Below are 81,168 nucleotides of genomic sequence, written 5' to 3'. Positions count from 1 at the left end.
CTCTTCCCCGTTTCCCGAGGCCCTTCAACCCAGCCTTCCGAACCCAGGCTGCCCCGGTCGCTGGATTAATCCCGCAAGCTTTAGCAGCCGCCGTCGTGTCCTGCAGACGATCAAACACTACGAAAAATGCGTCCTTATGTTCCTGCCGGTACCAGCCAGAACCTGATGAATCACCGCTTAAACGAACCACGGTCGTTGCAACTCCCGAAGTCAGGGTGTTGCAACGACCGCTAGAACCCGCCCGGATTTCGGGGCCTCAGCTGTACGTTCGCGCTTCGCCGTTTAAGCCCGACGGCGGCGCTCTGCTAGGATGGAACGTCACCTTGGCGAGGGGACCGCTTTCCTGCGGTCCCGTTATCGACTGGGTCCTTGGCTCCCATGCCGGTCGTCCGACCGCGGGGCGGCCGGACGAGTCCCGCCGCCCACCTGGCCCGGCCACGCGCCGTCGGCCATTGAACATAGAGGAGCCTCTTATGTCTGAGCAGAAGCTCGCAGCAGAACTGCGCACCGAATTCGGCAAGGGCTACGCCCGCCGCGCCCGCGCAGCCGGCCAGATCCCCGCCGTCATCTACGGCCACGGCGCAGAGCCGCTGCACGTCAACCTCCCGGGCCGCGCCACCACCCTGGCCGTCCGCGTTGCCAACGCCCTGCTGGCCCTGGACATCAACGGCGAAGAGCACCTCGCCATCGTCAAGGACATCCAGCGCGACCCGATCAAGCAGATCATCGAGCACATCGACCTGCTGACCGTCCAGAAGGGCGAAAAGGTCACCGTTGACGTTCCCGTCCACGTGATCGGCGAAGCCGCTGCCGGCGTCGTTGCCAACCAGGAAGCCACCACGGTTTCCCTCGAGGCAGAAGCCACCCACCTGCCCACCGCCATCGAGGTCGACATCGAAGGCCGCGAAGCCGGTGCGCACGTTCACGCTTCCGACCTCGCACTGCCGAAGGGCGCTGCCCTGCTGAGCGACGCCGACACCCTGATCGTCAACCTCTCCGAAGCCACTGCACCGGCCGAGGAAGAGGAAGCCGGCGAAGAAGCTGCTGAGGAAGCCGCTCCCGCCGCCGAGTAATCCTTGCCGGCTCCGCCTGGTTCTTGGAACCGCGGAGCCGGGGCAGTGATGCCTTGGAAGTGGCCGGAACCCCTTGCGGGTCCCGGCCACTTCTTTTTCCCTTTCATTCCCTGATTCCTAGGATGGGTCCATGACAGATACCTGGTTGGTGGTCGGCCTCGGCAACCCCGGCGCGCAATACAGCAACAACAGGCACAATGTGGGCCAGATGGTCCTGGACGAACTTGCTGCCAGGATCGGCGGCAGCTTCAAGACCCACAAGGCCCGTGCGCAGGTGGCGGAAGGCCGGCTCGGAATCGGCGGCCCGAAGCTCGTCCTGGCCAAGCCCATGTGCTACATGAACGTGTCCGGTGGCCCGGTGTCCGCGCTCTCCAAGTTCTTCGGCATCGACGCCGGCCATGTGATCGCCGTGCACGACGAGATCGACATCCCCTTCAACACGGTCAAGCTCAAGATCGGCGGCGGCGAAGGCGGCCACAACGGGCTCCGTGACATCTCCAAGGCCCTCGCCACCAAGGATTACCTCCGGGTGCGCGTCGGCGTCGGCCGCCCGCCCGGCCGCATGGACACCGCAGACTTCGTGCTGCGGGATTTTGCGACGGCGGAGAAGAAGGACCTGCCGTTCCTCCTGGATGAGGCGGCAGACGCCGTCGAAATGCTGGTATCCAGCGGCTTGCTGGCCGCGCAGCAGAAATTCCACCCGGCCAAGGGCTGACGACTACCCGCGTACTCACACTGTCGGTATCCGGGTGGATGCTCTACTTACTTGGAAAAGGGAGTAGTACTCTACTCGTTAAGTGGCGCCCGGGCACCGTTCGGCCCTTAGCCGCCGGACTTGAGGACAGATAAATGTCGAGGGAGACGCAGAGCTGGGGCGATGCTTCGAAGGCGTTGGATCCTGGCAAGCCGGAAACGGTGGCGGGAAGCCACATGCAATGGTCGGTTGCCGCGCGCGGCCGCGAAATGGCCAGGGTCAAGGAGGCACTTGACCATCCCGAAGTACTCGGCGTGGTCATCACCGGCGCCCAGGGCGTGGGCAAAAGTTCCATGGGCCGCTTGGTGGTTGCCTCGCTCGACAACGATCCCTACGTGATCCACCTGCGGAGTTCCTCCACGGGGGACAGTACCCCGTATGGCTGCTTCAGTTTCATGCTCGCCAGGCTGCCCCAGAAGTACCTGGCCTCGCCCACCGGAATCCTCCAGGGAATTACGTCCTTGATCCGGGAGGATGCCGGCGGCCGGGATGTCATCCTGGTCCTGGACAACCCAGGTGGCACCGATGAAATGAGCACGGGGGTGCTCATGAACATCCTGCTGACGGGGGCCGCCCGCATCATCGCCATCGCCCAGCAGTCCAGCGATCTTCCCGTGGACTTCCACTGGTTCCTCCAGGAAGGCCGCCTGGCCGAGGTCCAGCTTGAAACCCTGGGCCATGAGCAGACCGCCGATGTCCTGGCCACCATGCTGGGCCACCGCATGACCGCCGCACTGGTCAGCCGGCTGCATACCGCGTCCGGGGGCAACCCGCTCCTGCTCGAATCCCTCGTGGCCGAGCAACGCGCGGCGGGAAACCTGGTGCTGGTCAATTCCGTCTGGACGCTGCGCGGCGAACTCGTCATTGAAAACGCCCATGGCCTCGAAGAAGTCGTCCGGGCCCGGTGGAGCAGGGAAAATCCGGAGACCCGCGAAATCGTGGAGATGCTGGCCTGTGCCCGGCGGGTTCCCTTGGGCCGGCTGGCCGCGGTTTTCGATGCCAAGACCCTCGCCGACATGGAGGATTCCGGCCTGATCGCGGTGGACGATTGCCCCATGCGCTGGACCTCGCTGCGCCAGCCGTACGTGGCGGATATCGTCCGGTCCTGGCTGACCGTGCCGCGCCGCAGGCAGTTGCGCGCCACGCTGCTGGACGGGCAGGAACCGGACATGGCGGACATGTCCGAGCAGGAGGTGCTGGGCTACGCGGCCCTCTCCCACGACGCGCAGGTCCCGCTGGCCCCGGCGCACGCCCTGGCCGCCGCGGGTGCCGCGGTCCGCCACTTCGATCCGGGCTTCGCCCTGAAGTGCGCTGAAGGAATCCAACGCTCCGACCCCGAGTGGGTGGCCGGGCAGTGTCGCAAGGCCGAAGCGTTGATCCTCATGGCGGACTACCGGCGTGCCTTGGCCGAGGTGGAGGATGTCACGGCCGGGCAGATCGATGCCTTGACAGCCAAGGAGCTGGCCGCGTACTTCGCCGCCAAGGCCAATGCCCTGCGCTGGCTGCCGGGCCGTGCGGAAGACTCGAGCGCCGCCCTCCGTGAAGCGCGCGGGCGGCTGGAGGCCTTCCGGGCGTCCGGTCCGCAGGCGCCGGCACTCCGGGACGAGCTTGCCGCGGCCGGACGGCGCCTTGACCTGGAGGAATTCGCCCACGCCGCGTACCTCGGAAACTATACCGAGGTCATCGAGGCCCTGGAGGCCGCGTCCGCCGACCAGGATCCCGCCCATATGGAGCACAGCCTGGCATGTTCCGTGATACTCATCGAGGCCTACTCCGTTACCGGCCGTGAGCTGGACGCCCTGCGCCTCGTCGAATTCGTAGGCCAGAGGATGGAAGGGCTGCCCGAGAGCCACGGCCTGCGCGACTACTTCCGACTGACCGCCTTCTGTGCCAACCTCCAGGCCGGGCAGTGGCGCAGTTGCCTGCGCCTGCTCGGCACCGGGCCGCTCGCTTCGCCGTCGGAATTGCAGTACCGGGGCGCGGCCCTGGAACTGGCAGTCGGGCTGGCCAACCTTTTCGCGGGCCGGGGCGCCAAGGCGTTGGATTCCCTGCTGCCCGCCGTGGCGCAGCTGGAACACCGTTCGGTGATGGACCTGCTGCAGCTTGGCTACGCCGCCACCGCGTTCGCCTACGCGCAGTTGGGCGACTCACCGAACGCCTACAGCTACCTTTCCATGGAGAGCGACGCCGGATCCGCCGGCGCATTCCTGTCGAACCGGGCGCGGGAATTCTGTTCGGACATGGCCCGCCGCTGGCTGGGTGAACCTGAAGCGCGCGAGCGCCTGATCGCCGCGGCGAAGGAGGACATCGCGCACGGCCGTTACACCACGGCCGGGCTGAACATCGTGGGAGCCACGGTCAATGGCCGCGATGAGGACTTCCGCCTGATGGAGGAGGTCGCCGCGCACCGCCAAGGCCCGCTCGCCCGCTTGTCGGCGTTGATGGCCAAGGGCTGCCTGGCCCACAGCGCGCGGATCATGATGGAAGCCGCGGACCTCGCTGCAAGCCTGGAACTGGACGCGATGGAAGCGCGCTGCGTTGCACTCGCCCTGGACTACTCCAGGTCCGTCTCCGACCACGCCACCCTCCGCCAGGCCCAGGCACGGCTGGACCGGCTTTCCCAGCTGCTGGTGGAGCTTCCGGTCATGCCCCGGGGCAACGCACCCCTGCTGACCGAACGCGAACGCCAGATCGCCCGGATGGCCGGGCACGGTGTCTCCAACCGGGACATTGCCAAGGACATCGGCGTCTCGGTCCGCACCGTTGAAGGCCATCTCTACCAAGTGTTTGCCAAGCTGAGTGTGTCCTCGCGACGTGATCTGCTTGGCCTCATCTAACAGGAACAGCGCAGGCCCCGGCGGCCTTGCCGACGTCAACCCGGTACGGTCCCGGCCCTTGGTGGGGCGGGACCACGAACTTGACGTGGCAACGCAGGCCCTGCGGGGCGGCGCCACCGCGGCAGTGCTCCTGGTTGCCGAAGCCGGGGCCGGGAAGTCCAGCCTGGCGGAGTCGATCGCCGCCGCGTTGTCTGGAGACTTCATCGTCATGCGGGTGCACGGCAGCCCGTCCCTCGCGAACGTTCCCTACGGCGTTCTTGCTCCCTACCTGGTGGATCTTCCGGAAGACCCCACCAGTTCCCATATCGCCATCCTGCGTGCGTTCTGGGCCCAGTTCGAACGCCTCCGCGAAGGCCGGAAACAGCCGCTGCTCCTCCTGGTGGACGACGCCCACGAACTGGACGAAGCCACGGCAAACGTGATCGTGGACCTCATCACGGCCAATTGGGCCAAGCTGGTGGCCTCGGCCCGTCCCCGGCCGGGGCTCCCTGCTCCGATGATGCAGCTCTGGTACGACAGCCTGGCGGAGCGGATCGACCTGCCCCACCTGGGCAAGGACGACGTCGGCAAGATCTGCGGGAATCTCCTCGACGGCCCCGTCCTGGCCAGCACGGTCCAATTCCTCTGGGCCGCCTCCGAAGGCAATCCCTTGCTGCTGAACTGCCTGGTGGAGGACGCGCGTGCGGCAGGCACCCTGGCCAAACGCAACGGGATCTGGATCCTCCACGGGCCGCTGGCGAGCGATGGCCCCGCCCTCACGGGGTTCGTGCGGAACCAGCTGCTGCGCAGGACGCCGCAGGAGCGGGACGCCCTGACCATGATCGCCCTGGCCGAACCGGTAAGCATCGACGCGCTGGAAGACGATTTCGGCGTCGAGCTGCTGCAGAACCTCGTGGAGAGCCAGCTCCTGGTGGCGTCCGGCGGAGGAGGAACCCTGCGGCTGCGGCATCCCGTCTACGCCGAGGCGATCCGCAGCATGGTCTCCGCATCGCGGAGCCTGCAGCTGCACCAGCAGCTAGCGTGGCGCCTGGAACAGCAGCAGGGTTCCGAGGGGGCGCTGTTGCGGAGGGTGGCCTGGTCCTTGGAATCCGGGGTGAAAGTGCCCGAGCGTCAACTGCTCCGCGCCTCCGTGCACGCGGCCCGGACCTTCCAGAACGACACCGCGATTTCCCTGGCGGCCCGCCTGCCCGACGGCCCGGCAAAGGCCCACGGACAACTCGCGGTCACGAGGGCACACTTCAATGCCGGCCGCTACGCCGATGCCGGGCGGGCCTTCGCCGAGGCAGCCCGCGCCCTGACCGAAACCGCAGCACCGGACAACGGCAATGGCAGGGCTGCGCGGCGCAAGTGGACCGGCGGGGCGGCCCTGCTGCGGCTCCTCCTGGAGCAGTCCATGGACGAGGTTCCTCCGGCAGGCCACGACAGCGGGGAGCTGATGGCCCGGCTGCTGTCCCTCGACCTCGCCGGGGACTTCGATGCGCTAGCCCGCCTCCTTGAAGAGCCGGGGACATCCGCTTCATTGGCCGACGACGGCGGATCCGCCAGGGCGTTCCTCCTCGCCCTCCGCGCGGACCTGCTGCGTTCCCAAGGGGACCCGCTTCAGGCCCAGGTGCTGGCCAAGCAGGCAGCCTCCGCCTTGGACATGGACCCGGAGGAACTGTTCTTCTACCCCGAGTTCGTGCTCTACCGAAAAGTCGCCGCGGCCCTCGACGCCGGTGACTGGGCCGGGGCGGAGGAGGATCTGTCCGGTTATGAGGCACAGTCCGGGGCCGGGCTCATCACCTTCGGCGGCACGGTCCAGTACTTCCGCGGGCTGTCCTGCCTCCGCCAGGGGCACTATGCCGAAGCCTTCAGCCTGCTGCGGCCCGCCGTCGAGATGCTCCGGTTGAACGACCCCCAGCAACTGCTGGCGCAGGCCACCGCCATGGCCGCGTACGCCGGGGTCAGGGCCGGCGAATCAGGCAGCGCACGCACCCTCCTGGACGGGCTCGGCGGGACGCGGGGAAGCGGGCCGGATGCCCTGCTCGCGGAGGTCTTCGCCGCCGCGGCGAAAGAAGCCCTGGACCGCGACGGCGGAGGCCTCCAAAGGCTCCAGGACCTGGTGGTGGGCGAGTGCGGAAGGCTCCCGGCCGGCGTCGAGCTCCAAGCGCTGTCCCTCTGGCTGGAACTCGGCAGCGCAGCGGCGGCCCAGCGCACCGTCGAGCGCGGAGGGGCCATGAGCGGCGCCTGGGCCTCGGCCTGGACCCGCTTCGCCACGGCCCGCGGCAGCAAGGACATCCGGACGGTCCTGTCCTCCGGCGACTACCTCCGCGCACTCGGCCAGATGCGCCTGGCGCGGGACTGCTACTCGATCGCCCTGTCCCTCTCGGAAGCGGCAGGGGAGCGGGCCGCGGCGCGGCAGGCAGCAGCCGGGAAGGACGCCTGCGAACTTGCCCTGGGGGAGAAGAAGGCCGCGCCCGCGGCGGAAGCACCGAAGGCCCGCGCCGTCCAGCTGACGCGCAGGGAGCGGGACATCATCGCCCTGGCCGCTTCCGGCCTGAGCGACCGCCAGATCGCCGACAAGCTGATGGTGTCCGTACGCACCGTGGAAGGCCACCTGTACCGCAGCTATGCGAAGCTCGGCATCCGCAGCCGCGACGAACTTTCCCCGCCGGCACCCTGACCTCGCTTCGCGTCGGCCAGGGAACCCGGCCGGCGTGGACCCACCCGCCGGCCCCCTGACCTCGCTTCGCGTCGGCCAGGGAACCCCGCCGGCGTGGGCCCACCCGCCGGCCCCCTGACCTCGCTTCGCGTCGGCCAGGGAACCCGGCCGGCGTGGACCCACGCGCCGGCCTCCTGAGCACTACTCACCCCCGGAAACCACCGAACTGAGTAGCCGCACTCCCGCCAAGTAGTTAATAAAATGATTTGATTAATCAGAGTGAGTACACCCAAGTAATCCTCCCGCCGTCCCTTCCCGAACTGAGTACCCGAGGCGGGACCAGGACGTCCCGGCCGCGGCCAAGTCGAGTAGTGGTTACGGATGTGCCGCGCTTCGGCAGACGGTTGACTGATTCCAGCCACTGGAAAACAGCCAAAGGGTCTCACAATGCGCCAACAACCAGCCCGTCTCGACGATCGTGCATCGTCGCGCGCAGCGGTCGAAGCGCAGGCGGCTCCAGTGGCAGCGCACCCCGGTTCGGTGTGCGCTGGCGATGGGGGGCAGCCGGCCGGTTTGTCCGGCCGGATGTCCGGCCCCGCGCCAAGCTCCGGTTTTTCCCGGTACCGCCGGCATGGATCCGGCAGTACCCCCAAGACGGAGCCGGCGGCGTTAGAGTCTTCTGAGACCAAGGCTCTACCCCCAGCCGCCGCCGGCTCCCTGAACCCGGCCGTTTCCCGGTTCCCTGCTGCCCGGTTCGATGCTGTCCGCTTCCGCGTCCTGGTCTCGGCATGAGCGCCATCGATGACTTCCACGCCCGCACCGTCAACCACTCGGCCTACTGGCGCCAAAGCGGCAGCCCGGCCCTGAAAGGGCACGTGCCGCACCGCGCGGCCTGGGACGCCGCGCTGCTCGCGCCGGCGTCGTCCGTTGATTCCGGGACGCCCTGGGCGAAAAGGTACCGGCGCTTCCTGCGCATTACGGACGCAGCAATCGTGCTTCTCACCGTGGCGGCGGCCTATACCCTCCGCTTCGAACCGGCCGACGCTTTGGCCGCGGGTTCGAGTACCTCCTACCTGATCGTCAGCGCGGCGATCCTGGTGCTCTGGGTGCTGGCCCTGGAGGTCTACCACACCCGGGATGACACAGTGCTGGGCATCGGTTCGGACGAGTACAAGCGCGTACTGGACGCCACCATGCGTGTGTTCGGCGCCATGGCGATCCTCATGATCGTGTTCGACGTCGACATCGTCCGCAGCTACTTCGCCCTCGCCATGCCGGCCGGTGCCTTCCTCCTGCTGCTCAGCCGTTGGCAGTGGCGGGCCTGGCTGAGCCGCCAGCGGCACTTCGGCCACTACCTCTCCAAAGTGCTGGTGGTCGGCGAGCGCGGCGACGTGGAATACGTGGTGCGGCAGTTCGGCAAGGTGTCCGGCGCGGCCTACGAGGTGGTGGGCGCGGCCCTCCCCGGAACGCCGGCGGGGGGCAGCCTGCAGCTTTCGGAGAAGAGCATCCCGGTGCTGTGCGGCCTCGATGCCGAAGAGGTGGCCGCCACCGCACAGCGGACCGGAGTGAACTCCGTGGTGGTGGCGGGCAGCCTGCCGGGCGGACCGCGGGCCATCCGCGAGCTGGCATGGACGCTGGAATGCACCGACGCCGGCCTGGCCCTGGCCTCGAGCCTGACCAACGTGGCCGGGCCGCGGATCCACTGGCGCCCGGTGGAGGGCCTGCCCCTGATGCATGTGGAACTTCCGCAGTTCGCCGGTGGCAAGCACGTGCTCAAACGGGCGGTGGACATCGTCGTCGCCGGTACCGCGCTCCTGCTGCTGCTCCCGCTCTTTTCGGTGCTCGCTTGGGTGGTGTGGCACGACAGCCGCGGCCCCGTGTTCTTCAAGCAGGAACGGGTGGGCCGCAACAGCGAACGCTTCATGATGTACAAGTTCCGCTCCATGGTGGCCACGGCAGAAGAGGAACTGGCCGGCCTGGCGGAGCTGAACGAGGGAGCGGGCCCGCTGTTCAAGATCAAGGACGATCCGCGCATCACGCGTGCCGGCCGCTGGCTGCGCAAGTACTCCCTGGACGAACTGCCCCAGCTGTGGAACGTGCTCCGTGGCGACATGAGCCTGGTGGGTCCGCGGCCTCCGCTGCCCTGCGAAGTGGACGGCTACGAAAGCCACGCCCGGCGCCGCCTGCTCATCAAGCCGGGCATCACGGGCCTCTGGCAGGTCAACGGACGGTCGAACCTCGACTGGGACGAATCCGTCCGCCTCGATCTCTACTACGTCGAAAACTGGTCTCTGACCGGCGACATCATGATCCTCTGGCGCACCGCCAAGGTGGTCATGAAGCCGGTCGGGGCCTACTAAGCGGACCGCACCGAAAGGGGTGTTTGCAACATGGGTCTCAGAATCGGATACGCACCGGGCGCCTTCGACCTGTTCCACGTGGGCCACCTGAACATCCTCAAGCACGCCAAGAGCCGCTGCGACTACCTGATCGCCGGCGTCGTTTCCGACGAGATGCTCGAACTGGTGCGGGGCCGGGCGGCCGTGGTGCCGCTGGCCGAACGGATCGAGATTGTCCGCAACATCGGCTACGTTGACATGGCCTTCGCCGAGACGGTGCCGGACAAGCTGCAGGTGTGGGAAGAGCTACGCTTCAACCTGTTCTTCAAGGGCGACGACTGGAAAGGCACGGCAGAGGGAAACCGGCTCGAAGAAGCGTTCGCGAAGGTCGGCGTCGAGGTGGTCTATTTCCCTTACACGGTGCACACCTCCAGCACAGCGTTGAGGGCCGCGCTGGAACTGATCGGTGAACCGTCCGTCCGCCGGACCGCGGGGAGCCGGCCATGACCGGGCTGCGGATCGCGATGCTGGGAACCCGCGGCGTGCCCGCCCGGTACGGGGGATTCGAAACCGCCATCGAGGAAATCGGCCAGCGCCTGGCCGCCCGCGGGCATGAGGTCACCGTGTACTGCCGCCACAGCAACGGCAACCCGGACGACGATCCGCGCGAGTACCTGGGCATGAAACTGGTGTTCCTGCCTGCCCTGCGCAAGCGGGCGCTGGAAACCCTGAGCCACACAGGTCTTTCGGTGACGCACCTGATCGGGCAGCAGCTGCGGCACCGCAGCGACGCCGCGATCGTCTTCAACGCCGCCAACGCCCCGTTCCTGCCGCTGATCCGTGCGGCCGGAATCCCGGTGGCCACGCACGTGGACGGCCTTGAATGGAAGCGCGCCAAATGGGGGCCCGCGGGACAGAAGTACTATCTGCGGATGGAAGCGCTCGCCGTGCGCTGCTCCGACCTGCTGATCGCGGACGCCATCGGCATCCAGGACTACTACCGGGAAAAGTTCGACGCCGACACCGTGTACCTGGCGTACGGCGCACCGATCCACGCCGGGGGAGAGTCCGGGAAGCTGGCGGAGCTGGGCCTGGCGCCGCAGGGCTACCACCTGGTGGTGGCGCGCTTCGAACCGGAGAACCATGTACACCTGATCGTCGAAGGCTACGTCCGCAGCGCGGCGAAGGAGCCCCTCGTGGTGGTGGGATCGGCGCCGTACTCGGATGAGTACACCCGCACCGTGCACGAGCTCGGCGATGAGCGGGTGCGCTTCGTAGGCGGCGTGTGGGACCAGGAACTGCTGGACCAGCTGTACGCCAACGCCCGGATCTACTGGCACGGGCATTCGGTGGGCGGCACCAATCCTTCGCTGCTGCGCGCCATCGGTTCGGGCACGGCCACGAATGCCTTCGACGTCGGCTTCAACCGCGAGGTGCTCTCCACCGCGGGCCGCTACTTCAGCAGCCCGGAGGACGTGGCGGCGCTTGCCGACGATGCCGGGAGCGGCGAGGAACTCGCCGAGCGGGGCGAACTGGCCCGCGCCTTCGCGCGCCGCTACGACTGGGACAAAGTGGCGGACGGCTACGAGCAGCTGTGCCTGGAGCTGGCGGCCAAGCGCCACCCGGCCGGGCAACGCCACCCCGCACGGAGGCACCGCGCGGAGAAACACGGCACCATCAAGCACGGCACCGCGGGAGTGGCACGGTGAGCGTCAAGGCAGCTTCCGGCGTCGGGAATTCCCCGGCACTGCGCACTGCGCTCGACCGCCTGGGCGGGGCGCAGAAGAAGGCCGCGCGCAGTGCCCCGGCGTATTCGCGCTACGTCAACCGCAGGCTCGGCCGGTACTTGGCGGCGCTCGCCTTCGCGGCGGGGCTCTCACCGAACGCGGTGACCGGCATCAGCGCCGTGTTCACTTTCGCCGGGATCGTGTTGCTCATGCTGTTCCCGCCGTCCTTGGGGCTTGGGGTTGCGGTGGCGCTGCTGTTGGCCACCGGCTATGCGCTGGACTCCGCGGACGGGCAGCTGGCCCGCCTTACCCGGTCCGGCTCGTCCGCAGGGGAGTGGCTGGACCATATGGTCGACGCCGCCAAGACGTCCCTGCTTCCGCTCGCCCTCGCGGTGGGCCTGTACCGGTTCGACGCCGCTCCGCCGCTCGTGCTGCTGGTGCCGTTGTCCGCGGCTGTTGTTTGTGCGGTCCTGTTCTTCGGCATGATCCTGACCGAACAACTGCGCCGGCAGCGCGGCGTCGAATCGCTGGCCGACGATTCCCGCCGGCCCTCCTGGGTGCGTTCCCTGCTGGTGGTGCCCATGGACTACGGATTGTTGTGCTGGGTCTTTGTGCTCTACGGAGCGGTGCCGGTGTTCATGTCTGTGTACACCGTGATTGTTGTGGCGACGGCGGCGTTCCTGGTCTTGGCCTCCGTCAAATGGTTCCGGGAGCTTTCGGTGCTCCCTGAACCGCCGCATGGAAAACACCTCCGGGAAGCCGTCCCGGACACCACATGAGTCTCTGGGGGACCATGATGAAAAGCTCCATATTCCCGAAGGCGAGGCTACGGACCGCGTTGTTGGTGGCCGCCCTTGCCGTGCCCGGCGCGGCACTGGTTGTCTGGGCGGCTGTCCAGGCCGGAGTGTCCGGCGCGCCGCGGATCAGCGAGTCGGCGCCGTCCGCCGTCAGCGTGCCCGTCAGTCCCGTCCCCGGCGGCGGAGGGACCACGACGCCGGACGGGCCACCGCCCGCTACCGCGTCGCCGTCGCCCGGGGCTCCACAAGCCGCCCCTTCCGCGACCGCGCCGGCGAAAGTCCCCGCGAAAGACCCGGCACCGGTGGATCCGCGGAACAAGAGCGAGAAGGAACTGGCGACGATCGCCCAGCCGGTTGCCCCCGCAGTGCCGCTGACGGAGAAGAAAACCGTCCGGAACGGCGTCACCGCCACCATCACCGGGCTGCAGGCCGTGGACGGGGAAGCCCGCGGCGTCGGCGAAATCGCCGGACCCGCGCTGCGCTTCACCGTCACGGTCAGCAACGGAACGGCCTCGGCGCTGAAGCTCGGCACGGCCCTGGTCAACGTCAGCTACGGCGCTGACGATTCCCCGGCCAGTCCCTTGAGCGGGCCGGGTGCCACGGAGTTCCCGCTGAGTGTGGCCGCCGGAGCGAGCGCCTCAAGCACGCTCGTCTTCGCGGTTCCCCTGGATCAGCGCGGCAAGGTGCGGATCTCCTTCAGCCTCGATGCGCTCACTCCGATCGCGGTCTTTGAAGGGCAGGCCCCACGATGACCGGCACCATCGCCCGCCCGGCCCGGCCCGGACGCGCGCGGCCCGTCCACACCCGGCTCGGGCACGGCCTGCCGCAACCCGCGCGCCGCGCGGCCCGGCGGGCCCGCAAGACCGCCCGCCGCCTGGCCGCCTACGCGGGGCTGCTCCACCTGCGGCTGCGGAACCTGCTGGTGCGCAGCAGCGCCACCGGCAGCGCCGACGTCGTGGTGTCCATGACCAGCTACGGCCCCAGGATCCGGACAGTCTCCGTGGCACTGGAGTCGATCGCGCGCGGCACCGTCAAACCGCGGCGGATGATCCTCTGGCTGGACGACCCGCGGCTGCTCGACGACGAACCGGCCGCCCTGCGCCGGCTCCGCCGCCGCGGCGTGGAGGTACGGCTCAGCGGCAACTACGGCCCGCACACCAAGTACTACCCCTACGTGTCGGCTCCGGAGCTGGAAGGCTACCCGCTGGTCACCGCGGATGACGACATCATCTACCCGCCCACCTGGCTTGAGGTCCTGCTGGATGCCAACGTAGCCCACCCGGACATGATCCACGGCCACTGGGTGAGCGCCATCGGGATCAACAACGGCAGCATCGTCCACTACGACGCCTGGGAACGCCGCAAGGATACCCGGCCGGCATTCAACAACTTCGCCCTCGGCGTCTCCGGGGTGATCTACCCGCCGGCCATGCTGCGCGAACTGCGGCGCAGGGGCGTGCTCTTCATGGATGTCTGCCCGGGGGCGGACGATATCTGGCTGCACTGGGTGGCCCTCCGCGCCGGCATCCCGGTGCGGCAGGTGGACAGGATGCCGCGGCATTTTCCGATGATCCCCGGCAGCCAGCACACCCCCTTGAACGAACTGAACGTGGAGCAGCACCGCAACGACCACTGGATCCGCGGGCTGTACTCGCACACCGACATCGAACTGCTTACCGCGGCGGGCCTGGCAGAAGGCCGTACGGAACACCGACGCTTCACCAAGAATCTCTGGGACGGGGAAGACAATGCGCATAAGTGACGATTCCCGGGCAGGCCACCGGCGCCCGGCACGCAGGGGCTTCCGCACGCCCCTCCTGGCAGCGCTGCTGGGATTCGCGACGGCGGTGTCGCTCGCCGTCGTCGGGACAGTACCGGCACGGGCTGACACCGCCCCCGCCAACCCCGCCGACCCGAAGACGCCCGTGACCGTGGCCGCCGACGGGCTGCCTACCGCACAGATCAACGGCGTGGCCTGGACCCAGGTGATCATCGGCAACACGGTGTACGTGGGCGGCAACTTCACCGAAGCCCGGCCGTTCGGCGCGGCACCCGGCACCGGCGTGGCCCGTGCCAACCTGCTGGCCTACAACCTCACCACCGGCGCCCTGAGCACCACCTTCGCGCCCACCACCAACGGCGAAGTCACCGCGCTCGCAGCGTCCCCGGACGGCTCACGCCTCTACGCCGGCGGCTCCTTCACCACCGTCAACGGCTCCACGGTGTGGCGCCTGGTGGCCTTGAACCCCGCCAACGGTGCAATCATCACCAGCTTCCTCCCCAAGGTGTCCGCCTCGGTCCGCGCAATCGTGGCGACGGCGGACACCGTTTATTTCGGCGGCCTGTTTGACGCCGTCGGTTCGGTCAGCCGTGGGCGGCTCGCCGCCGTGACCGCAGCCAACGCCACCCTGCTGCCATGGAACCCGGTGGCCGCCGGCGGACGGGTCAACGCGTTGGCCCTGGCACCCAACGGCGCCAGCATGGTGGTGGGCGGCGCGTTCACCAGCCTCAACGGCTCCACCAACCCAGGCTTCGGCCTGGGCCGCGTGGACACCAACACCGGCACCCTCATGCCGTTCCCCATCAACAACGTGGTCCGCAACGGCGGAACCAACGGCGCCATCACCACCCTGGCCACGGACGGTGCCAACGTGTACGGCGCCGGATACACCTTTGGCCGCACCAGCACGTTGGAGGGCATGTTCTCCGTGAACTGGTCGGACAACTCCACCAAATGGATCGAGGACTGCCACGGCGACACTTACTCGATCGCCCCGCAAGGGGACGTGGTGTACCTGGCGGGGCACGCCCACTACTGCGGCAACGTGGACGGCTTCCCGCAAACGCAGCCCTGGCAGTTCAACCGGGCGCTGGCCTTCAGCAAGGCGGCCACCGGGGTCCTCACCCAGGAAAGCCACGGCTACACCAACTTCGCCGGCACCCCGGCGCCTTCATTGCTGAACTGGTACCCGTTCTTGGATGCCGGTTCCTTCACCGGCCAGGACCAAGGCCCGTGGAGCGTGGCCAGCACCGCGGATTACGTGGCCATGGCCGGCGAATTCACCATCGTCAACAACCAGCCGCAGCAGGGACTGGTCCGCTATGCCAAGAGCAGCATCGCGCCCAACCAGCGCGGCCCGCGGGTGGACGGCACCAACCTCAATCCCACCCTGTCCACGCCCGGCCCTGGCCAGGTGCGCGTGCGCTGGCAAGCGAACTGGGACCAGGACAACCGCGAACTCACGTATCAGGTGCTGCGGGACAGCAACGTCATCCGCACCATCGAACAGCCCTCCACGTTCTGGGACCGGCCCGGGATGACCTTCCTGGACACCGGGCTTACCCCGGGCCAGGAATACCGGTACCGTGTCTTCGCCCGTGATCCGTTCGGCAACGAAGCCCGCAGCGATACCGTGACGATCACCGCGGGCGGCACCGCTCCGCCGTCGAGCGCTTACGCCGCCTCCGTACAGGCCGACGATCCGGTGAACTACTGGCGCCTCGGCGAACCTTCCGGCGTGACGGGCGTGGATTCTGCCGGCAAGGACGACCTCGAGCTCATGCCCGGCGTCACTTTCGGCGCGTCCGGCGCAGTGAACGGCGAGGCGAATACGGCCGCGTCCTTCAACGGCACCACCAGCAGCGTGGCCTTCAACCCGACCCTGGCCAAGCGGCCCAACGTGTTCAGCGTCGAGGCCTGGTTCCGCACCAACACCATCACGGGCGGCGAGATCATCGGTTACGGCAACACCCAGTCCGACGTCTCCGCGGACAAGGACCGCACGGTCTACATGTCCAATACGGGCCGGCTCTACTTCGGCGTCCGGCCCGACGGCGGCACCCGGCAGACCATCAACACCACCGGCAGTTACAACAACAACCAGTGGCACCACGTGGTGGCCACGCTCGGCCCGAACGGCATGCAATTGTTCGTCGACGGCGTGCTGCAGGCCAGCCGCGCCGATGTCACCACGGCCTGGCCGATCGATGCCTACTGGCGGATCGGCGGCGACACCCTGGGCAGCTGGGCGGACCGGCCCTTGAGCCGCTACCTGGCCGGCCAGATCGACGAGGTGGCCATCTATCCGGCCGTGCTGCCGCTGTCCCGGGTGCAGGCCCACTATGTGGCGTCCGGCCGAACGGTGAACGCCCCGCCGGCGCCGCCGGTGGCCAGGTTCACCACGAGCACCAACGGGCTCACTGTGAGCGTTGACGGCACCACGTCCTCGGACGCCAACGGCCCCATCACGGCGTACGCCTGGAACTTCGGCGACGGCGGAACCGGCAGCGGGGTGGCCGCGCAGCACACGTACGCGGCCGGCGGCACGTACACCGTCACGCTGACGGTCACGGACAACACCGGCAACACCGATTCCGAAACCCACCCCGTCACGGTGACGGCCCCGCCGCCCAACCAGCCGCCGTCGGCCGCTTTCACCGCCACCGCGGACGATCTCGCGGTTGCCTTCGACGGCAGCGGCTCGGCGGACCCGGACGGCACCATTGCCGCCTACGCCTGGACCTTCGGCGACGGCGGCACCGCCACCACCGCGGCGCCTTCGCACAGCTACGCGGTGGCTGGTACGTACGCAGTGAAACTCACCGTCACCGATGACGACGGCGCCACCGGCACCCTGACGAAGAACGTCACCGTCACCGCGCCGCCGCCGGATACCGTCCTGGCCGCCGACGCCTTCGGGCGGACGACGTCGGGCGGCTGGGGCAGCGCCGACACCGGCGGTCCCTGGACCATCGCCGGAGGGGCCACCAACTTCGCAGTCAACGGCGGCAGCGGCGCCATGACGATCGGCACAGCGGGCCAAAGCCGCAGCGCGCTGCTGAACTCCGTGTCCTCGGCCGATGTCGACGCACGGGTGGAGGTCTCCGCGGACAAGGTGGCCAACGGTGGGGGCTGGTTCGCCTCGCTGCTGGGCCGGCACGCGGGCAGCAACGACTACCGGGCCAAGGTGAAGGTGGCCAGCACCGGTGCGGTTTCCCTGTACCTCACCCGCGTGGTGGGCGGCGCCGAAGCAACCATCGCCGGGCCGCTGAACATCGCCGGGCTCACGGTGGCAGCAAACGAGCGGCTGGTCCTGCGGCTCAAGCTGCAGGGCGTCAACGCCACGGCGGTCAGCGGCAAGGTGTGGCGGGCCGGGACGGCGGAGCCGGCGGCCTGGCAGCTCACGGTGAACGACTCCACGGACGCCCTCGAAGTACCGGGCGGCGTGGGGCTGGTGAGCTACCTGTCCGGCTCCAGCACGAACGTTCCCGTCGTGCTGCGCTACGACGGACTGAACGCCACGGCCGGCGGCAACCCGACGCCGAACGTCGCGCCGGTGGCCGCCTTCACCTCCTCGGTCAGCAACCTCACCGCCTCGTTCAACGCCGGCGGTTCCACGGACAATGACGGAACCATCGCCGCCTATGCGTGGAACTTCGGCGACGCCTCGAACGGCAGCGGCCAGGCGCCGTCGCACACCTACGCCGCGGCAGGCACCTATCAGGTGACCCTGACTGTAACGGACGACGACGGCGCCACAGATGCGGTGACGCATGCGGTGACCGTCACGGATCCGCCGCCCGCGGCGCCTCTTGCTGCCGATGCCTTCGGCCGGGCGGTAGCGTCCGGCTGGGGCAGCGCTGACAGCGGCGGCGCCTGGACGATCGGCAGCGGCGCCGCGAACTACAACGTCTCCGGCGGCGTCGGCACCATGCTGCTTGGCACGGCCGGAGCATCCCGCTCCGCGGCATTGCCCGGGGCCGGCGGGCCGGACACGGACGTGCAGGTCAAGGTCTCGCTGGACAAGCTCGGCGACGGCGGCGGCACCTTCCTGAGCGTCACCGGGCGCCGGGTGGGCAGCGACGATTACCGCGCCAAGCTGAAGATCGCCGCCACGGGCGCCACCACTTTGTACCTGACGCGGACCTCGGGCAACGCGGAGACCACCCTGGTGTCCGCGAACGTCGCAGGGCTGACCGTGGCCGCGGGCGAGGCCGTGCAGATCCGCTTCCAGGTGATCGGGGCGAATCCGGCCACCATCCGGGCAAAGGCCTGGCGGGACGGAACCGCGGAGCCCGCGGCCTGGCTGCTGAGCCGGACGGACACCACCGCCTCGCTCCAGGCAGCCGGGACCACGGCATTGAACGCCTACCTGTCCGTGTCCGCCACGAACATGCCCGTGATTGCCCGCTTCGACGACTACCTCGTGCGGGTTCCGTGAGAGTAGCCTGAGGGGGACAGGTGCACACAATACACAGCAATCAACCCTTCGGCGGTGCCCGCCGGAGGGAACGGTGAGCGGCTCAGCGCCCACTCCACACCCGGCAATGGCGACGTGGATTTGGGGGAGGAACACGCTCATGACCGCTGCAGCGACGGCCGCACCACGAAGGACGTTCCGCAGGCGACTGGCGTGCCTGGGGCTCGCCGTCATTACGGCGCTGGCTGCCCCGTGGGGCGGCTTCACCGCACCGCCGGCCGTGGCGGATTCGGCGCCGGTGGACCCGAACGATCCCAAGACGCCCGTCACCGTGACCGCGGACAGCCTGCCCACGGCCCAGCACGACGGCGTGGCCTGGCAAGCCGTGACCGTGGGCGGCACCGTGTACGTGGCGGGCAGGTTCAACAACGCCCGTCCGTACGGGGCGGCGCCGGGAACACAACTCGTGGCACGCCGGAACATCCTCGCCTTCGACCTCGCCAGCGGGCTCCTGAAGAGCAACTTCGCCCCGGTCCTGAACGGCCAGGCGCTGTCCATCGCTGCCTCTCCGGACGGTTCGCGGATCTACGTAGGCGGGGACTTCACCACCGTGAACGGCATCCAGCGGAACCGGATCGCTGCCTTCGACCCGGATGACGGCAGCCTGGTGTCCTCCTTCGCGCCCAAGGTGTCCGCCAGCGTCAGGGCGATCGTGGCCAGCAACTCCACTGTGTGGTTCGGCGGCACGTTCAACGCGGTGGGCTCGGCCACCCGGAACCGTCTGGCCGCGGTCAGCGCCGCGGACGGTGCGCTGCTGTCCTGGGCGCCGAACGCGAACGCAAGGGTCAACGCCCTGGCATTGTCGCCGTCGGCGGACCGTGTGGTGGTGGGCGGCGCGTTCACCACCCTCAACGGCTCCGGCCGCCCGGGCTACGGCCTGGGCATGGTCACCTCCGGCAGCGGCGCCACCCTGGCCATCCAGGCCAACGACATCGTGCGGAACGCGGGCGACGACTCCGCCATCCTCTCCCTGTCCACCGACGGCACCCAGTTCTACGGCACCGGGTACATCTTCGGCACGGGCGGCAACCTGGAAGGGGCCTTCGCTGCCAACTGGTCCGATGCCAGGATCAAATGGGTGGAGGACTGCCACGGGGATTCCTACGGAGCCTTTGCGAACAGCACCGCCGTGTACGTGGCCGGGCACCCGCACTACTGCGGCAACTTCGGCGGCTTCCCGGAGACGACGCCACGCAGCTGGCACCGGGCCGTGGCCTTCGGCAGGGCCGCAACAGGAACCCTCACCCGGGACATCTACGGCTATCCCTCCTTCACCGGCCAACCGGCACCGTCCATGCTGAACTGGTTCCCGGACATGGACACCGGCACCGCCAGCGGGCAAAGCCAAGGCCCCTGGGCCGTCACGGGCACCAACAGCTACGTGGTGATGGTGGGCGAATTCCGCAACGTGAACCAGAGCCCGCAGCAAGGTCTTTCCCGCTTCGCCGTCAGCCAGATCGCGCCGAACGACCAAGGCCCGCGGGTGTCCGGAGCCGCTTTCGTGCCCACGCTCAGCAGTCCCGGCGCCGGGCAGGTGCGGGTGCAGTGGCAGGCGAACTGGGACCGGGACAACTCCAACCTGACATACACGGTGCTGCGCAACGGCAATCCCGTGTACAGCGTCTCCCAGCTGTCCACCTTCTGGCAGCGGCCCACCCTGGTCTTCAACGATTCCGGCCTGGCCGGAGGCCAGCAGAACTACCGCATCCGCGTCCAGGATCCCTTCGGGAACACCGTCACGGGCGACACCCGCAGCATCACCATCGTGGGCACCACGAATGAACCGCCCGTGGCAAGCTTCACCAGCAGCACCAGCCTCCTGACCGTGAGCGTGAACGCCTCCGCATCCTCCGACCCGGACGGCAGCATCAGCAGTTACACCTGGGGCTGGGGCGACGGCAGCACCGGGACAGGAGTCACCGCACAGCACACGTACGCCGCGGCCGGCAGCTACACCGTCAACCTCACGGTGCGCGACAACGAGGGCGCAAGCACCAGCACCTCACGCGTGGTCACCGTGAGCGACGGCGGCAACCAGCCGCCGTCGGCCGCCTTCACGGTCACCGCCAACCAGCTCAGCGTCACGGTCAACGCCGGGGGCAGCTCCGATCCGGACGGCACCATCAGCGGTTACAGCTGGACCTTCGGCGACGGCGGCACCGCCACGGGCGCCAGCGCCCAGCACAACTACGCGGCGTCCGGAACCTACACGATCACCCTGACCGTGACGGACAACGACGGCGCCGTGGACACCACCACGCGGTCCGTCACCGTCGCCGCGGATCCGGGAGGGGCGCTCGCCGCCGATGCCTTTGGCCGGGCTTTGGGCTCGGGGTGGGGGACAGCCGACAGCGGCGGGCCCTGGACCGTGGGTGGCTCAACGTCCTTCTACTCCGTGGCCGGCGGTGACGGCCGGATGAACCTGGCGGCAGGCCGCGGCACCTCCGCTTACCTGGGCAGCGTGTTCAGCAGCGACACCGACACCACCGTCACCCTGGCCCTGGACAAGATCGGCAACGGCGGCGGCACCTTCTTCGGCGTGATCGCCCGCAAGGTGGGGGGCGCCGAATACCGCGGCAAGGTGAAGGTCGATTCCGGTGGCCTGGTCACCGTGCAACTGACCCGGCTGTCCGGGACCAGCGAAACGACGCTGGGCCAGTTCGTCACCGGGCTGGACGTGGCGGCGGGCCAGGGACTGCAGCTGCGGGTCCAGGCCACCGGAACCTCGCCCACCACCCTGAGGGCCAAGGCATGGCGCAGCGGCACCGCCGAGCCGGTCGGATGGCAGCTGTCCACCACGGACAACACCGTGGCTGCCCTGCAGGCGCCCGGAAACGTGGGGCTGCTGGCCTACCTGTCCGGCTCGGCGACAAACGCGCCGGTCAATGCCTTGTTCGACGACTACGTGGTGCGGCCTTTATGACAGGCCGGATCCTTTAGCTGTCGTAGCGGATGCCGAGGTTGCGGCCTTCGGCGAGGTACACGTTGTTGTCTTCCCAACGGTTGGTGAACAGGCCCGAGACCTTGCTGCGCGAACGGCTGATGATGCGGATGGGGTACTTCGATCCGTTGCCGAAATCGAACTGGTTCCGGCCCAGGAAGTTCTTCTGGACGGTCACCACGATGTCCGCGTACTTGCTGCCAACGGCGATGTTGATGGACGTCTGGCCGTCATCCACCCAGTTGCGCTCCACGAGCACATTGGCCAGCTTGGCGACGTTCTGCTGCAGCATGATGGTGCAGCCGCCGTGGGTGCCGCGCGGGCTGGGGGCGCTGCCCGCGCCGGTCACGATGGAACCGATCACGGTGTTGCCGACGATCCGGATGTTCTGGCCGCCCTGGACCTGGATGCCGTCATTGTGGGTGCCGTCGCTGTGCGCGGGGTCGTTGCTCCAGTAGGTGAGCTCCTTGATGAGGTTGCCCTCGATCACCACGTTGGCGTACACGGAGCCGCCCGGGCGGTTGAAGACGCCGATCCCGTCGTTGCTGCGCATGATCGTGTTGCGGCGGGCAGTGAACTCATGGCCCACGATGCCGTCCCGGTAGTAGGAGGGGCGGTCCGGGATGATGGTGCAGTCCTGGACCAGCAGGTTGTAGCAGTACGCGCTGTTGGCGTCCACGACGCCGGTGTTCGACGACGGGATGTGCTTACCGCCGCGCAGGCGGCAGTTGCGGATGACGACGTTGCGGGCGCGGACCTTGATGTCGCCGTAGATGTCCAGGTTTTCCAGGACGGTGCCGTCCCGGGTGATGACGAGGTCCGCGTAGCTGGTGTTGTACGGCTTGAGGACCGTGCCGGTGATGACGCCGGTGGTCAGGCTGGTGGGCTTGTACGTTCCGGGGATCAGGTCCGCGCGGACGGCTGCTGTGGCAGGTGCAGCGGTGGCGTAGCCCGCGGCAACGGCACCTACGACGCCTGCGGCGCCGAGACCGAGGGCCTTGCGGCGGGACAGTTCAATGCTTTGCTTCAAAAGTTCGTTCCTTCTTTGAAGTGGTCGGGCATCCCGGAGGACCACGGCTCCCCAGCGGCCGTGGTACCCCGGAAAAGACCCGGGCTTGTGGAGCACTGGCCGTTGCAGGTTATGTGGCTGCGCGGTCCAGGCAATGCAACGCGAGCGTGTCGGTGCCGGCGGATTTTCCCGGAAGACCGCGGGAGGTGGCAGAGGCACCCCGGGTGACGGGAAGGGAACTACTGGAGCCGGGGTCGATGCTTCCGGGACCCGGCGTGCGGCACTGGCTCCGTGGAACCGGTCCGGCAGCGGGTGGGCGTCAGGCATCGCGGCGGGCTTTGGCCGGATGGTTGCGGAAACCAACCGTAGTGGAGCCGCCGTTTTTGTTGCAAATTGATAACGGCGCATAGCTACCCGCGCGTAATGGTTTCGACTTGGTAACGGAGTCTGGTCAGAAGGGCGACACGCCGGGATAATCCGCGTCATTCCGCGGTGGCGTCCAGCGAAGCAGCGCTGCGGGGAAATCGTTATAAAAGTCTTTCGGAGACAGCAAGCCCTCAGCTTGCTGAGCTGTGGCCTGCCTCACGGCGCGGGGCTTATGGTGGGGTTCACGGCGCGGGTGCAGGCAGGGAGGTCCGGGTGGCTTTCGCCAGGAGGGCAATAGCAAAGGTACGGCGCTGGCGGCGCCGGCTCCGGGGAGAAGTCTTCGCGGCCTGGGTGCGCCTGTGGGGTGGTTCGGCCGGCCACGGCATCCTGGCGGACAGCAGGCTGAGGCTACGCCACCTGCCGCATCGGGGGTGGTCCATCGGGGACGGCGTCTACCTGGGCGAGGGCGTCATCCTGGACATCCGTCCTGGAGCCGTCTTCAGCGTGGGGGACCGGAGCAAGCTCATGCACTACGTGATCATCGGTGCCGGCGAACGGATCGAGATCGGCGCCGACTGCCAGATCGCCGAGCTCAGCTCCATCCGGGATTCCGACCACGGCGTGGATGCTGCCGGACTCATCAGCACGGCGCCCCTGCGCAGCAAGCCGATCCGCATCGGCGACAACAGCTGGGTGGGCCGCGGCGCGGCCCTGATCTCCGGCACCGAACTGGGCTCCGGCGTCGTGATCGGGGCGAACAGCGTGGTCCGCAGCCGGATCCCGGACAACAGCATCGCGGTCGGGGCGCCCGCACGCGTGGTGCGGCAGCGGCAGCTTCCCGGCAGCCCCTGAACTGCTACTTCCGTTTGTACTCGCTGTACACGTAGCCGAAGGCGCCGGAGGCCATGCCGGTGCCGCGGGCGATGGTCCGCAGGCCGCGCGCCCGCAGGGACATGGACCCGGTGACCGCTCCTGCCAGCAGCCGGGCCCCGCCGCCGGCGATCCGCACCGTCCCGGAGGCCAGGTGCCGGGCGCGTACCAGGACCTTCTCAGCGGTGTTTTCCGCGAGCTCCAGGCTCACGCGGGCAGCGGAGTTGCCGCTGCGCAGGGCCCGCCGCAGCACCCAGCTGCGGGTGAGCCGGGACTCGGGGACGCGGTCGATCACGGCTGCTTCGTCGCACCACAGCATGAGGCCGCCGAGCCTGGCCAGCTTCCGGGTGAAGAGCGTGTCCGAACCGCCGCTGAGGCCGAAACGCTCGTCAAAGGCCAGCCCCAGGGCCCGGATCTGCGCGAGGTCCAGCAGCAGGTTGTTGGTGGCCGCAACGGTGAGCCGCGTACCCGTCCTGAGCCGGCGCCGGTCGAAGAACCGGCCTTCCTGGATCCAGCGTTCCGGCGTCCGGGCGTATTCGCTTACCACCGGGCCGACGACGGCGGCCGCGGCCGTTTCGCGGTGCAGGGTCAGGAGGGTACGGAGCCAGTCCGGCGTGGGAACCTCGTCGTCGTCGATGAACACCAGCACGGAGTCGCCCGCGGACTCGGCCAAGGCGCGGTTGCGGGCGGCGGCGATGCCGGGGCGGGGCTCATGGACATACCTGATGCGGGGGGATGCGAAGCCCTCGACCGTGGCCCGGGCGCTGCCGGCGGGATCGTTGTCCACCACCAGCACGGACGCCGGGCCCCCGACCGTATCGAGCTGTTCCTGCAGCCGGGGGATGGCGAGCGCGATGTCCTCGGGGCGCTTGTAGGTCAGGACGGCAATCACCGTGGATCCTGCGATCATGCTTCCTCCTTGGCGGGATCAGCGGCGTGGTTTTCCTGCCGGGAGAACAGGGTCCTGGCCTGGGAGATGAACAGCTTCAAGTGGCTGCGGTGGAACAGGAACAACGCCGCGGCATGCACGGCCGCAAAGAGCGGAAGCCCCAGGGCCAGTTGCACTACGGGCAGCAGCGGTGCCAGGCCCAGCGCAAGGTAGGCGGCCGAGGCCCACAGCGCCGCGTGCACCGCCGGCAGGATCACGCCGAGTTGCTTCCGTACACCAAGGCCGGCCAGCCTGGACTGCAGGAGCAGCAGTACCGGCGTCAGCACGAACCCGGCCGCCACCAGCCCGAACGCCACCCAGAACAGCCCGAACTGCAGGCCGATGACGATCCCGCCCACCTGGACCAGCGCGGCCGTGATCTCGTAACGGACGATCAGCTTTCCTTTGCCCAGGCCCTTCATGAGCGAAGGCGTGATGTAGAAGATGGTTTCCCGGGCACCGCCTACCGCCAGGACGCTGACCAAGGGCGCCGCCGGCAGCCAGGCATCGCCGAGGACCACCTGGACCAGCCCCGGTGCCGCGCACGCCACCAACGCCATCAGGGGAACCACGGACATGGCCAGGATGTGCATGGCGCGGGACAGATGCGCCGCCACCAGCGCAGCGTCCCCCGCGGCCCGGGAGAACGCCGGAAACATCACCCGGTTGACGGTCTGGCCCACCAATTGCACCGGGACCACCATGATCCTGTAGGCCATGCTGTACAGCGAAAGGGGCACCACGCCCAGGAAGCGGCCCACCAGGATGTTGTCCACATTGCGCGAAAAGTAGGCAAGGAAATCGGTGAAGAACACGCTCAGGCTGAAGGACAGCAGCGGGCCCACCTCGCGCAGGTGCAGATTAGGCCAAGGGCCGCGGGACGCCGCCAGCAGCAGGGCCGCCGTGAGCGCGTCCGTGGTGAGCACCTGGTAGGCGAGCGCGAAGTATCCCGCGCCCAGCAGCGCCGCGGTGATTCCCGCCGTCGCGCCCGCGGCAGCGGCGAGGATGTCCGCCCGCGCCACCGGCCGGAGCATCAGATCGCGGGACAGCATGGCGCGCGGGGTGATGGCAAGGCCTTTGAGCGGGATGGCCGCAGCCAACGGCAGGAGCAGGGCCGTGACGCCGGGAGCGTGGAAGAAGTCCCCGGCCCAGGGGGCAAGCAGCACGGTGGCGCCGCCCACCAGGACCGCGAACAGCAGGTTTACCGTTGCGGTGGCGCCGGCGGCACGGCGGCCGAGTTCCGGGCGCTGGATCAGCGCCGAAGACAGTCCCTGGTCCAGGAACAGGGCCGCGAAGGTGGTGTAGACCATCGCCGCCGAAATGATGCCGTAGCTCTCCGGCCCCAGGATCCGGGCCAGGACAATGGCGCACAGCATCTGGAAGCCCTGCCGCGCCAGCACCGCCGACAAGCTCCACCGGACCCCGCTGACGGCGGTCCTGCCGGCGAATGCTGCTTGCTTGTGCGCTGCTTGCTTCCCCACGGCGCTCAGCTGTTCCCGTCCCGCTTCCCGCTCCCGCGGGCGGCGACGTCGGATACCTGGCGGGCCATATTGTCCCCGTAGGCTGCGGGGCTGTGGCGCTCGCGGGCCCGGATCGCATCGGCCTCGGCCAGCTCCCGGTACCGGGGCCAGGACTCCCGGATGCCGGTCAGTGCTTCCGCGAGGGCGGTGGCGTTGCCGGGCTCGACGAAGCAGGACGCGCCATAGCCGCCGGCCGCCTCCCGCAGCCCGGAGGTGTTGCTGGCGACCACCGGGCGGGCCGCGAGGAGTGCTTCGACGGCGGTGTTGCCGAACGGTTCATCCAGGCGGGACGGGACCACCGCCACATCGGCCGCCGCGAGGTAGGGCCAGACGTCCTGCTGGAAGCCGTGGAAGGTGACGAAGTCCGCGGCCCCGGCCTGCGCCACCTGGGTCCGGAGCTGTTCTTCGTAGGCCTCGTTGCCGGGAAAGACCGCCCCCACCAGGGCCAGGCTGGCGGAAATACCGCGGGCGCGGAGCTGCACGACCGCGTCGACGGCCACGTCCACGCCCTTGCGGTGGGACAACCGGCCGAGATAGGCGATGTTGAGTCCGCCGTCGAGGGACTTCCGTGCGGGCACGACGGCGGCAGGCCCGGGAACGCCGTTCCACACCACTGTGGCGCGGCCACGCAGCCGCGGCAGGGAGGCGCCGAGGGTCTCGGCGCTGAAAGTGCTGTTGGTGACGATGTCCGTGGACAGCAGCAGGGGAAGGGCAAGGGCTGCGCGAAGGGCGGGGGAGGCGCTGGATTCGGCCTCGTGCACATGGGTCAGGACGGGAATCCGGAACAACCTGGCCAGGACGGTCCAGAGCGGCACGGTGATGGTATTCGCCAGGAGGACGTCCGGACGGCTGCCACGCAGCAGCCCGGCTCCGGCGAACCCGCCACGGACGCCGGCCACGGCAAGCCGCAGCAATCCCATCGGGGAGAGGAAGCTCTTCCGGAGCACCGGCGTCGGGCAGTACACCACGTTCACTCCGCGCTGCTGCAAGGCGGGCACCAAGGGGCCCGGGCCCGGAACGGTGACCAGCACGCGGGCGCCGTGGCGCAGCAGGCCGTCGACCGTCTCCAGGAGGACACGGTCCGAACCGTAGAGATCGGCGCTCGGATGGGCCACCACAACGGAGGTCCGGGGTTGGGGATTGCGCACTTTTCTCCTGTCCGCAAGATCCGCCCGTGGTAGCAGAAGCTTAGGTCCGCAGCAGGGCTTTTGCCAGCGCTTCGGAGCGCCGGACGGCGGGCACGGAGAACCCCGGACGCCGGGCACGGAACGGTGCTGCCCGGAAGCCTTCCGCAGCGGCGCCGGGCGTTCAATAATGGTGCGAACAGACAATGCGGCCCGGGCACGACCGAACAACGGAAATGTCCTGGAGGCTACCTGGGGGCGGCGTTTTGGAACTGTCAGAGTATCTCCGCGCGATCGCACGCGGCTGGTGGATTGTTCTGCTGTGTGCTGTGGCCGGTTTGGGTGCTGCCTGGGTGGTCACGGACAACATGCCGCCGCAGTACCAAAGCACCGTGCGGTTCCTGGTGGTATCGCCGCCGGTCACCGGCCAATCCGCCCTGCAGTCCGATGAGCTGTCCCGCGGACGCATCGCCACCTATGCAGCCCTGGTGAAGAACGACCTTTTCGTGGACCGCCTGCTGAAGGACAGCGGAATCGGACTGGACGGTACCCAGGCGCAGGAGAGCATCAGCGCGTCCAGCGACCGGGACACCTTGCTGCTCACCGTCGTCGTGACCATGCCGGACGCCAGCCAGGCCGTGGCTACAGCATCGGCCATTGCGAAGAACTTCGGCCCCGCCGTGAACGAGCTCGAAGAGGGCCGCCGGCCCGAAGGTTCATCCCAGACCGTCCTCAAGGTGGTTTCCGGGCCTACGCCGGAGGACGCCCCCGTGGCGCCGCGGGTGGGCCTGAACCTGGGCCTGGGCCTGCTCCTGGGCGTGGCGGTGGGCATCGGCATCGCCGTCGGCCGCCGCCTGATGGACCACTCCCTGCGCACTCCCGAACAGGTGGAAACCGCCACCGGACTGCCCCTGCTGGCCCGCATCCCGTACTCCTCCACGGCGCGCAGCCTTGGCCGTTTGCTGCGCCGCAGGCCGGACTCCCTGGTGGATGAGGCCGGCCGCCGGCTCCGCACCAACGTGGACCACCTGTCCGGGGCTGAAATGTTCCAGGCCCAGCGGCTGCAGGCCGTCACCGTCACATCCGCAACGGCCGGGGAGGGGAAGTCGACGGCGGCCCTGCTGCTGGCGAAGGCTTGGGCCGAGTCGGGGCACACCGTGCTGCTGCTCGAGACCGACCTCCGGCACCCGCAGCTGGCCCTCGAAATCGGCCTGGCGAAGACCACGGGCCTGTCCAATGTGCTCTCCGGCCAGCTTCCCCTCGACAAGGTCATCCAGCACACGTCCTTCGAGGGCTTGCACTGCATCGGTGCGGGCACGGTGCCGATGCAGCCCACTGAACTGCTGGGCAGCAAATTGACGCCCCGGGTCCTGGAGGCGCTCAAGGAGAGGTACAGCCGGATCGTCATTGATGCCACCGCCCTGCAGCCGCTGAGCGACGGCGCCGTGATGGGTTCCCTGGCCGACGGCGTGGTGCTGGTGGTGCGGCACGAGAAGGTCACCCGGCAGGTGCTTGCCGCGGCGATCGGCAACTTGAGGGCCGTGGACAGCCGCATCCTCGGCGTCGCGCTGAACGCCCTGCCGGACCGCTTCGCCGAAGCCCACCGGCGCGCCGCGCCCCGCACCCGCCGGGCCCACCGCGCGGACACCGTGGACCCGGGCCGCCTGCGCAGCTGGCCGGAGCAGGGCAAGGGTCCCGGTAAAGGCAAGGATTCCGGAAAGAGCGACGGCGGCGCCTCCGCCGCCGACGATGCGGACGGTGTCGATTCAAACGGTGCCGCTTCAAGCAGCGCCGATTCAAACGGCGTCGATTCAAACACTGTGCTGCCGCCTCCGCGGCGCGGCTAGCGGCGCGCCATGGTCAGGCTGGCGCTGTGGATCGTCTGCTGCTTCGGTTTCGCGTGGCTATTCCGCTGGCGGATCCGTTGGGTCTTCGCCGCAGTGCTCGGCCTGTGGATGCTCGTCCCTACAGTCGGCAGCCCGCTGATCACCGGCGTAGACAGCGGCGCCCTGTCCCTGCACGCCGCCAGCTGGCTGATTTTCGCGGCCTTCATTGTGCGGCTGCTGCACGATCCCGTGTCCCTGCGCCGGGTGCTGGGCCGCGAGTTCTTCCTGTTCATGGCGCTCGCCCTGGTGGTGCTCGCGGCGTTCCTGGCCTCCCGCAGCTCGCCGGAGGGCGGGGGCGTGGTGCTGTTGGTGGACCAGATCGTGGCGCCGGTGCTGTTCTTCCTGGTGCTGCTTTCCGCTGCGCTGTCGGACCCGGACCTCGTGACGGCGCTGCGCACCATGCTGCTCACCTTGGTGGCCGTGACGTGCGTGATCGCCTTGGTCCAGTGGCTGAGCCATAGCGTCCTCTTCTACGAGGAAGGCTTCCTCACCCAATACTGGTTCAACCCGGACACGGACCGCTGGATGGGCACCCTGGACCAGCCGTTGGCGTTGTCCCTGGCCATCTGCGTGGCGGCGCCGCTGGTTGCAGGGCTGAAGTACAACTCGCTCCAGGCGGTCCTGTTGCTGTTGATGATCGCCGGCGTCCTGGTGACCCAGTCACGGGTGGGGTTGTTCGTGGTGGGTTTCTCCGTGGTGGCCGTGGTGCTTTTCGCCAAGCGCCGGGTCTGGGTGAAGATCGTGTTCCTGGCCGTGCTGGCTGTGGCCACCTGGTTCATCGTGCAGTCGCCGCTGGTGGCCGGGGTGGCCCAGCGGCTGGAGGACGATACCGGCTCGGCCGAAGCCCGGGCCCGGGCCTTGGAATACTTCGTGGCCCACTGGTCCGACTATTTCATCGCGGGCCAAGGGATCGGTGCCAGCTACCGGGTGGCGGTGCAGGGCGGGCTGCAGACAAGCTTCGAGAACCCGCTGGTGATGTACAGCATCGACTTCGGGATCGTTTTCGCCGTGCTGTACTTCGCCGTCATGGGCTACCTGGTGCTCAAGCACGCCCCCCGGCACCATTTCCGCGGCCTGACCCTCGCCGGGCTCCTGGCCATCGCCGTGCCGCAGACGTACAGCTCCCTGGCCACCCGATCCGCCGCGGCCATCCTGATCTGGACCGTGTTTGCCATGCTGGTCATGGCCGGCGACGAAGTGGTCCGGCAACAGCAGCTCCTGAAGGCCGCCCCGCAGCAAGAAGAACTGAGCAGCACAGGGAGCCTCCGGTGAGCGACCCCGGCGCGCCCTTCGGACGCCGCGGCTTCCTGGCCCTGGCGGCGCTCGCGGGCGGGGCGCTCGCCTCCGGAAGCGCGCTCACAGGCTGCGCAGGATGCCCGACGCCGGCCGGCGCTTCTGCGGGAACGCTCCCCGCCCTCGAGCCGGTTCCGGACGTCCCGCTGACGCCGGGCGGGCCGTATGCCCTGCCGGACCTCCTGGACACGCAGACCTTCTACATTGCCCACCGCGGCTCCGGGGACAACTGGCCGGAACACACCATGCGCGCCTACAAGGAATCAGTGGCGCTCGGCCTGAAGGCGATCGAGGTCTCCGTGTGGGCCAGCTCCGACGGCATCCTCCTGTGCCACCATGACGCGAACACCCTGCGCACCACGGGGCAGGACCTCAGCATCCCGGATACCCCGTACAGCACGCTGGCAGGCCTGCGCGTGGATGCGCGGGCCTGGCTGGGCCCGGCCACTCCCTTGGAGCCCTTGCCGACCCTTCGCGAAGTGCTGGACGCCTTCGCCGCGAGCCACGTGATTTTCCTGGAGGACAAGGCCGGCACCAACGCGGACGCGATCATCGCCATGCTCCAGGACTACCCGGACAGCCGTGCCCATATCGTCTGGAAGCAGCCCGCCATGTCCCCGGGCCACCTGTACGCCCGGCAGCGCGGCTACACCACGTGGGGCTACTTCGCGAGCCGTGAACTGGGCCGGCTCGCCGACTTCCAGGACCGGACGGATCTGCTGGGCGTGCCCGCGCTGGCTCCCGAAGCGGCCCTTCGGCAGTTCGTGGACACCGGCAAGCCGGTCATCGCCTGGGAAGTCCACCGGCGCTGGGAGCGCGAGCGGCTCCGCCGGCTGGGCGTGCGCGGCATGATGTGCTCCAACGCGCCCTATGTGCTGCAACGGCTGGCTCCTGCAAGCACGGACAGCCTTGACCAAGGCCGCCGCCCCGCCGGGGACCTGCCGTGGAAGACGGGCAGCGACTGGAAGGAACAGCCGGCCTTCGCCGATGGCGCGCTGCGCTTCGACACAGCGGGCTCATACTCGCCGGGTTCCATGGCTCCGCTCGCGGTGCCCGCGTGGCGGCTTGAGGCCGAGGTGCGCTGGCCTGACGGCGCGCCCCAAGGCTCCAGGGCGGGGATGGCCTTCGCGCTCGGCGACGATTCCCCGGCGCCGCCGCCCGCCGTCGGGCCCGCAAGCGCCGCTGCGACGCAAGGCGGATACCGCCTGGACCTCGCACCGGACGGCGCGCTGGAACTCGGCCGGCTCGACAAGGGCCAGGCACAGCCCGTGCGGCTGGCCTCCGTTGGCGGCCAAACGGGACCGGGGCAGTGGGTGCGGATCCGGGTCGAGATGGCGCCCGTGGGCCTGCGCGTAACGGCGTCGTCCGACGGCGGCCGGAGCTGGAGTGCGCAAAGCACGGACACCACGTACCGGGGCGGCTACTTTGCGCTGCTTGCGATGCCGGCCCCCGACGGCGGCGCTCCCGTCGAGTTCCGGAAACTCGCCGTGGCGGGACTCAGCGCAGCCGAGGTGTGCATCGCCTAACTATCCCGGGCGCCATGGGATAATTACGATTAGTCAATGTGACGTAATTGCGTTGCGCCACATTGTCCTAACGGTTCCACCAGGAGAAGCCATGGTTGCCATTCCCACACATCTGCTCCACTCGGCAGCCGCGATCGACAACGCCGAGGTGCTGCGGATCCGCAACGACTTCCCCATCCTGCATCAGCAGGTCAACGGCAGGGACCTGGTCTACCTGGACTCCGGCGCCACCTCGCAGAACCCGCTGAGCGTCATCGAAGCCGAGCAGGAGTTCTACGAACAGCGCAATTCCGCCGTGCACCGCGGCGCCCATTACCTGGCCGTGGAAGCCACCGAATCCTTCGAGGAAGCCCGCGAAACCGTGGCCTCCTTCATCGCCGCCCGCAGCGACGAACTCGTGTGGACCTCCAACGCCACCGAGGGCCTGAACCTGCTCAGCTACTCCTTCCTCAACGCCTCCCTGCCGGGCGCGCCCGCGGAGGCCGGCCGTTTCGCGCTGGCGGCCGGCGACGAGATTGTGGTCACCGAAATGGAGCACCACGCCAACCTCATCCCGTGGCAGCAGCTGGCCATGCGCACCGGCGCCACGCTGCGCTACATTCCGGTGGACGATTCCGGAGCCCTGGACCTGGACGAGGCCGCCCGGATCATCGGCCCGCGCACCCGCGTCCTCGCCTTCACCCACGCCTCGAACGTCCTGGGCACCATCAACCCGGTGGATCTCCTGGTAGGCCTGGCCCGGCAACACGGCGCGCTGGTGGTGCTGGATGCCTGCCAGTCCGCCCCGCATATGCCCTTGGATGTCAAGGCACTGGACGTGGACTTCGCCGTGCTCTCCGGCCACAAGATGCTCGCCCCCACCGGCATCGGCGCCGTGTACGGCAAGGCGGAGCACCTCAACGCCATGCCGCCCTTCCTCACCGGCGGCTCGATGATCACCACGGTCACCATGGAGAAGGCCGCGTTCCTGCCGGCGCCGCAGCGCTTCGAAGCCGGCACCCAGCGCATCTCCCAGGCCATTGCCCTGGCTTCGGCCACGAACTACCTCAAGGAAACCGGCATCGCCCGGATCCACGAATGGGAAACCGTGCTCGGCCAGCGCCTTGTTGCCGGACTGAGCACCCTGCCGGGCATCCGGGTCCTGGGACCCGCCGCCGGCGAGGAGCGGATCGGCCTGGCCGCGTTCGACGTGGAGGGCGTGCACGCGCACGACGTCGGGCAGTACCTGGACGACCGCGGCATCGCCGTGCGCGTGGGACACCACTGCGCCCAGCCGCTGCACCGCCGGCTCGGGCTGACCGCCACCACGCGCGCCAGCACCTACCTCTACAACACCACCGACGACGTCGACGCCTTCCTTGAGGCTGTGGCCGGCGTACGCTCCTACTTCCGAGCCTGAACTTTAGGGAACCCATGAGCCTTGACGCGCTGTACCAGCAGATCATCCTGGACCACTCGAAGCTCCGCCACGGAGACGCCCTCTCCGAGGCCGCGCCGGAAGGCGCCAGCTGCGGCGAATCGCACCAACTCAACCCCACCTGCGGGGACGAGATCACGGTGCGGGTCGCCGTCGCGGACGGAAAGGTCAGCCAGCTGCGCTGGGACGGTGACGGCTGTTCGATCTCCATGGCTTCGGCGTCGGTCCTCACCGAACTCGCCGAAGGCACGGACACCGAGGAACTGCGCACGCTGATCGACACCTTCCGCGACATGCTGCGTTCCCGCGGCAAGATCGCGGCCGACCCGGAGGTCCTGGGCGACGCCGCTGCCTTCGAAGGCGTGGCCCGCTACGTGGCCCGGGTCAAGTGCGCCATGCTGTCCTGGGTGGCAGCGGAAGACGCCCTGGGCCAGGCAACGGCTTAACGACCGGCCGGTTACGGCCGCCCCAGCCCCTTGTAGGTCCAGCCCGCGGCGCGCCATTTGGCGGGGTCCAGCACGTTCCGGCCGTCGAGGATCCGGCGGTTGGCCACCAGCGCGGCGGTCTCATGCGGATCGAGCTCGCGGTACTGCTTCCATTCGGTGAGCAGCAGCACGGCGTCGGCCCGGTCCAGCGTCAGTTCAAGGTCCGGTTCCAGGGGCAGTTCGGGGAAGCGCTTCGCTGCATTGTCCAGGGCCTGCGGATCCGTCACGGTGACCACGGCGCCCTGGAGCTGCAACTGCGCCGCGGCGCTCAGCGCGGGGGAGTCCCGCACGTCGTCGCTTTCCGGCTTGAACGCCGCCCCGAGCACCGCGATCCGCTGCCCCATGAGCGAACCGCCGCACAGCTGCCGGGTCAGCTCCACCACGCGGGTGCGGCGGCGCATGTTGATCGCGTCCACCTCGCGCAGGAAGGTCAACGCCTGGTCGGCACCGAGTTCGCCGGCGCGGGCCATGAACGCCCGGATGTCCTTGGGCAGGCAGCCGCCGCCGAAACCGATGCCCGCGCTGAGGAACTTCGAGCCGATCCGCTCGTCCACGCCGATCGCCTCGGCCAGGCGCACCACATCCGCGCCGGTGGCCTCGCAGACTTCGGCCATGGCGTTGATGAAGGAAATCTTGGTGGCCAGGAAGGAGTTGGCGGCGGTCTTCACCAGCTCGGCCGTGGCGTAATCCATCACCATGCGCGGCACCCCGGCGGCGATCGGCTCCGCGTACACCTCGTCCAGCAGGGCGACCGCGGGATCATCCTCAGAGCCTGAGTCCACGCCGTACACCAGGCGGTTCGGCTTCAAGGTGTCACTGACGGCGTGGCCTTCGCGCAGGAACTCGGGGTTCCAGGCCAGCATTGCCTCCGGCTGGCTTTCGTGCACGATCTCCGCCAACCGGGCCGCCGTCCCCACCGGAACCGTGGACTTGCCGGCCACCAGTTCGCCGGGTCCCACCCGTTCGGCCAGGGACACGACGGCGGCATCCACGTACCGCAGCTCCGCCGCGTTTTCGCCGCGCTTCTGCGGGGTGCCGACGCAGATGAAATGCACCTGGCAGCCGCGGGCCTCGTCCATGTCCGTGGTGAAGCGCAGGCGTCCGGAATCCTCCAGCCGTTTCAGCAGCTCGTCCAGCACCGGCTCGTAGAACGGGGCGTGGCCGTCGGACAGCCCGGCCACTTTGGCGGCGTCCGTTTCGATCCCCACCACGTCATGCCCCAGCTTCGCCATGCATGCCGCATGGACCGCCCCCAGGTAGCCGCAACCGATGACTGAAATGCGCATATGATCCCCATGCCCGGACGCATCGATGAACACGACGCATCGATGAACACACAGTACGACTAACCGCGGCCGAGCGCACCGTGTACGGGGCAATAACTTGCGCGGGCTGCCTCAGCGCCGTTCTTCGGGCGCGGCGAAGACGTCCGGAACGCCGTCGCCGTCGTCGTCCCGCTGTTCTTCCAGCTCCACCAGGCGGTAGTGCCGGTTGCGGGCCCGGAGCACGACGGCGGCGAGCAGCGCCGCGGTGAGGGAACCGGCCAGGATGGCCACCTTGGCGTGGTCATTGTGGGCGGAGGCGCCGAAGCTGAGCTCGGCGATGAGCAGGGAAACCGTGAAGCCGACGCCCGCGAGGAGGGCCAGCCCGGCGACGTCGATCCACGAGAGGCTGCTGTCCAGGCTGGCGCGGGTGGACTTGGTGAGGACGAACGTGGTGCCGAAGATGCCCACGGTCTTGCCGACCACGAGGGCAGCCACGATGCCCACGGCCACCGGGTCGCTGAAGGCCGAGGCCAGGCCCTCGGCACCGCCGAGCGCCACGCCTGCGGAGAAGAACGCAAAGACAGGAACGGCGACGCCGGCCGAGAAGGGGCGAAGGCGGTGCTCGAAGCTTTCGGCCAGTCCGTTCTCCGGCTCGCCCTTCTTGCCGGCGGACAGCACCGGGACGGCGAAGCCGAGCAGCACGCCGGCCACGGTGGCGTGGATGCCGGAGGCGTGCACGAACGCCCAGGTGGCGGCAGCGAGGGGGAGGAGCAGGTACCAGCTGCGGATGCGCTTCTGGACCAGGAAGGTGAAGAGGGCCAGTGGCACCAGGGCAGCGAGCAGCATGAGCGGTTCCAGCCCGGTGGAGTAGAAGAAGGCGATGATGCCGATGGCGATCAGGTCGTCGACGACGGCCAGCGTCAGCAGGAATGTCCGCAGTGCTGCTGGCAGGTGGGTGTTGATGACGGCCAGGACGGCCAGTGCGAAGGCGATGTCCGTGGCCGTGGGAATGGCCCAGCCCTTCAGGGTTTCGGCACCGCTGCCCAGGTTGAAGAGCACGTAGATGATGGCCGGGAGGGCCACACCGCCCACGGCCGCGGCCACGGGGACCACCGCCTTGGCCGGGTTGCGGAGCTCGCCCGAGACGAATTCGCGCTTCAGTTCCAGGCCGGCGATGAAGAAGAACACCGCCAGGAGGCCGTCGGAGGCCCAATGGCCCACGCTCAGTTCGAGGTGCCAGGGCTCGTAGCCGAGCTTGATGTCCCGAAGCGCGAAGTACCCGCTGGCCCACGGGGAGTTCGCCCAGACAAGGGCGGCCACGGTGGCGAAGAGCAGGAGCGCGCCGCCCACGGTTTCGGTGCGGAGGATCGCCAGGACACGCTGGTATTCGGGGAAGCTGGCGCGGGAGAAAACGCTGCGGCGGGGAGAAGGCTGGTGCGGGCTCATGCGGCTCCTTGGGAGGGGTCGGCAAATGACATTGCCGACCAGACTTCCCGGCGCACCTTCGTCCATCTTACCGGGAAGGTGCGCCGGGAGCCGCGCCGCACTTAGCGGAGTAACGCAGTAACGCCTTAGCCGAGCAGGCCGGCGACGCCGATGGCGGCCGTCGCGAGCCCCAGCACCATGGAGACGGTCACCAGGACCACGTGCACGGTGAGGAACTTCGTGGCCTTGCCGGAGGCGTCCCGGGCGCGGGGATCCTTCATGACGCGTTTGAGGAACTGCGGCCACACGGCCAGGGACCACACGCCGGCGACGATCAGCACCCAGCCAAGGATCGCGGGGATCTGCATGCTAGTGGCTTTCGAGCCAGGCCTGGGCCTGCGTGGACTGGATGTTCAGGGCCTTGCCCACCATGGGTTCGGCGGCTTCGGCGATCTTGCCGCCCAGGAACGGAACGGAGGAGCTCACGGTGCCTTCGAGCTCGATCCGGGTGTTGCCGCCGTCGGCCACCAGGCGCTGCGTGGCGGTGACGTCCAGGGGAGCGCCGGCCACCTTCAGGGCGATGGTGCTGCTGCGCGAGCCGTCGGCGGCCGGGGCAGCCCATTGTTCGGTCTGCGTGACGGTGAGCTTCTCGCCGACGAACTTGCGGGCGATTTCCGGCAGGCGGGTGGTGGGGAGGGTACGGACCGTGACAGTGCTGAACGCGCCCGCGGTGTCGCCTTCCACGGTGAAGGATTCGAGGGTTCCGCCCACCAGTTCGCTGGTGTGCTTCAGGAATTCCTCGTCGACGAAAACCGCGGCAACGCGGTCAACGCTGTGCGGCAGGGTGGTGGATGCGGCCAGGGCCATGGGGGTCCTCCGTGGTGTATCGGTTGAGAGCTCTCGAGGCTCCCAAACATCCTACGGCGTGGGCGGGGTAGGCTAGGAAAGTCCCCGGGATTCGCCAGAATTTCGGGTTTTCGTGTTGCTTTCCAAGCTTCCCTTCGTTTCCAGGAGCGCCATTCATGAGCCCCAAAGGCCAGCCGTCCGCAGGCACTTCAGCGCACGCCGGCACCGGTGCCGCCCTCGACGGCCTGCGTCGCGTCCTCGCTGAGGATGCCGGTTTCGCCCGCGTCCGGCCCGAGGCCGCGCGGGGATTTGCCGGCCGAAGCGAGGACTACCAGATCAGTGCGCCCGCTGGCCTGCGTGCCGCGCTGCTGGCGGAGATGGCGGACGGCCTCGCTTCTGCTGGAGCGCCCGACGGCGGAGCCCCCGTGGTCTTGGCCGTCACCGCCACCGGCCGCGAGGCCGAGGACCTGGCGGCGGCGCTTGCCGCGTACCTTCCGGCGGACTCCGTTGCGGCGTTCCCGAGCTGGGAAACCTTGCCGCATGAGCGGCTCTCGCCGCGCTCGGACACGGTGGGCCGGCGCCTGGCCGTGCTGCGCCGGCTGGCCCATCCGGAAACAGCCGCTCCGCTGCGCGTGGTGGTGGCCCCGGTGCGTGCCGTGGTCCAGCCCGTGGTGGCGGGCCTGGGCGACCTCGTTCCCGTGACCGTCAAGGTGGGCCAGGAGATTCCGTTCACGGACCTCGTCCGCAGCCTGTCGGACGCTGCCTACTCGCGCGTGGACATGGTGACGCACCGCGGCGAATTCGCCGTCCGCGGCGGCATCCTGGACGTCTTCCCGCCCACCGAAGACCACCCGGTGCGCATCGAATTCTTCGGCGACGAGGTGGAGCAGATGCGCTGGTTCGCCGTCGCCGACCAGCGCTCCCTTACGTCACTGTCCGGAACCATCCAGCACCCCACCGAGCTGTACGCCCCGCCCTGCCGGGAAATCCTCATCACGCCATCCGTGATGTCCCGCGCCGCCACCCTGAAACCGCAGATGCCGGCCGCCGCGGACATGCTGGAAAAGATCGCCGGCGGGATCGCTGTCGAGGGCATGGAATCCCTGGCCCCCGTGCTGGTGGACGCCATGGTGCCCTTCGTGGAGCAGTTGCCGGCGGGTTCCATCTCCGTGGTGATTGAACCGGAGAAGGTCCGCACCCGCGCCCACGACCTCGCGGCCACCAACGAGGAATTCCTCGAGGCGGCCTGGTCCACGGCGTCCGACGGCGGCGCGGCGCCGCTTGACCTTGCCGGCCAGGCCGCCACAGACCTGCATGCCGCAAGCTTCCGTTCACTGACGGAGACCCGCAGCTCCGCGCTGGCGCACGAGGTCTCCTGGTGGTCCATTACCTCCCTCGCCACTGACGAGGACTTGGTCCTGGACATCGACGTCCTCAACCTGCACGCCCGCGAACCCCGCGGGTACCAGGGCGATGTGGCCGAAATGCTCGACTTCATCGGCTCCCACGTCCGGGACCAGTGGCGGATCGTGGTGGCCACGGACGGCCCCGGCCCGGCGCAGCGCCTGGCTGAGCTTTTCCACGACGCCAACATCCCGTGCGCCCGGGTGGACTCCCTGGCCGAGGAGCCGCAGCCGGGCATCATCGAGGTGACCACGGCCGCCGTCGGACGCGGCTTCGTGCTGGACGGACTCAAGCTGGGGCTGCTGACCGAAGCGGACCTGCTGGGGCGGGCCTCGGCGGCCTCCACCAAGGACATGCGGCGGATGCCCTCCAAGCGGCGCAACGCCGTCGACCCCCTGCAATTGCACGCCGGAGACTTCGTGGTCCACGAACAGCACGGCATCGGCAAGTTCGTCGAACTTATCCAGCGCAAGGTGGCCGGATCCTCGGCCGGCGATTCCGGGCTGCGCGAATACCTCGTCCTCGAATACGCCTCCTCCAAGCGTGGCGCCCCGGGCGACCGGCTCTTCGTGCCCACGGACCAGCTGGACCAGGTGACCCGCTACGTGGGCGGCGACACTCCTGTCCTCAGCAAGATGGGCGGCGCGGACTGGGCCAGCACCAAGTCCAAGGCCCGCAAGGCCGTCAAGGAAATCGCCGGTGAGCTGATCCGCCTGTACTCGGCGCGCATGGCCTCCCGCGGCCACGCCTTCAGCCCGGACACCCCGTGGCAGCGCGAGCTCGAAGAGGCCTTCCCGTACGTGGAGACCCCGGACCAGCTGACCACCATCAACGAGGTCAAGGCGGACATGGAACGCGAGATTCCCATGGACCGCCTGGTGTCCGGCGACGTCGGCTACGGCAAGACGGAAATCGCGGTGCGTGCCGCGTTCAAGGCCGTGCAGGACGGCAAGCAGGTGGCCGTGCTGGTGCCCACCACGTTGCTGGCCCAGCAGCACTACGAAACGTTCACCGAACGCTTCTCCGGCTTCCCGCTGCGCGTCCGTCCGCTGTCCCGCTTCCAGACCGCCAAGGAAGCCAAGGAAACCGCGGAGGGCGTGAAGAACGGCTCCGTGGACGTGGTGATCGGCACCCACCGCCTGCTCTCCAAGGACTTCGAGTTCAAGGACCTCGGCCTGGTGATCGTGGACGAGGAACAGCGCTTCGGCGTGGAGCACAAGGAAGCGCTCAAGAAGATGCGCACCAACGTGGACGTGCTGGCCATGTCCGCCACCCCGATTCCGCGCACCCTGGAAATGTCGCTCACGGGCATCCGTGAGACCTCCACCCTGGCCACCCCGCCGGAGGAGCGCCATCCGGTGCTGACTTACGTGGGTCCATACACGGACAAGCAGACCTCGGCCGCGATCCGCCGCGAACTGATGCGCGAAGGCCAGGTGTTCTTCGTGCACAACCGGGTGTCCTCGATCGAGCGGGTGGCGGCGCAGATCCGCGAGCTCGTGCCCGAGGCCCGGGTGGAGGTGGCGCACGGGCAGATGTCCGAAAGCCGCCTCGAAAAGATCATCGTGGACTTCTGGGAAAAGCGCTTCGACGTGCTGGTCTGCACCACCATCATCGAAACCGGCCTGGATATCTCCAACGCCAACACCCTGATCGTGGACGGCGCGGACAAGTACGGCCTGTCCCAGCTGCACCAGTTGCGCGGCCGCGTGGGCCGTGGCCGGGAACGCGCCTACGCCTACTTCCTGTACCCCTCGGAGAAGCCGCTGGGCGAGGTGGCGCTGGAACGGCTCAAGGCCGTGGCAGCCCACAACGAGCTCGGTGCCGGCATGCAGCTGGCCATGAAGGACCTGGAAATCCGCGGCGCCGGCAACCTGCTGGGCGGCGAACAGTCCGGCCACATCCAAGGCGTCGGCTTCGACCTCTACATCCGCCTGGTGGGCGAGGCCGTGGCCGAATACCGCGGCGAGGCCGAGGAAAAGGCCGCCGAGATGAAGATCGAGCTGCCCGTCAACGCCCACCTGCCGCACGACTACGTGCCTGGGGAGCGGCTCCGCCTGGAGGCCTACCGCAAGCTGGCCGCCGCCGTCACGAACGAGGCCATCGACGAGGTCCTCGCCGAGCTGGTGGACCGCTACGGCGAGCCGCCGCTGCCGGTGCAGAACCTCATTGCCGTCGCGCGCTTCCGGGTCACGGCCCGCGAAGCCGGCCTGTCCGACGTCGCGCTCCAGGGCAACTTCATCCGCTTCTCGCCGGCGAACCTGCCGGAGTCCAAGGTGATGCGGTTGAACCGCATGTACCCGGGCTCGCAGGTGAAGCCTGCCCTGGATTCGGTGCTGATTCCCAAGCCGAAGACCGCCAAGATCGGCGGCAGGGACCTGCAGGACGCCGAGATCCTCACCTGGGCCAACACGGTCATCACCGCGCTCTTCACGGACGCCCCGGCGTCCGGTTCCACCTCGGCAAGCGCGGGCTAGCCGCATGATGGGAGGACACCACGCCGCGTCGGGAGCCGCGGCGTGGATTGCTATTGCGTCCACGGGGCCGTACGCGCTGGGCTGGTACCCGCTGGATTCCACCGGAATCCTGATCGGAGCGATCACGACGGCGGGAACCGCCCTGGTATGCGACTGGGACCACCGCTCAAGCACCATCGCCCACTCGCTGCCGCCGCTGTCCCGGCTGATCGCCGTCGGGATCGAAAAGGCCAGCGGCGGGCACCGGCAGGGCACGCATTCCATCCTGGGGGCGGCTGCCTTCGTGGTGCTCGCGGCCATGGCGGCACAGTTCCAGCTGGACACCCCGGTGGGCCGCTTGTCCGTGGGCGCCGGGCTGTTGTGCATGTTCATGATCAACCTGGCCGCCAAGGCGCTGAAGCTGTTCCCCGAGCACGGCTGGCTGGCCAACTGGGTGTTCGCGCTGGCAACCGCGGGACTGGTGACGTGGTTCGCCCCGCACCAGTGGGCGTGGCTGCCGATTTCCATGCTGACCGGCGTCGTGGTCCACATTGTCGGCGACATGGTGACCACCGGGGGAGTGCCGCTGCTGTGGCCGATCGTCATCAAGCCGCCGAAATTCTGGCGGAAGCTGCCGCTGGTGAGCGGGATCTGGAAGGCCAACGGAGCACTGTCCATCCCGCTGCTTGGCAAAGCGGGTTCGCGCCGGGAGTGGCTGGTGCTGATTCCGGTGAGCGCCTACGCGATGGTGGGGATCTGCGGCGCGGCCTGGGCGCTGGCGAAGACACACTGGCCGGCGGTAGTGACGGCGTTCGCGGGCCTGCTGCCTTAAACACCAACGCGGGGTCACTTACGGCCCATAAAGTCCCTCGGGACGGGCCGTAAGTGACCCCGCGTTGCGGGTTAAGTCTTTAGTTCTCGCCGGCCGAATCGGAGCGGCCCAGGATGGTCTGCGGAATCCAGAACGCCAGGGCGAACAGGCCGAGGCAGACGGCCATCGGCCACGGGTTGTCCAGGGTCAGGAAGGACAGCGAGTAGATGGCGCCGAGGAACATCACGATGATGACCAGGAAGATCGCCAGGCTCACACCCAGGTTGTTCTCTTTGACGATGGGCTTGTTGCCGGCGTGCTGGGACATTCTTTCCTCCTCGGCCCCGCGGGGCTCAAATTCCATGGCCGCTGCCGGGCCCGTCAGTAGGCGGATGAACCCTGTTCACCCTTGACGATGGCAATTCCGGAGCTGGCGCCAATACGTGTTGCACCAGCAGCAATCATAGCCTGCGCGTCGGCAAGGGAACGCACTCCGCCCGACGCTTTGACACCGATGTCCGGGCCGACCGTCTTGCGCATGAGGGCCACGTCCTCAACGGTGGCGCCGCCGCCGTTGAATCCGGTGGACGTCTTGACGAAGTCGGCGCCGGCTTCCACGGCCGCTTCGCAGGCGATGACCTTCTGCTCGTCGTTCAACAGGGACGTTTCGATGATGACCTTAAGGATCGCTTCGCCCGCGTGGACGGCCTCGGCGACGGCGGTGATGTCGTCAACCAGCGCACCCTTGTCGTTGGCGCGGGCCGCCGCGATGTCGATCACCATGTCGATTTCATCCGCGCCGTCCAGCACCGCGCCGCGGGCTTCGAAGGCCTTCACGTCGCTCGGCGTGGCGCCCAGGGGGAAGCCCACCACAGCACACGTCAGGACCTCTGAGCCCTTCAGGGCCTTGGACACCGTCTTGACCCAGATGGGGTTCACGCAGACCGACTTGAAGCCGTATTCGATGGCTTCGGCGCAGACCTTCTCGACGTCCGCCGCGCTGGCTTCCGGCTTGAGGAGGGTGTGGTCGATGTAGGAGGCAATGTTTGCTGCGCTGGCGTTTGCTGCGGTAGCGGCGTCGTTGCTCATGGCAGTCCTTCCGTGGCGGGCCGGGTGGCCGCTTGGTGGCTCGTCAAAGGACCATCTTGCCATAGGCCCCGGGCCCGCCGGCGGACTGTCAGGCGGCCGCGGATTCCAGTGACGGACGACGGCGGAGCGCGTCTTCGGCGAGCCGGGCGGCGCAGCGGGCCGCGGCTTCCTTCGCGGACAGCACCAGGCCCAACCGCAGGCCGTCGCGTGCCGCGGCGTCCCCGAGGGCGAAGATGCCCGGCACCGAACTTTCGAATCCGCTCCCCACCAGGATGCCGCCGTCGGGCGTTGTCTCCAGGCCGGCACTTTCGGCGAGGCTGCTGCGCGGGGCACGCTCTTCGGCGAGGACCACCAGGTCGCCGTTCATGATGCTGCCGTCGTCGAAGATGATGCCGGCGCCGTTCCTGCCGGAGGTGGGGGAGGAGACGACGGCGGCCGGGCGCAGCGTGGTGCGGACCGGACGGACGCCGCGGGCGCGGAGGACTGCCTCGGCCTGGCCGGCGGACGGGCCGGTTCCCACGAGGATGCCGAGGGGCCGGCGGCCGATCGTTTCGGTGAGCGTCTTGATGTGGGTGCCGAGTTGCTCGGCGTCGTCGATGGTGGAATAGGCCATGGCGTGTTCGGCGCCGTGCACGGGCGGGAGCGCAGGGGCGGAGCCGGTGGCGATGACGAGCTGGTCGTAGGCAAATTCCAGGCCCTCGGTGGTGGTGACCTTGCGGTTCGCCGCGTCGATGAAGCTGGCCGCCTGGCCGAAGCGCACCGACACCTTGGGGTGCGCGGCGGATTCCAGCAGCGCCTCGGGGCATTCGTCGCGGTTGCTCAGAACGGTGATCCGGCCTTCGAAAGGTGCCGTGGAGGAACCCTGCTGGATGATGCTCTCCATGCCCGTGAGGTGGCGGAGGAGGGCCTGCGCTGCCGGGCCGGCGCCTGCGATGACGAGGTGGGTGGAGGTGTCCGGCATGGCGGGTCCTTTCGCTTTGTGGGCGGTGTTGCCTGGAGCGGGGCTCAGGCGGTGTTTCGCGGTTGCCTCCAGCGTAGGAGTCCGTGTTTTCCGGGGTGTTTCCCGGTGGTTGCGGTTTTTCGCGGACCCGTTCGCTGGCTGTTACCGGCCGGTAATGAGGTGGGTCACACGGTGGGTGGCTGTAGCCTTGCCCGCATGGGGTGGTTCAGGTCCGGGTTCAGTCCTGCGCGGAGGAAGGAAGCGAGCAGGAAGGCCGAACACTGGCTCGAGGCCATCGCAAGCTGTGCGCTGCATCCGATGTATCTCGACGATGCTGCTGTTCGCCTTGCCGGGGTGGATTCGGAATATCTTGAGTTCGCTGATGCGCTGCATGCCTTTCACCTCGCCGCCGAGATGGAATTCGCGGCGAAGGACATTCTCGGGTTGAGCCCTGACTTCATCGAGGAGCAGTGGGCTTTGCATTTGCCGGAAAGTGAACCGGCCAACGCGATGTTGCGGGCTGCGCGGGTGTGTGCGGATCGGCTGATCGAGGTCGCCGCGGAATGGCACGGGATCTGAGGACACGCTGCTGCAGATGTTCGTGACGGCGGCCGGGAATCAGGAGACCGTCCGCTTCGAGATTGCCGTTTCTGCGGGCGGAAGTCGCTCGCAGCAGAGCGACGTCGTGGGTCGAACTGGATTTGGTTCTTCGCCGCTTCGGAAAGTCCGAACTCGACCGGGAGTCCGACTATTGGGGCCCCGGACCCCTGGGGAACGTAACCAGGCTGGCGAGGGCCCAATATTGTCAGTGCCTGCTGTTTGGATTGGTTCATGGAGAACAGCACGGTGTTGGAGCAGGCGGCGGGGAAGCGGACTCTTCCTTTCGACGCGCTCGCTGACGTCGTGTCCTCGCTGGAATCTCTGGAGCGGGTGCAGGCGCGTTTGCATGCGCTGCGTGAGGGCTTGTTGGTGATGGCGTCGCAGTTGGCCGAAGCAATGGCGGACGACGGCGCCGGCCCGGGTTCGGGGTGGCGGGCACCTGAGCGGGAATTGGCGGAGCGGGCGGTGGCGGCCGAGATTGCCGCGGCGACGCGGATGAGCGACCGGACCGTGCAGCGGCAGTTGGGCCAGGCCGTGGAACTGGCGGAGCGGTTCCCCTTGGCGTACCGGGCGCTGTCGGAGGGGCGGATCAGCCTGGCCCATGTGCGGGCGATCCAGGAGGCCGGGGCCGGCTTGTTCGATGACGACGCCCGTTCCCGGTATGAGGCTGTGGTGGTGGACTGTGCTGAGCGGCAGGCCCCGAACCGCTTGCGGCGCCTCGCGGCCCGGGAAGCGGAGAAAGCCCAGGCAGAGCCGTTGGCTGTCCGGCATGAGCGGGCGGCGGCCGGGCGGTGCGTGCGGGTGCATCCCCTGCCTGATGGCATGGCCGAGCTGGCCGCGACCCTGCCTGCGGCTGTGGCCTACGGGATCCATGACCGGCTGACCCAGATGGCCAAGAAGCACACGGAACTGGGCGCCGCTGGAGGAGGCCAGGCCGCCGGTGTGGATGCAACCGCCGCCGGCACAAGCACCGGCGAACCCCGATCCATGGACCAGCTGCGTGCCGACTTGTTCGCAGACATGTTGCTGCGCGGTGCACCAGCCGGCCACGACACCCCGGACGGACTCCTCGCCGCCATCACGGCCCGGGTGGATATCACCGTCCCGGTGCTGACCTTGGTCGGCGACGATGGGCCGGATACTGAGACGGGCCTTGGCGAATCCGACGTCAACGGGCCCGGACCCGCCGGTCCGACGGCACAGACCCCAGCCCCCGGCTCCAAACCTGGGCGCCTGTCCCGGGCTGCGGCCGAACTGAACGGCCGGCACCCGATCGACCCGGACACCGCCCGCGCCCTGGCCGGCAGTGCCACTGGCTGGAACCGGGTCCTCACCGATCCCGTCAGCGGCGCCGTGCTTGCCGTGGACAGATACCGGCCGGGTGAAGACCTCAAACGCCTCCTCAGAGCCCGCGATTCACGCTGCCGTTTCCCCGGCTGCGGAATCCCCGCACGCGAACTCGACCTCGACCACACCCACGACGCCGCGCTCGGCGGCGCCACCGAAACCGGAAACCTCGCAGGCCTCTGCCGACGCCACCACGTACTCAAGCACCAGAGCCGCTGGACCACCCGACAAAGCGGAAACGGAACCCTTGAATGGACCAGCCCCACCGGCCGGATCTACAAGGACAGTCCGCCAACACCGGCAAGCAGCACGATGGACAGCGAAATGGAGCCCAGATCCGGTCCGCCGGGAACGTCGGGAACGTCGGGAACGTCGGGAACGCCGGGAACAACACCGCCGGCGGCATCATCAGCGAGCCAGGCACATCCGCCGCCCTTTTGATCCGGATTGGCTGGATTGCCGGAGGAGCTGGGCTGACCGGGCTTGCGCTGGTTCGCCCGGGTTCGCCCGTGATGCTGCCGCCTGGGGTGCACTCAATACCTCGCCAGCAACTCCCGCAGGCCGTTGCCGATGAATCCCGCGGCCGCTGAGGCCCGGTCCAGGAAACCGTGCGACCCCATCGGTTCCACGGAGGCGATCAAGGCGGCCGCATCGCCCAGGGCCATGCGCAGTTCAACCGCGGGAAAGCCCTCCACCTCCAGGACCGCAGACCGCGAATCCGCCCACGCATCCGGACCCGGATCATCGTGGAAGGTGCGGGTCACCAACACACCGTGCCAGCCGTCGTCGAGCATTATTTGTGCGCGGTACCGGAGCGTCTCACCGGACGATTCGACGCGGCCACCGGCCAGGAAGCGCCGGGCACCGAAGGCCGGGCAATCCAGGAACCCGGAAAGCCGGGCGCCGGCTCCGGAAGAGGGCATCTCCACCACGGCCGTAAACCCGAGGTCCGCGCCCTCCAAAGACCCGTGCAGCCGGTCCGTGTACCGCACACCGGGAGGAGCCTCGCTCATCGCCGTGCACCGCTCGTCCTTGGGCAGCCCGCCCGGGGACCGGGATGAAAGATAAGCCCGGGCATCCCGGTAGCCCATGGCCACGAGGGCATCAGCGCTGATCCGGCCCAGGTAGAACTCCGGATCCAACGGCAGCGGATGCTCGGGCCGCACCACATGCAGCACGAACTCCCGCCCTGCCGCGGACGCCGCCTCGAAATCGGCCAGGAGCGCTCCCATGGCGCTCATCTCGATCATGTGCACGTACTGCTCCAGCGGCCCGTCGCCCCAATACGGTGAATTCCCGATACACCAGATCAGCCATACCTCCTCCGCCCCGCGCCGCAGCGCCTCCTGCACGTTGGCGTCGCGCACCCAGACGGCGTCTGTCCATACCTTCCCGTCGCGTCGCAGCGGCGTCAGGAAGATCGGCAGGGACATGCCCGCGGCCATCAGTTCGGCGTCGATCAGGGTGGCGTCGATCGCGTGGCAGCGTTTGCCGGTGAACTCCACCACGTTGAAGGAACCCCCGACGGCGCCCGGTTCCGCCGCGCGGGCCCGGATGGTTGCGTCGTCAATTCCCAAGGCCGGGAACACTTTGTTGAGGAGGCCGTCGGCATCGCCGAGTGCGGGCAGGGACCACGGCCCCTTGAGGTAATCGCCGAACGGCAGCGCAGAGCCGAAATCCTTCACATCCACGCCGGACCAGCGGGCACACATTTCCTCCGGGCCGAGCCCCGAAAGCAGCATGCCAGCCGTCAGGATCCCGCCGGAGGTGCCGTCCACGTGCTCGAACTCCAGGCCTTCTTCGGCGAGGGCACGCACCACGCCGGCCTGCCACGCAACCCGCATGCCGCCGCCGGCCAGCACCAAGGAGCGTTTCATGGGCGCAGCACTCCCTTCCAGTACACGCCGCGCCAGTAGACAAAGCAGAGCACCGCCGTCGCGAGGTCGAAAATGGCCACCGCAAGCGCGGGCCCGGCGAACACGCCGTTCATGACCCCGATCGCAACCGCCGCGAACGCACCGGACTTCTGGATCCCGGCCCAGAAAATGACTTCCGGTGCGGGATGTTCCTTGAGCAGGGTGTGCAGCAGGAGCCCGCCCACCACGATCATGAACATGCCCACCGTGCCGAACAGCTGCAGGGCCGCGGGCGTGGCCTCGGCGCCAAGCAGCGGCAGGATGAACCAGCCGAACGGAATCTCCGCGACGCCGGTCAGCACAGTGATCACGGCGATGATGGCGAGGACGGCCCGCAACGGGTCCGCAGCCGCCCAGGCAGCAGGCGACGCTTTCACAGGTACGACTCCACCAACTGCCCGCGGTCCACCAAGAGCCAGACCATGGCCAACCATACGAGCGTGGAGACGTAGAAACGGATGTCGTTGAGGAACATCCAGCGGCGCAGCAGGCCGCGCAATTCGGCGTCGTCCTTGAAGTCCCCGCCACGGATCCGCTTATTGATGGGAATGATGATTCCCTGCCCCACCAGGGTGAGCGTGATGATCCCGAGCAGGCAGATGGCGGCGGGGATGACCCGGACGCTGCCCCATTCGCTCCAGACCAGGATGCCGCCGGAAATGAACATGGGCGGCACCACCACGGTGAAGAACTTGGTGGCCTGCGTGGTGGGTATGCCGAAGTGCATGTCCACGTTGCCGCGTTCCAGCGATTCCCACGTGGGGTAGAGGAACCACTTCAACACCCACATGGTGCCCACATACATGGTGGCTCCGAACAGGAAGTACAACGCGTTCAGCAACAGGAGCCAGTTCATGACGCAGCCTTTCCCGTTGCGCCACCCGTAGACCAGGCCCCGATCCGGCTGCGGTCCGGGGGCTCCAGCCATTCCTGGCCCTGGCCGAGCCCGGCGACGCTGTCCATCATCTCGCCGCCGCGCAGCGCCGCGGCTTCGGCGGCGCTCTGTGCGGTGAGGAACCAGGCTTCATAGTGGTCGTCCAGCACGCCGTGCGCTTCGGGTAGCCAGGCCGTGAAGACCGGCTTATCGGCGATCTGCAGGGTTTTCAGGAGCGCGACGCCGGGTGCGTCGCCCAGAATGAGCCGGGCCTTGGCCGCCTTGCCGAGCGCGATGTCACCTGTGGCTTCGAAATAGATATCCGATTTCCAGAGCATGCCCCGGAATGCGCAGTAATTGGAGGCCGCCAGCTTCAGCGGCAGGCCGCAGGGTGCGGGGCGCTCGATCTCCACGAAGCAGCCCAGCACGCCGTCCTTGTCGTACTGCGCGGACACCGTGGCATCGGTGACCACGAAGTCCAGGTTTGCCTGGTGCTTGGGCATGCCCCAGATGCCCTTGCCGCCCTTCACCGAGATCTCCGTGCTCACGGGCAGGTCCACCACGAACTGCCCCAGGCCGAACGTCTTCTGGAAGAGCAACGGGAGCAGCGGCGGCACCGGCCGCCTGCTGTGGGTGATAGCGATCGCCAGGGAGTATTCGATGTACCTGCCGATGTCCGTGGATTTGTAGTTCACCACGGTCACCACCAGCAGGCCCTTGCCGAACAGGGTGAAGGGCCGCATTTCCTCGCCGGGCAGCAGGGCCGCAGCGGCGCGCTTGTTGATGGGGAACGCGGCCATGAACACGGGGGAGTCGTCCGAATTGACGGGCATGGAGTAGGGGATGCCGTCCGCCTGCGCAAAGCGCCCACGCAGTTCCTGTTGCCGGCGTGGCAGCGGGGAGGGCATCAGCCGGAGGAGCCCGGCCAGCAGTCCGTTGAGCTTGTTCACTGGTTCAGCTCCTTGACGATGATCGGAAAAGTGTCCCGCCAGGCACGGGCGCCGAAGAAGACGTCCAGGTGGCCGTAGCCGGGGATGAGGTGGAGCGCGTCCTTGCCGGGCCGGTGCTGCTGGAAGAACCGGAAGGTGCGCTCCTGGCTCTCGGGCAGGAAACAACGGTTGTCCTGCCCGGCGAGGAACACGAAGCGGGCGTTTGTCTGGGGCGCCTGGGCTTCGTAATTGGCCGGAAGTTCGGGGTGGGCTCCGGCAGCCACCATGTGCCCGGCGCGGATGCTGTGCCCCATTTCCTCGAAGAAGCTCACCGGCACTTCGGCGAACTCGCCCTTGATCCATTCGTGCGTGGCGTCGTCGAGGTTTTCATGGGACCACAGCGCGGGCCGGCCGCTGCCGTAGGTGAAGCTCACCAGCTTGCAGACGGTGTTGTCGCATTCGTGGTGCGTGGCCTTGACCAGGAAACGCAGGAAACGGGTGAAGTAGCCCTTGGAGCGGTTTCCCCACGCCGGCGAAAGATACGGGGTGAAGGCCTTCACGATCGGCGTGAAATGGTCGATTTTGAAGCGCGAGAACGCCGGAACCACCGGGTGCAGGGACACCGCGTTGGAGATCACGGTGTCCACCCGGGGCAACAGCCCCGCCGCGGCGGACATGGTGAAGGAGGTGGAGCCCTGGCAGTGCACCACCGCCTTGAGCGTGTCCGCACCGGTGGCGTTGAGGACGTGCTCGACGGCGGCGGGATGGTCGTACACCGCGGCGTCGCCGAGCGTCCAGGACAGCGGGTCCAGGTCGATGGAGGCGCGCCAGTTCAGCATCCAGACGTCCCAGCCGTCCTCCAGCAGCACGTCCACGATGGTCGTGGGAACAGGCGGCCGGAACAGCTCCGCCCGCACCCCGGAACCGTGCACCAGCAGCACCGGCCCTTTCGCCGGTTCCACCGGTGAGGTGACGTGCACGAGGTTCAGCGGCGTGCCGTCGCCGGCCGGGAAGGGAATGACCTCGCTGAGGTGCTCGCTACGGGTAACGGTCATGGTCGGGTTCCTTCCCGCGGTGCGGTGGCAGTTGGGGTGGCAGGGGCGGTTGGCCGGACGGTGACGGGCTGCTCCAGCAGCCGCACGGCAGGCAGGCCGGCTGCTGGAACCGGCCGGGCGCCGTCGTGCGTGTCTTCAAGGTCCCAGTCCCGGCAGACCGTTTCCACCAGCAGGGGGTGCACGGTGAGGCTGCCGTCCGGGTCCAGGCGCATGCGCAGGAAACCCTTGTGGTCCTCCACGGCCTGGCCGGACATCTTCCACGAGGCCACCTCGCCGCCCGGCGTGCGCAGGATGTAGAGCGCGAACGCCTCGCTGCCCAGCACCCAGCCGGAAAGGAAGACGACGCCGAGCACCAGCAGGGCGGCCGGTCCGCTTGGCAGGGGGAGCCAGGACACCATGACTGCCAGGCTGAGCCCGGCGCCGAGCGCGGTGAGCTGGTAGAGGAGGCCGCGGAGGAAAGTCAACGTTCCGCCGCGGTCCCGGAACCAGTCGCGGAACCATCGGACCCTGCCGAGGAGGTTCCAGCCCAGCACCAGCAGCGCGAGCGCGAGCAACGGACCGAGCACGCCGAAGAGCAGCGCCCGCGCCAGGCCCACGCCTTCGAGTGCTTCCATGAGGGGCCGGTTCCGGACGCTGCCGTAGATGACCCAGCCCGTCAGGAACACCACGGCATGCAGCAGGCCGAGCAGGGGGCCGAACGCGGGATTCCGGGCGGGCAGCCAGTAGGGCGAGAACGGATTGGCCAGGCGGAGGGCCAACTGCCGGCTGATGTCGGTGGCGGGGTGGCTGCCGGGGGCCCGGACGAAACGGCGGCCCGGGGCGGAACTGCGGGACGGGCCCGGCGAGCGGGACGGGGCCGATGCCTGCGCGGGGGCAGGCAGTTCGATGTCCGGCGGCAGCCAGTGCGTCTCGGAGAGGTACGCTCCGCCCAGGCCGCAGGTGATCAGCTGGGCCGGCCCGCCGTCGTCGGGCGCTGCAGTTCCGGAGGGCGCTGCTTCTTCATACCGCGAGTAGTGGTGCAGGTCCCCGCTCAACCACAGGCGGACCTCCGCACCGGTGTCCTCGAACAGGCCGGTCCGCGGATTGAAGCGCCGGCGCAGGTAGTCCTGCTCGAAGAAGTCCGCCTGCTGGAAGGCGGGGTCGCCGGCGATTTCCGAATACACCCACGACGGCGAGGCGAGGCAGAGGATGATCGAGTCGCCCCTGACGAGCTGGCTGGTGACGTTGCGGTAGAAGTACTCCAGCTGCGGTTCGTCGATGTACTGGCCCAGCTGGCTGTCCAAGCCCAGCAGCCACCAGCCCGGGGTGCCGGCCCCGCCGGAGAGCCGCACCGCGAAGTAGCTGCGGTTCTGGATGGTGCGCCAGGAGCCGATGCTGCGATGCCGGGTGAAGATGCGGATGAAGGAGGTGAGGCCGTCGTACCAATCGTGGTTGCCGGGCAGCGCGAGCATGACGGTGGCCGGAGGGCACTCCACCACGGGCGGGCCCGGCGCGGCGGGAGCAGGGAAGGCCTTGCGGTACGGCCCGAGCATGCGGTCCTCGTACTGCCCCGGCGAGGCCACCGGATACACCTCGTCGCCGCCGAGCACCAGGATGTTGCCGCGCTTGAGCTCCATCCCGTCCACCGCCAGGCGTTCCTGGGCGAGGAGGTAGGCCACGGTGTACGTGGCGTCGAAACCGTCGCCCAGGTCCGCCGCGAAGTCCAGCCACAGGCCGCCGTCGGGAACCTTCAAGGGGACGGGGACCCGCAGCTCCTTCTCCGCCACCAGTGGCTGCCCGGCCTGGCCCGGCAGCGGCAGGCGGCCCAGATCGAGGGGCGTGCCGGGAAGGCCCGCTTCCAGTTCGCGCTTGTCCCCGAAGTCGGCGAAGACCGTGGCCGTCATGACCTTCAACGCCGTACGGGCGAGGGCGATCGGGGCGAGCCAGCGCACGGCCTCCCGGGGTGTGAAGCCCAGTTCCTTGCTGTGCAGTGCGAGCTCGTGGCGTTTCATGGCAGGCGTTTCATGGCCGTGGCTTCGCGGTGGTTTTGCCGTAGACCCGCCACAGTTCGCCCAGAAAGAAGTTCCCGAACGCGGCCAGCGCCGGCAGGGGATCCGGGCCTTTGGCACGGAAGGTGGTGAGTTGCTTCGCGAAGTCGAGCGGGCGGATGCGCAGGATTCCGGAGCCCGCCACGGATGCCGGCTCCGGCGGCGCCCACTCGGCCGACGGCGGCAGGGCGGCTTCCGGGGAGAGTTCAGGCGGCGGCACGTGCCCGCGCACGATCGTGGCATACAGGGTGGTGGTGTCCGCCCAGGAGTCCAGGCCGGCGTCGTTATGGATGACCTTGAACCCGGTGAAGGTGAGCGGGGTGCCGCCCGGATCCCGCAGCCACAGCCGGTAGAGCATGCGCCGGGCCGGGCGCGCGTCCGGGGAAGCGTCCGCCACGAACTGCTTGAACCAGCCCTTCTCCACGGGCATGCGCCCGCCGAACTGGTCCGCCAGCACATACCCCTCGGCGGTGGCCCGATGCAGGGGGTCCGCCACGAAGGCGTCGATGTCCGGGGCGGTGATGGTCAGTTCGAACATGATGCGGCGGTCCCTGTCGCGGCCCAGGCTGTGGCCCTTGGCAGGCTCGGCCGTGCCGGGGCTGAACCAGCCGTGCATCTGTTCCGTGAAGCTGACTGAGGTTGCGTCGGCGTTCGCCGTTTCCGGGGCACCCAGGCCGCGTGCCGCCGTCGCCGGCTTGGCCGGGCGTTCGGGCTTGGCGGCGTTGCCTTTGGTGGCGTCCGGAGCCAGCTCGCGCAGGGACTCCGCAGGGGAGTCGACGACGGCGGACGGCGCCAGTGCTGTCGGCATGAGCGAGCGGGTGCCCGGCCGGGTTCCCTCCAGCAGGCGGCGGCAGGCACGTTCGGCGAAGGCGGCGATGGTCAGGGACGGATTGGCGCCCACAGGTCCGGGCATCGCGGCGCCGTCCACCACGAACATACCGGGGTAGCCGAACACCTCGCCGTAGGAATCGCACACGCCTTCGGAAGGACTCCGGCCCGCCGGGGCGCCGCCGATCGGGTGCACCGTGATGACCCGTTTGGCCCACCACAGCGGATTGTCCACGAAGTCCCCGCCGAGCTCTCCGGCGATCTCTTCCATGGTCTTGCGCATCCGGCCGAAGTAGTTCTTCGAGGTGGCAAGCGTCCAGTCCACCGCGAGCCGGCCGTCCTGCAGGCTCAGCACGCCGTCCGGGATGTCGCGGCCCATGCCCAGCAGCGGCAGCGAACTGGCGGACAGGCTTCCGTCGCCGAGTGCGGCAGCGAGATCCGCGGAGATGTTGGAACGCCGGGCTTCGAACAGCCGGTCCTTGAGCAACTGGACGGCCACCCGGGCGGTGCGGCGGGCCACCTTGCCCAGCTGGCCGGTCTCGATCAGCCAGTTCATGAAGGCCGGGTAGCCGGCGTCTTCCACGTAGTAGCCGCGGCCGCTGCCGCCGTCCGCAGTGTCCGGCACCCGAATGGCCGTGGTGATGACGGGCCCGCGGCTGCCGGTGAGGGTACGGACGGCCGGGACGGGGGAGCCGTTGCGGATCTTGGCGTTCATCACCAGGGTCAGGAGGTCGCCGTTGCCGCTGAACCGGGAGCCCAGGGCATCGCTCAGCCCAGGCAGCGATGCCCGGTTGCGCAGCAGCAGGAAGTTGCTGCCGAACGTCCCGGCACCCAGTACCAGGTGGCGGCAGCGGATGATCCGTTCGCGCAGCAGCCCGCCCGGATTCTGCGGATCATGCACCACATACCGGACCTCGTAGCCGGCATCCGAAGAGCCTGGTGAGCCGAGCGGCCTGATGCCGCGGACGTCGTGGAGCGTGCGGATGTCCGCCCCGGCTTTCTTCGCCGCGGAGAGGTAGTTGTGGTCCAGGGTGTTCTTGGCGCCGGAATTGCAGCCCAGGTCGCATTCGCCGCAGAGGGTGCAGGTGGTGCGTACGGCCCGGGAACCGTGGATGCTGCCGTAGGGCGCGGGCTGGAGCGGCTGGTTGCTGCCGGGATCGGCGCCGGGGCCGGTGGTGAAGGTAACGGCGATCGGCGGGCGCGTGATGGACAGGCCCAGTGCCTCCGCCGCGGCTTCCATGGCCGCGGTCTTGGCCGTGTCCTGGTACGGGTAGGGGACCGGCCGCAGCATGTCCTCGGCGTCCTTGTAGAACGGCTCGAGGTCGTCGTAATCGAAAGGCCAGTTTTCGTAGCCGCCACCCGGCACCGGGGATTCCTTGACGAACCACTTGGGATCCTTGCGCAGGAGCACGTTGGCGTAGATCAGGGAGCCGCCGCCCAGCCCGCTGGAGACCAGGCCTTCCATGCCGCGGAAGGTCCACGCATCGAACAAACCATAGAGCCCGCGGTCCGGGTCCCAGAAGTTCCTGCCCATCTCAGCGGGGGTCCGCGCGAAACTGCCCGGCGGGTACGGTTTTCCGCGCTCCATGAGCACCACGGATTTACCGGCCTCGGCCAGCCGCAAGGCTGCCACGGAACCACCGAATCCGGAGCCCACCACCACGGCGTCCACGATTTCCTGTTGAATCTTGCCCGGCTGGGTCATGGCCGTTCCTTAGGAGCAGCTGCGGAATATAGCGACATGTTCCCACCGGCCACGGTATCTGTCCATGGCTTGGAATAATTGCTTCCGCATGCTGCGCCGGGCAGCTAGACCCGCAGGCGATAGCCCCGTTTCACTACGGTTTCCACCAGGCTTCCGTCCGGCAGTGCGGAGCGCAGGCGGCTGACGGTCATGTCCAGCGCATGCACCGATCCGCGCAGGTCCAGCAGCTCCGAGAGCGACTCGCGTGAGAGCACCGCGCCGCCAGCGCCGAGCAGGGCCCGGAGCAGCAGCAGGGGAGCCGGGGCAAGGTCCACCACTTCGCCGTCGACCTTCAGGCAGCGGCCGCGCAGCTCCACCTTGCCGGCCTTGGTGTCCAGGCGCCGCACGTGGTTCAGGGAAAGGTGCTCGGTGACCAGGCGGATCAGCGCCCCCATGCGGTAGCGGTCCGGGATGAGCGGGGACAGCCCGGCGTCGTGCAGCGGCTGTGCCGTGACAGGCCCGACGGCGGCGACCGTCACCTGGGTCTTGAGCGCCTCGATCAGCTGCTGGTACATGCCCATCTCGTGGGCGGTGCTCCACAGCGCGTCCACCGCGGGCGCGCTGGTGAAGGTGAGGACGTCGAGCTTGCCGGCGCACGCTGCTTCGATGAGGCGGGGCAGCTTGTCGCTGCCTTCGGGCTTCACCCAGCGGTACGGGGTGACGGTCAGGACCGTGGCGCCGGACATGCGCAGCCGTTCCAGCTGCCGCACGTCCGTGTAGCCGTGCAGCTGTACCGCCACGGTCTTGCCGCGCACGCCTTCCTGCAGGAGCATGTCCACCAGCGTGGCGGTGGTTTCGTCGCTGCTGATCCCGACGTCGGCCAGGCCGGCCGCGCGCACGGCACCGCGGGCCTTGGGGCCGCGGACGAACATCCGGGTGGCGGACAGTACTTCAAGCAGTTGCTCGCCGATGCCGAAGGAGTCCGCGGCCTCGCACCAGCGGCGCATGCCGTAGGCCGTGGTGGCGATGCAGATATCAGGACGCGCGGCGATGATGGCGCGCGTGTCCTCGATGAGTGCCGTGTCCTCCTGCACGGGGGCGATCTTGAGCGCCGGGGCATGGAGCACCTCGGCTCCGCGGCGTTCCAGGGCCTCGATCAGGTCCCGGGAGCGCCGGTGCGAGGTCACACCGATCAGGAAACCGTCCAGAGGGGTCTCCTCGGACAGTACGGGCTCGGGTGCGGTGGTGGTCATGAAAGTCCCTTCAGGCTTCAAGGAGCGAAGCCGCGAGGCGGTCTAGGTCAGCGGAGGCGGCGGCATGATTACGGCTGGCCATCGCCACCCCGACCACCTCGCCAATGACCAGGACGGCCGGGTTGCTGCAGCCTGAGGCCGCGGATTCGATCGTAGCGAGTTCGGCGATGGTGGTGCGCTGGCCGGGGCGGTAACCGCGTTCGACGACGGCCACGGGCATGTCCGCACGCATCCCGGCGCGGCGCAGGCCCGCGGCCAGCTGCGGCAGCGTCCCGATGCCCATCAGCACCACGATCGTGCCGCCCAGCCCCGCCAGGTGAGTGTGTTCCTCTTCGGTCAGCGGGGCATGGCCCGAGACCACGGTGAACATGTGGCTCACATTGCGGTGCGTAACGGGAATGCCCGCGGCGGCCGGCACCGAGATGGCACTCGTGACGCCGGAAATGACGTTCACCGGAACACCGGCGGCCACGCAGGCGGCAACTTCCTCGCCGCCGCGGCCGAAGACGAACGGGTCGCCGCCCTTGAGCCGCACCACGTTCTCGCCGGCCAAAGCGGCGTCCACCATGAGCTTTTCGATGTCTGCCTGCGGGATCTTGTGGTGGCCCGGCTGCTTTCCGACATCCACCAGCCGGCCGCTGCTGAGGCGCTCCAGTTCCTGGTACGGGGCCAGGCGGTCGTAGAACACGACGTCGGCGTCCCGCAGGGCGGTGACCGCACCCACGGTGAGCAGGTCCAGGGTGCCGGGGCCGCCGCCCACCAGGGTGACGTGTCCCGTCGGGCCTGCGGCCGGTTCGGCCGCCACCGGAATTCCGGCAGCCCGCGCCCGCTCAAGCAGGGGCTCCCAGCCCGGCTGCCCGTCGTCGACGGCGGCAATCAGGAACGGGCGCTCCGGCAGGGGGCCGTCTCCCGCGGCTCCCTCGGGGACGCTGAGCCGGAAGACGTTCGCCCCGGCGGCCGCGTAACGCCGGACCGCCTGACGGGCGGCAAGGTCCGAGCCGGTGACGAGGACGTCGCGGCCGCTGAGGTCGATGCTGAGTTCCATGGTCAGTTCTCCTGTCCGCTGGTAACGCCGGCCCGCACCGGGATGCTGGTGGCGATGAGCACGCTGCCCTTTTCCTCGTTGGTGGCGGGGCGGATCTGGCCGCGCTCGTCCGGAACGAAGGTGATGGATTCGTCCTTCTGGTCCGGGGCGTTGACGAAGGAACGGAAACGGCGGAGGCGCTCGGGATCCTTCAGGGTGTCGGCCCATTCGTCCACGTAGTTGTCCACGTGCTTGGCCATGGCGGCTTCGAGTTCCTCGGCGATGCCGAGGGAGTCTTCGACTACCACCTGGCGGACGTGTTCCAGGCCGCCCTCGAGCTCTTCCTGCCAGCGGGCGGTGCGCTGCAGGCGGTCGGCGGTGCGGATGTAGTACATGAAGTAGCGGTCGATGTACTTGATGAGGGTTTCGTCGTCCAGGTCCTTGGCCAGCAGCTGCGCGTGCGCCGGGGTGGCACCGCCGTTGCCGCCCACGTACAGGTTCCAGCCGTCCGCGGTGGCGATCACGCCCACGTCCTTGCCGCGGGCCTCGGCGCATTCGCGGGCACAGCCGGAGACGCCCATCTTGAGCTTGTGCGGGCTGCGCAGGCCGCGGTACCGCAGTTCCAGGTTGACGGCCATGGCCACGGAATCCTGCACGCCGTAGCGGCACCAGGTGGAGCCCACGCAGGACTTCACCGTGCGAAGGCTCTTGCCGTAGGCCTGGCCCGACTCGAAGCCGGCGTCCACCAGCTCCTTCCAGATTTCCGGCAGCTGCTCCAGGCGGGCGCCGAACATGTCGATGCGCTGGCCGCCGGTGATCTTCGTGTACAGGCCGTACTTTTCCGCGACGGCGGCGATCACGCCGAGCTTCTGCGGCGTGATCTCGCCGCCGGCGATGCGCGGCACCACCGAGTATGTGCCGTCCTTCTGCATGTTCGCCAAGGCGCGGTCGTTGGTGTCCTGCAGGGTGCCGCGGCCGGCGTCCAGCACATAGGCGCTGTTCTGGCTGGCCAGGATGTTGGCGATGGTCGGCTTGCAGATATCGCAGCCGGCACCGGTGCCGTAACGGGCCATGATCTCTTCGAAGGAGGTCAGTTCCAGGATGCGGATGGTTTCGAACAGCTCTTGGCGGGACAGGCTGATGTGCTCGCACAGGGCCTTGGAAACCTCGACGCCGGACTTCTTCAGTTCGCCTTCGAGCAGCTTCTTCAGCATCGGCACGCAGGAACCGCACTGGGTGCCGGCGCGGGAGCACGTCTTCAGCTCGCCCAGGTCCTGCACGGGGGCGTTGCCTTCGCAGCTGCCGCAGCCGTTGATGGCGTCGCGGATGGAGCCGGCCGCCACGTTGTTGCAGGAGCACAGGATCGCGTCGTCCGGCAGCTCGGTTTCCGGAGCCTCGCCGCCGCCGGCCGCGCTGAGGAACGCGCCCGGTTCGGCCGGAAGCTCACGGCCCAGCAGCGGGCGCAGGCTCATGTACGGGGTGGCGTCGCCCACGAAGATGCCGCCCAGCAGGGTCTTCGCATCATCGGTGGTGACGATCTTCTGGTACACGCCGCGGGCGGGGTCCGCGTAGACGATCTCCAGGGAGTGCTCGGTTTCCGCGAAGGCGTCACCGAAGCTGGCCACGTCCACGCCGGAGAGCTTGAGCTTGGTGGCGGTATCGAAGCCCGGGAAGGTGGCCTCGCCGCCGTGCAGGCGGTCGGCCACGATTTCGGCCATCGTGTTCGCAGGGGCCACCAGGCCCATGCACATGCCGTCGAAGTTCGCCACCTCACCGATCGCCCAGACGTTCCCGACGGCGGTACGGCAGTGGTCGTTGATGACCACGCCGCCCTTGGGGCCGAGCTCGAAAAGGGGAGACTCGCCGTCGGGAGCGGTACCGTCCGCGTCGCGGAACAGTTCGTCGCGGGGACGGATGCCGATCGAGGCGATCACCATGTCCGCCGGGATCACCGTGCCGTTCTTCAGCAGTACTCCGGTGACCTGGCCGGCGTCGTCGGAGAGGATTTCGGCGGGGTAGCTGCCGGTGTGGACCTCCAGGCCCTTGGCGGCAACCAGCCGGCCGAGTGCCTGGCCCGCGCCTTCGTCCAGCTGGGCGTTCATGAGCCAGCGGGAGCCGTTGACGATCGCTGCCTCGGCGCCGAGTTCCATGGTGCCGGCGGCTGCCTCCAGGCCGAGCAGCCCGCCGCCGATGGTCACGGTGCGGACCTTCCGGCCAAGCTTCTCGCCGAGTTCGGCAACTGTCTTGTTGATGGTCCAGACGTCGTCCAGCGTGCGGTAAACGTGGGCCAGCTCGCCGCCGGGGAAGGGGAGCTTCGCGGCGTCGGAACCGGTGGCCACCACGAGGTGGTCGTACGGGTAGCTGGCGCCCGTCGACGTGGTGACGGTCTGAGCGGCGGTGTCCACGGAGGTGACGCGTTCGCCGGTGCGCAGGGTGATGGCGTCGTGCTCCCACATGGCGGTGTCACCCATGGTGAGGTCGTAGCCCGTATCGGTGAGCGCCTTGCTCAGGGCCACGCGGTCGTAGGGGAGATGCACCTCTTCGGCCAGGACCGTTACATGCCAGCCCTCGAGTCCGCGGGTATGCATGGCATCCGTGAAGCGGTGCGCGGCGGGGCCGCCGCCGGCGACGACGATCCGTCGGAGCTCTGGGGTGGGGGATGATCCGGTCATTGCTGGCCTTTCGCAGAAGATGCGGAATGTGTTGCTCCGCAGCTGGTCCAACCAGCGTACGGAGGGCCAGTTTCGCCTCAGTTTCCCGATTGTTTCGTGGGTTTAACTTCTGGGTCACGCCTGCGTTTCGGGCGACGTGAGCTCTCTTTTACGTGCCGGACACACAGCGGGCCTTCCGGTGAAACCTGCCGCACCTACCGTTTTTGCTATCCCGTTGCTGCCCCGGCAACGAGGTTCCGGCAAGTTCCGGCACGGTGAAAGGAACAAGGACATGACGGTTGTACTGGAACGCGAAACCCGCACCGCCCCCGCGGCAGGCTGGCACCGTGTCTGCATGCTGGAGGACCTTGAGCCCAACTGGGGCGAGGCCGCCATCATCGATGGGCTGCAGCTGGCACTGTTCCGCCTGCCGTCCGGCGAGGTCTACGCCGTCGCCCAGCAGGACCCGGCCACGCTCTCCAACGTGATGGCCCGCGGCATCCTCGGCTCGCGCGGCGACAGCCCCACCATTGCTTCGCCCCTGCACAAGGAGGTCTACGACCTCCGCACGGGCGAGTGCTTCACCAAGCCCGAGCTCCGGCTCCAGGCCTTTGCCACCCGCCTGGTGGACGGCGCCGTCGAAGTGGAGCTGTAGGGGCTACCGGCCCTCGCGTTCCAGGCGGTACCGGCCGGAGCCCACGGCGCCGGCCACGGCATCGAGCGTCTCTGCCGGGGTCTGGCTGCTGGTATCCAGGACGAAGCGTTCCATCCCACCCAGCCCGGAGAACTGCTCCCACAAAGCAAGGAGCGGTTCCTCGTCCGTGAGGGCCTCCGGCGTCGGGCGGGCCTGCGCCCGGGCCAGGGTCTCGGCGCGGTCCGGCCGCAGCACGACGTAATCGAGCGCGATGGAGCGGCCCCGCACCGCAGCCCGGTAGTGGTCCAGCATCCACGGTCCCACAATTCCATCTACGATCACCGTGAAGCCGCCGAGCGCATAGGAGCACGCTGCCGCGGCGGTCGCTTCAACAACCGTGTGGTTCTGCGCGTCGGAGGCGGGCAGGTAAGGCGGGATGAAACCGATCGCGATGAAATGCCAGAAATCATCGGTATGCAGGTGGACGGCGCGGGGATATCTTTGCGCCAAAGCCCGTGCGGTGGTTGATTTCCCGGCGCCGGGCGGGCCAGTGAGGATGATGATCTGTTCCATGGCATCGCCCGGGCTGTCAGCCTTACAGCCCCAGGGCCTCCCGCACGTCTGCCAGGATCCTGTCCAGTGCAGCCCTCGCCGCAGCGCGCGCCTCCGCCAGGCCGGCCGCCGATTCCACGGGAACGATCACTTCCAGGTAGCACTTGAGCTTCGGCTCGGTGCCGCTGGGCCGGATGATCACCCGGCTCTGGTCCCGGGTCAGGTACAGCAGTCCGTCGGTGGGCGGCAGCTGCTCGCTGCCTTGGGACAGGTCAATGGACTGTTCGACGGCGGAGCCTCCGAACGCTTCCGGCGGATCCGAACGCAGCCGGTTCATCATGGCGTCCAGCAGTCCGAGGTCCGCCACACGGATGCTGAGCTGGTCGCTCGCGTGCAGTCCGTGCAGCAGGTAGAGCTCGTCCAAGGTGTCGAAAATGGTCTGGCCGGCAGCCTTCGCCGCGGCGGCAAGTTCGGCGATCAGCAACGATGCGGAGATGCCGTCCTTGTCCCGCACCAGGCCGGGCGCGACGCAGTAGCCCAGCGCTTCCTCGTAGCCATACACCAGCCCGGGCACGCGGGAGATCCACTTGAAGCCGGTGAGGGTCTCCTCGTGCGCGGCGCAGGCGGCTGCGGCAATCCGGGCGAGCAGCCGCGAGGAGACAATTGAATTGGCGAACACGCCCGGCGACGGCGGCAGCTCGCCGTCGGCGGTTTCGGCAGCAGGAGCGTCGGCGAGGGAGCGGGCCACCACATGCGCCCCCAGCAGGGCTCCCACTTCGTCTCCGCGCAGCATCCGCCAGGCCCCGCTCTCGGGGTCCCGGGCCGCAACCGCCGCGCGGTCGGCGTCGGGATCGTTGGCCAGCACGATGTCCGCCTCCAGGCGTTCGGCTGCTGCCAGCGCGAGGTCCAGTGCCCCCGGCTCTTCAGGGTTGGGGAAGCTCACGGTGGGGAAGTCGGGGTCCGGCAGGGCCTGCTCTTCCACCAGCGTCACGTCACGGAATCCGGCGTCCTGGAGCACTGCGACGGCGGTGTCGCCGCCCACGCCGTGCATCGGCGTCAGCACGATCTTCAGGTCCCGCGCGGGGAACTGTTCCGGCCGGGCGAGGCCCACGACGGCGGCCCGGTAGTCGTCCACGATCGAATCCTGCAGCACCGTCCAGCCCTCGTCTGCCAAGGTGATGCTTTCCAGCCCGCCCACGGCCTCGATGCATTCGGCGATCCGGGCGTCATACGGGGTGACGATCTGGGCGCCGCGGCCGCTTTCCTCCACGGCACGCCCGCCCAGGTACACCTTGTAGCCGTTGTCCTGCGGCGGGTTGTGGCTGGCCGTGACCATCACGCCGCCGTCGCAGTCCAGCGCACGCACAGCGTAGGCCAGCAGGGGAGTGGGCAGCGCGGACGGCATGAGGAAGGTCTCGATGCCCGCCGCCGCGAAGATCGCGGCGGATTCGCGGGCGAAGACATCGGAGTTGTGCCGGGCATCGTAGCCGACGACGGCGCGCGGCCGGCTTCCCGGGGCAGCGGCGGCTACGGCGTTGTCCAGGAAGGCCGCCAGGCCTGCCGCTGCCCGCCGCACCACCACGCGGTTCATTCGGTTGGGGCCGGGGCCGAGGGCGGCACGCAGCCCGGCCGTGCCGAACTGCAGGGTGCCGTTGAAGCTGTCTTCCAGCTGCTGGCGGGCCGCCGGGATCCCTTCGCTGGCCTGGTCGGCGAGTTCGTCCAGCGCGGCTGCGGTGACGGGGTCCGGATCCTGCCGGGCCCATACCCGGGCAGCGGAGATCAGCTGATCGAAATCTGACGGCTTGGTTTCGGCATCGCTCGATGTCATAGGACCAAACTATCCGCAATGCCCCTCTTAAATAGCAACGCGGGGTCAGTTACGGCCCATGAAAGTGCTCAACATGGGCCGTAACTGACCCCGCGTTGGATCAAAGGGCGGTGGAGGTGACCCGGAAGTCCGCCGTGCCGCCTTCGCTGAAGGCCAGGGTTCCGGTGTCCTCCCAGTCCGGGAAGAAAGTATCCGTGATGGCCACTGTGCCGTCCGGGGTGAAGACCTCCACGGAGGAGGAATCGAGCAGGATCCGCAGCCGCAACGTGCCATCCCGCAACGGCACCCGGGCCTGGTGGTACGGGCTGAACAGGGGCGAGAAGTTCGCCGTGCCAGCGTTCGACCGGTCCACGGTCAGGGTGCCGGCAGCCCGGTCATAGCTGATCCGGAGTGCGCGCTTGCCGTCCGCGGAGGCACGCAGCAGCAGGCCCGCCTTGGCCGCCCCGCCCGGCTCGAGTTCGACGTCGATCAGCTGGCTGCGCGCGGCAAAGTCGCCGCCCAGCGGCTCGGCGGAAGGTCCGGGGTCAACGCTGAGTTCCTTCCGCGCCTCGCCGCGGGCCGCCTTTCCGAGGCCTTCGGTTGCGGCAGCCGCGATACCTGAACGCAGGGCGTACCGGCCGCCGTCGCGCACCAAATCCAGCTCACGGGGGATGCCCATGGCACCGCGCCATGGAGTGGTGGGCGTGTGCTGGGCGTAGTCCCAATTGCCCATCCAGCCAAGGAGTACGGGCTTGCCGCCCGGGGCACCCGTGATGGAGTTGGCGGCGTAGTAGTCGGCGCCGTGGTCCAGCCATTGGGAGTCCTCCAGCGGGGCGTCCGCGGGGGCAGCGTTTTCGGCGGTGAACGTCGTCCCGTCGAAATCGCCCACGAAGTACTGCATGCCGGAGCCGCCCGCGATCCCTCCCGGATTGATGCTCAGCAGCATGACCCACTTCCTGGCGGTGGATCCTTCCACGTCCATCTCCAGTAGTTCGGGGACTTCCCAGAGTCCGCCCTGGGCGCCTACGCCGGAGAAATCGCTGAGGAAGTCCCAGTGCAGCAGGTCCTTCGACTTGAAGAGTTTCACCACCTTGGCATCGGCCACCACAGTGGTCATCACCCAGTACTTGCCGGGTTCGTACCAGGTGAGCTTGGGATCGCGGAAGTTGTTGGAGCTCGGCTGCAGGTCCAGGACGGGGTTTCCCTGGTACTTCTGCCAGGTCTTTCCGTGGTCCAGGCTGTAGGCGAGCGACTGGGCCTGCACGCCGGCCGGCCGGGCGCCACCCTTGCCGTAGGCGCTCGTATACAGGGCCACCATGGGCGGGTTGTCCGCCGTGCCGAGCCCGGACGCGTTCTCCTTGTCCAGCACGATCGAGCCGGAGAAGATCTCCTCGGCCTCACTCGCCTCCATGGCCACGGGCTGCTGCGTCCAGTGCACCAGGTCCGTGCTGGTGGAGTGGCCCCACGACATGTTTCCCCAGAAGTTGCCGTGCGGATTGTGCTGGTAGAAGGCGTGGTACGTGCCGTTCTCGTACACCAGGCCGTTGGGGTCGTTGATCCAGTTCCGCTCCGAGCTCAGGTGGACGGCCGGACGCCAAGGATCACCTGCGGACGGGGCGGGACCGGCGGGCGGGGTGTCCGGCGCGGTGCACCCGGCGGTGAAGGCGAGCACGACGACGGCTGCCGCGCACAGTGCCGCGCGGATGGTTTTGGGGGCGTTCTGCAAAAGCATGGGATCAAATCCTGGGGTGGAAGCGGAACGGGGACCCCCGAAATGGTGCCGGAGGTCCCCGCAGGTGCGGGGCAGGCGGATTGCGCCTGCCCCGCGGGTGTTGCTGAGGCCTACTTGTAGAGGCCTTCGCCGCCGACGCGGACGTTGGTGGGCAGGTAGCCGAACGGGCCAAGGCCGTTCTGGCCGAAGCTGCGGTCAACCTGGGTGACGCCGTCCTTGAAGTTGATCTTCACGGTCGGGGCCAGGGAGCCGCCGCGCACGCCGTTGACGTTGTCAATGAAGGACTGGACCAGGCCGCCCGGCTGCACGTAGTGCGAGTAGGCCTGGAACTGGCGGCCGTTCTGCTGCTGGGAGGGGCTCTCCGGAGCGTTGGCCGGCAGGTTCAGGTCGGTGGGGGAGCCGAGTGCCAGGCCGCTGTTGTTCACCGGCTGGAAGTCGGAACGGATGCCGTCGCCCACAAAGCCGTACACGCCGTCGGGGCCGCGCATGCCGTCAGAGTAGGTGAACTGGTGGCTGATGGTGAACAGGTAGTACTTGTTCTTGCCGTTTTCGTTCTGGATGTAGATCTGCGGGCGCTCAGTCTGGTCGTTGACGCAGTTGGCGGACAGGATCGGCGGCAGGAACTTCCACTTGGTGAGGTCCTTGTTTTCCGCCACGGCCAGGCCCACGTTGGCGGTCTGGAACCAGGCACCCGTGGTGGTGTTCAGGGTGTTGAGGTCTTCGGCGTGCGGATCGCCTGCGCGGTAGCCCAGGTCTTCCTTGGTGCAGCGGTATTCGCCGCGCTTGGCGCCGGTGTTGCCTTCGAAGACCATGAAGGTCTTGCCGGGGTGTGCCGGGTCGACGAAGGTGTACGGGTCGCGGAAGGCGAAGCCCGGGTTCTGGGCCTTGGTCTGGTACATCTTGCCGTCCGGCTCAAGCAGCTTGGTGTGCTTGAAGCCGTCGAAGCTCACGCCGTTCTTGTCCGCGTGGATGTTGCCCAGGGCCTTGGCGATCACGGCGTCGGGGGCGATGCCGCCGCCACCGGCGTTGCGTTCAGCGATGTCGTAGAAGGTGGTGGCGGTGTAGAACACGTTCACCTGGTTGCCCTGCATGAGGCGGGTGGAGCCGGACCATTCGGTGTTGCCGATGGAGCTGTTCGGCAGGAACAGGTGTCCGCCGTAGTTCCACTTGTCCTTGGCCGGGTCGGCTTTGGTCTTGCGGAAGAAGTAGCCGATCCGGGCGTTCCAGTGGCGCTGGTCGAAGCCGTAGCCGGCGTGGCGGTCGGCCACCAGGGAGAAGATGACGTCCCAGCCCTTGTAGCTGATCTGGTTTGCGTGCTCGTCAGTCAGGGACCAGGTGTCCCAGACCCACACGTCGTCGTTCATGGCCGGGAAGTCCTGCGGGATTTCCGGCATGGTGACGTCCGGGCTCATGGAGTTTTCACCAGGAGCCACGTTGGGGTTGCTCTGGGCCATGATCTGCTTGGCGTCAGCGCGGGTCCACTTGGCGGTGAAGTCCGCGGCCGGGTCGTAGGCCTTCTGGCTGTGGACCGTGGGCAGCGGGAAACCGGCGGTGGGTGCCGGCATGTCGTTCGACGGCGGGTCGGCCGGAATGTTGGCCTGCGCGGCGGCGGAGGCCAACAGGACGGAAGCGGCGACGCCGGCCGCGGCCGCGACGGACACGGCCGTGCGCAGGCGGCGACGGGGCCGTGCGGGAGTTGGGTGAGTGCTCATGATGTGCTCTTCTCGCGGAGTTGTATTTCGGGGGAAGACGGGCCGGGGCCCGGACTGTGCCGGAGGTATTCCGGCACAGGGTCTGTGGGGGCGGCGGGCCTAGTAGTGGCCGTTGCCGCCGGTGCGGATGTTGCTGGGAATGAAGCCGTAGGGGCCCAGGCCGTTGTTGCCGAAGCCACGGTCCACCCGGCTGGTGGAGCCCGCGAAGTCGATCTTCACGGTGGGGGCAAGGGTGCCGCCCCGGCGTCCGTCGACGTTGTCGATGAAGGACTCCACCAGGCCGCCGGGCATGACGTAGTGGGAGTAGGACTGGAACTGGCGCGGATTGGCCGCCGGGTCCCACGAGGGCACGGAGAGGTTGGTGGGGTTTGCCAGGACCAGGCCGCTGTTGTTCATCGGCTGGTAGTCGGAGCGGATGCCGTCGCCCACGAAGCCGTAGACGCCGTCAGGACCGCGCAGTCCCGCCGCATAGGTGAACTGGTGGCTGATGGTGAACAGGTAGTACTTGTTCTTGCCGCCTTCGTTCCGGATGACGATCTGGGGGCGTTCGGTCTGGTCGTTGACGCAGTTGGCCGAGAGCACCGGGGGCAGCAGCTTCCAGGAATCCAGCTTGCTGTTGTCGGCCACGGCCAGGCCGATGTTGGCTGCCTGGAAGCGTGCGCCGGAGTCGGTGACGGCCTGCGCGTCCTCGCCGGAGCCGCCGAGGTCCGCTTCGGTGCACTTCAGCTCGCCGGCCTTTCCGCCGGTGTTGCCTTCGAACACCATGAAGGTCTTGCCGGGGTGTGCCGGGTCCTCGAAGGTGTAGGGGTCGCGGAAAGCGTAGTAGCGGTTCTGGGCGCCCGTCTGGTACATCTTTCCGTCCGGCTCCAGCAGTTGGGTGTGCTTGGTGAAGCCTTCGATGCTGATGCCCTTGGCATCGGCCTTCAGCTTGCCCTCGCTCTTGGCGATCACGGACTTCATGGGTGCCCCGGTGGCCGGGTAGTCGGTGACAGCGGTGTAGAGGGTGGCCAGCTTGCCGCCGTCGAAGATGCGGGTGGAGCCGGACCACTCGGCCTTGCCCAGGGTGGTGCCGCCAGGGAAGAGGTGGCCGCCGTACACCCATTCGCTCTCCGGCTGTCCCGCCGGCCGGAACCAGTAACCGATCCGGGCGTTGAAGTGGCGTTCGTCGAAGGTGTAGCCGGCTTGGGGATCGGCGACGAGGGAGAAGATGACGTCCCAGCCCTTGTAGGACACCTGGTTGCCGGACTCGTCCGTCAACGGCCAGGTGTCCCAGACCCACACATGGTCTCCGCTGCTGTCCTTCATCACCGGGAAGTCGCGCGGGATCTCCGGCATGGTCACGTCAGGGTGCAGGGAATTGCCGCCGAAGGGCGTTTCGGGTGCGGCCTGGGCCATGATCTGCTTGGCGTCTGCGCGGGTCCATTTGGCGGTGAACCCGGACTCCGGCGCATACGCCTTCTGCGTGTGCTCAGTGGGAGGCGGGAATCCCGGGACGGGTTCCTGTGCGGCGCTCGCCGGTGCGGCAAGCAGGAGGGATGCGGCGACGCCGGCGCCGGCCAGGGATGCGGCCGCGCGGAGCCGGCGGGCCGGAACAGGCCGGGCCGGGGTGGAGTGGGTGTTCATGCTTCGCTCTTCTCGCGGAGTGTGGACATCGGGGAACGGGCGAACCTGCCCGGGCCTCTACTCCGGCGCCCCGGTGACGATGGCAGCGCCTTCGGGGGACGCCATCGTTCGGGTGGCGTTGGCCGTCCTGGTGGAGGGCCAACGGTGGTTCCGGCGGGGGATCGCTGCCGGAACGTTTTCAACGCTTGCACGTTCCCTTCGTGCGGATCAAACCCTGTTTCAACGGGCCTTCGGGTGATTCCGCGAGATGTCTGACAAATGTGTGCAAGCGCTTACATTTTTACATCGCGCGCGTGCCACAGCAATCCTTCCGGACGCAAATGTTGCGGGCTCGCGGCGAATATTTCGCAGAGTTCATTCGCCGTTAAGGAAGCAGCCTTTTGACTTGACGGAAGGCCCGGATTCTGCGGGTATGCGAGGCCCGGGCACCCGCCGGCCGGGCCCTTCTGAAGTCCAATCGGTGGACGTAAAATGTGGTAGCGGATTCCGCCTGCTGCCCAAGCCGGCGCCGCTGCCACATCGTGAGCTGGTGCAGCATGTGTGAATTGCCGAAGCGGCGCTTTCTTCCATCCGTGAATCCCTTACGCGTGGTCCTCGCTGTCCTGGCTGTCGCCGTCGTCGCGGTGGGGTGGCTGTTTCCGGGCCTGTTGTCCGCCATTCCTATCGGCGCCGGACTCCTGACCCTCGTGGCGGCAGTCCTCCTGCCCGCCGTCAAGGAAATCGAGTTCGGGCTCTCCCCGGGGTTCAAGCTCTCCCCGGCCCTCAAAGACCGCGAGGCCCAGTTGCGCAGCGTCTTCGAACTCCAGAGGGGCGATCTGGAGTACTGCGCCCACCTGCTGTCCAACAATCCGGACTCCGCCCGGCGGCTGCTTGAAGCGGCGTGGTCGCAGGCTGCCGCGGCGTGGCGGGGGCCCGTGACGCCGCAACTTCGCGTGTACGTCCTCTGCTTGTTGGTGCGCCTGATCCGCAAGGACGAACTGTGGGCGGTCCACCATGCGGGGCCCGGGCAAGCTCCAGACGCCGGACTGCTCGCGGGCCTGCCGATCGAACAGCGCATCGTGGTGGTGCTGCACGAGTTTGCCAACCTCACCATCGTCGAGGTCGCCGGCCTGACAGGACGGACGACGGCGGAAGTCACCGACGAGCTGGTGAGCGCCAGGGCGCTTACCGCAGGTCCCTCATGAGCAAGGGACTGCGGTGAACAGGGAGCTGCGGTGAACAGGGAGCTGCGGTGAACAGGGAGCTGCGCCAGCAACTGCTGGACGAGGCCGCCGTACGGGCTTTGGAGCATCCCGCGGACCTGTCGATGGCCCTCGGCAAGGGAATGACCATGGTGCGCCGGAAATTCCTCGCAGGCAGTGCCGTGGCGTTGGCCCTGGCCCTTGCCTTGACGGCGGCGTTCGTGGCGTGGCGCCTGGCCATGGTCCCGCCTCCGCCGCCGGCCCTCGAATCGATCACCGTCACCGCGGCGGCCCAGGAACTGCGCCCTACGGCGACCATCCCGCTGACCGCCACCGGCCACTACGGCGATGGAACCAGCAAGCGCCTCCTCGCCGGGGTCGAATGGGCGTCCGGCAACACCGGCGTCGCCACGGTGAGCAGCGCCGGCGTCGTGACGGCGGTTGCCAAAGGAAGCGCGGAGCTGAGCGCCACGCTGGACGGGGTCTCCGGGAGGCTGACGCTGGTGGTCGTGGGCGGAGACGCTGCGACCCTGGCCTCCCTGCGGCTGGACCCGGAGTCCGCACGGCTCTTCCCGGGCGGTGTCCTGCAACTCACCGCCGAGGGCACCTTCAGCGACGGCTCGCACGGGAACTTGAACGCTTCGGCGCAGTGGTCATCCGGCGCTCCGGGCACCGCGACGGTCGACGGCGCCGGCCGGGTCACCGCCGTCGCTCCGGGGCAAACGGTCATTTCCGCCGCGCAGGAAGGCAAACGGGGCAGGGCCACCATCACGGTGCTCGCGGCACCCAAACCGGAGATCACATCGCTCGAGGTGGCTCCCGCCCAATCCACCCTCAAGGAGGGCCGGACTGTCCGCCTCGACGCGGTGGCGAGGTACTCGGACGGCAGCAGCGCCGCCGTCGGGAACGCCACGTGGGAGACGCTGCCGGCAGGGTCCGGTATCGCCGAAGTGGACGCCGCCGGGTTGGTCGCCGCACGCCGGACCGGAAGCGTCACGGTGGTGGCCACGGTCCCCGGCGCCGGCGGGCAACTTATCCAAGGCCAGGCGGCAATCACCGTGGTGCCGTCGGTGAAGAGCATCAAGGTTTCACCGGCGGGCCCGTTGCAGTCCGAACCGGGCGGAAGCGTCCAGTTGAGCGCCGTCGTGCTGTACAGCGACGGAAGCACCGGATCCGACGTCCAGTGGGCCTCAAGCAGGCCGCTCATCGCTTCGGTCGATGTTTCCGGCCTGGTGACCGGCGTGAAGGAAGGTGACGCCGAGATCACCGCGACGGCGGATGGCGTCACGGGAAATCCGGTGACCGTATTAGTCAGGACGAGCCCGGACTGACATTCAAAGTTTCGCGATGATTTCCGCAAGGAGCTTGGAGATCCGTGCCCCTGCGGCCTGCCCGGCCTCGATGACCTCTTGGTGGCTCAGTGGCACCGGGCTGATGCCGGCGGCCAGGTTGGTGACCAGCGAGATCCCGAAGACCTCCATGCCGGCGTGGCGCGCGGCGATCGCCTCAAGTGCGGTGGACATGCCCACCAGGTCGGCGCCGATCCGCTTGGCGTACTGCACCTCGGCCGGGGTTTCGTAATGCGGGCCGGTGAACTGGGCGTACACGCCTTCGTCGAGAGTGGGGTCCACTTCGCGGGCCAGGCCGCGGATGCGGGAGGAATACAAGTCCGTCAGGTCCACGAAGGTGGCGCCTTCCAGGGGCGAAGTAGCGGTGAGGTTGATGTGGTCGCTGATGAGCACGGGGGTGCCGGGAGCCCAGTTTTCGTTCAGGCCGCCGCATCCGTTGGTGACCACCAGGGTCTTGCAGCCGGCAGCGGCCGCGGTGCGCACTCCGTGGACCACGGCCCGCACGCCTTTGCCTTCGTAGTAGTGGGTGCGCGCGCCGAGCACCAGTGCCCGCTTGCCTTCGCGGGTCAGCACCGAACGGATGGTTCCCACATGGCCTTCGACGGCGGGGGCGGAGAAACCGGGGACCTCGGCGGCTGTCAGGGTTGCGGTGGTTTCGCCGATCAGGTCCGCGGCGGCGCCCCAGCCGGAGCCGAGCACCAGCGCGACATCATGGCGTTCGACGCCGGTCTCCGCGGCGATGTAATCGGCGGCGTCCCGGGCGGCTTCGAAGGGGTCGGTGTTCAGCAGCTCACTGTTACTCACGGGTACAAGCTACAGGGCGCGCCGCGATCTTGAACAGTGAGGCGTGGGCCACTCAGGCGGGGCTTAGTGGCAGGGCCTGCCGCAATGAGTCAGAATTGTCCTTTGTGACCATGCATCCTGACTTCAGTTCCCCCCGTATCGCAATCCTCGGTGGAGGCCCCGGTGGCTATGAAGCCGCCATGGTCGCAGCGTCCCTCGGGGCGCAGGTCACCATCATCGAACGGGCCGGCCTCGGCGGCTCCGCCGTACTGACCGACGTCGTGCCTTCCAAGACCCTGATCGCGACGGCGGACCTCATGACCCGCGTCGGCGAGGCAGGGGAGCTGGGCGTCAAGTTCGCCGTCGACGGCGGCGACGTCGCCCCGCACATGCGCGCCGACCTCGGCCACATCAACGACCGCCTCCTCAGCCTGGCCCGTGAACAGTCCGAAGACATCCACGAGGCCCTCGAGCAGCTGGGCGTGGAGATCATGATCGGCTCCGGCAAGCTCGTGGACAACAACACCATCGAGGTCCTCACGGTGGACGGCACCAAGACCGTCTCGGCCGACGCTATCCTGCTGGCCGTCGGCGCCCACCCGCGTGAACTGCCCACCGCCAAGCCGGACGGCGAACGCATCCTCAACTGGGCCCAGCTCTACAACCTCGAGGAACTGCCCGAGGAACTGATCGTGGTCGGTTCCGGTGTCACCGGTGCCGAATTCGCCTCCGCCTACAACGGCCTCGGCTCCAAGGTCACCCTGATTTCCAGCCGCGACCAGGTCCTGCCCGGCGAGGACACGGACGCCGCAGCCGTGCTGGAGGACGTCTTCAAGCGCCGCGGGGTGCGCGTCCTCTCGCGTTCCCGCGCGAACGCCGTCGTCCGCACCGAAACCGGTGTGGAGGTCACCCTGGGTGACGGCACCACGGTGACCGGCAGCCACTGCCTGGTCTGCGTGGGCTCCATTCCGAACACCGACGGGATCGGCCTCGAAGAGGTCGGCGTCGCCGTCTCTGAGTCCGGCCACATCAAGGTGGACGGCGTCTCCCGCACCACGGCCCCGAACATCTACGCCGCCGGCGACTGCACCGGCGTCTTCGCGCTCGCCTCCGTGGCCGCCATGCAGGGCCGCATCGCCATCGCGCACTTCCTGGGCGACGGGGTGAAGCCGCTCAAGCTGAACCAGGTGGCCTCCAACATCTTCACCTCCCCGGAAATCGCCTCCGTGGGCGTCTCCGAGGCGGACCTGGAGTCCGGCAAGTACCAGGGCGATGTGGTGATGCTTTCGCTGCTGGCCAATGCCCGGGCCAAGATGCGCAATACCAAGGACGGCTTCGTCAAGATCATCGCCCGCAAGGGTTCCGGCACCGTGATCGGCGGCGTGGTGGTTGGTCCGAACGCCTCCGAGCTGATCTTCCCGATTTCCGTGGCGGTCACCCAGAAGCTGCACGTCGATGACGTTGCCAGCACCTTTACGGTGTACCCGTCCCTGACCGGTTCGATCTCCGAAGCCGCGCGCCGCCTGCACGTGCACATGTAGTTCTGCGGCCGGGCTGGCGTGACGGGTGCCTTGACGGTGCATTGACGGGTGCCTGCCATTGAATGGAAGGCTCGTTGTGGTGTGGGTCACGCCTCGCGCAGACTGTGGGGCATGACCACACTCATTCTTGTCCACGGTGCCTGGCACGGCAGTGACTGCTGGAACGCCGTGCGTTCGCAGCTCTCCGACTTCGAGGTGCGCACTGTCGAGCTGCCGAGCGTCGGCACCGTTGCCGCCGGCCTTCATGCGGACGCTGCCGTCCTGCGCGAGGCTGTCCAGGGCATTGACGGCCCGGTTGTCGTCGTCGCGCATTCCTACGGCGGCGCCGTTGCCTCCGAGGCGCTGGCCGGCCTGCAGAACGTCAAACATATCGGTTACCTGTGCGCGTTCGCGCTGGACGCCGGCGAGTCTTTGCTTGGAGCCGTAGGCGGGGTGGCCCCGCACTGGTGGAACATCAAAGGCGACGGCTGGATCACCGTGACCGATCCGGCGTCGGTCTTCTACAACGGCGTCCCCGCGGAGGCCACGGCGGAAGCGCTGGAGAACCTCCGCCCGCAAAGCGAAGCCGCGTTCACCGAAGAACTGGGCGCCGCTGCGTGGCGGGAGATTCCTTCCACCTACATCGTGTGCAGCCAGGACCAGGCGATCCCGCCGTTCGCCCAACGCCAGATGGCGGCGAGGGTTGGCGGCGCCGTACGGGAGATCGACACCTCCCATTCACCGTTCCTGTCCCACCCGGAGCTTGTTGCAGGGCTCATCCGGGAGATGGCGGGGCAGGCGTAAGAACCGGGCCTGCGGGCCCGGCCACCATTCGCCATTTTGGGCCGGAATATTGCGCCCTGAAGCGGCCCAAAGTGGCAAACCAGCGGCGGGCCAGGGAAAGCAAGGGGCCTACGCCGCTACGGCCCCTTGGAAATGTTTTTCGATGATCGCCTTGATGTCCTCGTGGCAGCCGCCGCAGCCGGTGCCGGCCCGGGTGGCCTTTGAAACCTCCGGCACCGAGGAACAGCCGGACACTACGGATTCCTCGATCACCGCGCCGCTCACTCCGGCACAACGGCAGACTGTCCGGGCTGGGTCGTTGTTCGCGGCGCCGGAAGGCTGGTCCGTGCCGTCCAGGCGCAGCAGCAGCGAACGGTCGGCAGGAAGCTCGGCTCCCCGTTCAAACAACACCACCAACTCGGCCGCGGTGCGGGGCATACCCACGGACACCAGCCCCTCCAGGACGCCGCCGCGGGTGGTCATCTTGACGTAGCGGCCATGCCCGGGATCGGCCCACTGCGCTACCTCACGGTGTGGCAGTCCGTCCGGCGCGGGGCACAGCAGCTCGTCCCACGGCTCGGCGGAGGTGTCGCCCGCGACGGCCAAGTTGATGCCGCGCGCCTTCAGGACCACGACGCCGGCCTGTTCCTTCGCCAGCGGAGCCAGTCCGTTCGCGGCCTCCTGGCCGTCCTCGGCGAGCGTTTCGAGGTAGCCTGCCAGCCATTCGGCCTGCCGCCACCCGGGACCCACCAGGCCCGACGGCGCCGTGGCACCTTTGCAGTCCGGGCATCCGGCAGTGGCGCAGCGGACTTCGGCGCAGTCACCGATCGCGAACATGTGCGGTTCGTGGTGGGTCCGCAGCCGGTGGTCCACGAGGATGCCGGAAGCGACCGGAAGGCCGCAGCCCTCCGCGAGTTCAATGCGCGGACGCACGCCGCAGGAAAGCAGCAGGAGATCGCCTTCCACGCGCGCGCCGTCGTCGAGCACCAAAGCGGAGAAGGCGCCGTCGGGACCGTTGTGCTCCACCGCCGTGGACACCGCGTTGCTGACCACGGTGACGCCCGCGGCGCGCAGGGCCGCGGCCAGGACGGCGCCGCCGCCGCGGTCGATGTTCCGGCCCATGGGATGCGGTCCGCTGTGCACCACGGTCACGGTGGCGCCCTCCTCGGCCGCGGCCAAGGCGGTTTCCAGGCCGAGCACGCCGCCGCCCAGCACTACCACGCGCTGCCGGGCGGTCACGGAGCGGCGCAGGGTTTCGGCGTCGCCCAGGGTGCGCAGGGCGGTGACGCCGGCCGGCAGCACCGGGCGGGCCGGGTCCGGGTTGATGCCCGTCAGGTTCGGAATCACGGGACGGGCGCCGGTCGCGAACACCAGGCGCTCGTAGGCTTCGGTGCTGCCGTCCGAAAGCACCACGCGCTGCCGGGCCCGGTCCACGCGCTTGACGGTGACGCCCAGGCGCACATCCACGCCCTCGGCGATGAGCTCAGCGGCGTCGGCCATGGCGAGGGCCTCCGCGGTGCTGCGTCCCACGCCCAGCTCGGCCACCATCACGCGGTTGTACGCGGCCTCGGCTTCCTGTCCCAAGACCATGAGGCTCACGCTTCCGCGGCGTACCGCCGGGAGGAGGCCCTCCACCAGGCGGGCTGCTACGGGCCCGAAACCGACGACGACAATGCGCTCGCTCATGATTCCTCCTTGCGGTGCGCGGACAGGGGCGTGACCCATACCCGGCTGGTCTTGAATTCCGGCATGCCGGAGATGGGGTCGGTGGCGGCTTCCGTGAGGCGGTTGGCGCTGCCGGCCCCGGGGAAATGGAAGGGCAGGAAGACGGTGTCCGGCCGGATGGCGGTGCTGACTTCGGCGCGGACCCTAAGGTCGCCGCGTTCGTTGCTGACGGAGACGAGTTCGCCGTCCGCAATGCCCCGGCGGGCTGCGGTCTCGGGGTGCAACTGCAGCCGTGCCTCGGGCTGTGATGACGCGAGTTCGGACACCCGACGGGTCTGCGCCCCGGACTGGTAGTGCTCCAGCAGCCGGCCAGTGGCGAGGGCGAGCGACTCCGGTTCGGCGGCGCTGGCGAAGGTGCGCTGTGCCCGCCGTGAGGGAACGACGGCGACCATCGCCGCCCGGCCGTCGGCGTGCGCAAAGCTGTCCGTGAAGAGCCGGGGAGTGCCCTTGCTGCCGGCCGGATACGGCCAATAGGCGGCCTCGCCGGCGTCGAGCATGTCGTAGTCGATGCCCGAGTAGTCCGCCAGCCCGCCTTCGGAAGCGCGCCGCAGTTCCTCGAAGACGGTCCGGGGATCGTCGCTGAAGGTGGAGGGAGCGTCGAGCAGTTCGGCGAGCCGGGCCATCAGCCAGAGTTCGCTGCGCACGCCCGGGGGAGGGGTGAGTGCGCGGCGGCGCCGGATGACCCGGCCTTCGAGGTTGGTCATGGTGCCTTCCTCCTCGGCCCACTGGGCCACGGGCAGCACCAGGTCCGCTTCGGCGGCGGTCTCGGACATGAAGAAGTCGCACACCACCAGGAAGTCCAGGCTGCGTAGGCCTTCGATCACCGCGCCGGCGTCGGGGGCGGAGACCGCCACATTGGCTCCGTGCACGAAAAGGCAGCGGACGCCGTCGGGCTTTCCCAGTGACTTCAGGAGCTCGACGGCGGGCAGTCCGGCTCCGGGGATGAGCGACTCGTCCACGCTCCAGACCTTTGCCATGTGTTTGCGGGCGGCGGGATCGGTGATCTTGCGGTAGCCGGGAAGCTGGTCGGACTTCTGGCCGTGTTCGCGGCCACCCTGGCCGTTGCCCTGGCCGGTGAGGGTGCCGTAGCCGCTGCGTTCCGAGCCAGGCAGGCCCAGGAGCAGGGCCAAGTTGATGGCCGCGGTGGCGGTATCGGTACCGTCCACGTGTTGTTCCACGCCGCGGCCGCCGAGGATGTAGCAACCACCCCGGCCTTCGTCCTTGGCCAGGCGGGCGGCTTTGGCGAGGCGGCGGGCGGCCTCGCGGATCAGGGTGGCGGGAACGCCGGTGATGGACTGGACGCGTTCGGGCCAGAAGGCGGCAAGGCTGCGCATCACGGACTTATGGCCGTTGGTGCGGTTCTCGAGGTACGCGGCGTCTGCGAGGCCCTCGTGGACCACCACGTGGGAGATGCCCAGGATGAGGGCGAGGTCGGTTCCCGGCAGGGGCTGCAGGTGGAGGCCGCCGCCGTTGCCGGTGAAGGCCGCGGTGGCCGAGCGCCGGGGGTCCACGACGATCAGTCCGCCGGCATCGCGGGCACCCTGGAGGTGCTGGACGAACGGCGGCATGGTCTCCCCCACGTTCGAGCCGAGCAGCAGGATCACGGAGGCGGTGTCCAGGTCTTCCACCGGGAAGGGCAGGCCGCGGTCGACGCCGAAGGCCCGGTTTCCGGCGGCCGCTGCGGAGGACATGCAGAAACGGCCGTTGTAGTCGATTCGGGAAGTGCGCAAGGCCAGGCGGGCGAACTTGCCCAGCTGGTACGCCTTCTCGTTGGTGAGGCCGCCACTGCCGAACACGCCCACCGAGTCGTGCCCGTGCCGGTCCCAGCTGTCCTTCACCGCGGCCGCCACGAGCATGAGGGCCTGGTCCCAGCTGACGGGCTGGTGCACGCCGTCGGAGCCCTTGAGCAGCGGCTCCGTAATCCGGCCCGCATGGCCCAGCAACGACGCCGAGGTCCACCCCTTGCGGCACAGCCCGCCCCGGTTGGTGGGGAACTCGCGGCCCGCCACCTCAAGGGGTGCGGCAGCCGCGGAGGCGGTGCCCGGCGTCGTGGGTTCCGCAGCGGGGGACCCCGCCCCCGGCGCTGCGGCAACGGGGCCGGCCGGGGACAGGGTCATGGCGCACTGGAGCGCGCAGTACGGGCAGTGGGTGGCGGTGCCGGCTGACATCTCAGATGTGTCCCATCGGGGTGGTGCGTGCCTTGCGGAGGTAGCAGGCCCAGCAGACCGTCAGCATGACCACGTAGGCTGCGACGAATCCGTAGAACGCCGGGGTGTAGGAACCGGAAGCGGTGTTGGAGGCGTTCAGGACCTGCGGGATCACGAAGCCGCCGTAGGCGCCGATCGCGGAGATCAGGCCCAAGGAGGACGAGGCGAGCCGCTGGGTGGCGGCCGGCGCGGCGCCGTTGCGGGCTGCGCGGCTGGAGGTGGCGAAGATGACCGGGATCATGCGGTAGGTGGCGCCGTTTCCGAAGCCGCTGGCAACGAAGAGCAGCAGGAACAGGACCAGGAAGAGCCAGAAGTTCTTCAGCGGCAGGGTCCAGATCATCGTCAGGGTGATAACCGCCATCGCAGCGAAGGACGAAACGGTCATCCGGGCGCCCCCGCGGCGGTCGGCCATGCGTCCGCCGTAGGGGCGGGCCAGGGAACCGACCAGCGGGCCGAGGAAGGCCAGGGACAGGGCCACGGCACCGATGTGGATGGCCGAGAACTCCGGGAAGTAGTCCTTGATGAGCTTCGGGAAGACACCTGCGAAGCCGATGAAGGAGCCGAAGGTTCCGATGTACAGGAATGCCATGATCCACAGGTGCGGTTCCTTCAGCGCGGCGACGGAACCGGCAACGTCACCCTTGGCGCTGGTGAGGTTGTTCATGTACTTCCAGGCGCCGAAAGCTGCAAGGAGGATGAACGGAACCCAAATCAGGCCGGCCACGGGCAGGTTGACGGTGCCGGCCGCCAGCAGCGTCACAGCGATCGGAACCACCAGCTGCGCGACGGCGGCACCGAGGTTTCCGCCCGCGGCATTCAGGCCGAGCGCCCAGCCCTTTTCGCGGGCAGGGTAGAAGAAGGTGATGTTCGCCATCGAGCTGGCAAAGTTGCCGCCGCCGAAGCCCGCGAGGGCCGCCACCAGCAGCAGGACGCCGAACGGCGTCTGCGGGTTGGAGACGCAGATTGCCAGGCCGATGGACGGGATGAGCAGGAGCAGCGCCGAGATGATGGTCCAGTTCCGGCCGCCGAACTTGGGAACCATGAAGGTGTATGGGATGCGCAGCGTGGCGCCGACCAGGCTGGGCATGGAGATGAGCCAGAAGATTTCGGAGGTGCTGAGCTTGAAGCCGGCGCCCGGAAGCTGGACCACCACGATGGACCAGAGCTGCCAGACGACGAAGCCAAGGAACTCGGCGAAGATGGACCAGTACAGGTTGCGCTTGGCGATGCCGCGGCCTTCGGCTTCCCACTGGCCCTTGTTCTCGGCATCCCAGTTGGCGATCCAGCGGCCAGGGCGATGCTCAAGGACAGGTACTGCGGTGGTGGCCTCGTTGCCTTGGGTCTGTACGCGTTGTTCGACAGTCACGGATGCCTCCTTGGTGGGGACTGGGGGTACTTCCAAGGTAGGAACGGCTCGTTTCGGAGACCGGCGCCGTGTGTAAACGTGCTGTGACATTTGCCTATCCGAGGGTGTCGGCGCCGCGTGAGAAGCAGTGAGGGCTAGTGTGGCCTTGACCACATCGTGGGACGTTCCAGATTGTCCACATAATGGACTCAGTGTCCACTGTGTGGATACCGGGAACTATTATTGAATTCTCAATAAATCCTCTTTTTGCCGGGCAGGCCGCAGGCGCCGGACCGGTGCGAACGAAAGCAGCGGTGAATGTCATCCATAGCTGAACCCAAGGAAAGTGAGTCGGCCCCGGCCAACACCAGAGGCCGTGTGATCTTCTCAAGCCTTATCGGAACCACCATCGAATTCTTCGATTTCTACGCCTACGCCACCGCGTCGGTGCTGGTGTTCCCCAAGCTGTTCTTCCCCAACGCCACGGACATCAACGCGATCCTGAGCTCCTTCGCCATTTTCGGCGTCGCGTTCATTGCCCGCCCGGTGGGATCAATCCTGTTCGGCCACTACGGCGACAAGCTTGGCCGTAAGGGCACCCTGGTGGCGTCGTTGCTCACCATGGGTCTTGCAACCTTCTTCATCGGCCTGCTGCCGCCGGCGACGACGGCCGGCTGGGTGGTGCTCGCACCGCTCCTTCTGGTGGTGCTGCGTTTCTGCCAGGGCCTTGCCCTCGGCGGCGAATGGTCCGGTGCCGCCCTTTTGGCAACCGAGAACGCACCTGCCGGCAAGCGCGCCATCTACGGCACCTTCCCGCAGCTGGGCGCTCCCATCGGCTTCATCCTCGCCAACGTGCTGTTCGTCGGCCTCGCTGCCGCCCTCAGCGAAGAGCAGTTCATGGAATTCGGCTGGCGCATTCCGTTCCTCGCCAGCATCGTGATGGTGGCCGTGGGTCTCTACGTCCGCCTCAAGCTTGTCGAAAGCGCGTCCTTCCAGAAGGTCGTCGAATCGGAAAAGGTTGCCAAGGTTCCGGTTGCCGCCACCTTCAAGCACCACTGGCGGGCAGTCATCGCCGGCACCTTCATCATGCTGGCCACCTACGTGCTGTTCTACCTGACCACCAGCTTCACGCTCACCTACGGCACGGCACCGGCCAGCGCCGAGGTGGCCCGCGCCGCGGCGGAGAAGGCAGGCAAGGCCTTCAACGAGGCCGCGTTCGTCCCCGGACTGGGAATCCAGCGCAGCGAGTTCCTCTGGATGCTGATTCTCGGCGTCGTCTTCTTCGGCATCTTCACCGTGGTCTCCGGGCCGCTGGCCGAGAAGTGGGGCCGGCGCAAGTTCCTCATCGGCGTGACGCTCGGCATCCTGGTCTTCGGCCTCACCTGGGGCCTGATGTTCGGCCCGGGCAAGGGTGCAGCGCTGGTGGGCCTCATCGTCGGCTTCACCCTCATGGGCCTGACCTTCGGACCGATGGCCGCCATCCTGCCCGAGCTCTTCCCGGCAAACGTCCGTTACACGGGCTCGGCCGTGGCCTACAACCTGTCCTCCGTGATCGGCGCCGCGCCGGCATCGTTTGTGGCCATTGCACTGTGGCAGGCCGGCAAGGGCAGCACGGTCCTGGTTGGTGTCTACCTGGCTGTGGCCGCGGTTTGCACCCTGGTCGCACTCCTGATGACCAAGGAAACCAAGGACCGCGAGTTCGAAGACAACATCGCCTGAGCATCCTGCTTAACAACGCAGGCCCCGCACCGTTTGAACTGGTCCCCGATAGTTGGACTGGCTAAGTAGGATCCTAGGCCGCGAGGGCCTGGGCGCGGTATTGCACCGGGCTCAGGCCCTCGAGCTTTGTGGAGATCCGGTCGTTGTTGTACCAGTGGATGTACTCGTGCAGAGCCGGTGCCAGTGCGTCGGTGTTGAGGAACCGGACGTGGTGGAAGAGTTCTTCCTTGAGGTGTCCGAAGAAGTTCTCCATCACTGCGTTGTCGTAGCAGTTGCCCT

General features: G+C 68.3%; 59 protein-coding genes. 28 read left to right on the top strand and 31 right to left on the bottom strand.

The genetic code is table 11. From position 1 onward, the window contains the following. Positions 1-473 precede the first annotated feature (473 nt). The 12 genes from BIU82_RS06260 to BIU82_RS06205 all read left to right on the top strand — a co-directional run bounded on the left by BIU82_RS06260 (position 474) and on the right by BIU82_RS06205 (position 21,351). Entirely contained in the window at positions 474-1,073 is a 600-nt protein-coding gene (locus tag BIU82_RS06260; RefSeq protein WP_070348614.1) for a 50S ribosomal protein L25/general stress protein Ctc, read from the top strand. 130 nt (positions 1,074-1,203) lie between these two features. Next, on the top strand, positions 1,204-1,788 hold the full coding sequence (gene pth, locus BIU82_RS06255; protein ID WP_070348613.1) for an aminoacyl-tRNA hydrolase: 585 nt from the start codon (positions 1,204-1,206) through the stop codon (positions 1,786-1,788). 134 nt (positions 1,789-1,922) lie between these two features. Beyond that, positions 1,923-4,664, top strand: a complete 2,742-nt coding sequence (locus BIU82_RS06250) for a LuxR C-terminal-related transcriptional regulator (RefSeq protein WP_070348612.1) — start codon at positions 1,923-1,925, stop codon at positions 4,662-4,664. Then, complete coding sequence (locus BIU82_RS06245; RefSeq protein WP_083292220.1) at positions 4,627-7,326, top strand: helix-turn-helix transcriptional regulator; 2,700 nt, start codon at positions 4,627-4,629, stop codon at positions 7,324-7,326. The genes BIU82_RS06250 and BIU82_RS06245 overlap by 38 nt, the downstream gene beginning before the upstream one ends. Positions 7,327-8,093: 767 nt before the next feature. Then, a complete protein-coding gene (locus BIU82_RS06240; RefSeq protein ID WP_070348610.1) occupies positions 8,094-9,665 on the top strand; it encodes a sugar transferase in 1,572 nt (523 codons plus the stop codon). A 30-nt stretch (positions 9,666-9,695) separates the two neighbouring features. Then, positions 9,696-10,151, top strand: coding sequence for an adenylyltransferase/cytidyltransferase family protein (locus tag BIU82_RS06235; RefSeq protein WP_070348609.1), 456 nt, complete (start codon positions 9,696-9,698; stop codon positions 10,149-10,151). Then, positions 10,148-11,353 carry a DUF1972 domain-containing protein gene (locus BIU82_RS06230; protein WP_070348608.1) on the top strand — a complete coding sequence of 402 codons (1,206 nt, stop codon included), beginning with the start codon at positions 10,148-10,150 and terminating at the stop codon, positions 11,351-11,353. Before BIU82_RS06235 ends, BIU82_RS06230 begins: the two co-directional genes overlap by 4 nt. After that, on the top strand, positions 11,350-12,150 hold the full coding sequence (locus BIU82_RS06225; protein WP_083292219.1) for a CDP-alcohol phosphatidyltransferase family protein: 801 nt from the start codon (positions 11,350-11,352) through the stop codon (positions 12,148-12,150). Before BIU82_RS06230 ends, BIU82_RS06225 begins: the two co-directional genes overlap by 4 nt. After that, complete coding sequence (locus BIU82_RS19605; RefSeq protein WP_139146525.1) at positions 12,147-12,920, top strand: hypothetical protein; 774 nt, start codon at positions 12,147-12,149, stop codon at positions 12,918-12,920. Before BIU82_RS06225 ends, BIU82_RS19605 begins: the two co-directional genes overlap by 4 nt. Continuing rightward, a complete protein-coding gene (locus BIU82_RS06215) occupies positions 12,917-13,930 on the top strand; it encodes a hypothetical protein (RefSeq protein ID WP_070348606.1) in 1,014 nt (337 codons plus the stop codon). Before BIU82_RS19605 ends, BIU82_RS06215 begins: the two co-directional genes overlap by 4 nt. Continuing rightward, positions 13,917-18,389: a PKD domain-containing protein gene (locus tag BIU82_RS06210; protein WP_070348605.1), complete on the top strand. Its 4,473-nt coding sequence runs from the start codon at positions 13,917-13,919 to the stop codon at positions 18,387-18,389. The genes BIU82_RS06215 and BIU82_RS06210 overlap by 14 nt, the downstream gene beginning before the upstream one ends. Positions 18,390-18,528: 139 nt before the next feature. Then, entirely contained in the window at positions 18,529-21,351 is a 2,823-nt protein-coding gene (locus tag BIU82_RS06205) for a PKD domain-containing protein (protein ID WP_070348604.1), read from the top strand. Between the two features lie 13 nt (positions 21,352-21,364). Here the strand turns inward: BIU82_RS06205 and BIU82_RS06200 are convergent, their stop codons facing one another. Then, the gene (locus BIU82_RS06200) at positions 21,365-22,399 is read right to left on the bottom strand and encodes a hypothetical protein (RefSeq protein WP_070348603.1); all 1,035 of its coding nucleotides are present in this window, start codon (positions 22,397-22,399) and stop codon (positions 21,365-21,367) included. Between the two features lie 618 nt (positions 22,400-23,017). Between BIU82_RS06200 and BIU82_RS20020 the strand changes: the two genes are divergently transcribed. Next, positions 23,018-23,596: an acyltransferase gene (locus tag BIU82_RS20020; RefSeq protein WP_216099000.1), complete on the top strand. Its 579-nt coding sequence runs from the start codon at positions 23,018-23,020 to the stop codon at positions 23,594-23,596. 4 nt (positions 23,597-23,600) lie between these two features. Here the strand turns inward: BIU82_RS20020 and BIU82_RS06190 are convergent, their stop codons facing one another. Genes BIU82_RS06190 through BIU82_RS06180 form a run of 3 tightly spaced genes read right to left on the bottom strand, consistent with a single transcriptional unit; the run spans position 23,601 to position 27,210 of the window. Continuing rightward, positions 23,601-24,524, bottom strand: a complete 924-nt coding sequence (locus BIU82_RS06190) for a glycosyltransferase (RefSeq protein WP_070348601.1) — start codon at positions 24,522-24,524, stop codon at positions 23,601-23,603. Then, positions 24,521-26,023, bottom strand: coding sequence for a lipopolysaccharide biosynthesis protein (locus BIU82_RS06185; RefSeq protein WP_074466412.1), 1,503 nt, complete (start codon positions 26,021-26,023; stop codon positions 24,521-24,523). The genes BIU82_RS06190 and BIU82_RS06185 overlap by 4 nt, the downstream gene beginning before the upstream one ends. A 5-nt stretch (positions 26,024-26,028) precedes the next feature. After that, positions 26,029-27,210 carry a glycosyltransferase family 4 protein gene (locus tag BIU82_RS06180; protein ID WP_070348599.1) on the bottom strand — a complete coding sequence of 394 codons (1,182 nt, stop codon included), beginning with the start codon at positions 27,208-27,210 and terminating at the stop codon, positions 26,029-26,031. Positions 27,211-27,452: 242 nt separating this feature from the next. On the opposite strand from BIU82_RS06180, the gene BIU82_RS06175 reads away from it, so the two are divergent. The 5 genes from BIU82_RS06175 to sufU all read left to right on the top strand — a co-directional run bounded on the left by BIU82_RS06175 (position 27,453) and on the right by sufU (position 33,754). Then, the gene (locus tag BIU82_RS06175) at positions 27,453-29,033 is read left to right on the top strand and encodes a polysaccharide biosynthesis tyrosine autokinase (RefSeq protein ID WP_070348598.1); all 1,581 of its coding nucleotides are present in this window, start codon (positions 27,453-27,455) and stop codon (positions 29,031-29,033) included. A 9-nt stretch (positions 29,034-29,042) separates the two neighbouring features. Continuing rightward, entirely contained in the window at positions 29,043-30,344 is a 1,302-nt protein-coding gene (locus BIU82_RS06170; protein ID WP_070348597.1) for an O-antigen ligase family protein, read from the top strand. Further along, positions 30,341-31,891, top strand: coding sequence for a glycerophosphodiester phosphodiesterase family protein (locus tag BIU82_RS06165; RefSeq protein WP_070348596.1), 1,551 nt, complete (start codon positions 30,341-30,343; stop codon positions 31,889-31,891). The genes BIU82_RS06170 and BIU82_RS06165 overlap by 4 nt, the downstream gene beginning before the upstream one ends. 91 nt (positions 31,892-31,982) lie before the next feature. Next, a complete protein-coding gene (locus tag BIU82_RS06160) occupies positions 31,983-33,290 on the top strand; it encodes a cysteine desulfurase (protein WP_070348595.1) in 1,308 nt (435 codons plus the stop codon). A gap of 14 nt (positions 33,291-33,304) precedes the next feature. Next, on the top strand, positions 33,305-33,754 hold the full coding sequence (gene sufU / locus BIU82_RS06155) for a Fe-S cluster assembly sulfur transfer protein SufU (protein ID WP_070348594.1): 450 nt from the start codon (positions 33,305-33,307) through the stop codon (positions 33,752-33,754). An 11-nt stretch (positions 33,755-33,765) separates the two neighbouring features. Here sufU and BIU82_RS06150 read toward each other — a convergent pair whose 3' ends face one another. The 4 genes from BIU82_RS06150 to BIU82_RS06135 all read right to left on the bottom strand — a co-directional run bounded on the left by BIU82_RS06150 (position 33,766) and on the right by BIU82_RS06135 (position 37,350). Then, the gene (locus tag BIU82_RS06150; RefSeq protein WP_070348593.1) at positions 33,766-35,079 is read right to left on the bottom strand and encodes a UDP-glucose/GDP-mannose dehydrogenase family protein; all 1,314 of its coding nucleotides are present in this window, start codon (positions 35,077-35,079) and stop codon (positions 33,766-33,768) included. Between the two features lie 111 nt (positions 35,080-35,190). Continuing rightward, positions 35,191-36,504: a Na+/H+ antiporter NhaA gene (gene nhaA / locus BIU82_RS06145; RefSeq protein ID WP_070348592.1), complete on the bottom strand. Its 1,314-nt coding sequence runs from the start codon at positions 36,502-36,504 to the stop codon at positions 35,191-35,193. A gap of 125 nt (positions 36,505-36,629) precedes the next feature. Then, positions 36,630-36,851, bottom strand: coding sequence for an SCO4848 family membrane protein (locus tag BIU82_RS06140; protein ID WP_070348591.1), 222 nt, complete (start codon positions 36,849-36,851; stop codon positions 36,630-36,632). 1 nt (position 36,852) lies between these two features. Continuing rightward, a complete protein-coding gene (locus BIU82_RS06135) occupies positions 36,853-37,350 on the bottom strand; it encodes a DUF2505 domain-containing protein (RefSeq protein WP_070348590.1) in 498 nt (165 codons plus the stop codon). Between the two features lie 155 nt (positions 37,351-37,505). Here BIU82_RS06135 and mfd point away from each other — a divergent pair, with 155 nt between their 5' ends. Together mfd and BIU82_RS06125 are read left to right on the top strand one after the other, a co-directional pair. Then, complete coding sequence (gene mfd, locus BIU82_RS06130; protein ID WP_070348589.1) at positions 37,506-41,210, top strand: transcription-repair coupling factor; 3,705 nt, start codon at positions 37,506-37,508, stop codon at positions 41,208-41,210. A gap of 4 nt (positions 41,211-41,214) precedes the next feature. Then, positions 41,215-42,021, top strand: a complete 807-nt coding sequence (locus BIU82_RS06125) for a metal-dependent hydrolase (RefSeq protein ID WP_171906509.1) — start codon at positions 41,215-41,217, stop codon at positions 42,019-42,021. Positions 42,022-42,100: 79 nt separating this feature from the next. Here the strand turns inward: BIU82_RS06125 and BIU82_RS06120 are convergent, their stop codons facing one another. From BIU82_RS06120 to BIU82_RS06110, 3 genes are all read right to left on the bottom strand, one after another. After that, entirely contained in the window at positions 42,101-42,328 is a 228-nt protein-coding gene (locus tag BIU82_RS06120) for a hypothetical protein (RefSeq protein WP_070348588.1), read from the bottom strand. Between the two features lie 53 nt (positions 42,329-42,381). Then, a complete protein-coding gene (gene deoC, locus BIU82_RS06115; RefSeq protein WP_070348587.1) occupies positions 42,382-43,089 on the bottom strand; it encodes a deoxyribose-phosphate aldolase in 708 nt (235 codons plus the stop codon). An 88-nt stretch (positions 43,090-43,177) separates the two neighbouring features. Then, positions 43,178-44,050 (bottom strand): FAD-dependent oxidoreductase, encoded by an 873-nt coding sequence (locus tag BIU82_RS06110; RefSeq protein ID WP_070348586.1) that lies wholly within the window; start codon positions 44,048-44,050, stop codon positions 43,178-43,180. Between the two features lie 195 nt (positions 44,051-44,245). Here BIU82_RS06110 and BIU82_RS06105 point away from each other — a divergent pair, with 195 nt between their 5' ends. After that, positions 44,246-44,608 carry a hypothetical protein gene (locus BIU82_RS06105; protein WP_139146523.1) on the top strand — a complete coding sequence of 121 codons (363 nt, stop codon included), beginning with the start codon at positions 44,246-44,248 and terminating at the stop codon, positions 44,606-44,608. A 252-nt stretch (positions 44,609-44,860) separates the two neighbouring features. Beyond that, complete coding sequence (locus tag BIU82_RS06100; RefSeq protein ID WP_070348584.1) at positions 44,861-46,417, top strand: HNH endonuclease signature motif containing protein; 1,557 nt, start codon at positions 44,861-44,863, stop codon at positions 46,415-46,417. Between the two features lie 92 nt (positions 46,418-46,509). Here the strand turns inward: BIU82_RS06100 and BIU82_RS06095 are convergent, their stop codons facing one another. The 10 genes from BIU82_RS06095 to nirB all read right to left on the bottom strand — a co-directional run bounded on the left by BIU82_RS06095 (position 46,510) and on the right by nirB (position 60,238). Further along, positions 46,510-47,853, bottom strand: coding sequence for a patatin-like phospholipase family protein (locus BIU82_RS06095; protein WP_070348583.1), 1,344 nt, complete (start codon positions 47,851-47,853; stop codon positions 46,510-46,512). After that, positions 47,850-48,269, bottom strand: coding sequence for a hypothetical protein (locus BIU82_RS06090; protein ID WP_070348582.1), 420 nt, complete (start codon positions 48,267-48,269; stop codon positions 47,850-47,852). Before BIU82_RS06090 ends, BIU82_RS06095 begins: the two co-directional genes overlap by 4 nt. Next, entirely contained in the window at positions 48,266-48,748 is a 483-nt protein-coding gene (locus BIU82_RS06085; RefSeq protein ID WP_070348581.1) for a DUF1772 domain-containing protein, read from the bottom strand. The genes BIU82_RS06090 and BIU82_RS06085 overlap by 4 nt, the downstream gene beginning before the upstream one ends. Then, a complete protein-coding gene (locus tag BIU82_RS06080) occupies positions 48,745-49,716 on the bottom strand; it encodes an acetoacetate decarboxylase family protein (RefSeq protein ID WP_253182702.1) in 972 nt (323 codons plus the stop codon). Before BIU82_RS06080 ends, BIU82_RS06085 begins: the two co-directional genes overlap by 4 nt. Further along, positions 49,713-50,750 (bottom strand): alpha/beta fold hydrolase, encoded by a 1,038-nt coding sequence (locus BIU82_RS06075; RefSeq protein ID WP_070348580.1) that lies wholly within the window; start codon positions 50,748-50,750, stop codon positions 49,713-49,715. The genes BIU82_RS06080 and BIU82_RS06075 overlap by 4 nt, the downstream gene beginning before the upstream one ends. Beyond that, a complete protein-coding gene (locus BIU82_RS06070; RefSeq protein WP_070348579.1) occupies positions 50,747-52,741 on the bottom strand; it encodes a hypothetical protein in 1,995 nt (664 codons plus the stop codon). The genes BIU82_RS06075 and BIU82_RS06070 overlap by 4 nt, the downstream gene beginning before the upstream one ends. Before the next feature lie 10 nt (positions 52,742-52,751). Continuing rightward, positions 52,752-55,310, bottom strand: coding sequence for a GMC oxidoreductase (locus BIU82_RS06065; RefSeq protein ID WP_070348578.1), 2,559 nt, complete (start codon positions 55,308-55,310; stop codon positions 52,752-52,754). A 104-nt stretch (positions 55,311-55,414) separates the two neighbouring features. After that, positions 55,415-56,542, bottom strand: coding sequence for a uroporphyrinogen-III synthase (locus tag BIU82_RS06060; RefSeq protein ID WP_070348577.1), 1,128 nt, complete (start codon positions 56,540-56,542; stop codon positions 55,415-55,417). A 10-nt stretch (positions 56,543-56,552) separates the two neighbouring features. Beyond that, positions 56,553-57,587 (bottom strand): uroporphyrinogen-III C-methyltransferase, encoded by a 1,035-nt coding sequence (cobA, locus tag BIU82_RS06055; protein ID WP_070348576.1) that lies wholly within the window; start codon positions 57,585-57,587, stop codon positions 56,553-56,555. Positions 57,588-57,589: 2 nt separating this feature from the next. Continuing rightward, on the bottom strand, positions 57,590-60,238 hold the full coding sequence (nirB, locus tag BIU82_RS06050) for a nitrite reductase large subunit NirB (protein WP_070348575.1): 2,649 nt from the start codon (positions 60,236-60,238) through the stop codon (positions 57,590-57,592). Positions 60,239-60,509: 271 nt separating this feature from the next. Between nirB and nirD the strand changes: the two genes are divergently transcribed. Next, entirely contained in the window at positions 60,510-60,872 is a 363-nt protein-coding gene (nirD, locus tag BIU82_RS06045; protein ID WP_070348574.1) for a nitrite reductase small subunit NirD, read from the top strand. A 3-nt stretch (positions 60,873-60,875) separates the two neighbouring features. Here the strand turns inward: nirD and BIU82_RS06040 are convergent, their stop codons facing one another. The 5 genes from BIU82_RS06040 to BIU82_RS06020 form a co-directional block, all read right to left on the bottom strand. Continuing rightward, positions 60,876-61,424: an AAA family ATPase gene (locus BIU82_RS06040; RefSeq protein ID WP_070348573.1), complete on the bottom strand. Its 549-nt coding sequence runs from the start codon at positions 61,422-61,424 to the stop codon at positions 60,876-60,878. Positions 61,425-61,446: 22 nt separating this feature from the next. Continuing rightward, positions 61,447-63,231: a phospho-sugar mutase gene (locus BIU82_RS06035; RefSeq protein ID WP_070348572.1), complete on the bottom strand. Its 1,785-nt coding sequence runs from the start codon at positions 63,229-63,231 to the stop codon at positions 61,447-61,449. Positions 63,232-63,331: 100 nt separating this feature from the next. Then, entirely contained in the window at positions 63,332-64,942 is a 1,611-nt protein-coding gene (locus BIU82_RS06030) for a glycoside hydrolase family 32 protein (RefSeq protein WP_070348571.1), read from the bottom strand. A gap of 110 nt (positions 64,943-65,052) precedes the next feature. Further along, positions 65,053-66,654, bottom strand: a complete 1,602-nt coding sequence (locus tag BIU82_RS06025) for a glycoside hydrolase family 68 protein (protein ID WP_070348570.1) — start codon at positions 66,652-66,654, stop codon at positions 65,053-65,055. 99 nt (positions 66,655-66,753) lie between these two features. Beyond that, positions 66,754-68,277 (bottom strand): glycoside hydrolase family 68 protein, encoded by a 1,524-nt coding sequence (locus tag BIU82_RS06020; RefSeq protein WP_070348569.1) that lies wholly within the window; start codon positions 68,275-68,277, stop codon positions 66,754-66,756. A 572-nt stretch (positions 68,278-68,849) separates the two neighbouring features. Between BIU82_RS06020 and BIU82_RS06015 the strand changes: the two genes are divergently transcribed. Both BIU82_RS06015 and BIU82_RS06010 read left to right on the top strand, forming a co-directional pair. Next, positions 68,850-69,461 (top strand): hypothetical protein, encoded by a 612-nt coding sequence (locus BIU82_RS06015; RefSeq protein WP_139146522.1) that lies wholly within the window; start codon positions 68,850-68,852, stop codon positions 69,459-69,461. 47 nt (positions 69,462-69,508) lie between these two features. After that, positions 69,509-70,789: an Ig-like domain-containing protein gene (locus BIU82_RS06010; RefSeq protein WP_070348567.1), complete on the top strand. Its 1,281-nt coding sequence runs from the start codon at positions 69,509-69,511 to the stop codon at positions 70,787-70,789. Positions 70,790-70,792: 3 nt separating this feature from the next. Here the strand turns inward: BIU82_RS06010 and BIU82_RS06005 are convergent, their stop codons facing one another. After that, the gene (locus BIU82_RS06005; protein WP_070348566.1) at positions 70,793-71,611 is read right to left on the bottom strand and encodes a purine-nucleoside phosphorylase; all 819 of its coding nucleotides are present in this window, start codon (positions 71,609-71,611) and stop codon (positions 70,793-70,795) included. Between the two features lie 104 nt (positions 71,612-71,715). Between BIU82_RS06005 and BIU82_RS06000 the strand changes: the two genes are divergently transcribed. Both BIU82_RS06000 and BIU82_RS05995 read left to right on the top strand, forming a co-directional pair. After that, positions 71,716-73,131 (top strand): NAD(P)H-quinone dehydrogenase, encoded by a 1,416-nt coding sequence (locus BIU82_RS06000; RefSeq protein WP_070348615.1) that lies wholly within the window; start codon positions 71,716-71,718, stop codon positions 73,129-73,131. Positions 73,132-73,242: 111 nt separating this feature from the next. Continuing rightward, the gene (locus tag BIU82_RS05995; protein ID WP_070348565.1) at positions 73,243-73,914 is read left to right on the top strand and encodes an alpha/beta hydrolase; all 672 of its coding nucleotides are present in this window, start codon (positions 73,243-73,245) and stop codon (positions 73,912-73,914) included. Between the two features lie 108 nt (positions 73,915-74,022). On the opposite strand, the gene BIU82_RS05990 is transcribed toward BIU82_RS05995, so the two are convergent. Genes BIU82_RS05990 through BIU82_RS05980 form a run of 3 tightly spaced genes read right to left on the bottom strand, consistent with a single transcriptional unit; the run spans position 74,023 to position 79,191 of the window. After that, a complete protein-coding gene (locus BIU82_RS05990) occupies positions 74,023-75,579 on the bottom strand; it encodes an FAD-dependent oxidoreductase (protein ID WP_070348564.1) in 1,557 nt (518 codons plus the stop codon). Further along, positions 75,576-77,786, bottom strand: coding sequence for a molybdopterin oxidoreductase family protein (locus BIU82_RS05985; protein ID WP_070348563.1), 2,211 nt, complete (start codon positions 77,784-77,786; stop codon positions 75,576-75,578). Before BIU82_RS05985 ends, BIU82_RS05990 begins: the two co-directional genes overlap by 4 nt. A 1-nt stretch (position 77,787) precedes the next feature. Further along, positions 77,788-79,191 (bottom strand): MFS transporter, encoded by a 1,404-nt coding sequence (locus BIU82_RS05980; protein WP_070348562.1) that lies wholly within the window; start codon positions 79,189-79,191, stop codon positions 77,788-77,790. 297 nt (positions 79,192-79,488) lie between these two features. Between BIU82_RS05980 and BIU82_RS05975 the strand changes: the two genes are divergently transcribed. Continuing rightward, on the top strand, positions 79,489-80,889 hold the full coding sequence (locus BIU82_RS05975; protein WP_070348561.1) for an MFS transporter: 1,401 nt from the start codon (positions 79,489-79,491) through the stop codon (positions 80,887-80,889). 73 nt (positions 80,890-80,962) lie between these two features. Here the strand turns inward: BIU82_RS05975 and BIU82_RS05970 are convergent. Continuing rightward, positions 80,963-81,168: IS3 family transposase (locus tag BIU82_RS05970; RefSeq protein ID WP_139146521.1), on the bottom strand; the 206-nt coding region annotated here is incomplete at its 5' end.

The sequence above is a fragment of the Arthrobacter sp. SW1 genome, from assembly GCF_001766675.1.
GTDB lineage: Bacteria > Actinomycetota > Actinomycetes > Actinomycetales > Micrococcaceae > Arthrobacter.
This window is presented reverse-complemented; position numbering and strand designations above follow the sequence as displayed.

Coding starts and splice junctions, on each gene's coding strand:
- BIU82_RS06190 (WP_070348601.1), bottom strand. CDS start 24,524: ATGATCGCAGGATCCACGGTGATTGCCGTCCTGACCTACAAGCGCCCC.
- BIU82_RS06075 (WP_070348580.1), bottom strand. CDS start 50,750: ATGACCGTTACCCGTAGCGAGCACCTCAGCGAGGTCATTCCCTTCCCG.
- BIU82_RS06095 (WP_070348583.1), bottom strand. CDS start 47,853: ATGAAACGCTCCTTGGTGCTGGCCGGCGGCGGCATGCGGGTTGCGTGG.
- BIU82_RS06170 (WP_070348597.1), top strand. CDS start 29,043: ATGGTCAGGCTGGCGCTGTGGATCGTCTGCTGCTTCGGTTTCGCGTGG.
- deoC (WP_070348587.1), bottom strand. CDS start 43,089: ATGAGCAACGACGCCGCTACCGCAGCAAACGCCAGCGCAGCAAACATT.
- BIU82_RS06150 (WP_070348593.1), bottom strand. CDS start 35,079: ATGCGCATTTCAGTCATCGGTTGCGGCTACCTGGGGGCGGTCCATGCG.
- BIU82_RS05985 (WP_070348563.1), bottom strand. CDS start 77,786: ATGTCAGCCGGCACCGCCACCCACTGCCCGTACTGCGCGCTCCAGTGC.
- BIU82_RS06120 (WP_070348588.1), bottom strand. CDS start 42,328: ATGTCCCAGCACGCCGGCAACAAGCCCATCGTCAAAGAGAACAACCTG.
- nirB (WP_070348575.1), bottom strand. CDS start 60,238: ATGACCGGATCATCCCCCACCCCAGAGCTCCGACGGATCGTCGTCGCC.
- BIU82_RS06020 (WP_070348569.1), bottom strand. CDS start 68,277: ATGAACACCCACTCCACCCCGGCCCGGCCTGTTCCGGCCCGCCGGCTC.
- BIU82_RS06240 (WP_070348610.1), top strand. CDS start 8,094: ATGAGCGCCATCGATGACTTCCACGCCCGCACCGTCAACCACTCGGCC.
- BIU82_RS06235 (WP_070348609.1), top strand. CDS start 9,696: ATGGGTCTCAGAATCGGATACGCACCGGGCGCCTTCGACCTGTTCCAC.
- BIU82_RS05990 (WP_070348564.1), bottom strand. CDS start 75,579: ATGAGCGAGCGCATTGTCGTCGTCGGTTTCGGGCCCGTAGCAGCCCGC.
- BIU82_RS06215 (WP_070348606.1), top strand. CDS start 12,917: ATGACCGGCACCATCGCCCGCCCGGCCCGGCCCGGACGCGCGCGGCCC.
- BIU82_RS06250 (WP_070348612.1), top strand. CDS start 1,923: ATGTCGAGGGAGACGCAGAGCTGGGGCGATGCTTCGAAGGCGTTGGAT.
- BIU82_RS06230 (WP_070348608.1), top strand. CDS start 10,148: ATGACCGGGCTGCGGATCGCGATGCTGGGAACCCGCGGCGTGCCCGCC.
- BIU82_RS06040 (WP_070348573.1), bottom strand. CDS start 61,424: ATGGAACAGATCATCATCCTCACTGGCCCGCCCGGCGCCGGGAAATCA.
- BIU82_RS06030 (WP_070348571.1), bottom strand. CDS start 64,942: ATGCTTTTGCAGAACGCCCCCAAAACCATCCGCGCGGCACTGTGCGCG.
- BIU82_RS06210 (WP_070348605.1), top strand. CDS start 13,917: ATGCGCATAAGTGACGATTCCCGGGCAGGCCACCGGCGCCCGGCACGC.
- BIU82_RS06070 (WP_070348579.1), bottom strand. CDS start 52,741: ATGAAACGCCACGAGCTCGCACTGCACAGCAAGGAACTGGGCTTCACA.
- BIU82_RS06140 (WP_070348591.1), bottom strand. CDS start 36,851: ATGCAGATCCCCGCGATCCTTGGCTGGGTGCTGATCGTCGCCGGCGTG.
- pth (WP_070348613.1), top strand. CDS start 1,204: ATGACAGATACCTGGTTGGTGGTCGGCCTCGGCAACCCCGGCGCGCAA.
- BIU82_RS06205 (WP_070348604.1), top strand. CDS start 18,529: ATGACCGCTGCAGCGACGGCCGCACCACGAAGGACGTTCCGCAGGCGA.
- BIU82_RS06125 (WP_171906509.1), top strand. CDS start 41,215: ATGATGGGAGGACACCACGCCGCGTCGGGAGCCGCGGCGTGGATTGCT.
- BIU82_RS05975 (WP_070348561.1), top strand. CDS start 79,489: ATGTCATCCATAGCTGAACCCAAGGAAAGTGAGTCGGCCCCGGCCAAC.
- BIU82_RS05995 (WP_070348565.1), top strand. CDS start 73,243: ATGACCACACTCATTCTTGTCCACGGTGCCTGGCACGGCAGTGACTGC.
- nirD (WP_070348574.1), top strand. CDS start 60,510: ATGACGGTTGTACTGGAACGCGAAACCCGCACCGCCCCCGCGGCAGGC.
- BIU82_RS06035 (WP_070348572.1), bottom strand. CDS start 63,231: ATGACATCGAGCGATGCCGAAACCAAGCCGTCAGATTTCGATCAGCTG.
- BIU82_RS06110 (WP_070348586.1), bottom strand. CDS start 44,050: ATGCCGGACACCTCCACCCACCTCGTCATCGCAGGCGCCGGCCCGGCA.
- BIU82_RS06260 (WP_070348614.1), top strand. CDS start 474: ATGTCTGAGCAGAAGCTCGCAGCAGAACTGCGCACCGAATTCGGCAAG.
- BIU82_RS06085 (WP_070348581.1), bottom strand. CDS start 48,748: ATGAACTGGCTCCTGTTGCTGAACGCGTTGTACTTCCTGTTCGGAGCC.
- BIU82_RS06160 (WP_070348595.1), top strand. CDS start 31,983: ATGGTTGCCATTCCCACACATCTGCTCCACTCGGCAGCCGCGATCGAC.
- BIU82_RS06025 (WP_070348570.1), bottom strand. CDS start 66,654: ATGAGCACTCACCCAACTCCCGCACGGCCCCGTCGCCGCCTGCGCACG.
- BIU82_RS06065 (WP_070348578.1), bottom strand. CDS start 55,310: ATGACCCAGCCGGGCAAGATTCAACAGGAAATCGTGGACGCCGTGGTG.
- BIU82_RS19605 (WP_139146525.1), top strand. CDS start 12,147: ATGAGTCTCTGGGGGACCATGATGAAAAGCTCCATATTCCCGAAGGCG.
- mfd (WP_070348589.1), top strand. CDS start 37,506: ATGAGCCCCAAAGGCCAGCCGTCCGCAGGCACTTCAGCGCACGCCGGC.
- BIU82_RS06105 (WP_139146523.1), top strand. CDS start 44,246: ATGGGGTGGTTCAGGTCCGGGTTCAGTCCTGCGCGGAGGAAGGAAGCG.
- cobA (WP_070348576.1), bottom strand. CDS start 57,587: ATGGAACTCAGCATCGACCTCAGCGGCCGCGACGTCCTCGTCACCGGC.
- BIU82_RS06135 (WP_070348590.1), bottom strand. CDS start 37,350: ATGGCCCTGGCCGCATCCACCACCCTGCCGCACAGCGTTGACCGCGTT.
- BIU82_RS06060 (WP_070348577.1), bottom strand. CDS start 56,542: ATGACCACCACCGCACCCGAGCCCGTACTGTCCGAGGAGACCCCTCTG.
- BIU82_RS06100 (WP_070348584.1), top strand. CDS start 44,861: ATGGAGAACAGCACGGTGTTGGAGCAGGCGGCGGGGAAGCGGACTCTT.
- nhaA (WP_070348592.1), bottom strand. CDS start 36,504: ATGAGCCCGCACCAGCCTTCTCCCCGCCGCAGCGTTTTCTCCCGCGCC.
- sufU (WP_070348594.1), top strand. CDS start 33,305: ATGAGCCTTGACGCGCTGTACCAGCAGATCATCCTGGACCACTCGAAG.